The sequence below is a fragment of the Sanguibacter sp. 25GB23B1 genome (assembly GCF_040012415.1).
Classification (GTDB): domain Bacteria; phylum Actinomycetota; class Actinomycetes; order Actinomycetales; family Cellulomonadaceae; genus Sanguibacter.
The window spans coordinates 1-98,085 of record NZ_JBDYKL010000013.1 but is presented as its reverse complement, the minus strand read 5'-3'; the positions used below and the strand labels follow the sequence as shown (position 1 = coordinate 98,085).

Genomic DNA, 98,085 nt, shown 5'->3' with positions numbered 1-98,085 from the left:
GCGAGGAGCCGGGGCCGTCGTCGACCGTGATGCGAAGCGCCTTGCCGGCGACGCGCGCGCGACCGATCCGGTCCATCGTGGCCGAGTCGAGCGGGGTGGCGATGTCGACGAGGGAGAAGCTCGGGAAGATGTCGATCTTGCCGAGGTCCTTGCCCGAGAGGCCGCCCTCGTTCGTCAGCGCACCGACGATGCCGCTGGGCTGGGCACCGTGCGTGTGACCGACGGAGAGGCGGTAGCGGGTCCCGATCGCGTCGCGGCGGGGAGCCCGACGCGTGTCGCTCGAGTCGCGGCGGGGGCCGCGGTCGTTGCGGTCGCTCTGGGTGGAGCTGGCGCGATCGTCACGACGGCGGGTGTCGCGAGCCTCCGCACGCTGCGCCTCGAAGAGCTCCTCCTCGGCGCGGGCCTGAGGTCCGCTGTCGCCGACGGAGAGCGCGGCGAGGACGGCAGCGAGCTCGATCGGGTCGATGCCGTGGGTCTCGACGTACTCACGGACGAGGTCCTGGTACATCGAGAGGCGACCGGCCACCTGACGCTCGGCGACGAGGCCCAACGCGCGGCGGACCTTGTAGCTCGAGACGTCCGCGGGGGAGGGGATCTCGATCTCGACGAGCTGCTGACGGATGGTGCGCTCGATCGTCTTGAGGCGACCGCGCTCGTTCGGCGTCACGAAGGAGAGCGCGGTGCCCGTCCGGCCTGCGCGGCCTGTGCGGCCGATGCGGTGGACGTAGGCCTCGGGCTCGCCGGGGATGTCGAAGTTGACGACGAGCCCGATGCGGTCGACGTCGAGGCCACGTGCGGCGACGTCGGTGGCGACGAGGACGTCGAGCGAGCCGTTGCGCAGACGCTCCACGATCTTCTCGCGGTCCTTCTGGGCGACGTCACCGGAGATGGTGGCGGCGGAGATGCCCTTCTCGATGAGCGCGCTGCCGACCTCTTCGGCTGCACCACGGGTGCGGCAGAAGACGATCGCGGCATCCGCGTCGGAGGTTGCGAGAACGCGGGTGAGCGATCCGATCTTGTGGCGGAACGGCACGACGGCGAACTGCTGGGTCACGCCGGTGACCGTCGAGGACTGCCGGGACACGGCGATCTCCACGGGCTGGCGGAGGTGGTGCTGGGCGACGCGGCGGATCTGAGGAGGCATCGTCGCGGAGAACAGCGCGACCTGGCGCTCGACCGGCGCGGCTCCGAAGACCTTCTCGACGTCCTCGGCGAAGCCCATGCGGAGCATCTCGTCGGCCTCGTCGAGGACGAGGAAACGGATGCCGTCGAGCTTGAGGGTGCCACGCTCGAGGTGGTCGATGACACGACCCGGCGTGCCGACGACGACCTGTGCGCCGCGAGAGAGCGAGCGCACCTGCTGCTGGTACGGCGCGCCACCGTAGACAGGGATGACCTCGATGCCGGGGAGGTGCTTCGCGAAGCTCTCGATGGCTTCGGCGACCTGCATGGCGAGCTCACGCGTCGGGGCGAGGACGAGCGCCTGCGTCTGACGCAGGTTCGGGTCGATCGCGGCGAGCATCGGGAGGCCGAACGCCGCCGTCTTGCCAGTACCGGTCTGGGCCACGCCGGTGATGTCGTTGCCCGCGAGCAGCGCGGGGATGGCGCGCTCCTGGATCAGCGAGGGGATCGTGAAGCCGAGATCGAGGACGGCCTGGAGGAGCGGGGCCGGCAGACCGAGGTCGGCGAAGGTGACGGCGGAAGGCGCGACGACGGTGGTGTCGGCGTCGTTCTGGGCGCGCTCGGGCGCAGCGGTGTCAAGAGACGTCATGGAGGAAGGCAACCATTCAGTGGTGTGGGGGAGCGGTCGGTCGAGCCATGGAAGATCGGCCGGTGTCGCAATCCCGAAAACACACACTGGGCCGGTTCGGCCACTAACACACGCACACGCGGGACCCGCGACGAACTCCGAGGAATGACATCACTGTACTCGGTGACTCGGGAGCAGCGCGAGGGCGTGACGGGTGACCTCAGACACACGCCTAGGATGGTCGTGGAAACAGGTACCGCGGAAGGATGTGAGGTGGGGGGCGTCGTCAGGGATCCGCACGTGAGCAGTCGTGTCGTCACCGTGCCCAATGCGATCAGCCTGCTCCGGCTGGCGCTCGTCCCGGTCTTCGCTGTGCTCATCGTCCAGGGGCACGACGGGTGGGCGCTCGTCGTGCTCGCGTTCTCCGGCTTCACCGACTGGCTCGACGGCGTCGTCGCGCGCCGGCTCGACCAGGTCTCGGAGCTCGGCCAGGTGCTCGACCCTGCTGCCGACCGTCTCTTCATCTTCGTCACTCTCGTGGCGCTCGCCTGGCGTGACATCGTCCCGCTGTGGCTCGTCGCGCTCATCGTGGGTCGCGACGTGCTGCTCCTGCTCCTCCTCCCGCGGCTCTCCCGCCACGGCTACGGCCCGCTCCCGGTCAACTTCGTCGGCAAGGCGGCGACCTTCGCCCTCCTCTACGCCTTCCCGCTCCTGCTGCTGGCCGAGGCGCCGGGCGCGATCGGGACCTGGGCCTCGGTGCTCGGGTGGGCGTTCGCCTGGTGGGGGGTCGGGATGTACTGGTACTCGGGCGGCATCTACGTCCACCAAACGTCGCGGCTCGTCGGCGCCGGACGGACCGGCTCGTGACAGGCCGCAGGCTCTCGGACGAGTCGCTCTCCGGTCGACCGGCGGTCGACGCATCGATGACCTTGCTCAACGAGGTGATGCGGCAGCCGTTGGACCCCTCCTACGCAGCCGCCGCCCGCCGCCGAGCGGCCGGTGCGTCAGCGACCCCACGGCCGTTCGCGACGGTCGCCCTCCTCGTGCTGGCGGTCCTCCTCGGACTCGTGACGGCGAGCGCCGCCGTGCAGCTGCGAGCCCCGGAGCCGTCCGTCCTGGCCGCTCGCACCCTTCTCGAGGACGAGATCGTCCACCGCCGCGACCAGGTGGACGCGAAGGCCGCGCAGAATGCCACGCTCCAGGCATCCATCGACGCGCTCCGTGACTCCGCGCTGGAGACGACCGACCCGCGGATGCTCGCGCTTCTCCAGCGGGACAGCATCGTCTCCGGGACGGGAGCGGTCCGCGGGCCTGGGCTGACGGTCACCGTGGAGGACGGGGCGAGCGCCGCCGAGAACCCGAAGGCGCTCGTCCAGGACACCGACCTGCAGCTCGTCGTCAACGCTCTCTGGGCGGCAGGTGCCGAGGCGATCTCCATCAACGGTCAGCGTCTGACTGCGACGACGGCGATCCGGAGCGCTGGGAGCGCCATCCTCGTCGACCTCGTCGGCGTGAGCGGTCCGTACGACGTCGTGGCGATCGGAGACCGCAACGGCCTCGAGACCGACTTCGCGCGGTCGTCGGCGATGCAGCAGCTCGAGGGTTTCGCGTCCGCGTACGGCATCAAGACGACCCTGACCAGCCACGACGACGTGGCTCTCCAGGCCGGGAAACCGCCCGTCCTGTACTCGGCACGGCCGATCGACGACCATAATGGCAGCCAATGACTACCGCATGGGGGAGAACAACGTGATTCCGGTCTTCGGACTCTTGCTCGGGGTGGCGGCCGGGCTGTGGCTCGAGCCGACGGTTCCTGTGTACCTCCAGCCGTACCTCCCGATCGCGGTCGTCGCTGCCCTCGACGCACTCTTCGGTGGCCTGCGCGCGCTCCTCGACGGGATGTTCGACGACAAGGTCTTCCTCGTGTCGTTCCTCTCGAACGTCGTCGTCGCCGCGCTCATCGTCTTCCTCGGCGACCAGCTCGGGGTCGGGACGCAGCTGTCGACCGGTGTGGTCGTCGTCCTCGGTATCCGGATCTTCTCCAACGCCGCTGCGATCCGTCGTCACCTCTTCCGCGCATGACCGGACCGGAGACTCCCGGGGCGCGTCCGAGCACTCCCGACGAGGCCGACGCGGAGGCGTCTCTCGAGACCGGGGCGACTCCGCCGAACGTCGTGCCAGCTCTGACACCTGTGCCGGACCCGCCCGTCGGTCCCGTCGAGCTCGAGACCGTCCGGCTCGAGAGCGCCGAGACGACGCCTGAGTCTCCCGTCGCGCGACCCACGACGAGCGTGGTCGCGTCGGGACCGGAGGGCCATGAGGACGCAGGTCTCCCGGACGCGCCCGACGACCGGGACGACGACCCTGAGCCGTCTGGCGCAGTCGCCGAGCCCGCGATCCTCCACCCTGCCGCCCCTGAGTCCGTGACCCCCGAGGCCCCCGAGATCCCCGATGCTGCGGTCGCCACCCCGTCCGGGCGACCGGGCACTCCTTGGCGTCGCCTCATGGCGGCCTGCAAGCCGCACATGAGCCGGGCGCAGGTTCTTGCAGCCGTGCTCTGCGCGGTGCTGGGCTTCGCGCTCGTCGTCCAGCTCCGGCAGACGAGGCAGGACGAGTTCGCCAACCTGCGGCAGTCGGACCTCGTCCGGATCCTCGACGACGTCACGCGCAGGTCGGAGGACCTCGACCGCGAGCGTTCCTCTCTCCTCAAGACCGAGTTCGACCTCCGGTCGGGCACGGACTCACAGCGCGCGGCACTGGAGCTCGCCGAGCAGGATGCTGCCACGCAGGGGATCCTCTCCGGCCGGCTTCCTGCGGAGGGCCCGGGAGTCGAGATCACGATCGTCGAGGGCGACACGAAGGTCTCGGCGGCTCGGATGTTCAACGTCCTCGAGGAGCTGCGCAACGCGGGCGCCGAGGTCATCGAGGTGAACGGGATCCGCATGGTCACGAGCAGCTACTTCCTCGACTCCCGCAGCGGGATCGTCATCGACGGCATCGCCGCGTCGGCCCCGTACCGCTGGGCGGTCATCGGCGATCCGCTCACGCTGCAGCCCGCGATGGAGATTCCTGGAGGGGCGCTACCCACGATCCGCACGAACGGCGGTACGGCGACGATCGAGCCGCGAGAGCTCATCGAGGTGAAGGCTGTCCGTGAGCCGGACGAGCCGGAGTTTGCCAGCCCGGGCGGCGACGCCGGCTGAATCTGGGCCGGTGTAGCGTCGATGACACCGAACAGTTCCGAAAAAGTCTGCGCACGATCTAAGGTTGTGCAGATCAGGGGCCGATAACTCTCCCGGCGACGGGCACCGATCGGTGAGTGTCAGCGAGGATCTCAAGGAGGCGACATGAGGAACAGCAGCGAATTCCCTGACGAGCGGTCGGGTGCGGCTGGATCCGGCGCGCCGCGCGACCTGGGCGACACGACGATCAGCTTCGGTGGCGCTTTCGGTGCCGAGGACGTTCCGGCGACGGTCGGCCTGACGGCCGAGCAGCAGTCCGCTGTCGCGGCCCTCCCGCGGACGTCCGCACTGCTCATCATGCAGCGGGGCCAGAGTGGCGGCTCCCGCTTCCTTCTCGACGCCGACCGGACCGTCGCTGGCCGTTCCGAGCACTCGGACATCTTCCTCGACGACGTGACGGTGTCTCGGAAGCATGCGGAGTTCGTCCGCGAGCTGGACGACTTCCTCGTCCGCGACATCGGCTCGCTCAACGGGACGTACGTGAACCGCAAGCGGATCGAGTCGGCGCTGCTCCGGGCCGGCGACGAGGTGCAGATCGGCAAGTACCGCATGCTCTTCTACCCGAGCCCGCTCCTGAAGTCCTCCGCAGGGTCAGGCCAGGCTGCCGAGTGAGCGCTGCTCGTTCCTCCCGGCGGGAGGACCTGCTCGCGATGCTGGCCCAGGCGAGCGAGGACCGCGGCGAGCCCGAGGTGCGGCTCGTCGCCGACGAGACCTGGCCGCAGGGGATCTCTCACGAAGCCTCGATGAGGATCTCCGACGTGCTGGGGAGCCTGCGTGTGGAGTTCCCGGCGGTGAGCCATTCGAAGCTCCGGTTCCTCGAGGAGCAGGGGCTCGTCGAGCCCGTCCGGACGCCCGCCGGGTATCGGCAGTACAGCCCTGCGGACGTGGAGCGGCTGCGGTTCGTCCTCATCGAGCAGCGGGACAGATATCTGCCGCTCAAGGTGATCAAGGAGAAGCTGGCGTCGCTCGATGCCGGTGAGGCGAGCAGCGACCAGCCGCTCATCCCGCGCCTGGCCACGAGCGACGGCGAGTCCGCCCGTCCGGTCGCGACGCACGGCTCCCTCGCATCGCTGGCACGGGACGCGGGCGTGGAGGTCGAGCTCGTCGAGGCGCTCGTGACGTCAGGGGCGTTGCGCCCTGACGCGGCCGGCCGTTTCGACGGCTGGGCTCGGGAGATCGTCGTCCTCGCGGCCGGTCTGGGGGAGTACGGCATCGAGCCTCGTCACCTGCGTTCGCTCCGTGCGGCGGCCGACCGTCAGGTGTCGCTCGTCGAGCAGGTCGTCGCACCGTTGCGAGGTCTCCAGGCTCCGTCCGCCCGTGCGCGTGCAGGCACGACCGCTGCGGAGCTGGGTGAAATGTGCGCGAATCTCCATACTGCGTGGGTGCGGCAGGGCGTTTCCGATCTGACGACCTGACGCGCACCGGCTTTGGTCGTACGGTGGAGACATGTCTGATGACGTCCCGATGGTCCCGGTCGACGTCCTCGGCGTGCGCCGGCGAGCGGTGAACGAGGAGATCGTCGTCCTGCTGCTCGATGCCGACTCGGAGCTGGTCGTGCCGATCGTCGTGGGTCCCCGCGAAGCGGGCGCGATCGCGATGGGTCAGTCCGGTGTCCCGGCCCCGCGACCGATGCCGCACGACGTCATCTGCTCCATCCTCGACGCGCTGCACGTCAGCCTCGACCATGTCGAGATCGTGGCGCTCGAGGAGGGGATCTTCCATGCCGAGATCGTCTTGAGCACGGGTGCGCGGATCGACTCCCGGGCATCCGACGCCATCGCGCTGGCGGTGCGACGTGACGCGCCGGTCCTGTGCTCCGCCGAGGTGGTCGCGGTCGTCGGGGTCGAGGTCGTGATGGACCCGCAGGAGGACGACATCGAGCGGTTCCGCACCTTCCTCGACTCGGTGGAGCCGGACGACTTCCACCGGTGAGGTGGCTCGACCCGACAGCAAACCGTCAACCTCCAGTTGAGACACGCCGCAGCGACACGCCGAAGCATCGCGTCCAGCCGTGCATCGCAGCACCGCTGACGGCAGCATGACCATGGAATCGCGCGGAGAACGCACCCGCACGGCGAACCTGCGCGATTCATCCGTCGCTGACCGCCAGTCGGTCAGCCGAAAACGAATCACTTCGTGTCACTATGGAGATCAACAGCGCGCCGTGCTCTCTCACCACCGGCAGATGCGCTGAGACGGAGGCGACAGTGAGCGGCAGCAGCGACGTGGGCACCCGGACGGGTGCATCGGTTCCGCAGCGCACGCAAGGGCTCCTCTTCGGAGAGGATCGACCCGACCTCGACGAGTCGGTCGGATACCGCGGGCCGACCGCGTGCAAGGCAGCCGGGATCACCTACCGGCAGCTCGACTACTGGGCGCGGACCGGCCTCGTCGAACCGACCGTCAGGCCGGCGACCGGCTCAGGGACCCACCGCCTCTACAGCTTCCGGGACATCCTCGTCCTCAAGGTCGTCAAACGGCTCCTCGACACCGGTGTCTCGCTCCAGCAGATCCGCACCGCTGTCGTCCATCTGCGTGAGCGCGGGGTCGACGATCTCGCGCAGATCACGCTCATGAGCGACGGGGCCTCGGTCTACGAATGCACCTCTGCGGATGAGGTCATCGACCTCGTCCAAGGCGGTCAGGGTGTCTTCGGCATCGCCGTCGGCCGGGTGTGGCGTGAGGTCGAGGGCACCTTGGCCACCTTGCCCACCGAACGGCTCGACGCCGACGGGCACCCCGGTGACGCGTCCGACGAGCTCGCGCTCCGACGTCAGGCGCGGACCGCAGGCTGATCGCGCAGCCGGACCTCCGCCCTATGGGACGTCGGTTCCCTGCATCGAGCGCATGGCGCGCTCGAGCAACGTGTCGAAGAGCTCTGCGAGCTCGACCGCCGCAGCGCCCGGCCAGTCGTGGATGGATCGTCCCGAGCCCTGTGCCTGCTGGAGTGCCGCGCGCTCAGGCACCACCGGTGAGAGCACGAGCGGTCCGAACAACGTTCGAAGCTCGTCCTGCCGGAAAGTCTGCTCGCTGGAGCGTGCGCGGACCCGGTTGACGAGCACCCCGAGCGGCCGGAGGTCCGGAGCCTGCTGGCGCCGGAGGTCGTCGATGGCCTGCAGCGCACGCCCGGCCGCGGTCACCGAGAACAGGCCCGGCTCGGTGACGATCAGAGCGCGGTCACAGGCCGTCAGTCCCTGACGGGTGAGGCCGCCGAGCGACGGAGGACAGTCGACGAGCACGAGGTCGTACTCGTCGACGACTGCGTCGAGGGCGGACGCGAGGCGCCGGAGCCGGTGCTCCTGCGTCGGACCGTCGTGGCGGGCGGAGTCACCCGAGCCCATGAGCACGTCGAGAAGGTCCGGGTCCCACGTCGACGCCGCGAGCGCCGACTCGACCACGTAGGGGGCGGGGTTGTCGAGGACCGCTGCGACGTCCTGGGCGGCTGCGCCGGTCGCGCCGAGCGCGAGGGTGCTGTCCGCCTGTGGGTCGAGGTCGACGACGAGGGTGCGGTAGCCCGCTGCGAGCGCGGCCGATGCCAGCCCCAGGGTGATCGAGGTCTTTCCGACGCCGCCTTTCAGGCTGCACACTCCGAGGATCGCCACGGAGGCACTTTATCGTTTTACGGGCGTCTGCCGGGCTCTGGTGCGGGTGATGATGCGTGACCGGCGGTCGGATGCCTCCGGGAGCGAGCGGGTGAGTCGTGGGAGGATCACGGTGGGCCCGCGGGCGACAGTGACGACGAGCGATGGGGTGTTGGGTGTTCTCCAAGGTACTGGTAGCCAACCGCGCGGAGATCGCGGTACGGGCGTTCCGCGCAGCGTACGAGATGGGTGCGCGGACCGTCGCGGTCTTCCCGCACGAGGACCGTAGCTCCGAGCATCGCCTCAAGGCGGACGAGGCCTATCTCATCGGGGAGAAGGGGCACCCTGTCCGTGCGTATCTCGACATCGCGGAGATCGTGCGGGTCGCGAAGGATGCTGGTGCGGATGCGGTGTACCCGGGCTACGGGTTCTTGTCGGAGAACCCTGACCTGGCGCGGGCGTGCGTCGACGCGGGTCTGACCTTCGTCGGGCCTCCGGCGGACGTGCTGGAGCTTGCGGGGAACAAGGTCCGTGCGCTCAAGGCTGCGCGGGAGGCAGGCATCCCGGTGCTCGCGTCGAGCGAGCCGTCGGCGGACATCGACGAGCTCGTCGCTGCTGCGGACGTCGTGGGCTTCCCGATCTTTGCGAAGGCTGTCGCTGGTGGTGGGGGGCGCGGGATGCGTCGTGTGGACCGTCGTGAGGACCTGCGCGAGGCGTTGTCCGCGGCGATGCGCGAGGCGGACAGCGCGTTCGGGGACCCGACGATGTTCCTCGAGCGGGCCGTGCTGCGTCCGCGGCACATCGAGGTGCAGATCCTCGCGGACGGTGCGGGGAACGTGGTGCACCTGTTCGAGCGCGACTGCTCGGTGCAGCGTCGTCACCAGAAGGTCATCGAGATCGCTCCTGCGCCGAACCTCGATCCTGCGGTGCGCGAGGCGTTGTGCGCGGACGCGGTGAAGTTCGCGCGCGCGATCGGGTACCAGAACGCTGGGACGGTCGAGTTCTTGCTCGACACGGTGGGGGAGCGGGCCGGTGAGCACGTGTTCATCGAGATGAACCCGCGCATCCAGGTGGAGCACACCGTGACGGAGGAGGTCACGGACATCGACCTCGTCGCGTCGCAGATGCGCATCGCTGCGGGGGAGACGCTCGAGGACCTCGGGATCCGTCAGGAGGACGTGCGTGTCAACGGCGCGGCGCTCCAGACGAGGATCACGACAGAGGATCCGTCGAACGGCTTCCGACCGGACACGGGACGGATCATCGCCTACCGGTCACCGGGTGGTGCGGGGGTGCGGCTCGACGGAGCGACCGCGACGGCGGGCTCGGAGATCAGCGGCCACTTCGACTCGATGCTCGTCAAGCTCACGTGCCGCGGTCGCGACTATCCGACTGCTGTGCGGCGTGCGCGCCGCGCGCTGGCGGAGTTCCGGATCCGCGGGGTGCGGACGAACATCCCGTTCCTCCAGGCGGTGCTCGCGGACGGCGAGTTCGTCTCGGGGAACCTCTCGACGTCGTTCATCGACGAGCGGCCGGAGCTCCTGGCGGCGCGCGAGAGTGCGGACCGTGGGACGAAGCTGCTCGCCTTCCTCGGCGACGTCACGGTGAACCGTCCGCACGGAGCGGGCACCGGTGCTGTCGACCCGCGGTACAAGCTGCCCGAGCTGGACCTCGGTTCGCCGGCACCTGCCGGGTCCCGGCAGAGCCTGCTCGAGCTCGGTCCGGAGGGGTTCGCCCGCGCGCTGCGGACCCAGACGGCAGTTGCGGTGACGGACACGACCTTCCGTGACGCGCACCAGTCGTTGCTCGCCACCCGGGTGCGGACGCACGACCTCGAGGCGGTGGCGCCGTACGTCGCTCGGATGCTGCCAGGGTTGTTCTCGGTCGAGGCGTGGGGTGGCGCGACCTATGACGTGGCGCTGCGGTTCCTCGGGGAGGACCCGTGGGACCGGCTGAGCAAGCTGCGTGCCGCTCTGCCGAACGTCGCGCTGCAGATGCTGCTGCGCGGTCGGAACACGGTGGGCTACACGCCGTACCCGACCGAGGTCACGGAGGCGTTCGTGCGCGAGGCGGCGGCGACCGGTGTGGACATCTTCCGCATCTTCGACGCTCTCAACGACGTGGAGCAGATGCGTCCCGCGATCGAGGCCGTCCGCGCGACCGGGACCGCCGTGGCCGAGGTGGCCCTGTGCTACACGGGGAACCTGCTCGACCCGGCCGAGGACCTCTACACGCTCGACTACTACCTGGCCCTCGCGGACCGGATCGTCGAGGCCGGGGCGCACATCCTTGCGATCAAGGACATGGCGGGGCTGCTGCGTCCTGAGGCGGCGACGCGTCTCGTGCGAGCGCTGCGGGAGCGGTTCGACCTTCCGGTCCACCTGCACACCCACGACACCACGGGTGGGCAGATGGCGACGCTCATGGCGGCGATCGCCGCCGGTGTGGATGCGGTCGACGTCGCCAGCGCGGTCATGGCCGGCACGACGAGCCAGCCGCCGATGTCCGCTCTTGTCGCCGGCCTCGAGCACACCGAGCGGGCGACCGCACTGTCGTTGGGTTCGGTGTGCGACCTCGAACCGTACTGGGAGTCGGTCCGCAAGCTCTACGCGCCGTTCGAGTCGGGCCTCGCCGGGCCGACCGGACGGGTCTACACGCACGAGATCCCGGGCGGCCAGCTGTCCAACCTGCGCCAGCAGGCGATCTCGCTGGGGCTGGGGGACCGGTTCGAGGAGATCGAGTCGACGTACGCTGCGGCGGACCGGATCCTCGGGAGGCTCGTCAAGGTCACGCCGTCGTCCAAGGTGGTCGGCGACCTGGCGCTGCAGCTCGTCGCCCGGGGAGCGGACCCTGCGGAGTTCGCCGAGAACCCGCAGGGCTTCGACATCCCCGACTCGGTCGTCGCTTTCCTCGGCGGCGAGCTCGGTGACCCGCCCGGCGGCTGGCCCGAGCCGTTCCGGACGAGAGCGCTCGAGGGCCGGACCGTCCGCCGCGGCCTCGTCGACCTCTCCGAGGACGATCTGCGCGATCTCGCGGGTTCCTCGCACGTGCGCCGCCACCGGCTCAATCACCTCCTGTTCGCCGGACCGACGAAGGAGTTCCTCGCCACGCAGGCAGCGTTCGGTGACGTGAGCGTCCTCGACACCTCGGCGTACCTCTACGGTCTGCAGGCCGGCGACGAGCTGGAGATCGCGCTCGAGCGCGGCGTGCGACTCCTCGTCGGGCTCGAGGCCGTCGGTGAGCCCGACGTCCGGGGCATGCGGACCGTCATGTTCACGCTCAACGGCCAGATCCGGCCGATCCAGGTCCGTGACCATGGCATCGACGTGGACGCGAGCGACGTCGAGAAGGCCGACCCGGGCACGCCTGGGCATATCGCTGCTCCGTTCGCGGGCGCCGTCACACCGGCCGTGCAGGAGGGCCAGCGCGTCGAAGCAGGTCAGACCGTCGCGACCGTGGAGGCGATGAAGATGGAGGCGGCGATCACGACGCCTGTCGGGGGAGTGGTGCAGCGTCTGGCGATTGGTGCCGTCCAGCAGCTCGAGGGCGGTGACCTGGTACTCGTCGTCGCGTGATCCGGACGACGGCCGCGCTCCTCGGACTGCCCTCCGGCGCCATCGTGCCGCTCCTCGACGCGGTGGCGCCGGACTGCCTCCACGCCTAGCGTGGAGGCACACACCGATGGAGGCAGACGATGGACCAGAGCGCGACGTTCGACGCACAGCAGACGCCAGGGGAGCCGGTTGCCCCCGACGCGTCAGAGGACCACGCTCAGCAGGTGGCTCACGATCTCCACGATGCTCACCCCGAGTTCGACGAGGTGCCGCTCCTCGAGATCGACGAGAACGTCCCTCCGCGACCTGAGGAAGAGGTCGCAGACGTCGCACGCCAGGACCGCGACGTCTGACACCCGGCACGACCGACCGGGCACGGCTCGGCTCCGGGCCGCGCCTGCCCTGTCGTCAGGCCATGGCTGCTCAGAGCAGCGGGCTCAGCGGCGTGAGGACGATCTCGCCGAGCTTGGCGACGGGGGAGCGCTGCTCCCACTCCTCGAGGACGAGCTGACGGCAGTTGGACAGGTCGACCGTGAAGATCTCCTCCATCTGCTGAGCGATCGTCCGGTCGTAGATCGTCATGTTGATCTCGTAGTTGCCTGTGAGGCTCAACCGGTCGATGTTCGCCGTGCCGATGGTGGTCCACTCGCCGTCGACCGTCGCGGTCTTCGCGTGGACCATCGCGTTGCGGTAGAGCCAGATCGTCGCTCCTGATCGGAGGAGCTGCGAGTACAGACCCCTCGACAGCCAGTCCGTGAGCACGTGGTTGGAGGCCTCGGGCACGATGATCCGGACGTCGATGCCGCGCTCCGCTGCGGCGAGGATCACCTCGAGGAGCTCGCGGTCCGGGATGAAGTACGCCTGGGTGAGGTAGATGTGGCTCGTCGCGCGCCGGATCGCCTCGAGGTAGAGGTTGCGGATGGGATAGACCCGGCGGACGGGGGCGTTCCTCGCGGCCTGGAAACCGGGGTCCCAGAGCTCGGTGCCAGGGGAGGGGATGGTCGGGTGACCTGCGCGGACGTTGAGGTTCCAGAAGTCGATGAAAGCGCTCGAGAGCTCCCAGACGGCGGGGCCGGCGATCCGCAGGTGGGTGTCGCGCCACTGCGTCGCGTAGAGCGAACCGATGTTGTACCCGCCGACGAAGCCGATCTCGTCGTCGACGACGAGGATCTTGCGGTGGTCGCGACCGGTGTGCTTGATGGACATGAGCAGCACCTGGGGGCGGAACACCGGGTAGGCGAGCACGTGGATCGTGTCGGGGAACCGGAAGAAGCTGCGGGGGACCACGAGGTTGGCGAACCCGTCGTAGACCACGAAGACCTCGACGCCTCGTTCCGAGGCCGCGATGAGAGCGTCCTTGAACCGTTGGCCGACCGCGTCGCTCTTCCAGATGTAGGTCTCGATGAAGATGCGCTCCGTGGCACCGTCGATCGCGCGGATCATCTCCTCGTAGAGCTCGACCCCGAACGTGTAGATCGTGGTCGATGTGTCGCCGACGGTGGAGTGGAGCGGCTTCTCGTGCGGAAAGACCGCTTTGCGCGACTTGCTGCGCTTCTGCCAGTGGTCCAGGGCGACGATGGCCGCGGCGGCGGCCAGCGGGACGACCGCGTAGGCGATGAGGGTGCGCTTGATCGTCATGCGCGCAAAGCTGGCGGCACTGGGTTTCGGAAGGTCCACGAGACGACCATAGACGGAACTCGTCGGTGCGTCCGGGCGACGCACCAGGACGGGAACGAGGCGACCGCGCACGGCCTGGTCGGCGAGCGTCTCGCGCCGGACGACCGGTCGTCAGGTGCCGGCACGTGGCGTGCGCCGGGCGGCGTCGGGGAGCGCGTCTCCCGGGCTTCTTCGCCGCCATAATGTCATAAGATACATTATCGGCGTTGGTGGGAAGTGTGGGAAGGGTGCTCCAGGGTGTGGGGCTCCAGGGTGTCAGGAGCGCCCGAGCTGCCTCGGCTCGCGCGCTGCTGCCGACGACCGGACGACCGCGTCCGCCAGGGCGAAGGCGTGCCGCCAGCTCTGCTCGTCCGTCCCGCTGTTCGTGCGGTAGTACGCGAAGAACCATCCGCCGATCGCCTCGGCATTGCACGGATGCTCCGGGTCGGTGACCAGGTCGACGATCTCCTCGGTGAAGAACGACCTGGTCCGCTCTGCGTCCTTCGCCGCGCTCGTGAGCTTTCCTCGGCCGTTGGCGTGGCGACCTGCGATCTGGGTCTCGGTGCCGAGCACGAGGCCCGGTCGCGCAGGCCCCTTGGCTCTCCCGACGAACGAGAAGCTCGGGAGATCCGGCAGCTGGATCGCCAGATAACGAGCGGCGAACGACGTCCCCCCGGGGCTTCGCCTGTGGTTCGCGATCTCGGCCCTTGCCCCACCGACGGTCCATCGCACACGGTGCGACGTCGACGCATTGGCTTTCGTCGTGAAGATCGTCCCCGGCAGGAGGACGACCTTCGCCTCGGGGGTGACCTCGAAGCCGTTGGTCCGGGCGAAGGTGACCAGGCGCCACACGTCGTGCCAGCCGCGCTCTGAGCCACGGCCGGCGAAGAACCCGGCGATCCCTCCGATGGCGATCACTCCCCCGACGAACCAGAGCCCGATGAGGGCGTTCTCGGTGTCTCCCCGGACGAGGGAGACGAGCGCCATGGCCCCGAAGATCAGGCCGAGGAACCCGCCGACGAGGCCAAGGACGAGGAGGCCGTCCCGCTGCTTCTTCCCGTACCGCAGGCGCGTCGGCTTGCCGAGATCTCCCGCCTGGATCGACCGGCGCAGCGTCGCCAGGTCCTCCGAGGTGGGGTCGGCGGTCAACGGCGCGTAGTCGACGTCGCCAGCTGCGCTCACCGTGGCGCCTCCGCCTCGAGATCGCGTCCTCTGCTCCAGGCCCCTTCCGCCGTGCTGAGGTTCGTGCCGAGTGTCCCGAGCGCGCCGGGCACCAAGGAGTAGATCGACCAGACACCGCGCTTGTCCCGCGTGAGGAGTCCGGCATCCACGAGAATCTTCAGATGGTGCGACACGGTCGGCTGCCCGAGCCCCAGCGGCTCCGTGAGGTCCGTGACGCTTGCCTCGCCGTTCTCGTGCGCGGCGACGAGGGACAGCACCCGCAGTCGGGTGGGGTCACCGAGCGCCTTGAACGACCTCGCGAGGGCAGTCTCGCCGTTCGTGAACCTCCTGGGACTCCGAGGTGCGGGGCGCTGGTGCGCGGCGTCCGTGTGCGGCGTCGACTCTGCGAGCACGGCGTCGGATCGTTCTGTTCGCATCCGGACATCTTACGCATTGAGCATCCTCGATGCCGACCAGTCCGCAGAGGTGCGGCACCATCCCGCTCGCGGGGTCCTGTGGACGGCCTACCGTGTCCACAGGGGGCCCTGACCATCCCCTCGGTGGGTGCGCGCACCGAGGACGATCCATCCATGACACATCACGAGGCGGCGCCCCCTGAGGTGCCCGCGCAGTCCACAACGACCCGAGCACCTGCCTGGGACGTCCCTCCGACCGAGAGGCTCTCCGAGCGTCACTCCCCCGGGCGTCCAGGGACGGTGCTCGTGTCGTCGGACCAGATGCTCGACCATCTGGTGGGTCTCGTCGGCCCGGAGTCCGCCGGTCCCGCGGCCGTGTGGATCTCCTTCGTCACACCGGACGACCGGATCCTGCCTGTGGCGATACCGGTCGAGGACCTCCCGTCGCTGCCCGACGAGAGCACGATGGAGGGCCTGTCGGCACTGGTTCGCAGGGTGGTCGCGGAGAACTTCCCCGGGGCGTGCGCGCTCGTCGCCGTCGTGCGAGCCGGTGGTGGCGACTACGGGGCTCACGAGCGTCGGTGGGCGGGCGCGCTGTGGCGGGCGGCGGACACCGGCGGATGGACCGTGCGCACGATGGCCGCGGTGGGAGACGGGCGGGCTCGTGTCCTCGCGCGAGATCGGTGCTTGTAGGTGGGGCTCGTGGTCGAGGCCGACCGGCGAGCGTGAGCAACATAACCCGGGACAGTCTCGGCTCGATGGCCCGCTACGCAGCGCGGACCGCTACCATAGGACGGCTGCATGGGCGCCTGCCCATCGCCGACGCTCGCCGAGCCCTAGGATGTCGCGGTCACTGACGCGCCCTGAGGTCGCATTCACGATACCTTCACGGTGTCGTGGAACACGCGACAGGTATCGAGCGTTGAAACATCGAGCGTCGAGCACTGAGAACCTGTACCGCGATCGTTGACGTATCCGCCGATGAACGCATCGTCCGTGACGTCACCGTCCACACACCCTGGAGGCCCACATGGCAGACCGATCCTTGCGAGGGATGAGCATTGGTGCCAAGAGCATGGAGTCGGATGAGGGCGTCGACTTCGCTCCCCGGTTCCAGGCGCACTACGACTGCCCGAACGGGCACACCATCATCCTGCCCTTCTCGACCGAGGCCGACGTCCCGGTCGTGTGGGAGTGCCGCTGCGGCGAGGAAGCGCTCCTGCGCGACGCCGACCAGCCCGAGCCCAAGTCCGGCAAGCCGCCGCGCACCCACTGGGACATGCTTCTCGAGCGTCGGACCGTCAAGGAGCTCGAAGACCTGCTCGACGAGCGGCTGACACTCCTGCGTGCCGGGAAGCTCCGCCGCAGCGCGTGACCTGACCGTACTAGTCGTCACCGGTCGTCCTCAGCGCCCCTGTCCTCCTTCGGAGGGCGGGGGCGCTGTCGTCTGCGGCTGTGTATCCGTCTGCGTCGAGCTGCGACGGACAAGGCGGCGCAGCTGCCGGGCGCGTCGTGAGATGCCCCAGGCGGTGACCTTCCACAGGGCTTCCTGGACGATGCGGCGGCTCATCTTCGACTCCCCCGCTGTGCGCTCGACGAACGTGATGGGCACCTCGACGATGCGGCCGCCGGACTGCGCCACGCGCCACGCCATGTCGACCTGGAAGCAGTACCCCTGCGATGCGACGCCGGCCAGGTCGAGGCCGAGGAGCGTGTCCGCGCGGAAGGCGCGGAACCCGCCGGTCGCGTCTCCGAGCCGCAGGCCCAGCGCGAGACGCACGTAGGTGTTGCCTCCGCGGGAGAGCCACTCGCGGTGCCGTGGCCAGTTGACGACCGCTCCCCCGGGCACCCACCGTGACCCGAGCACGAGCGCCGGCGGTGACGGGGCCATGAGCGGCGCGAGCAGGCCGGGCAGGTCCTGCGGGCGGTGCGACCCGTCGGCGTCCATCTCGACGACGATGGCGTACTGACGCTCGAGCGCCCAGGAGAACGCGGCGAGATACGCAGTGCCGAGGCCCTGCTTCCCGGCCCGGTGGAGCACGAACACCTGGGGGTCGTGCGCGCTCAGGGCGTCGGCGACGTCTCCGGTCCCGTCGGGGCTGGCGTCGTCGACGACGAGCACGTCGACGTGCGGTGCGTGATGGCGGACCCCGGCGACGAGGGTCGGCAGGTTGACGCGTTCGTCATAGGTGGGGACGACCACGAGCACGCGCGCGCCCGTCATCGTGCTCTCGACGCCGAGGCGGGCGTCCGGGACGTCGGTCGCGCGGTGGTCGGCCGGTCGTTGCGGGCTGGCCGCCTGACGGCGGCGAGGACGAGCAGCCCGAGCGTGAGGACGAGGACGAGGCGTGCGGGCCAGTGCCCGAGGACGACCGCCGGGGTCAGCGACGTCCGCAGCGCGACCGTCTCGACGAGCTGTTCGGCGGTGAACAGGCCCGTACGCTCGACGATCGTCCCGTTGGGTGCGATGACGGCGCTCACCCCGACGGTGGAGATCTGGATGGTCGTGCGCCCTGTCTCGATCGCGCGCAGCTGGGTCATCGCCAGCTGTTGGGTGGACTCGTTGGTCGGGCCGAAGGAGGCGTTGTTCGTCTGGACGACGAGGAGCTCCCCGCCCGCGAGGATGGACTCGCGCACGAGCTCGTCGTAGGCGACCTCGAAGCAGATGATGTCACCGATGATGACGTCGCGTTCGAGGCGTGGTGAGTCGAGGGTGATGGTGCCGGGCTCGGTTCCGGGCAGCATGTCCGTCTGGACGAGGTCGACGGCGTCGGAGAAGGGGCGCACGAGGTCGCGGATGGGGATGTACTCGGCGAAGGGTGCGGGATGCTGCTTGGCGTACCGGTCGACGACACCGACGCCGGGCTCCCACAGGAGGGCGACGTTGTACCGGCCGCCGCTCTCGGGGAACTCCTGGGCTCCGAGCAGGAGCGGGGCTCCGACGGCACGTGCCGCGTCGTCGATGGCTGTCGCTGCGGCGGTGTCGACCTGGGGGTCGATGTCGGTACCGTTCTCGGGCCACAGGACGATGTCGAGCTCGCCCTGCTCGACCTGGTCGAGCAGGGCGTGGGTTCCCTGGACGTGGTTGTCGAGGACCTCGCGGCGGGTGTCGAAGGCATCGAGGCCGCCCTTGGCGACGTTGCCCTGGACTGCTCCGACCCGCAGGGTGCCTTCTTCCGCCCGTGTGTCGAGCGGGACGAGCAGGCCCGCTGCGACGACGAGCGCGGCCGTCACGACGGAGGCGCCGAAGGTGAGGACGTCGAGACGTCGGAGCCCGGCGACCCCGACAGCGAGGAGCACCGCGGCGGCGACGGCTGCGAAGGACACGAGAGGCATCCCGCCGAGCCACGCGAGGCGGCCGAGGGGTGACTCCGACTGCGAGAACGCGATCCTCCCCCACGGGAACCCGCCGAAGGGCACGCTGGACCGGGCGAGCTCGGCGGCGACGAAGAGGAGGGCGAAGGCGCTCACGTGGAGCGTCCGGCTGCGGGTCATCACGGGAACGCGGCGGACGGAGGTCCACGCGAGCGCGGCGGCAGCGACGAACAACGCCTCGAGGATGCTCAGGGCGGCCCACGGGACGTCGCCGACCGCGTACTGCGCCCAGCCGATGTGCTTGAGGAAGAAGGCGACGCCCCAGGCGAAGCCCATGAGGGCGTTCCACCACGGAGAGTCGCGACGCAGTGCCAGGTAGAGCAGGGCGACACCGGCGATGGCGGCGACCCAGATCCCGGTGTCCGGGAAGCCGAGGTCCGTCAGCAGCCCGCCGCTCACGGCGAGCACGAGGGTGAGCCATCGGGGCGTGTGATGCGGGAGCACCAGTGCAGGTTACGTCACTGCGCTGGGTGTCCGGGCCCGGTGCCGGGCGGCTGGTCGGTTCGCGTGTCCTTCGTGCCGTCGGACGCTGACGGGCGTACGACGTTTTCTACTGAACACGCGAACCAACCGATGGTGCACGGACGACGACACCTGCACCGCGGACGGTACCGGTCCCCTGGACGCCGGGTGAAGTCCTGCGCACACCGAGCAACCTACCCGCTTCTCGGGCAGACCTGTCAATGGCCACATCCCGCTGGTCACGGGCTCTGGCCCGGGCAACGGCACAAATCGGCGGGATGACGACCGGGTGAACTTTCGGACACGCCGACGGGACGTCGGGTGATGCCCGGGCGTGTCGTCGGTCCGGCGGCCGCCCGACCGACCGACTCAGTCGAGGAGGTCGAAGATCGGGACTCCGTCGCGCATCGTGTGCAGGCACTGCGGTGCGCCCGCGCCGTCGCTGAGGTCGGGCAGGAGGGGGGTGCCGGCGCGCGCGTCGGTGCTCCAGGACGACAGGCCGGGGGCCTCGGATTGGACTCCGAGGTGCTCGGCGCGCCACACGGCGAGGTGAGCGGGACTGCCGACGCGCAGCTCGCCCGCACCGGTGTGGTCGAGGCCGGCGACGCGCCACCCGCCCCGGGTGGCGGCGCGGAAGGCTGCCCGGGCGGAGATGCGCTGTCCGGGCTGGTGGTGGAGGACGGCGGCGCGCACGGTGGCCCACGGGTCGAGAGCCGTGACGGGAGAGTCGGAGCCGAAGGCCGTCGGGATGCCCGCAGAGGCGAGGGCGGCCAACGGGTTCGTCGCGGCGGCGCGCGCGGCCCCGAGCCGGGACGCGTACAACCCGTCGGGCGCTCCCCAGGCGGCGTCGAACGCGGGCTGGAGACTCAGGCGGACGCCGAGGGCGACGAGAACGTCCATCGCGGCAGCGTCGACCATCTCGGCGTGCTCGAGGCGGTGCCCCAGCCGGCGCACCGCGCTGCGGACCTGGGCCGAGACCGCCGCCGCGGCGGTGAGCCCCTCGAGCGCGACGTCGAGGGCACGGTCACCGATGACGTGGAACCCGCCCTGGACACCGGCTGCCGTCACCGCGAGGACGTGCTCACGCACGTCGTCGGCGTCGAGGTGCAGCGTGCCCGAGGTCGTCGGGTCGTCGCTGTAGGGCGCGCGCAGGGCTGCGGTCCAGGCACCGAGGGAGCCGTCGACGCACAGGTCGCCACCGATGCCGTGCAGGCCGGGGACGGTGTCGACGAGCTCGCGGGCGTCGTCGACCGTGCGGCAGAGCTCGCCCCGGTACCCGACGACCAGCGGCAGGCCGCTGCGGGGGTCGTGGGTCATGTCCAGCAGGGCCGCCAGACCGTCGCGGGTGTCGATGCCGGGCGCGCTGTTCTCGTGCACCGCCACGACACCGCCGGCGGCGGCCTGCTGGAGGGTACGGACGTACATCGCGTCCCGGCGCTCGCGGGTCACCGTACGGGCGGTGTGCCGGGCGGCGGTGTTGGCGTCGAGCGTGACGAACCCGTCGTCGTGCCACCCGGGCAGGCCGCGCAGAGCGGCGAGCTCGGCGAAGCGGGTGGACACGACGGCGCAGTGCACGTCGGCGCGGGCGGCGTACACGGGCGCGCCGCCGGTCACGGTGTCGAGCTCGACGGCGGTGAGCGGTCGAGCGTCCTCCCACGTGCTCTCGTCCCACCCGTGGGCGAGGACGACGTCACCGGGCGCGGTCGCCCGGGCACGCACGGCGATGGCCTCCAGCGCTGCCGTCCGCAGGGAACGGCTACCGGCGGGCAGAGCGGCGACCGACAGGTCGAGCCCTTCGGCCGCGAACGCCGTCTCGAGGACGTGGACGTGCGAGTCGACGAACCCCGGAGCCACGAGGGCGCCGGCGAGGTCGACCACGCGGTCGGCGCGCGCGGCGAACCCGTCAGCGGTGTCCTCGGCCCCCAGCCACGACACCACCCCGTCGTCGACGAGCAGCGCCTCCGCGAAAGGGTCTGCGGGAGAGTGGATGATGCCGTTGCGGAAGAGGATCGAGGTCACGCCGCCACGATATGCCACCGCCGGGCGCGCCACCGCTAGACGCTGGAGTAGGCGACCACCCCGCGACGCAGCGACGCGATCGCCTTGTGCGCCGTCGCTCGCATGCGGTCCTCGGGTGCCGCCTTGGTCAGCTGGTCGAGCACGTCGATGACCTGCTTGCACCACCGCACGAAGTCGCCGGCAGCGAGCTCGGTGTCCTTGAGGACCACGTCGAGGCTGCGACCCGAAGCCCACCGGTGCACGGCCTCGACGAGCCCGAGGTCGAGCGGCCCGGTCGCCTCGATACGGTGCGCTGCCTCGATGTCGTCGAGCTCGGACCACACCTGGACCGTGGCGTCCAGCGCACGTGCCAGGACGCCGGTCGGTCCGCCGGGGATCCGAGGATCGCCTTCCGCGTTGTCCCGTCGAGCGGAGTACACGAGCGTGGAGACGGCCGCCGCCAGGCCGGCCGGGTCGAGCGACTCCCACGTGCGCCTGCGGATGCACTCCGAGAGCAGGAGGTCGCTCTCGGCGTAGAGCCGGCGCAGCGTCTGGCCGGGGGTCGTCACGACGATCTCGGAGTCCTCGCCGGGGATGAGGTAACCCAAGGAACCGAGGATCTCGCAGATGCGGTCGAAGATCTTCGCGATCGACCCGGTGCGGCCCTCGATGCGTCGCAGCAGCGCACGGTGCTCGGCGTCCAGCTTGGACCACCGCTCGGCCCACCGCGCGTGGTCCTCACGGTCGGGACACCCGTGGCACGCGTGCTCGCGCAGCGCGGACCGGAGCCGGGCGAGCTCCGCGTCGTCGCCGGACGACGGCCGACCCGCGACGTTCTTGTGCCCGCCGCGCTTGCCTGCCTTCGACCGGCCCGGCGCGGACCCGTCGGCGGAGTCCGCGAACGCGCCCAGCGCGGCCCGCAGCGATGCCGTGAGGTCCTTGCGGGCAGCGGGGTTGCGCGGGTTGAAGCCCTTGGGGATCCGTACCTCGGACACGGCCCGGACACCCTGCGGCACGTCGGCGAGCGTGAGCTTCTTCACCTGGCGGTCGCTCGTGAGGATCGTGGGGCGCGGCCCGTCGAAGCCGGCGTCCTGGCCCGGGTCGAGCACGACGGCGTAGCCGGCCCTGCGCCCGGACGGGATCTCGATGACGTCGCCGCGTCGCAGCCTGCTCATCGCGGACACGACGGTCGCCCGCTGCTCGTTCGACGACCGCTTCGACAGCTCGGCCTCCCGCGCCGAGATGCGTCGCCGCAGCCGCGCGTACTCACCGAAGTCGCCCTTCTCGCACTGCATCGCCCGGGCATACCCCTCGAGGGCCTCGGCGTGCGCCGCGCTCTGCCGGGCGAGCCCGACGACCCCGCGGTCCGCCTGGAACTGCGCGAACGACGTCTCGAGGATCTCCCGGGAGCGCTCGCGGCCTACCTGGGAGACGAGGTTGACGGCCATGTTGTAGGTCGGCTTGAAGCTGGACTTCAAGGGGTAGAGGCGCTTGGACGCGAGGCCGGCGAGGGCTGCGGGGTCGAGGCCGGGGTGGTCGACGACGACGGCGTGGCCCTCGACGTCGATGCCGCGGCGTCCGGCTCGCCCGGTGAGCTGGGTGTACTCCCCCGGGGTGATGTCGACGTGGTTGGAGCCGTCCCACTTGACGAGCTTCTCGAGGACGACGCTGCGCGCGGGCATGTTGATGCCCAGGGCGAGGGTCTCGGTGGCGAAGACGATCTTCACGAGGCCGGCGCTGAAGAGCTGCTCGACGGTCTCCTTGAACAGCGGGAGCATGCCTGCGTGGTGGGCTGCGACGCCTCGGCTCAGCGCGTCGAGCCAGCCCCAGTAGCCCAGGACGGTGAGGTCCTCGGACGGGATGGCCGCACACCGGTCCTCGACGATCGCCCGGATGCGTGCCTCCTGCTCGGGGGTGGTGAGCCGCAGACCGGCCGCGAGACACTGGGCGACCGCTCCCTCGCACCCGGCGCGAGAGAAGATGAAGAAGATCGCGGGGAGCAGGTTCGCCTCGTCGAGGGCGGCGACGGTCGCGAAGCGTGGCGGGCCGCGTCGTCCGGTGTGCTGGGGGCCGGCCGGGCGCTGTCCTCGGGGACCCCCACGGCTTCCACCTCGCCCAGGCCCACGGCCTCTGGCGGTGTAGGTGTCGCTCATGCGGTGGTCGTTCGTCTGGCGCATGACCGCGAGGAGGTCGGGGTTGATGGGCGGGATGGTCCCCGGGTCCGTCGGGTCGACCGCATGGGCGTAGAGGTCGAGGATCCCTCCCGGGTTGCTCCCCCGACCCGAGACGACCACGTGCTGGGAGAGCGGGACCGGCCGGTGCTCGCTCACGACGACGGCCGTGTCGCCGCGGACCATCTCGAGCCAGTCGCCGAACTCCTCGGCGTTGGAGACGGTCGCGGACAGCGACACGAGCTGGACGTCGCTGGCGAGGTGGATGATGACCTCTTCCCAGACGGCGCCGCGGAACCGGTCGGCGAGGTAGTGGACCTCGTCCATGATGACGAACCCGAGACCGTCGAGCGTCGACGAGCTCGCGTAGAGCATGTTGCGCAGCACCTCGGTCGTCATGACGACGACCGGCGCTTCACCGTTGATGGTCGTGTCACCGGTGAGGAGGCCGACGGAGTCGGCGCCGTAGCGGCGCACGAGGTCGGAGTACTTCTGGTTGCTCAGCGCCTTGATCGGCGTCGTGTAGAACGCCTTGCGCCCCCCGGCGACGGCCAGGTGCACGGCGAACTCCCCCACGATCGTCTTGCCCGCGCCGGTGGGCGCAGCGACGAGGACGCCCTGCCCACGCTCGAGGGCCTCGCAGCCCTCGACCTGGAAGGGGTCGAGCTCGAAGTCCAGGGTGCGGGAGAACGTCCCGAGCTGGGACCGGTCGCGGGCGGCGCGCTCGCGGGACTGCTGGTACCGCTCGGCCGGGCTGGGTTCGGAGGTGTGCGGGGACCGTGCTGGGGTGGCCATGCGTCCAGCGTAGGGGCGATGGCTGACGGTCACCTCACGCGATGCGGGGCGGCACGTGGTCAGACCTCGTACCCGGCGACCTCGGCGTCGAAGGCGGCGGTGCGCTTGTCGGCGCGCTTGTCGTGCAGGACGCACACGCCGAGCGCCATGAAGTACAGCAGGCAGATCGGCAGGGCGACGAGGATCATCGTCAGGGCGTCCGGTGTGGGTGTCATGACCGCAGCGAAGCCGAAGGCGATGACGATCGCCCACCGCCACCCGCGGGCCCACGTCTCAGCACGGACCATGCCGAGGAAGTTCACGGCGACCATGACGACAGGCATGACGAAAGCGATGCCGAACGCGAGCAGCAGGCGCATGACGAACCCGAGGTACATCTGGGCGTCCTGGAGGTTCGTGGAGTCCTCGGGCAGGAAGTCGGTGAGGATCCGCACGGCGTGCGGCAGCACGAGCCACGCGAGACCGGCACCTGCGAGGAAGAGCGGCACGGCGGCGCCGACGAAGCCGATGGTGTACCGCTTCTCGCGCCCGGTCAGGCCCGGGGTGATGAACGCCCAGAGCTGGTAGAGCCACCAGGGGCTCGTCCCGAGGATGCCGATGAAGAAGGCGATCTTGATCTTCATGTCGAGCGCGGTCGCCATGCCACCGAAGTTGATGGAGACCACCTGGTTGCGGCGTGCGGCCGCGTCGAGGATGGGCTCCTGCAGCAGCTGGAACACCGGGTCGTAGAGGAACCAGCCGGCGACCGCGCCGACGACGACACCGAGGGCCGCGAGGAAGAGTCGCTTGCGGAGCTCGAGCAGGTGCGAGCGCAGGGGCATGCGCCCCTCGGCGTCGCGTCGCCGGGTGCGCCCGGCCGACCTGCGCTGGGTACCTCGCGCCACCTCAGACCTTCGGCGGGGTCGCGCTCCCGGGCGAGGAGGCAGGATCGGTCCTCGTCACAGGGTTCGTCATGTCGACCGGTATGGCTGGACCACCCGCTGGCGGCGACCCGGGCTGCTGGTACGCCTGAGGCTGCTGGTACGTCTGGGGCTGGACGGGGGCTGGCGTGTCGTCGTCGTTGAGCTCCTTGATCTCCTTCTTGAAGATCTTCAACGACTGACCCACGCTCTTGGCGAGGTCCGGCAGACGCTTCGCGCCGAAGAGCAGGAGGACGATGACCAAGAAGATGATCCAGTGCATCGGCTTGAGTGCACCCATGGGTGGACCTCCAGTGTGTGTCGAGCGCTCGGTGGACTGCTTGAGAACGATCCTAGACGCATGCGCCCGTGCTTGACCGTACCGGGACCGTACCCGTCGTCGGTGAACGGGAGATGGCCACGAGGCGGTGTGTCGCGGCGCGCCCTCGCGTCAGCGGTCGAGGGTGCGCCAGGCCTCGTACCGCGCGGTGTGCTGCGCCCGGCGGTCGGCTGCCCGCACGCGCCGCACGGCCCGCCGCTCCTCCACGACCGCGACGAGCTCGTCGCGGTCCCGGAACACGTCGACGCCCCGGGGCGTCGTGGGACCGTTCGCGGCGATCCGCTCCGCCACCCGACCAGGTGCACCCGAGGCGACGCTCTCCAGGTCGCCGAGCGCACGCATGAGCATCGTGGCCCTGCGCCACAGCGACCGTCCGAGGAAGAACGCCCCCGTGAGGGTCGCGACGACCAGTGCGCACCAGATCCAGAACCACATGTCGGTGAGCCTAACGGTCCGTGGTGGCACCGTCGCTGGTGCCGCCCGGCCCCGCGCTGCGACCGGGCTCCGCGCTCGCGGTCTCGAGCGCGGTGAGGTCTGCGTACTCGGCGAGGGCACGCTCGGCGGCGTCGGCGACGTCGTCGAGGACGTCACGTGGGGAGACCGCCACGACCTCGCGTGCGTTGCGCAGGAGCAGGTGGCGCAACCACATGGGGTTGCCCACCCGCAGCGCGACGACGAAGTCGGAGGAGTCGAGGGTGCGGACGGACTCGACGGGCACCTGCTCGGCGATCCAGCGTGCACGGCTCGTGAACGTCACCTCGGCCACCGTGCCGGTCGTGGGCCGGTACGTGTCGGGTGCCGGTGTGCGCGCGGCCGTGCGGGTGGCGGGCTCGGGGAGCACCTGCGCGGACAGGATCCGGTCGGTGCGGAAGGTCCGTTCCCCCTGCGCGTCGGTGCACCAGGCGTGCAGGTACGTGAAGTCGTCGGACGGCAGCAGGCGGATGGGTTCCACGACGCGGGTGGAGGTGACGTCCGAGTTGCTCACGTACTCGATGCGCAGCTGCTGGCGTGCACCGAGCGCGGTCGTCACGGCGGCCAGCACGTGCGGGGCCGCGTCGACGGCGACCCGCACGTCGAGCGACGCGGCAGCCTCTCCCGACGCTGCGGTGAGCTTCGCGAGGGCAGAGCCGACGACCGCGGCCTGCTCGGGGTCTCCCGCCTGGGCGACGACCTCGCCCATCGCCCGCAGGGCGGCGATGAGCGTGATGGCCTCGCGGGTACCGAGCCGCAGCGGGCGCGTCATCCCGCGGGACTGCGTGAGGCGGACGATCCCCCGCTCGATGGAGTCGGCATCGAAGTCGATGAGGTCCTCGGGCCAGTACCCCGGGGTCCCCGAGATCCACAGCGTGTCGACGTCGGCAAGGATCTGCTTCGCGCTCACGCCGAAGCGGCGGGCCAGGTCGTCCACCGGGACGGGGCCGCTCGTCTCGAGGAAGCTCACCAGTCCGACGAGCCGCACGAAGCGTTCGGACGCGCGCTCAGCCACGGTCGCCTCCTTCGGGGGTTCCGGCACCGGCCGGGTCGGACGTCTTCGAGCCGGGCGTCCCACGAAGACCCGCAGCACGGTGCAGGCGCTGCAGCACCGCATCCCGCAGGCTCACGGGCTCCACGACGAGGACCGCGTCACCGTAGCCCGCGATGTCGTCCGCCGTCGCCTCGAACGACGTGTACGTCAGGGTGATCATCTCCCGGCCCGGGACCACCGGGCCCGTCACCGCGGGCAGCCCGTGCGCTCGCAGGGCGCTCGCCCGCTCGGGCAGGAGTGCGAGGAGAGCCTGCTCCTCGCGCTCAGGTGCCCCGCGCCCGACGAGCGCGTCCACGTCGATCGACCCCGGCACCGTGAACGCACCGGCCTCGCCGCGCGCCCGCACGAGGCCCTCGATGCGGTTGAGGCGGAACGCCCGCGGCGCGTCCCGGTCCTGGTCGTGACCGAGCAGGTACCAGCCGCCCGCGCGCACGGCGACCTTCCAGGGCTCGACCGTGCGCACGCGCACCTCGCCCGTGCTCGCCGCCCGGTACGTGAAGGTGACGACCCGGCGGGCGACGATCGCGTCGAGCAGCGGCTCGTAGGACCCCGCGACGGACCGCACCCGCGGCGCGAGGCCCGCGACGGAGTCCGTCCCCTCTCCCCCGCCGGGCACCGAGCGCAGCTTCGTCAGCGCGCGCGAGGTGTCGACCTGCAGCGCGCTGTCCTGCCAGAACTGCGCCGCGAGAGACAGCACACCGAGCTCGGCGGGCGTGAGGTCGATCTCGGCGAGGGCGTAGGCGTCCTTGTCGATCCGGTACCCGGCATCCTGCGCGTGCCCGCCTGCGTCCACCGTGACGATCGGCACACCCATCTCCCGCAGCGCATCCTTGTCCCGCTCGAACATGCGTTCGAACGCCTCGGGGGTGGCTGCCTCGTCGTACCCGGCGACGGACGCGCGGATCTCCGCCTTCGTCATCCGCGCAGGGGTGTTCATCAGCGCGATGACGAGGTTGAGCAGTCTGGCTGCGGGGGGCGTCTGAGGAGGCATCGCCCTAACGCTAGCGTCGAGTAGCGTTGACGCGGTGATGACGCGACGAAATGCACGGGTGGTATCGCTCGGGCGACGCTGGGACGGGGCACAAGAGCTCGTCGTCGAGATCGACCCCACCGCGGCCGACGCACCACCCCCCGGACCGGTCCGGGCCCTCGCCTACCCCGCACTCGTCGGCGACCCGCGCCCCGGCGACACCGTCCTCCTCAACACCACCGCGCTCGACCGCGGCCTCGGAACAGGCGGCTACGCCCTCGTCGTAGCCGTCCACCCCACCGACGGGACGACCGCACCCGCACCCGACGGCACCGTCCGCGGCGCCGGCCACCTCGTCAAGGCCCGCTACACACCCCTCCAGACCATGGTCCTCGGCGTCGACGAGCAAGAGTCCCCCCACCACGACCTCCTGCGCGACGCCGACGACCTCCACGCCATGCCCGTCGTCGTCGCCGACCTCCACTCCGCCCTGCCCGCCATCATCGCCGGCGCCCGCCACGCAGCCGCCGAGCACGGCCGACCCGCACCCCGCATCGCCTACGTCATGACCGACGGCGGCGCCCTGCCCGCCTGGTTCTCCCGCACCGTCTCCGGCCTGCGCGACGCCGGCTGGCTCGAGACCTGCATCACCGTCGGCCAAGCCTTCGGCGGAGACCTCGAAGCCGTCTCCATCCACTCCGGCCTCCTCGCCGCCCACCTCGTCACCGGCGCCGACCTCACCATCGTCGCCCAAGGCCCCGGCAACCTCGGCACCGGCACCCGCTGGGGCTTCTCCGGCACCACCGCAGGCGAAGCCCTCAACGCCACCAGCACGCTGGGCGGTCACCCCGTCGCCTCCCTGCGCATTTCCGGCGCCGACCCCCGACCCCGCCACCTCGGCATCTCCCACCACTCCCTCACCGCCTACGGACGCGTCGCCCTGCGACCCGCCGACGTCGTCGTCCCCGTCCTCGCAGGCGCACCCGACGCCTTCAGCACCTCCGGCCAGGACCCCCGCACCCTCGACACCCTCGTCCACGAGCAGGCCACCACCCTCGCGACGTGCCCCGCCCAGCACCAGCTCGTCACCCTCGACGCCACCCCCGCGCTCGCAGCCTCGCTCGCCCACACACCCGTCGGCCTCTCGACCATGGGCCGCGGACTCGCCGAAGACCCCGCCGCCTTCCTCGCCGCAGCGCTCGCAGGCGTCCACGCCGTCACCCTCCAGGGCTGAGGCGCTCCACCAGTGACCACACAGACCACCGGCCGCGCCGACCCACGCCCAGCGACCGTCCCACGCGAGAGGTCGACCGTCCCCGTCGTCCCACTCCTGCTCACCGTCCTGCTCCTCCTCCTCGTCCTCGCCGGTGCGACCCTCTCGAGCCCGTGGGAGCTCAGCGGCGGAGGCCGCCAGGAGCCGCTCCCGCTCCCCGCACCGACCGAGACCGTCGCACCACCGCCCGTACCGCTGCCCCAGGAGGAACCCAGCGAGCTGCCCACCGCAGCACGGGTCGCCCTCCTCGTCCTCACCGGCCTCCTGGCCACCGCCATCGCCGCCTACCTCGTCTACCGCGCCGTCCGGAAGGCGCGCCAGACCGCCCTCGCCCGACGATCACGACCACGCACCGAACGCTCACCCGGCGACACAGCCGGGCACGGCACCGTGACCGTCGTACCCGACCTCCGCACAGGCGTCGAGACCGCGACCGCGCGGCTGCGCGGCGCGACGAGCTCCACCGACGCGATCATCGCCGCGTGGCTCGCCCTCGAGGAGTCGGCCGAAGCATCCGGCGCCCCACGCACAGCAGCACAGACCCCCACCGAGCTCACCGTCGCCGTCCTCGAGACCACCCACGCCCCGCCCGAGACGATCGAGCGCCTGCTGCGCCTCTACCACCTCGCACGCTTCACCCAGACGCCCCTCACCCCGGCAGACGTCGCCGCCGCCGACGACTGCCTCGCCGACCTCACCCGCGCGTTCGCCCACACCCCCGACGGACACCGCACACACCCCACCGACCTCCCCAGCACCGAAGACACCACCCGATGAGACACCTCCTCGCACTCGTCGCGCTCCAGCTCGTCGCCATCGCCCTCCTCCAGCGCGAGCTCGGCCTCGACACCACCCACGTCGTCATGCTCACGCTCAGCGTCGTCGCACTCACCCTCGTCACCCACGCCGCCCGCACCAGCACCACAGCCGCACCGCACCCCCGCTGGCCCCGCGACCGACGCGACCGCCGCCCCGGCTCCCGCGACGAGGTCGCCTCCCTCGCCTGGACCTTCTTCGGCCGCGACGACATCGTCAGCGCCCAAGCCCTGCGCACCATCCGCACCATCGCCGCCACCCGGCTCCGAGCCCACGGAGCCGACCTCCACGACCCCGACGACGCCCCCACCTGCCGCGCCCTCCTCGGCGACGAGACCCACCGGATCCTCGACCCCACCTCGCCCTCGACCGCCCCACGCCCGAGCGTCACCGAGCTCGCCCGCATCATCACCGTGCTCGAGAACCTCGCACCCCACCACGCACCACCACCCACAGCCCCCCGCACACCCCCGCGCACAAGGACCACGCCATGACCGGCCCCCAGCACACCCCCACCACCACGCCCCCCACGGCGCTCACCGTCCCCGAGATCGCCGACCTCTCCACCCGCATCCTCACCGAGGTCTCCACCGCCGTCGTCGGCATGACCGAAGCCCTCCGCACCGCGCTCGCGGCCATCCTCGCCGGCGGCCACGTCCTCTTCGAGGACGTCCCCGGCCTCGGCAAGACCCTGGCCGCCAGGAGCCTCGCCTCCGCGCTGGGGCTCGACTTCGCTCGCCTGCAGTGCACCCCCGACCTCCTGCCGTCGGACATCACCGGATCCTCGGTCTACGACCCGGCCACGCGTACCTTCGAGTTCCGGCGAGGCCCCGTCTTCACCGGTCTCTTCCTCGCCGACGAGATCAACCGCACCGCTCCCAAGACGCAGTCCGCCCTCCTCGAAGCCATGGCCGAGCGCCAGGTGACGATCGACGGCACCACGCACCGGCTCGATCTGCCCTTCCACGTGATGGCGACGTCCAACCCCGTCGAGTACGAGGGCACCTACCCTCTGCCCGAGGCCCAGCTCGACCGCTTCATGGTCCGCCTCGCCGTCGGCTACCCCGACGCAGCCGGCGAGACCGACATCCTGCACCGCCGCCTCGACCGACGGCACGAGACCGCGACGGTCGCACCCGTCGTCGACCCCGCGACCGTCCTCGCCATGCAGGCCGGCATCGAAGAGGTCACCGTCGACGCGGACGTCGTCCGCTACTGCGTCGACCTCGCCGCAGCCACCCGGCACCTCGCCGAGCTCGAGGTCGGTGCCTCCCCCCGAGGCTCCCAGACGCTCCTCCTCGTGGCCCGCGCCCTCGCCGTCATGGCCGGCCGCAGCTACGTCCTGCCCGAGGACGTCAAAGCCGTCGCCGTCCCCGTCCTCGCCCACCGCCTCACCCTCAGCCCAGGATCCTGGGCCAGCGGCCTGCGCACCGACGACCTGGTGCTCGGGCTCCTCGACCACGTCGCCGGACCCACGACCGTCCCTGACCGGCAGCCCACCTCCCACCGATGACACACCCCACCACGCCCAGCCCCGCACCACCCTGGCGCCGTGACCGCTCCGTCCACCTCATGACCGTCGCCGGCATCGTCTTCGCCACCGCAGGCCTCCTCCTCGGGCGACCCCACCTCGTCGCGATCGCCACCCCGCTGCTCCTCGGCGCCGTCTGGAGCACCTGGCGCACACCCCACGGAACCGTGCGCGTCACCACCCGCTCGACCCCCACCGCACTCCGCACAGACGAGCTCGACACGACCCTCACCCTGAGCACCCCACCCGGAGCCACGATCGTGCGCATCCTCGTCGCCAGCCCCGGCACCACCCGCACCGAGACGATGGTGCACGTCGACGGCAGCCGCGACCTCCGGCTCACCACACCCTCCGTCCGCACCGGCACCCGTGAGCTCTTCACCATCGACCTCGTCGCAGCGACCACCGACGGCGGCTGGCACAACGGCATCCACCACGTGCGACCCGAGAGCGTCCTCGTCCTCCCCGCCGCCCAGCGCATCACCGGCACCCCCGTCTCGCGCCACCTGCGCGGACTCACCGGCGAGCACCGCTCCCGCCGCCTCGGCGACGGGAGCGAGCTCCGAGACATCGCCCCCTACCGCACCGGCGACCCCCTCCGCCGCATCGACTGGCGCGTCACCGCACGACGCTCCCCCGACGCCGGCCACCTCTACGTCCGACGCACCTACGCCTCCGCCGAAGCCTGCGTCATCCTCGCCGTCGACTCACGCGACGACGTCGGACCCGAGATCGCCACCTGGGGAGCCTTCGGCGCCCTCCGCCCCGACCAGCAGACCTCGCTCGACATCGCCCGCGAAGCGGCCGCCACCATCGCCCGAGCCGTCATCGACGCAGGAGACCGCGTCGGCCTCGAAGACCTCGGCCGACTCCACACCCCCGTCCCCCTCGCAGGGGGCAAGCGCCACCTCCGACGCATCCACCACGCGCTCGCCCTCGCCCAGCCCCACGGTGCGCCCCGCACCCGCGAGCGAGCCCCCCAGGTACCCCACGGCGCCCTCGTCTACCTCTTCTCCACCTTCCTCGACGACAGCGCCGCCGCCATCGCCCGCCAGTGGCACACCCACGGGCACCACGTCATCGCCATCGACACCCTCCCCGTCGAAGACCCGTGGGACCTGACCGAGCGTGAGCACCTCGCCTGGCGACTCACCGAGATCACACGACAAGACCGCCTCGCCACCCTCACCAGCCGCGGCATCACCATCCTCAGATGGACCGACCCCACCAGCCGCCCCACCCTCCAGGCCGCAGCCCGCGAACGAGGACCCCGACGATGACCCCCCTCTCCCGCCGACCCGCCGGGCCCACGACGCACATCCACACCGGCCCCACCATCCCCGCCTGGACCCTCCACGCGGCACTCGCCGTCGCGATCGTCGGTGCAGTGTGCTCGGCGGCTGCGGGCACGTCCCTCGAGACCTCGTCGCTCGTGGTCCTCGTCCTCGGACTCCTCGCCGCCGTCGGCCATGCCGCCTGGAGACCCAGCACGATCCCGGCCGTCGCCGCGCTCGCCGCGACGGGTCTCGCCTGCATCGTCGTCACGCCGACCAGCGAGGGGTGGCGCGTCCCGGTCATCATCCTGTGCGTCCACGCCCTCGTCCGGCTGTCCTGGTTCACCGCGAGCTCGCGGCCCGGCGGTCGCATCGAGGTCGAGGTCCTCCGGCACGAAGGACGCACATTCCTCGTCCTCGGGCTCGCCGGCCAGGCCGTCGGGCTGCTCGCCGTCGTGCTGACCGCTCTCGAGGCCGACGGGGCGCTCGGGCGCAGCGGTGCTCTCGGCATCGCCGGGGCTGTCGCGCTCCTCGGGCTCGCCGCGCTCCTCCTGCTCCCTCGTTCGCGAACGGCGTAACTTCTGCGTCGACCAGCCATGACGGGCACGATGGGGAGGTGGCAACCCACCACCTCGAACCCTTGGAGGACGTACTCATGGCGACCCGCAACCCGCTTCCCAAGTACACCGTGCCGACCCTCACCCCAGAAGAAGGCGCTCAGGTCGCTGAGGTGCTCCAGCTGCGTCTCCACGCGCTCAACGACCTCGCCCTGACCCTCAAGCACATCCACTGGAACGTGGTCGGGCCGCACTTCATCGCCGTCCACGAGATGCTCGACCCGCAGGTCGACGCCGTCCGTGCGATGGTCGACGCGATCGCCGAACGCATCGCGACCCTCGGTGTGGCACCGACGGGCACACCGGGCGCGATCATCAAGGCGCGCACGTGGGACGACTACTCCCTCGGACGAGCCACGGCGATCTCGCACCTCGGCGCGCTCGACGAGGTCTACCAGGGCGTCATCACCGACCACCGCAAGGCGGCCGAGGACGTCGAGGAGCTCGACGACGTGACCAACGACCTCCTCGTCGGGCACCTCCACGAGCTCGAGCTGTTCCACTGGTTCGTGCGCGCGCACCTCGAGTCCGCCGGTGGAGAGCTGAGCACAGCAGGCGCGACGACGGAGAAGGACGCCGCGAAGAAGGCGAAGAGCCCGACCGAGAAGTAGGTCTGACGGTCGACCAGAAGGTCGACGAGACCCGAGCATGTGCTCGACCGCGCGATCGGCACCACCGGGGCCCGTGCAGCAGGGACTCCTGCCGCACGGGCCCGTGCTCGTGCGAACCACGGTGCACCGAGCCCGGGGCCCGGACGGTACGCTCGGCCGGATGAGCGCTGTGACCGGATCCGCGGACACCGGACCGGAGCTGCCCTCGACCATCGAGGGCGACACGACCTCAGAGATCGTCGTCAAGCGCTCGCGATTCATCACTCGGCTCGCCCACGTCCCCTCGGTCGAAGCCGCGGACGCCGTCGTCGCGACCGTCCGGCGGGACCGCTGGGATGCCCGCCACCACTGTGTCGCGCTCGTCGTCGGTCCGCGCTCGGACGTCACGAGGTCCTCGGACGACGGCGAGCCCTCCGGGACGGCCGGGGCACCGATGAGCGAGGTGCTGCGACGTCACGGGCTCACGGACGTCGTCGCTGTCGTCTCCCGCTACTTCGGCGGTGTGCTCCTGGGAACCGGTGGGCTCGCTCGCGCCTACTCGGGTGCAGTCGACGGCGCGGTCGAGGGTGCGCAGGTCGTCAGACGTCGTGAGGTCGATCGCGTGGTCGTCCGGGTTCCTCACGAGGCTGCTGGGCGCGTCGAGCACTTCCTGCGGGACCGGTCCGCCGCCCACGGGGCCCTCGTGGTGGGCGTCACCTGGACGAGCGAGACCGTTCTCGAGATGCTCGTCCCGCCCGCTCGGCGACGACGGCTCGAGTCCGACCTCGCGGACTTCAGCGCAGGAGCCCTCCTCCTCGAGACCGTCGGTCGGGAGATCGCGGACATCCCGCCGTCCTGAGCCAGGCGGTGCTGTGCGTCACCACGACCATCCGCGCGCTCCGAGCTCGAGCTCCTGACGCATCCGTTGCTCCTCGTCGACCGTCCAGGGCAGGGGCACCGCGCCGGGGGACGACGTCGTGTCGTCGCTCGGCGGTGGTGCCGGATCGGTCTCGTCCAGGCCCGCGAGCCGGCACGCCTCGGACAGGAGGGCGTCGTACGCATACTGCGACGCCCGGAGATGGTGTGCGACGGCGATCGCATGACGCTCCCGCTCGAGCCGCTGGATCTCCGACGCCACGGCCGCGAGGCGGAGCTGGAGCTCGAGCGCGACGAACGGGTCGGTGACCGGCTGCCTCCGAGAGGCTCTGAGGTGATGCTGGACGCGCGGCACGGACGCGCGCGGGAGCCGGCGTCGGTGCCGCTCCGGTGCGGCGGACGACGTCCGGTCCCGTGTCGCCAGGTCCACGACGAACCAGAACGCGGCGATCACGGCGATGTACACGAGGATCGACAGCATCATCCCGCCTCTGCGCTGAGGTACTCCTAGCGTAGGCCGGTCAGCCGTCCGGACGCGAGGGGTAGGGCATCGCCGGAGTGGGGATAGCAGCGCGTCCAGCACGTCGACGTCCACGTGCACGACGAACCGGCGTGGTCCTGAGGTGTCGCGGACGACCGTGCGCCCACCCCCATCCCCCATGGGCGACACGCCGTGGCGCAAGACGTCCAGCACACCGTCCACGCCGTGCGGTCGTACGGTGCCCCGGAGCGGACGCCACTGTGCGACGGGCCGGTCGCCCTGGTCGGTGAAGACCATGCCGGGCCGGTGCGCCGCGTCACGGGGGTGAGCGGGTGCCTAGGCCCGGACAGGGTGCCAGCGGGCACCGTACCGCCGTGCGAGACCTGGCGCGGTGAGCTCGGCGAGGGCGCCGGTGGTGGCGAGCACGTGGTCGGCCACGCGGCGCGCCTGGGCCTCGTCGTCGGCGGTGAACCGGACGGTGATCCGGGCCTCGCCGGCGACCACCCCGACGTCGAAGGACTCGACGGTGGCGAGGTCGCGTGCTGCGTCGGCCGCAGACGGCAGGACGGTCGCGGGCGCGACGCCCGGCTGGAGTCGCCCGATGGTGGCGGTCACGCGGAACGAGGGCACCGGACCAGCCTAGGCCGGTCCGGACGCAGGCTCGGCCACGGCGTCGGTGGCGGCCTCCCCGGCGTCGCCCGGGTGGAGGTGCTCCCACCACGCTCGTCGGAGCTGTTCGAAGCGGGTGGGAAGCGGGTCGCGGTACCCGGCGTAGCGAGCGTTCGTGCGGTGGACGAACCGTCGCCACGACAGCACGAGGCCTTGACGGGTGATCGGCAGGCCGGCGATGACGGTCACCCCGTTGTCATGGGTGTGGTGCACCGTGAGCAGGAGCGCTCTGGGGACGGAGCCCTCGAGCTCGGCGCAGAGCTGCTCGCGGACGGCGAACCATCGGCGCAGCACGAGCCGGACGTCCGGGTCGAGAGGGTGCTCGCGAGCGGTGCGGTGCTTGCCGTGCGTCACGACCACGCTCCCCTGGTCTGCTGCGAACGAGTCGACCGTGCACCGGAGGAGGTCGCCGTACCGGGCGCCTGTCGCACGAGAGAGCCCGACGATGACAGCCAAGCGGACGGTCTCGGCCTTGGCTCCCGTGCGCAGCGCTTCGACCGAGAGCTCGCGCCAGACCCACTCTGCCTCGTCGTGGGTCACGGGTGGTCGCGGATACCTCGATGTCCCTGCGTGTGTTGGTGGTGGGTTCATGTCCTGAGTCTCTCCCGTGCAGCGCTGGACGCTTGGCACACTATTAATACCTGAAGATCATGATCGGGTGTGACTCGACTCACGGGAACAAGAAGGGCAGGCCTGTAGTTGAATGCTAAAGTTCATGCAAACGCATCGATTCAGACCTGAGGAGCCAGCCATGCAGTTCGGAATCTTCACCGTCGGGGACGTCACGACAGACCCCACGACCGGCCGCGCCCCCACCGAGAACGAGCGCATCAAGGCCACCCTCCAGATCGCACTCAAGGCCGAGGAGGTCGGACTCGACGTCTTCGCGACGGGCGAGCACCACAACCCGCCCTTCGTCCCCTCCTCCCCCACGACCACGCTCGCCTACATCGCCGCGCAGACGTCCCGGATCATCCTCTCCACCTCGACGACGCTCATCACCACGAACGACCCGGTGAAGATCGCCGAGGACTACGCGACGCTCCAGCACCTCGCCGACGGTCGCATCGACCTCATGATGGGGCGAGGCAACACCGGCCCGGTCTATCCCTGGTTCGGAAAGGACATCCGCCAGGGCATCCCGCTCGCGGTCGAGAACTACGCGCTCCTGCACCAGCTCTGGCGCGACGAGGTCGTCGACTGGGAGGGGCAGTTCCGCACCCCTCTCCAGAGCTTCACCTCGACCCCGCGCCCGCTCGACGGCGTCCCTCCGTTCGTGTGGCACGGCTCCATCCGCAGCCCGGAGATCGCCGAGCAGGCCGCCTACTACGGAGACGGGTACTTCCACAACAACATCTTCTGGCCGGTCGAGCACACAGCGAAGATGGTCAGGCTCTACCGGGCGCGCTTCGAGCACTACGGCCACGGCGCGGCCGACCAGGCGATCGTCGGGCTCGGCGGGCAGGCGTTCATGCGCAAGAGCTCGCAGGATGCCAAGCGGGAGTTCCGACCGTACTTCGACAACGCCCCCGTCTACGGCCACGGCCCCTCCATGGAGGACTTCACGAGCCAGACACCGTTGACGGTCGGCAGCCCGCAGGAGGTCATCGACCGCTACGCCACCATGCGCGAGCACGTCGGGGACTACCAGCGCCAGCTGTTCCTCATGGACCACGCCGGGCTCCCCCTGAAGACGGTGCTCGAGCAGCTCGACCTCCTCGGTGGGGAGGTCGTCCCCGCGCTCCGCAAGGAGTTCGCGACCGGGCGCCCCGACCACGTACCCGACGCCCCGACCCACGCCTCGCTCGTCGCGCAGGCAGGTGGACCGGTCGCGAGCACCGTGCGCGGGGTCGACGACGTCACCGGGGCCTCGCCCGACGCGGTGTCGTCCGGGACCACGAGCCGATGAGGACCGCGCCCCTCTCCGCCGCCGCCGTGCAGCCGACGGCGGGGGCCGGTGTCCCGGACTCCCACGTCGCTGCGCGCTCGTGGGAGGCGCTCTTCCGTGCCCAGGTCGCGCTCATGCGACGCTTCAGCGCCGAGGACATCTGGGAACCTGTCACCGTGCGCGAGTACGACGTTCTGTTCACCCTCTCGCAGGCTCCGCAGGACGGGCTGCGCCTGCACGAGCTGAACACGGACGTGCTCATCAGCCAGCCGTCGCTCAGCCGGATGGTCGACCGCCTCGAAGCGCAGGGCCTCGTCACCAAGAAGCCCTCGGCGAGCGACCGGCGTGGCCTGCTCATCACGCTGACCCCTGCCGGCGCGCGGCTCCAGAAGACGATCGGGCGCAAGCACGTCGAGAGCATCCGCGCCTACGTCGAGCCCGCGCTCACCCTCGACGAGCTGCGGACGCTCGAGCAGCTGTGCACGAAGCTCCGCACCGCCCAGGCATCCATCGAGACCCGAGACACCACCCCGCACGCATCCGCCGAGTCGGAGGAGAGAGCATCATGACCACACGCACGATCGTCGCCGTCACCGCCGGGCTGAGCCAGCCGTCGTCCACCCGTCTGCTCACAGACCGCCTCGTGGCCGCCACCGTGACCGCCATGGAGGACTCGGGCGAGCCGGTCGAGGTCCGCATCATCGAGCTGCGAGACCTCGCCCACCAGATCACCGACAACCTCCTCACCGGGTTCCCGGCCCCCGAGCTCGCCGACGCCGTCGAGGCGCTCACGGCAGCCGACGGGATCATCGCCGTGACACCGATCTTCACCGCGTCCTACTCGGGCCTCTTCAAGTCCTTCTTCGACGTCGTCGACTCCGCAGCGATCACCGGTACGCCGGTGCTGCTCGGGGCCACGGCGGGCACGGCCCGGCACTCCCTCGCCCTCGATCACGAGCTGCGCCCGCTCTTCGCGTACCTCCGGGCCCTCGTGGTGCCGACCGCCGTCTTCGCCGCGTCGGAGGACTGGGGTTCGGGAGACGGCTCCACCGGCAGCCTGGGCGCACGGATCACGCGAGCCGCCGGAGAGCTCTCCGCGCTCGTCCAGGGACGCTCCGTGACGCGTGCAGAGCGGGACCCGTTCGCCGATCTCGTGCCCTTCGCACAGCAGCTCGCGGGGAATTGAACGAGGCCTTTACTAACTGCGAATCACGAGTAAAGTTGCGCCTGCGGACACGTCCGGAGTCTGAGACGCACCTCCTCACCGCACTGCGCCGCACACCCCCTCGGTACCAGGTCCTCGGCACCGCACACCTTCGACACCGCTCCCACGGCACGTCCCTTTCGCGAGCAGGCACACCTTGACACTGAACATCTGGCTCAACCGCACCTACGCCACGAACTACTGGTTCCTCCAGATGCTCAGGAACAACCCTGACCACGCGGACGTGCGTCTGTTCGTCACCCACACCGACGAGACCTCGCCCGTCCTGCGCGCCGCGGACGTCGCCGAGATCGAGCCCTCCCTCGGTGGCGAGGCCTACGTCGACTGGGTCCTCGACTTCTGCCGTGCCCACGCGATCGACGTGCTCCTGCCCGGCAAGGGCATCCGACGGATCACCGCGCGCAGCGACGAGTTCGACGCCATCGGCGTCAAGGTCCTCGCGTCACCGTCGGCATCGATCGCCCTGCTCGACGACAAGGACGCGGCCTACCGTTCGGCCGCCGGCCTCGGCATCCCTGTCCCGCCGTGGCGTACCGCGCTCGGAGCCGACGAGCTCGAGTCGGCTGTCGTGTCGCTCCGCGACGAGCTCGAGCCCCACGAGAAGATCTGCATCAAGCCCATCAGCGGAGTCGGTGCAGAGGGCTACCGTCTCCTCGACGACAGGCCGTTGGGCCTCGACGACCTCCTCGCGGCGCCGGCGCACCGCATCCGGCTCGACGAGGTCACGGCCGCGTTCCGAGCCGCCGCCACGGCAGGTCGCGAGGTACCGACGCTCATGGTCATGCCGTACATGGCGTCCCCCGAGATCAGCGTCGACTGCCTCTCCACGACGTTCGGCGAGACGCTCGCAGCCCTCCCGAGGGCGAAGGACGGCCGTCGCAGGACGTTCCTCGCGGACACCCCCGAAGCGATCCGCATCGCCCACCGCGTCGTGGACTCCTACCAGCTCGCCTACCTCACGAACACCCAGCTGCGCTGGTGGCGCGGTGAGCTCACGCTCCTCGAGGTGAACACACGTCCCTCCGGCGGTCTCTACGCCTCGTCGCTCACCGGCGTGAACCTCCCGTGGGCCGCCGTCCAGCTCGCGCTCACCGGAGCGACGAACCTCGACACCCCTGAGCTCGGCGCGTCGTTCGTCACCGTCGAGACGCTCGTCCCGCTCCCACGCGAGACTGCCGTGCCCGTGGCGCTCCGCAACGTCAACCCCGAGCTCGTCAAGGCGCCGTCGGCAGACGACCTCGAGGCCACCACGCGAAAGCTCGCCGGCTTCCTGCCCTGATCGGGCGGAATCCGGCGAGCCGGGTGGAGCGGTCTCTCAGAGGTCGAACTCGCCCGGGGCGATGCCCACGGCGAAGCAGGCTTCCTTGACGGCCTTGCGCTCGTCCTCGTCGAAGTCGCCGTCGGCGCCGCCGATGATGATCCCGATCTGGAGGACGGCACGAGCCTGGTCCTGCTTGGACTTGAGCTTCGCCACCGCAGAGACGGCCTCGACCTTGCCGAAGTCGTAGTCGCGGTCGAGCTTGTCGCAGTAGAAGTCGAACTTCTGGCGCAGCTCGTCAGGTGCGAAGACCGACAGGACGTCGTTGCTCATGATGAGCGCGGCAGTCTTGCTGCGTTCCGTCGAGTCGATCTTTCCGTCGGCGGCAGCGATGAGCGCACACATGGCCATGCTGGCGTTCGCGAAGTCCTTGTTGGCGAACTGCTTGGCCTTGGTCTTGAGCTGTCCGTTCATCTCGCTCGTCTTCGACTTGAGGTTGTCCCAGAACGCCATCAGTTCTCCTTCGCTCGGTGTCCGGCCGGGTGGCGACCCGTGCCGCTCGGTGGTGAGATCCTATCCGGGCGCGCGGTGCACGCCGCGCAGCGTCACCACGCACGGCCGCGAGGATCTGTGCAGGTCACCCGAGGATCGAGAAGCTCATGGAAGACACACCGGACACCCGGGTCCCTGACGTCCCGTCGACCAGGTCGCAACGGCTCGACGCGCTGCCGTTCACGGCCGAGCACCGACGTCTCCTCGTCGGCTCCGGCACCGGGTGGGCGCTCGACGCGATGGACGTCGGACTCATCTCCTTCGTCATGGCGAGCCTCGCGGTGCAGTGGGGCCTCACAGACACCGAGCTCTCGTGGATCGCCTCGACCGGCTTCGTCGGTATGGCGATCGGCGCCAGCCTCGGCGGCCTGCTCGCGGACCGCGTCGGGCGTCGACAGGTGTTCGCGACGACCCTCCTCGTCTACGGTCTCGCGACCGGCGCGTCAGCGCTCTCCTGGTCGGTCGGCGTGCTTCTCGTGACCCGCTTCGTCGTCGGTCTCGGTCTCGGTGCCGAGCTCCCGGTCGCGTCGACCCTCGTCAGCGAGTTCGCACCCGCGCGCATCCGCGGCCGGGTCGTCGTCGTGCTCGAGGCCTTCTGGGCGGTCGGGTGGCTCCTCGCTGCTCTCATCGGCTTCCTCGTCGTGCCGCTGAGCGACGACGGATGGCGGTGGGCGCTGGCGATCGGCGCGGTGCCTGCCGTGTACTCGGTCGTGGTGCGCAGGACGCTGCCCGAGTCGGTGAGGTTCCTCGAGAGCGTCGGGCGGCACGACGAGGCCGAGGCGACCGTGCGGCGGTTCGAGTCGGCAGCAGGGCCCGGCACCGTCACCCCCCAGGTCGCGGCCACCGCCGCCACCGCCCACCACGTCCCGCGCGGAGAGCCGGCCGAGCGGATCGGCGAGCCGGTGCGTCCCCGCCTCTGGTCGCCGGCGCTGCGCCGACGCACCGCGAGCCTGTGGATCGTGTGGTTCGGCGTGAGCTTCGCCTACTACGGCGCCTTCATCTGGCTGCCGAGCCTCCTGCACGCCTCGGGCTTCTCCCTCGTCCGGTCCTTCGGGTACACGCTCGTCATCACCGCCGCCCAGCTGCCCGGGTACGCCGTCGCCGCCGTGCTCATCGAGCGGTGGGGCCGCCGGTCGACGCTCGCCACCTTCCTCGTGGGGTCCGCAGTATCGGCGCTCCTCTTCGGGACGGCGGACACCACCGCCGCGATCCTCGGCGCAGGGATGCTCCTGTCGTTCTTCAACCTCGGCGCCTGGGGGGCGCTGTACGCCGTCACCCCGGAGATCTACCCCACGAGCATCCGCGGTCGCGGAGCAGGTTCCGCAGCCGCGTTCGGGAGGGTTGCGTCGATCGTGGCTCCGCTGTGCGTGCCGTTCCTGCGCGACGCAGGTGGTACCCCGGCGGTCTTCCTCGCCTTCGCAGCAGCGTTCGTCGTCGCAGCGCTAGGCGTCCTGGGCATCCCGGACCTTCGGGGGCGTCCCCTGGACGAGTGACGGTGCCGTCCGGTCGCGACCGCGGTCGTGATCGAGCAGCCCGGCGGCGTGGAGCGCGTCATGGAGCGCGACGGGGGTGAGCACACCGAGCTTGCCGTACACGCTGTCCAGCAGCGCCTGGACCCTGCGTGGGTCCATCCGCACGATCTCCGCCGTCTGCGCGACGGTGCGCAGGAGACTGGCGTGGCGTGCCACCTCGATCTCGCGGGACGTGAGGATCGTGCGCAGGGCGATGTTCGAGCGTCGGGACGCGATCCACGGGCCCGCTCCTCCTCCGAGGATGATGAGGTCGCCCGTCCGCCCTTCCCACGTGCTCGCCGCGTCGACGCCTCTCGTCTCCCGGACGTGCTGCGCGATCCGTGCAGAGACGTCGGCGGCAGCGGAGAACATCGCGTACTGCTCGAGCTCGTCGACGAGGACCGCCGCTCCCTCGAAGTCTTCTTCCATCGCCGCGACCGCGTTGCGGTACAGCATGCGGACGAGGTGCCCTCCGCTCGCCCGGTACGCGCGGGCCAGGTCGTCGACGACGAGGTCGGGGCGTCCGAGCCGCACTGCGACGTCGAGCAGGAAGGCTGCCAGGTACGTCTCTCCGCGGGCGAGGACGTTCCGTCCGCCGATGCACGCGATGTTCAGCGCCTCGGCCGTCCGCCCCTCGGCATGAGCCTGCCTCGCCTCGGACCACAGGAGCGGTGCGTCGACGCGAGGAGCGAGCCGCATCTGCGGTGTGATGCGCTCGAGCGCGGCCCGTGCTCCCGCGACGTCGCCCACAGCGACGGCTGCAGCGACGGCCAGGGCGTCGGCCGCTGCCTCGTCCTCACGCTCCGCCGAGCCGCCCGGTGCCTCGGCCGCCGCCGCTCGGAAGTATCCGCAGGCGTCGAGAGCGAGCTCCTGCGCCCGCGGTGCACTCCCGCCGAGCAGCTCGAAGAAGCCCAGCGAGGACGCCCACAGCCCGGCGCGCCGGGCAGGCTCGCCAGAGTGTCCGAGCCGGGTGTCGACACGCGTGCGTGCCGTCATGAGGTCGCCGCTCAGCGCGGCGAGGGACATCTCCACGAACTCGAAGTACGCCGCCGCGTCAGGACGCTCCGCGCCGAGGCCCGCCGTCAGCGGACGCCCAGCCTCGATCGCCGTCCGGGCCAGGATGAGCGGACCGGTGGTGATGCCCCGCATCGCCTGGGTCATGGCGCTGTCGAGGCGCTCGAGGCTCGACGCCCCGCTTCCGCCACCGCTGAGGCTCGCGTCGAGGATCGTCTGCCACAGGTCCCGGGTACCGGCGATCGCCGCGCGTCCCGAGGCAGACGTCGCCCGGCTCTGGAGGGCGTCGATGTGCGCGACCGCGGCACGCGGGTCGCCGTGCCTGCTCCCCCAGTTGACGCCCATCCAGTGCGCGACCGAGGCGAGCTCGTCGTCGGTCAGCGCGGTCCGCGCCGCGGCGAGCAGCTCCTTGTCGGCGGTCGCGATGTCACCGAGGATCGTCGAGACCGTCCCGAGCACCTCGTGCGCGAGGTGCAGCGGCACACGGTGCAGCGCCACCCGAGCGAGGCGGCGAGCGAGGGTGAACTCGCGTTCCTCGAGCGCCCAGGCAGCCGTCTGGGCGAGCAGCTGGGGCGCGATCGTCGCGCCGGCGTCGACGTCGACGACCACGGCGCGGAAGAACGCCGAGCGGTCGTCGACACCCGGGTGCGTGCGCAGGATCCTCACGGCCTGGTCCTGCGCGGTGCGCCAGCGTGCGGGAGACGCGCGTCGTCGCGTGACGGCACCGTAGACGGGGTCGGCGAACCGGACCTGGCGCGACGGGGCAGCCGACACGGTGACGATGCCGTCCCGCTCGAGCGCGTCGACCACCTCGGACTCGAAGGCGCTCGCCGGGAGCGGCTGCCCCGCGGCGAGCACCTCGAGGACGTCGAGATGCTCGGCCGGCACCGAGGCCAGGTGGAGCGCGACCATGTCGCTCACGCGAGGTCCGGGATCGAGGTCGCCCGTGAGCTCGTGCGCGGCACCGTTCCAGACGAGCACCCCCGAGGCGGTCGAGGCGTCGAGCATCTCGCGCAGCGCGCGTGGGTTGCCGTGCGCATGGGCGACGACGGTGCGCCGGGAGCGTGGTGAGAGCGGCCCTCCGAGGTAGGCCATGGCCAGGTGGGAGATCTCTGACGGGCTGAGCGGGCTCACCGGGGTCGCCCCGAGCAGGTCGACGGTGCGCAGCTCGATGAGCTCGGGGGGCAGCGGCTCGCTGTCCGTCACGCTGAGCATCATGCGGCACCCGCCGTCGCGGACCAGTGCCACGAGCGGACGCAGGAGCTGTGCGTCCAGCCCTCCCGCGTCGTCGACGAGCAGGACCACTCGCTCGCTCGCTCGTGCGCGCAAGGAGTCGAGCACGTAGGTCATGTTCTCGATCGCCTGCGTGCTCGTCGTCCGACCGGACACCCGGTAGACCTTGTACCCGCGCAGGACCATCGCCTCGCCGACACGCTGGAGCAGCCAGGTCTTGCCGGACCCGACCGAGCCGGTGAGCAACGTCGCGCGGTGCCGTGCTCCTGGTTCGAGGGCACCGGCCAGCCGCGTCACGAGGTCGCCCCTCGCGATGAAGCGCCAGCTGGAGTTCGTCACCGCCAGAATGTACCAACTCTTGTGACAACCATCGCGATAATCGCGGTCGCTCACGGGGTGAAGTCGCCCTCCGGCACCCGCACCGGCGTGCCCCTGAGCAGACCGGGCCGCGGGCAACCCGGTCTAGACTCGAGAGAACAGGAGCGTGCACCGACGTCAGCTCCCACAGGTGGAGGATCGGGGCTGCACCATGGAGGACCAGTCCGATGTCCTCGCGAAGCTCGCCGTCCGCATCTCACGGGACGTCTCGATGCCGCTCGCCCTGCGTCTGTGCCACGCCTGCGTGGACATCCTCCAGGCGGACGGCGGGTCGTTGAGCCTGGCCTCGAGCGATGCCGAACGGATGACCGTGTGCTCCACGGACGATGTGGCGGCGCGGCTCGAGGACCTCCAGGAGGTGCTCGGCGAAGGTCCGGGGGCGACCACGTTCAGCTCGGGTCGCCAGGTGACCGCGGTCGTCCCGGCGGCACCGGGCACGGTCGACCGGCGATGGCCGATGTTCGCGAACGCGGTCCGCCAGACCCTCGGTGGGATGACGGTCTACGCCGTCGCGATCCGACCGGGCACCACGACCCTCGGTGTCCTCATGCTCCACCGGTCCGCCGGTGGAGACCTCGCCGCTCCGCCGGACCAGGCGCAGTTCCTCGCCGACGCCCTCGGGGCCGCCCTTCTCCGAGACCCCGGGAGCCATGGCACAGGCACAGGCGCCTGGACCGACCGGGCGCGCATCCACCAGGCGACCGGCATGGTCATCGCTCAGCTCGGCGTGGAGCCGGACGATGCGCTCGCTCTTCTCCGGGCGCACGCGTTCGCCAGCTCGTCGACGCTCGTCGAGGTCGCCACCGACGTGGTCGAGCGCCGGCTGAACTTCACTCACTCACGCAACAGCGATTGGACTGAGGACAGATGAACTCCCCGATGCACACGGAAGTCCTCGCGGCGACGGCCCGGCAGCTGGTCAACGGCACCGACGTCACGGATCTCCTGGCGCGCCTGGTCCGCAGCAGCGCGACCGCGATGGGCGCGGATGCCGTCGGCCTCCTGGTCCGTGTCTCGACGGGTGGGGTCGAGCTCCTGGCGTCCACGTCGCACCGGGTGTCCGAGCTGGAGATCTTCCAGATCCAGCAGGACTCGGGTCCGTGCATCGACACGATCGCGAGCGGCCGTCCGGTCACCGTCGTGGGTGCCGAGGCGGTGCGCGCGCGGTGGCCCGTCGTCGGACTGTCGATCGTCTCGCGCGGCTACTCGGCCGTCCACGCCTTCCCGCTCGTGTGGCGGGGTCGTGTCCTCGGCGGGCTCAACGTCTTCACCGGCTCCGACGACGCCTGGGACGAGCAGCAGCTGGCCGTCGGCCAGACCTTCGCCGACGTCGCGACGCTCGCGGTGGTCCACCTGCCCGAGCTGAGCGAGCACGACCTCGACGGACGGATCCACCGCGCCCTGGAGGGGCGGGTGGTCATCGAGCAGGCGAAGGGTGCCCTCGCTCACGTCTCGGGCATCTCCCCGGAAGAGGCGTACGACCACCTGACACGGCTCGCCGACGAGCGCGGGGCGACGCTGACCGTCGTCGCCCGAGAGGTCATCCGTGCGGCTGCTCGTCAGGCGAGGGACGGGTCCGGGTCGGGCTCAGGGTCGGGCTCCGGTCCGGCATGACCTGAGGCGATGTCGTCCCCGACGACCTCGACGATGATCGACGCGTGGTGGAAACGCACGAGCGCCCGGCGCAGGGCCGGGAGCGCGGCCGCGGGTCCGGTCGACCGGCGGAGGTCGAGGCGGACGGCGAGCACGGAGGGCCGCAGGTGCAGCAGCTCGCTCACGCACTCGTCGATCCGTGCGACGTCGGACTCCTCCACCCGGCCGACGAGCGTGATCTCGGCGTGCCTGGGGGACGGCCACGTCGTCTCGATGGTGAGCTCCTCCGGACCGGCCGCGGAGAGGCCGAGCCGGTGGGCGAGGACAGGGTCGCCCACCCGTGGCGCCGTGTCCGCCTCGGTGCGGGACGGGCCGTGCCGCACGAGGTGCTCGGCGAGCGAGTGCACCTTGACGTTCGCCTCGTTGGAGTGCGCACGGAGCACCTCGAAGGCCTCCTCGGCGGGGAGCGCGTAGATCTCCATGAGGATGCCCTTGGCCTGCTCGATCGTGGCAGCCCGCTCCCGGAAGCTCGTCACCGCGTCGCGCAGGTCCGCCTCGAGCCGCACCTGCTCCCCCACGGTGAGATCGAGCATGAAGCCCTCGATCTGCCGCGGGTCGTCCGGGCCCGCCGGATGGACCGAGCCGACGAGTGCGACGGTCCGGTGCCGTCCGGTCGCGTCGACGATGCGATAGGTCGACCCGAAGACCTCCCCGCTCTCGGCAGCGTCCGCAAGAGTCCGGAGCGTCGGCGCGTGGTTCGGCCCCTCGGCAGCCTCGCGGTGGGTGAGCATGAGCTCCGTCGTCGGGATGACCTCGTGGGGTTCGAAGCCATGCAGGTGGTACATCTCGTCGGACCACCGCCAGTGCTCGGTGTCGAGGTCGACCACAAAACGTCCGACGACCTCCGCCGAGCGCGCCACGTCGGTCACGCGTCGATGAGATCGCACGGAGCTTCACCTCCAGGCTCTGCGAGGTCGGTCGTCGCAGAGCCCGGACGTCGTCCCTCTCGTCGACCATACGTCCGCCGGGCGAGCGAGGCAAACAGTGCACAAGCGCCTATATCGAACCCGCCGTGCCGACCGACCGCAGGAGAACTACTCTGATGCCGATCATCCACCGCTGTCGAGCGGCTGTGCCTCGCGTGCGGCCGTCGCGCGTGACGCTGCCGGGAGAGCCCATGAGCACCATCGACGTTCCAGAGACCGACGACCCGGACCGCACCGACGGCGTCGACGTGGTCCGGCGGGTCAGCGACGCAGTCCGGTCCCTCTCGGACGAGATGGGACTCCAGCCGACGCTCGACCGGACCGTCGAGCAGGCGGTCCACCTCATCGACGGCTGCCACTCCGCGGGGATCTCGCTCATGGTCTCCAAGCAGCGGATCGAGACTGTGGCGCTCACGGACGACCTCGCCCGGGAGGGGGACGACCGTCAGTACGAGCTCGGTGAGGGTCCGTGCCTGACCGCGGTCCGCGACGCCGAGATCGTCTCGGTGCCGAGCCTCGCCGACGATCCGCGCTGGCCTCGGTGGGCGCCCTGGGCGGTGGAGAACCTCGGTGTGCGGAGCATGCTGTGCATCCAGCTGTACACGTCCGCAGACAAGCACGGCGCGCTCAACCTCTACTCGCAGGAGCGTGACGGGTTCCCGCTGGCCGACCACCCGGTCGTGACGATGTTCGCGACCGTCGCTGCCATGGCTCTCGTCAGCGCGCGGAAGACGGACGAGCTCGAGTCGGCACTGCACACGCGCAACATCATCGGTCAGGCCCAGGGCATCATCATGGAGCGCTACGCGGTGGGGTCCGACCAGGCGTTCTCCGTCCTCAGCCGCGTGTCACAGGAGACCAACATGAAGCTCAACCGCGTGGCCGCGCAGGTCGTCGCGCAGCGCGTCATCCCCGGTGTCGCGTGAGCACCATGAGCATCGTCGACAACGCGGTGTACGTGGACGGGCTGCGCGCCGCCGAGCACGGCACGCTGGCGTCGACGTTCGACGCGTTGCGCGCCGAGCGGGGCGTGTCCTCGAGCGCGATGGCGTGGATCGGTCTGTACCGACCGGATCAGGCCGAGGTGCAGGCGGTGGCGGACGAGTTCGACGTCCACGCCTTGGCGGTCGAGGACACGATCAAGGCGCACCAGCGGCCGAAGATCGAGCGCTATGGCGACGTGCTGTTCACGGTGCTGCGAACGGCGCGCTACATCGACGCGGACGAGCGTGTGGAGTTCGGCGAGCTGCACGTGTTCACCGGTCGGGACTTCGTGGTGACGGTACGGCACGCGGAGTCCCCTGACCTCGCCAGGGTGCGACAGCGGATGGAGGGGAACAGGGACCTGCTGCGGCACGGGCCGCACGCGGTGCTGTATGCGATCCTCGACGAGGTGGTGGACGAGTACGCGCCCGTGGTCGCCGGTCTCGAGAACGACATCGACGAGATCGAGGACGAGCTCTTCGGCGGGAGCCCCGACGTGTCTCGGCGGATCTACCAGCTCATCCGCGAGGTGATGGAGTTCCAGCGTGCCACCCATCCGTTGCTGGACATCCTCGATGCGCTCGACGCGGGCGCGGAGAAGTACGGGATGGACGAGGAGCTGTGCCGCAACCTGCGTGACGTCAAGGACCATGTGGTGCGTGTGGTAGACCGCGCGGATGCGTTCCGGGCGGTCCTGCAGAACTCGCTGACCGTGAACGCGACCGTCGTCGGCGAGCGACAGAACGAGGAGATGCGTGCGATGACGGCCGCGAGCCTCCTGCAGAACGAGGAGGTGAAGCGGATCTCGGGCTGGGCGGCCATCCTCTTCGCACCCACGCTCGTGGGGACGATCTACGGCATGAACTTCCAGCACATGCCGGAGCTCGCGTGGCGCTACGGGTATCCGGCGGCGCTCGGGCTCATGGTGCTCGGTTCTGTGGTGCTGTACCGCGTGTTCAAACGCAAGCGCTGGCTGTAGGGGCTGGCGGAGCGAGGCGCTCGCGCCGGGAGGACGACTGAGCTTCGCGGACGACCGAGGGGCCCCCGGACGGGAGGCCCCTCGGTCGTTCGTCCCGGCGCCACGGCCGTGCGCGAGCGTGACGCCACGTGTGCGGGACGCTCGTCTCAGGCGTGCCCGACGCCGTTGCCCGTGGTCCACGGGTCGCTCGCTGGTGTGGCGGGTGCGACGGGTGTGGTGGTCGGGCCGGCCTCGGGCGTTCCGTGGTCCTTCGCTGCGACGTTCTTCACAGCCTCGGTGACCTTGCCCTTGAGCACAGCGCCCTGGTCCTTGGCGACCTCGGTCGCCTTCTCCTGGAGCGTGCTCACCGTCGACTGGACGGAGTCGCTCGACCACAGGTCCTTGGCGTGGCCCTTGATGACCTCGAACTGGCGACGACCTGCGCGAGTCCCCAGCACGTAGCCGATACCGGTGCCGACGATGAATGCAGCCTTGGTCTTCATGGAGTGTCTCCTCCGGGTCGAGGGGGGTGAAGACTTGAGCGTAGGCGGACGGTTCGGTCCCCGCACGGCGAGCCTCCCGGCCGCGCCGCGCGGGGGCGGCTCACGGCCTGCCGAGCGCCCGGTACGTCCACCCGGCGGCGCGCCACGTGACCGGGTCGAGGACGTTGCGTCCGTCGAGGATCCGGCGGTGCGCGACGAGCTCGGCGAACGACTCGGGGTCGAGGTCGCGGTACTGCTGCCACTCGGTGAGCAGCAGGACCACGTCGGCGTCGGCGGCCGCCTCCTCGGCGGTGCGGACGTACTCGATGCCGGGGACACGACGCCGGGCGTTGACGACCGCCTCCGGGTCCGTGGCCACGACACGGGCACCGAGCGAGTGCAGCGTCGCAGCGACGTCGAGCGCCGGTGAGTCCCGGGTGTCGTCGCTGTTGGGCTTGAACGCCAGACCGAGGATCGCCACGCGGGCACCATCGACAGGCTGGTCGCCGAGCACCTCGTCGGTGAGGTCGACCATCCGCTGCCGGCGCCGCATGTTGATGGCATCGATCTCGTGGAGGAAGCTCACCGCCTGGTCGGCGCCGAGCTCCTCGGCCCGCGCCATGAACGCCCGGATGTCCTTGGGCAGGCAGCCACCGCCGAAACCGAGCCCGGCGTTGAGGAACCGGCGACCGATGCGGTTGTCGTGCCCGATCGCGTCAGCGAGCTGGGTGACGTCTCCACCGGCGACCTCGCACAGCTCGGCCATCGCGTTGATGAAGGAGATCTTCGTCGCGAGGAAGGAGTTGGCGGCGACCTTGACCAGCTCCGCCGTCGCGTAGTCGGTGACGATGCGCGGGGTGCTGCCGGAGAGCGGGCCGGCGTACACGGCGTCGAGCGCGGCCACGGTCGACTCCCCCGCCGTCGCGCCGGCGCCACCTGCGACACCGTAGACGAGCCGGTCCGGGTGCAGGGTGTCCTTGACCGCGAAGCCCTCACGGAGGAACTCGGGGTTCCATGCGAGGGCGGCCGCTGGCGCGACCGCGGCGAGCTCGGCGGCGAGCCGCCCGGCGGTGCCGACCGGCACCGTGGACTTGCCGACGACGACGTCCCCGGCCTTGACACGTGCGGCCACCTCGCGGAACGCCGTGTCGACGTACGTGAGATCCGCGGCGAACGAGTCCGCCTGCTGGGGTGTGCCGACACAGACGAAGTGGACGTCCGCGTCGCGGATCGCGTCCATGTCCGTCGTGAAGCGCAGGCGCCCGCTCGCGTGGGTCTCCGTGAGGAGCTCCGGCAGGCCCGGCTCGAAGAACGGAGCCTTGCCCGCGGCGAGCGCGTCGATCTTCTCCTGGTCGACGTCGACGCCGACCACCTCATGACCAAGCTGGGCCATGCACGCGGCGTGCACCGCACCGAGGTATCCGCAACCGACAACTGAGATCTTCATAGAGCGCCCCTGCTTCTGTGTTCGAGTCCTGCGTTCGAGTTCTGTGGTCGTGATGTCGTGCGTGGGTGCGTGCCGTCGGCGCGCACCGACGAGGTCGGGCCGGCTCCTCAGCCGGGCGCGGGTACGGGTCGCGCGCCCCAGAGGTCCCAGGGGAACGCCCGCAGCAGCGGGCCCGGGTCCCACGACATCTCGGCGGGCTCTGTCGCGGCCGCCAGCGCCGTGCCGAGGTCGTCGAACGCGGGGATGTCGGTGCGCCCCGTGCCGGAGACGTAGTCGTCGTACTTGAAGGACGGCTCGGCGCGGGAGCGGACGAGGGCGACGGGGATGCCGAGGGCTTCGGAGATGATGAGCCCGTGGAGCGAGGAGGAGACGACGCGTTCGCTGCGGGCGAGGCGCTCGATGATCGTGTCGAGCGAGCCGCGGGGGTCGACGAAGGCGGGGTGGTCCTGCCAGTCGGCGACCTCGTTGAGGTTGGGGATGACGGCGAGGGTGTGGCGCTTGTCTGCTGCCCAGGTGGTGACGCGGGGGTCGAGGTGGGGCAGGAGGAGTGCTGGGTCGCCGTAGACGTCCGGGACGTCGATGCCGCGCTCGGTGAGGAACCTCTGGGTGTGGAGGCCGCGGACTGCGCGGACGTCGAGGGTGGTGAAGCGGTAGACGTCGGGGTGGATCTTGCCGTTGACGCCGGTGCCCCAGACGGTGTCGCCGGTGCGGGCGAAGTGCATGACGGAGCCGATGGTCAGGAGGTGGCCCGTGCGTGGTCGGCGGCCCGGGGGCAGCCTGCGTGGGACAGGGTAGGGCGTGAGGCCGTCGTGGGTGCGGACGACCTTCTCGACGACGTAGGGGCCGAGGAGGTCGCCGAAGTTGTCCTTGCGGGGGCCGGTCGCGGTGAGGCGGCCGAGGCTCCCGGTGGTGCGGGTCTCGCGGGGGTTCCAGTGCACGAGCTTGACGGTGGTCACCGGCGCAGTCCTTTCCGGAGCGTGGAGATGACGCTGCGCACGTCGCGGCGCACAGCGGGGACGGTGGCGATGGCGGCTGCGACGACGAGTGCACAGACGCCGAGGAGGGCGAGCAGCTCGAGGGCGGTGCCGAGGTGGCCGTCGAGGAGTCCGGCGGTGCCGCGTGCGGCGAGGACCATGACGGCGAAGACGGTCAGGGGGCGCAGGGCGCACAGGACGAGCGCCTTGGTGGCGATGCCGGCGCGTGGGACGGCCCAGACGGACAGGACGAGCCAGTTGACGGCGAGCCCGGTGGCGACGGCCGCGGCGACGCCGACGACTCCCCAGCGGAGGCCGAGGACGATGAGGCCGATCATGAAGAGGCGGGTCGCGACGGAGAACTTCAGCTGGAGCGCGGTCTTGTTCTTCGCGAGGAAGATCCAGTAGTAGACGTAGCCCATCGTCTGGAAGATGCCGCCGACGGCGAGGATGGAGAAGAGCAGGGGCGTGAGTCCCCACCCGGGGCCGAGGACGAGGTCGAGGAGCGGGTAGGCGACGGCGACGGCGACGGCGAACGCGCCGCCGAGGCCGTAGGTGAGGATCATCTGGGCGCGGACGATGTAGGACTCGAACTGGCGGTCGTCGGTCACCCGGGACAGGACGGGCAGGGCGACGCGGGTCATGGGTGCGGCGATCTGCTGGAGCGGGAGGCGGAAGAGCTGGTAGGCCCGGTCGTAGAGGCCGACGTCGTAGGCGCCGTAGCTGCGGCCGAGGAGGACCGAGTCGATGTTGGCGCTGATGTAGTTGACGACCTGGACGCCCATGGTGTTGCTGCCGAAAGCGACGAAGCGGCGGATGCTGGTGCGGCGTCGGGGCAGGCCGGGGCGCCAGGTAGAGGCGATGGCGAGCCAGAGGAGTGCGGCGGCGGCGGCGGTGAGCTGTTGGACGACGAGGCTCCAGACGCCGATCCCGAGGAGGGCGCCGGTGACGGCGGCGGCGAGCGCGAGACCTTGGGAGCCGATGTCGACCCAGGCGAGGAGCTTGAAGCGGAAGTCGCGAGAGGCGTTGGCGGAGAACTGGGCCTTGGCTGCCTGGAGGACGAAGACGAGCGACAGGAGCCGGACGACGTCTGCGAGCTCGGGTGTGTCGTAGAACGCGGCGACGAGGTCGGCGGCGAGGAAGACGACGGTGCCGCAGACGAGCCCGATGAGGACGTTGGTCCAGAAGATGTTGGTGCGTTCGGCGGCGTCGACCTCGTCAGCCTGGATGGAGGCGAGGGAGAGTCCGAAGTCGCCGAGGAGCAGGGCGATGCCGACGACGGCCATGACCATGGCGTAGAGGCCGAAGTCGTCGGGGGTCAGCAGGCGCGACAGGATGACGATGCCGAGCGTCTGGATCATGAACTTGAGCCACTGTCCGCCGACGGTGGCGACGGCGCCGCGGACGGCGGTCTTGGAGAGGGTCATGGGCGGGCTCCTCTGCGGACGGGGCGGGGAGCGTGTGTCGCGGTCGATGCGGCAGCCGGCGTGGGTCCGGTGGCGGGGCGTGCTCGTTGGACCTGTGCGAGGAGGATCCCGCCGACGAGGAAGAGCGCTTCGGCGACGGGCTGCTGGACGACGGCCCACCCGGTGATGCCGACGACGGTGACACCGAGGAGCAGGACGAGGATGCCGCGTGCGGCGTCTCCCGCGTGGCCGGTGACGCGCAGGTGCCGCAGGGCGACGCCGAGCGCGTAGGCGAGCGGGAGGAAGAAGAGGGCGGCACCGACGATGCCGAGCTCGGCCGCGGTGAGGAGGAAGGTGTTGTGCACGGGGTATCCGGTGAGGGCGACGATGGGCTCGTGCCCCCCGACCGCGGTCACGTAGTTGTTCGGTCCGGTCCCGGTCCACGGGTGGGCGGCGATCTGCCGGTACCCGGCCGCGAGCAGCTCGGGGCGGTCTCCGCCCTCGCTGTCGACGGCGAACCGGGTGAGGAGGTTGTCGAGGACGGGGACGAACACGGCGGCTGTCGCGAGCGGCAGGAGGATCTTCTTGCCGAGGTTGCGCGCGGCCGGGAGCAGCAGGGCCCACGCGAGGATGACGACGACCATGGCGAGGATGTTGGCCCGGCTGAGCGTCGGTGCGGTCATGGCGAACAGGACGACGACCGCGGCGTAGCTCATGACGCGGGTACGGCCGACCGCCGAGCGGCTCAGGGGCAGCAGGAGACCGAGGAAGATCACGCCGAGCTTCCCGAGGGTGGCGGGGTGTGCGAAGAGGCCGCTCGCACGCTCCACCTCACCGGCCCCGGACGCCAGCTGGGATGCCACGCTCAGGCCGAGGACGCAGGCCACGAGCAGGAGGACGAGCGCGACGAAGCGGCCTGAGGGACCGTCGGGGTCGAGGCGTGCACCGAGGTGCAGTCCGACGGCCCAGGCGCACGCGCACGCGAGCACGTGGAGGAGGCCGGAGGTCACGTTCGGCGAGGTGGGCCACAGGACGAGCGCGCCGAAGCCGCAGAAGACGACGACGGGCAGGGCGTAGCGCGCCGCCCGGGGCAGCTTGCGCTCGACGAGCAGGACGAGCGCGAAGCCGAGGAGGAGGACGTTGTAGGTGGTCAGTGCGGGGACCGCGCTGCTCACGCCGACCGTCCAGCCGAGCGGGACGTCGCCGAAGCCGAGGAGCCGCACGGGCAGGAAGGTCAGGGCGGCGAAGAGTGCCGCGACGGCGAACCGGAAGCGGCCCATCGTGAGCACGACGCACATGACGGCGACGGCCCCGACGACGAGGAGGACGATCTTAGGATCCATGACCGGCCTTCCTCGGCGGACGCGTGGCCCCGACGGGCTCGACGGCCGGGAGACCGTCTCCGGGCGTGGGTGGCGTGACGGGCGTGCGCTCGTCGACGAGCTGGGCGTACCAACGCGTCATGGACCGCCCGAGCCTCGTCCAGTCGAGCGCCGAGAGGTCGGCGTGCTCCTCGGGCTGCTGGCGCGCCCACGCTGCGGTCTCCTCGAGGACCGACGCGGTGAGCGGTGCGTCGTAGATGACGACCCACCGCGGGCCGACCATGGCCTGGAGCTCGACGAACGTCTCGGTCCGCGGGACGAGGACGGGACGGTCGAGCGAGAGCGCGAGCAGCGCGCTGCCCGAGTTCGTGACCTTCTCGTACGGCAGCACCACGACGTCGGCGGCACTGACCATGGTGGAGATCTCCGTGTCCTCGAGGTAGCGCAGCACGAGCTGCATGCGCTCGTCCCTGCGGGCGCGCTCCTCGAGGTACGGGGCGCTGTCGTCCTTCACGGCGCCGGCGACGAGCAGGTGGGCTGCGGGTGACTGCACGCCGGTGAAGGCGTCGAGCAGCTGTCCGACGCCCTTGTACCGGCGGATCTGGCCGACGAAGGCGAACAGGACTCCGGTACCGGGCAGGTCGAGGCGCTCGCGTGCCGTGGCGCGCGGTGCGGGTGTGACGACGGCGCGGTAGTGACCGTGCGGGAGGACGACGAAGGGTCGGCGGGCCAGGTGCGGGAGGCGCTCGTAGGCTTCCGCCCGGGAGGCCTCGGACATGAAGTGCACGCCGGAGACGACCTTCTGCAGGTAGGCGAAGAAGCGCGCTTCGACCTGGGCGTTGCGGCCTTCGTGGTTCGCGAAGTTGTGGACGGTCCACACGACGCGGGTGCCGCGGGCGCGCGCGAGGACGAGCAGGAGGCGCAGCACGAGGGAACGGACGCGCGCGCGGACCGGGCCCTTGCGGGAGAACTGCGCGTCGGGCCAGTGCCAGTGCCACACATCGGCGCGTCGGAAGGGTGACCGCTTGAGGTTGAACTCTCGCACCACCCAGCCCTGACGTTCGAGGCCTTCGGTGAGGAGGGCCTGGTAGGGGTTCTTCGCGCGGTTCTGGCGTGCGGGCCAGGACTCGACGACCCGGGGCGCGGTCATGCGTGCGCCCTGGCGGTCGCGGGCAGCGGTGCTGCGCGCAGGAAGTCGGTGAGGCTGCTCGGGTGCTCGCGACCGGTGAACGCTGCGAGTGCGCGTGCGTGCTCAGTGGCGCGGTGGTCGGCGTCGGCGACGTGGGCGACCGCGTCGCGCCACTCGTCGGCGGACGCGGCAGGATGGACCGGGCCGAGTGCTGCGAGGTCGACGAACACGGGCAGGTCGGAGGACAGGACGGGGCGTCCGTGCGCCCACGCCTCCCACACGACGATCGGGTTGAGCTCGAAGCGGCTCGGCATGAGGACGGCGTCGCACCAGTCGAGCTGGTCGTCGAGGCCGTCGACGCGGCCGAGGTACTCGACCTCGTGCCGGTCGGTCACCTGGGCGAGGTCGGCGAGCAGGGCGTCGCGCAGCGGTCCGTCGCCTGCGACGCGGAGCGTGACAGGGACGTCGACGGCGTCGAGGATCTCGACGATCCGGTCGAGGCCCTTCTGCTCGGTGAGACGTCCTGCGAGCAGGAGCCGGACGCGGCCGTCCGTGAGGGTGTCCCGCGGCGGTGCTGCGTCGCCGGACGTGGCGATGAGGTTGGCCTCCGCGCGGACGGCGTCTGCGGCGGCGAAGCCGCGGTCACGGATCTCGACGACCGCGCGGTCCGACGGCGCGGTGACGAGCTCGCAGCGCCGGGTGTAGCGGCGGACGAGGACGTTCTCGAGCGCGCCGAGGCGGTCGGCGTCGTCGGTGGACGGAAGCTGGTGGAAGCTGGCAGCCAGGCGGGCACGGCGCGGGATCGCCCCGAGGGCGAGACCGAGCACGAGGTGGCTGCCTCGCATGAGCGAGTAGATGCGGCTCCGTCCGCGCACCACCGGGCGCACCCGGCGGGCAGCCTCGAGCACCCCGAGCGGGGTGCGGGGGGCGTCGAGCATGACGAAGCGGTAGCTGAGCTCGGCGACGGCCTCGAAGTCGCGGCAGCCGGCGAAGAGCGCCACGACGTCGACCGTGCCGGGGCCGGCGTCGGCGAGGACGGACGCGAGCGCGTACTGCGCTCCCCCGCCCTCGAGCCATGGCACGACGACGAGCGGGCGGTCGGCGTCGCCTGCGGCAGCCGGCGCTCGGGACGCGGCGAGACGACGCTCGACGCGGTCGAGGACCTTGAGGCCGATCCCGACGGCGGCGTGGCGCGCCGCGGCAGGGTACCGGCGGTGGGCGGTGCTCGTCCGCGCCCGCATCATCGCCGCACCGCCGGTGATGGCGCGCGGTGTCATCGATGTGATCTCGATGCCGTCGGCGTCGGCGTAGTGGCGGCGGATCGCCTCCTTGCACTCCAGCGCGGTCTGGGCGGAGCGGGATGCCTTGCCGACGAAGATGCTGTACTCGCACGCCGGCGCGTCGTGCTGGAGGATCCCTCCGGCGCGGGAGAGCCGGATGACGGTCTCGAAGTCCTCGGCGTACCGGGGACGCAGCGCGGGCGGCTCGGCGACCTGGGACGCCAGGAGCGCGCTGCGGCGCACCACCTGGGCGGCCGGGGGCCACGGGCCGACGCCGCGCTGGAGCAGGTCGGCGGTGGTCACCGGTCGGTCCGGTGCGCCGTAGGACGGTCGCAGGTCCCGGCGACCGTCCGGGTAGAGCGCGACGACGCGACCGGCGACCGCCGCGAGCGACGGGTCTGCGGTGATGATCTCCACGGACCGGCGCACTCCGGGCGCGACGAGGGTGTCGTCCGCATCGAGGTAGACGAGGAGATCGGTGTCGCACGCGTCGAGGCCACGCAGGCGGGCGGCTGCCGCACCGGCGTTGTCCTGACGGATGACGTGCGCACCGCACCGGGCCGCGACGGCACCGGTGTCGTCGGTGCTCCCGTCGTCGACGACGATGACGCGGTCTGCTACCCCGGCGGTCGAGGCGATCGCGCGCTCGATGGTGCTCGCGGCCTCGTAGGCCGCGATGATGACGGTCACGGCACCCGTGGTGGTCGTGCCGTCCGTCGCGTGGTCGGTCCGGGCGCTCACGAGGTCACCGCCGCTGTCGCGGGGACGAGCGCTGCGACGGCGCTCGAGACGTCGGCGGCACGCGTCGCGTACTGGGAGGTCGCACCCGCGAGCAGCGCGTCGTACCGCCGACGTTCCTGCGCGTCCTCGAGGAGCGCGGTCACCTGGCGCTGCACGAGGGCAGGGTCGAAGTGACGGACGTTGTGGACGAACTCAGCGAGCCCGAGGTCGGCGAAGGCCGCGAAGCCCTTGCGCTCGTAGGACAGGTGGACGACGTAGTGCCCGGCCTTGAGGGCCATGAGCGCGGCGTGCATGCGGACCGCGACGATGACACGCACTCCCCCGGTGCCACCGACCATGAGGTCGTCGAAGCCCAGGGTGGTCTGCGGGTTCATCGACGCCATCGCGGGTCGGTCGTCGTTCTTGCCCGCGGTGCTCTGCACGTACCCGTCGAAGGTCCCCATCCGGCGGGCGAGGTCCGCGAGCGGGGCGGGGATGCCGCCGTCGACGTGGCGCACCGAGAGGATCGGGGCGGCGTCCGGCGTCAGTCGCGTGGCGTCACGACCGTCGCTCGTGATCTCCCCGAGCGCGAGGTCGGACGTGCGCACGACGTTGGGCAGCGCGAGCTCGGCGACCGTCCGGTCGTCCCGCGCGAAGACGAGGTCGACCGAGCGCAGCAGCCGGCGCAGGAAGGGGCGCGACCCGAGCCGCAGCGGGCCGATCGACTGCGGCAGGTACACCGTCGGCGTCGTCGTCCGTGCTGCGGCGAACAGCTGCGGGCCGTGGATGAGACCTGCCTTGAGGGACTCGACCACGTGGCCGAACCGCAGATAGCCACCACCCACGCCGACGACGAGGTCGAACTCGTGGAGCCGGCGCAGCGCCCGCACGTAGGAGCGGCGGTAGCCCGTCCGGCGCAGGCCCGAGTCGAGGACCCGCACACCCATGTCCTGGAAGCTGTCGGGGTGGTTCGCGGCGACGGTGATCTCGACGTCCTCACCCAGTGCCTCGCGAACGATGTCGAGCGCGAGCTCGACGAGGAGCCCGTCCCCGCGGTTGGCGGCGCTGTAGCCGTGGAGGATGAGCGCACGGCGACGGTTCGAGCCCGCTCCTGCGCGCTGCGTCGCACCTGCTGCGCGGTCGTAGGTCCGGGCCAGGCTCTGGCGATGCTGTTCGGCGTTCATGCTCTCCTCGAGCTCGCACGTCCGTGCGAGGATCTCTGCTCGTGCGTCGGGCTCGTCGAGTGCCCGGCGGATGATGTGGACTGCTCGGGTCGCGTCGTCGAACGACACGAGCCGGGTGTGCGCGGTCGCCGCGATGGCTCGCACGACGGTGGGGACGCGCAGGGTCGCCGCGTCGAGGATGCTCAGTGGGAAGCCCTCGTACGCGGCCGTGTGGACGTACAGGGACGCGGAGCCGAGGAGGTCGACGAGGTCGTCGTCTCCCACCCATCCCGTGACCTCGACGCCGGCGGCCTCGAGCGCGAGCCGCTGGTCGGCGTCGCCGTCCCCGATCCACCGGAAGGTGACGCTCGGGTCGACGGCGCGCGTCCGGCGTGCGATCTCGGCGAAGAGCCCTGGGTCCTTCTGCGGTGAGATGCGCCCGACCATCACGACGCTGCGCGCCGCCGCGCAGGACGCGTCGGGTGAGCCCGGTGCCCGGGTCACGGTCGCGGCGTTCGGGACGTGCTCGACGTCGACGGCGCCGGTCGAGCGCGCCAGCGCCGCCTCGTGAGGCGTGAGCGACACGGTCACGGTCGAGCGCGGCGCGAGCGCCGACTCGACGAGGCGGTAGGCGCCGCGCAGTGCGGCAGGTCGTGACAGGTCCTCGAAGACGTAGCAGTGCGGCTGGTAGACGATCGGGACGTCCGACGGCAGGGCACGTGCGTAGATGCCGGCCCACGAGGAGTGGGCGAAGACGATGTCCGGCGCCGCCGCCTGCACCTCGCGGCGGACCGCGAGGATGCGGGCAGGCAACGACCCCGGCAGCGTCCGGACCTCGGCGAACCCCGCTGGTGCCTCGGCCGCGGTGAGCGGAGAGCACAGGACATGGGTGTGCTCGGGTGCCGCCCGTGCGGCCATGACGACCGCCCGCAGGACGCCGCCACCGGTGCACTCGGTCACGTGGAGGATCTTCATCAGTACGCACCGTCCGAACCGACGACTGCTCGGGCCGTGCGCAGGAGGATCATCACGTCGCCGATGAGCGTCCAGTTCTCGACGTAGTACACGTCCATCCGGATGCCCTCGTCGGCGCTGAGCTCGGACCGTCCGGACGTCTGCCACAGGCCCGTGAGCCCCGGCTTGACGAGCAGGCGACGGTGCGCCTTGCGGTCGTAGAGCGCGACCTCGCGGTCGATCTGCGGGCGCGGACCCACGAGGCTCATCTCGCCACGCAGGACGTTGAGCAGCTGCGGGAGCTCGTCGAGCGAGTACTTGCGCAGCACCCGGCCGACCTTCGTCACGCGAGGATCGTTCTTGGGCTTGTAGAACAAGCCCACCTCCTCGATGCCCTCGGCAGCGAGCACCTCGTCGAGACGCAGGTGCGCATCCGCGACCATCGAACGGAACTTGAGCATCCCGAAGGTCTTTCCGCGGACACCGATGCGTTCCTGACGATAAAACACTGACCCTGGGCTAGTGAATCTCACGAGGAGCGCGATGCCGAGCAGAACCGGTGAGAGCACCAATGTGATCAGCAGCGCACCGACGAAATCGAATACTGTCTTCATCACATACTTGAAGCCAGTGAAATACGGTTCGTCGACATAGACGAGAGGAAGACCGTTCACCGGGCGCGTGATAACACGAGGGCCCGCGACGTCCCGCAGCGCGACCGTCAGAGCAAGGTCGATACCCGTCCCTTCGAGGTCCCAGCCCAGCGTGCGGACCGTCTCGGAGGTCATCGAGTCGGACCCCACGACCGTCACCGCGTCGACGCCCAGCTGCTGCGCGATCGCCGCCGCGTCCGCCATCGAGCCGAGGACGGGGACGCCCGCGACAGTGTCCGGACCGGCCTCGGACTCGGGGACGCACAGCCCGACGACACCGAAACCGGCGTCCGTCTTGTCCTGAAGATCCCGCGCGAACATCTCCGCCTTCGCGCGGTGCCCGACGACGAGGACCTTGAACCGGGCACCGCCCTGAGCTCGCCGGCGCCGCAGCCAGTGCCGCCAGAAGAGGCGTCCGACGAGGATGAGGCACAGCCCGAGCGGCAGGGCGATGGCCAGATAACCGCGGCCGATGTCCATCCGGAGGAGGTACGCGATGACCGCCACCGCGGCGAACAGCCGCCACGTCCAGGACACTACTCGTTGATATTCCGCGGGCCCGGTGCCCACGACGCGACGGTCTTGGGTGCGTCCCACGACCAGCGCGGCGATCCACGCCCACATGAGCACGACCGAGACCACGAGGTAGCTGGGTGCGAAGTCGCCCCCTACCCGGGCGGAGCCGTCCGCGTCGAAGCGGACGACGTACGCGGTGAAGACGGCGACGTAGATCGCCGCCGCGTCGGTGACGAGCACGCGCGTGGCGTACTGCACCCACCATCGAGGACCGACGACGTCGGCTGACGTCGTGGAGTGCTTTCGTCCATCTTCCCCGGCACCTTCGTGCCCGGGACGGAGGTCAGCCGGTACGTGCGTACCAGACTTCCTCCGATGCATGACTGATGACATCGATACCCCCTGCAAGCGCCGATGCATGGTGCGCTTTATCTACTCGCCGTCGTTCTACGCGAGTCCGAACTGTCTGATGAGTACGAAATACTCCGAGTCGTCACCCTGGTGTCGGTGTGTCCCCTTCCTGAGGTACTTTGGACAACGCTAACGGTGCCACACATGAGAGCATGGTGGGAAGTCAGCTTGCGCTACATCACAGTCAATGCAGGGGGAATATCGTGGAACTTCAGGACTATCTCGCGGTGCTCCGCAAGCGGTGGATAACAATTGCGCTGGTCACGGCGATAGGAATCGCCGTCGGGGTCGCCGCGACGGCATTGACCACACCCACCTACAAGGCTCGGTCACAGGTCTTCGTGTCCGTCCGGACCGGTGAGACGTCGTCCGACCTGCTGCAGGGCAGCAGCTTCACGCAGAAGCAGGTCAAGTCCTACACGGCCCTCGTGACGAGCCCACGCGTCCTCCAGCCGGTCATCGACGAGCTCGACCTCGCGACCTCTCCCGAGACCCTCGCGAGCACGGTCTCTGCCGACTCGCCGCTCGACACCGTGCTCATCAACATCACGGCCACGAACGACGACCCGGAGCTCGCCAGCGCCATCGCGAACTCCACCGCCGCGAGCCTCGCCACCGAGGTCAGCGCCCTCGAGAGCCGCGCCGACGGGGTCTCCCCCGTCCAGATCAGCTCCGTGCGCACCGCGAGCGTCCCGGGCTACCCGGCCTCGCCGGACACCCGCCTCAACCTCGCGCTGGGACTCGCCCTGGGACTCGCTGTCGGCATCGGCATCGCCGTCCTGCGCCACCTGCTCGACACCCGGATCCGCGACGAGTCGGACGTGAGACAGGTCACAGACAGCTCGGTCATCGCGTCCATCGCGTTCGACCCCGACGCCCCGGCCCACCCCCTCATCGTGCAGACCCACCCGCACAGCCAGCGGGCCGAGGCCTTCCGCCGGCTGCGGACCAACCTGCAGTTCCTCGACGTGGACGGGCGACCAGGGACGATCGTCGTGACGTCCTCGCTGCCCGGCGAAGGGAAGTCCACGACGGCGATCAACCTCGCCATGACGCTCGCGGACGCGGGGTCGAAGGTCGTGCTCGTCGACGCCGACCTCCGCCGCCCCTCCGTCGCCCAGTACATGGGCATCGAGGGCAACGTCGGACTCACGACCGTGCTCATCGGCCGCGCCACCACCCAGGACGTCGTCCAGCCCTGGGGCAACGGCAACCTGCACGTCCTGCCCTCGGGCCAGGTACCGCCGAACCCGAGCGAGCTGCTCGGCTCCACCTCGATGTCCACGCTGCTCGACGCCCTCGCGGCCGAGTACGACGTGGTCCTCATCGACACCCCGCCGCTGCTTCCCGTCACGGACGCGGCGATCCTCTCCCGGCTCGCCGGCGGGGCGCTGGTCGTCGTCGGGGCCGACACCCTGGACCGCCACCAGCTCACCGAGTCGATGGCCTCGCTCGACAACGTCGGTGCCCGTGTCCTCGGCATCGTGCTCAACCGCTCCAGCCGCAGCCCGAGCGACGCGTATGCCTACTACGACTACGCGCCCCGGGGGCACGATGGTGCAGCTGTGACGAAGGGCACCCGGACAGGGAAGGTCGGGCGTGGCCGGACACGCCGAGCCGCAGAGGCGGGCGACGTCCCGCGCCGCATGCCCGACGCCGACCACGAGTCGTCCTTCGGCTCCGTGCTCAGCGCCGCCGACGGAGGGCGCCCCGAGCAGGCTGCCGCGCAGCAGGCACCGGTGAACGACCGAGCCTGACCACCGTGCGCTCGCGCGGCCGGTCGTGCGCTCGCCTGCTACCCCTGGGAGAGGTCGGGGACGACCGGCAGACCGGCCCCGAGCAGGGTCGGCACGAGGCGTGCCGTCTGTGCGGCGCCCGCCGTCGCCTCGGCAACCCTCTGCACCTTCGCCTCGAGCTCGTCCACCGGGGCCGCGACCGCCGCGACGAGCTCGTCGCGGTCGATGGCGGCCAGGCGCTGCGCAGCCGCCTGGACGGCGACGTCCGCCGTGAGCACAGCGTCCGCCGCGGTCTGCAGCGCGGCGACGTCGAGCGGCACGTCGCCGCGGGCGATCGCTGCGGGGTCGACGAGTCCCGTCGCCTCGATGACGCCGGGCAGCACGTCGCCCGACAGATCGAGCACGACCTCGCTCACCTCCTGGACGGCTCGGACGTTGGGGCCGGCCCACGGGAGGGCCCCGGCGAGCGACCAGTGCGGGCCGTGCGACGCATCGTGAGCGGTGGACGCATGGCCCTGCAAGGTCGCGAGCGTGGCCCGAGCGGACTCCGCGTCGCCGGCCAGGACCTCGTCCTGGAGCACCTCGACGAGGTCTGCAGCCGTCGTCAGCTCGTCGCGCACCGTCACGGCGTCGACGGCCAACCAGGCGGCCGCTGCGAGGAGCACCACGACGACGACGCCGACGACCACCGCCACCGCGCGCCGGACCGGGTGCCGTCGCCGACCCCGTCTCCGGGTCGAGACCTGGTCCTCGTGTGCCAGCTCCTGTGCCACCGTGCCCCCTGCGCGTATCGGCCGAACTCTCTCAGAACGACTCGATCCTATCGGCGGCCGGAGCCCGGTCGGTCGAGGCAGACTGGCTGCGACGCCACCCGAGACCAGGAGACCAGCCATGAGCAGTCCCTTCACCGTCCTCACCGTGTGCACCGGCAACGTGTGCCGCTCCCCCGCGGCCGAGCGCCTGCTCGCCGCACGACTGGGGCCCGCGTCGGGGGTCGTCGTGTCGAGCGCGGGGACGGGGGCGCTCGTCGGCGCGAGCATCCCGACTCCCATGGCGATGCTCGTCACGGCCGCCGGCGCGTCCCCGGACGCCTTCGCCGCCCGCCAGCTCACCGAGCAGATCCTGCGCGAGAGCGACCTCGTCCTCACCCTGACCCGAGGCCACCGCGCCCGCGTCGTCGACCTGTGGCCCGGCGCCGTCCGGCGCACCTTCACGCTCCGTGAGCTCGCCCGCCTCGCCGAGGCCGTCGGCCCGCACGCGCTGCGAGCCGGGACCGTCGCCGAGCGGTTCGCCGCGCTCGTCCCGCTCGCCACGGCGACCAGGGCGACGCTGGCGACCGTCCCGCCGGACGAGGACGACGTCATCGACCCGTACCGTCGCAGCGACGCCGTCTACGCCGCGTCCTTCGGGCAGCTGCGCCCCGCCGTGGAGACCCTCGCCGCCGTGCTCCACGGGCACCCCGGTCCACGTCCCCCGGCCGCGAGCGCGGGGTGAGCCGTCGGGCTTCCCCGCCGGGCGGTGGGTGAGGTCCGCTCGTACGCTCGGTCCATGACGTCACCGGATGCCGAGAAGACTCCTCCTGCCCAGCTCGCGCCCCTCGTCCTGGTCACGGGTGCGACCGGGTACGTCGGAGGTCGCCTTGTTCCGCGCCTGCTGGCTGCCGGGTTCCGTGTGCGGGTGCTCGTGCGGACGCCGGGCAAGCTCGAGGCGGTGCCGTGGCGGGACGAGGTGGAGGTCGTCGAGGGTGATCTGACGTCGCTCGAGGAGACGACGGCGGCGTGCGCGGGGGTGCACACGTTCTACTACCTCGTGCACTCGATGGGCTCGGGCAGCGACTTCGAGGAGACGGAGCAGCGGACGGCCCGCCTCGTCGCGCGGGCGACCGCCGACGCGGGGGTCGAGCGCGTCGTGTACATCGGCGGTCTGCACCCCGAGGGTGTCGAGCTGTCGACCCACATGCGGTCGCGGACGGCGGTGGGGCAGGTGCTGCTCGACGGGCCGGTCCCGGCGGTGGTGTACCAGGCGGGTGTTGTCATCGGGTCGGGTTCGGCGTCGTTCGAGATGATCCGTCACCTCACGGAGAACCTTCCGCTCATGCCGGCGCCGAGCTGGGTGACGAACCGGATCGAGCCGATCGCGATCCGGGACGTGCTGCACTACCTCGTGCACGCGCCGCAGGTCCCGGCGGAGGTGAACCGGACGTTCGACCTGGGCTCGCGCGAGGTGCTCACGTACGCGGCGCTCATGTACGGGTACGCGCGCGAGGCGCGCCTGCCGTGGCGCAGGATCTATGCGCTCCCGGTGCCGGCTCCGCGCCTGGCGGGGTGGTGGGTGGCTCTCGTCACGCCGATCCCGCACTCGATGGCGGTCCCCCTCGTGCAGTCGCTGCAGCACGACGCCGTGACGGACGAGCAGGACATCGACGAGTTCGTGCCGCAGCCGCCCGAGGGGTTGACCGACTACCGGTCGGCGGTGCGGCTGGCGCTGGGGAAGATGGAGGACGGTGAGGTGGAGACGTCGTGGTCGAGCGCGTCGTCGGGCAAGCCGTACGAGCCGCTGCCGAGCGACCCGGAGTGGGCGGGGCGCACCGTGTACGTGGACGACCGGTCGCGGTCGACGGACGTCGCGCCGGAGCAGGTGTGGGAGGTCATCGAGGGGATCGGTGGGGAGAACGGCTGGTACTCCCTCCCGGCGGCGTGGGTGATCCGCGGGGTCGCGGACAAGCTGCTCGGAGGTGCGGGGCACAACCGGGGGCGGCGCAACCCGAACCGGCTGGTCGTGGGTGACGCGGTGGACTGGTGGCGGGTCGAGAAGATCGAGCGTGGCCGGCTGCTGCGCCTGCGCGCGGAGATGCGGGTTCCTGGGGGTGCGTGGTTGGAGCTGGCGGCCGATCCCGCCGAGGACGGTGGCACGGTGTACCACCAGCGGGCGGTCTACATGCCCCGGGGTCTTGCGGGCAAGGCCTACTGGTGGGCGATCTTCCCGTTCCACGGGCTGATCTTCCCGTCGATGGCGAAGAACATCATCGCGCGGGCGTCGCACGTCTCCGCCGGTGACCGGGCCACCGCGAGCGCGCGGTGAGCCTCGAGTTCGACGGGTCGGGCCTGCTCTTCCTGGCTGTCGGGATCGCGACGCTCGCTGCTGCGCTGCTGCCGAAGGTCCTGGGGCGGGTGCCGGTCTCGATGCCGATGATCTTCCTCGCGGCGGGGATGGTCGGTTTTGCACTGCTGCCTCGGCTCCCGGACCCGGATCCGCTCTCGCACGACAGCGTCGCGCTGCACCTGACCGAGGTGTGCGTGATCATCTCGCTCATGGGCGCCGGTCTCGCTCTCAACCGGCCGGTGGGTTGGCGGCGGTGGTCGTCGACGTGGCGTCTGCTGGGCATCACCATGCCGTTGTCGATGCTTGCTGTGGGGCTCCTCGGGTGGGGTGTGCTGGGTGTCGGGGCGGCGAGCGCGGTGCTCCTCGCTGCGGCTCTGGCTCCGACGGACCCTGTGCTCGCGACCGAGGTCCAGGTCAGCGAGCCGTTGACCGAGCCGGACGCGGCGGACGACGAGGCGCGGTTCGCGCTGACGTCGGAGGCGGGCCTCAACGACGGTCTGGCCTTCCCGTTCACGTATGCGGCGATCGGCATCGCCGTCGCGGGTGTCGCACCGGGTGGGTGGTTGGCGCACTGGGTGCTCGTCGACCTGCTGTGGCGGCTCGGTGTCGGGGTGCTCGGTGGGCTCGCCATGGGGTGGTTGCTCGGGAAGCTGTTCTTCTCGGCGGTCTCCGAGCGGCTGCGGCTGACGGACTCCGCTGAGGGTTTCGTGGCCATCGCGGCGACGTTCCTGGCCTACGGGGCGACGGAGCTTGCCGAGGGGTACGGGTTCATCGCGGTGTTCGTGTGCGCGTGCAGCATCCGGGCGTCGGAGCGGGCGCACGGCTATCACGGTGTGCTGCACAAGTTCGTCGAGCAGATCGAGCGACTGCTCACCGTCGTCGTGCTGGTGCTGCTCGGTGGTGCGGTGTCGCGGGGCCTTCTCTCGGACGTCGGGTGGCGGGAGGTCGTGATCGCTCTCGCTGTGCTGTTCGTGGTGCGGCCGCTGGCCGGGTGGATCGGTCTGACGCCGGGGAAGACGGGGGCGCGGGAGCGCGGCGTGATCGCCTTCTTCGGTGTCCGGGGGGTGGGCTCGCTGTACTACGTGGCGTATGCCCTGCACTCGGCGCCGTTCCCTGATCCTGAGGGGCTGTGGGCGATCGTCGCTCTTGTCGTCATGGGGTCGATCGTCGTGCACGGGGTGCTGGCGACGCCGGCGATGGCGTACCTGGACGCCCGGCGCGAGGACGAGGCGCCGAGCGACGACGACGGGACGGTGGCGCGGACACCTGTGTGATCCGGTCGTCTCCGGATGCCCTGCGCACGTGCCTCCCGTACTGTGCCCGCATGGAACAGCCCGCCCTGCAGCCTTCCCGTCCTCCTCGCTCGTTGTGGGCCGACTCGTTCGGCCGTGCGGCGGTGCGCAGCGCCCAGGCGCTCATCGTGCTCGCCCTGTCGGCATGCATCGTCTACGCGCTCATCCAGCTCAAGCTCGTGGTCATCCCCGTGCTCATCGCGACGATCATCGCGGCGGCGGTCAGCCCGGTCGTGACGTTCCTCAAGCGCAAGGGGCTGCCTGCTGCGCTCGCGACCTGGGCGGCGATGATCACAGGCCTGGGCGCGCTCGGGCTGGCACTGTGGCTCGTCGGGCGGAACATCCGGGACGAGTCCGACGAGCTCATCGCGTCGGCGAGCGAGGGGCTCGACGAGCTCCAGAAGTTCCTCACCGAGGGGCCGCTCGGTCTGAGCGACGAGCAGATCACGTCGGCGCGCGAGTCGGCCCAGGAGCTCTTGGCGAGCGACAGCGTCCAGAGTGGCGCGGTCGCGGGTGCGACCGCCGCGGCGGAGGCCGTCACCGGCCTCCTCCTCGGTGTCGTCATCCTCTTCTTCCTGCTCAAGGACGGGCGGCGGATCTTCGAGTTCTTCCTGCGTCCGCTCGATGCGGGGCACGAGAAGCGTGCCGAGCGGATCGGTCTGCACTCGGTCCGGGTGCTCGGCGGGTACGTGCGCGGGACGGCGCTCGTTGCGCTCGTCGACACGGTCGTCATCGGGACGGCACTGCTCATCCTCGGTGTGCCGCTCGCCCTGTCGCTGGCCACGATCGTGTTCCTCGGGGCGTTCATCCCGCTCATCGGTGCCACCGTGGCAGGGATCCTCGCGGCACTCGTGGCGCTCGTGGCGAACGGGCCGGTGACCGCGCTCATCGTCATCGTCGTCGTCATCGCGGTCAACCAGCTCGAGGGCGACCTCTTGGCGCCGATCGTCATCGGCAAGGCGCTGTCGCTGCACCCGCTCGTCATCCTCCTCGCGCTGACGGTGGGGACGATCCTCTCCGGGATCGTCGGCGCGCTGCTGTCGGTCCCGATCGCCGCCGTGGGCTGGACGATCATCAAGGAGTGGAACGCGTCGGGGCGTCCGTCCGACGCGCGGACGGAGCGTGAGGAGCATCCGGAGGTCGACGGACCGGGCCCGTCCACCGACGTGGCCGAGGGTGGCGCGACGGCATAGCGCCGGGGGGCACCGACCTCGGCGGGCGTGCACAGGAGTCGCTGGCTACAGTCGCGTATGGCCATCACCATCCGCTCCATCGAGACCGCTGTCCCACCGACGGTGCTGCGCCAGGACGAGATCCGGGACGTGTTCGCCGAGCAGGCCGATCTCAGCCGTCTCGGCCGGCGGCTGGTGCGTGCCGCGTTCGACGTCTCGGGCATCGACACGCGCCACACGGTCATCGACGAGCTCGACCGCTCGAGGACGGCACGCTCCGACCGCACCGTGGGCGCCCCCGTGTTCTACGACGCCGAGGCGGGGGCGATCCTCTCGCCCGGCACCGGGACCCGCAACGACGCGTACACGGACAGGTCACCCGCCCTGTTCCTGGCCGCGGCACGCACGGCGCTCGACGCGGTCCCGGACCTCGGTGCCGACGACGTCACCCACGTGATCACCGTGTCCTGCACCGGGTTCTTCGCCCCTGGACCCGATTACGCGATCGTCCGCGACCTCGGGCTCAAGACCTCGACGCAGCGCTACCACCTGGGATTCATGGGGTGCTACGGCGCGTTCCCCGCGCTGCGCGCAGCCCGCTCCTTCTGCCTGGCGGAGCCGGACGCCGTCGTGCTCGTCGTGTGCGTCGAGCTGTGCTCGCTGCACCTGGCGTCCTCGGACGACCCGGACACGATCGTCGCGTCGTCCGTGTTCGCCGACGGTGCAGCAGCGGCCGTCGTCACCGCCCGTCCCGCGCCTGCCGGCGAGGCCGTCCTCGACCTGGACGCGTTCGAGACGGTCCTCACCCCGGTCGGGGAGAAGGACATGGCGTGGACCATCGGCGACCACGGCTTCGAGATGGTGCTGAGCCGCTACGTGCCCCACATCATCGAGGAGCACATCGCGGGCGCGCTGACGCCTCTCCTGGCATCGGTCCCGGGGCTCTCGGACCAGCCCTACGGCTCGATCGAGCGCTGGGCGATCCACCCCGGGGGTCGCAGCATCCTCGACAAGGTCCAGAGCACGCTCGGGCTCTCCGACACCCAGATGGACCCGTCGCGCGAGACCCTGCGCGCGTTCGGGAACATGTCGAGCGCAACGATCCTCTTCGTCCTGCGCCACGTCCTCCACGGTCAGGACCCGGGCAGGCAGGGCGAGCGCGTGTGCGCGATGGCGTTCGGGCCCGGCCTCACGGTCGAGACCGCCCTGCTCACGCACCGCGTGGTCGACGAGGGCGAGCGCGACGGGTGACCACGACAGCTCCGCGCACGATCCCGCGCCCCCCGGCGTGGCCCGACCTCACGAGCCGAGAGATCGACTCCCCGGAGCTCATGGACGACCCCGCGTGCGACCTCGACGCGCTGCGCCGCACCTACGCGCTGTTCCGGCCGATCAACCGCCTCGTCGCCGGATGGCGCCATGTCTACGTCCGCCAGCTGAGACCCCTGCTCTCGGCGACCCGGCCGACGACGCTCCTCGACATCGGCTCCGGCGGCGGCGACGTGCCGCGCACCCTCGCCGCCTGGGCAGCCCGCGACCGGCTGCTGCTCGACATCACGGCCGTCGACCCGGACGAGCGCGCCCACGCCTTCGCGAGCGCCCTGCCCCCCGTCCTTGGCCTCACGTTCCGTCAGGCCACGAGCACGGACCTCGTGGCGTCCGGCGACCGGTTCGACCTCGTCACGTCGAACCACCTGCTCCATCACCTCGACCGCGCCGGTCTCGCGTCCCTGCTCACCGACAGCGAACAGCTGGCCCGCCGCCTCGTCGTCCACAACGACATCGCGCGCAGCACCCTCGCGTACACGGGCTACCGGGCGGCGACGGTCCCCCTCGCCCGGCGCACGTTCGCCCACTACGACGGCTCCCTGTCCATCCGCCGCAGCTACCGGGCGCCCGAGCTCCGCGCAGCCGTGCACACCGTCGGCGCGGACCACCGGTGGCGCGTCGACACACCGATGCCGTTCCGCGTCGTGCTGCGCTGGTCTCCGGACGTGGGCGGAGACGCCCGTGCATGACGTGCTCGTCGTCGGTGGCGGTCCCGTCGGGCTCTACCTCGCTGCACGGCTCGCCGACGCCGGCCTCGACGTGCGTGTCTGGGAGAAGCGAGGAACGCCCGCCCGGCTCTCGCGGGCGATCGGGATCCACGCACCGGCGCTCGACGTCCTCGCCGACATCGGCGTCGCCGGGCCCGTCCTCGCCGAGGCGGTCGCGATCCGGAGCGGCGTCGCCTCGTGCGCCGGTGCCGTCCTCGGCGAGGTCTCCTTCGCCCGCGCACACCCGCGGTACCCGTTCGTGGCCGCTCTCCCGCAGTTCCGCACCGAGGCACTGCTCGCCGAGCGGCTCGACGACCTCGCTCCCGGGGCGCTCGTCCGCGGCGTCGCGGTGACAGGTCTCGTCCACGAGCACGACCACGTCCGTGTCGTCGGCACGGCGACCGACGGCACCGACAGCCCCGTCGGCCGGACGGTCGAGGCACAGGCGCGCGTCGTCGTCGCGGCCGACGGTGCCCGCAGCGTCGTCCGCGACCTGCTCGGACTCCACGCACCGATCACGGAGTACCCCGACACGTACGTGATGGGCGACTTCGCGGACAGCCGCACGGAGCCCGCCGCGCTGGTCCACCTCGAACCCGGCGGGGTGGTCGAGTCCTTCCCGCTCCCCGGAGGGGTCCGCCGCTTCGTCGCGCACACCCCGCACCCCACCGAGACGACAGCGAGCTGGCTCGCCGACCTCGTCACCGAGCGGACCGGGTACGCCGTCGACCCGACGACCGTCACCATGCTCAGTGCCTTCGGCGTGCGTCGCAGGTTCGCCACCCGGACGGTGGTGGGCCGCGTCGTCCTCGTCGGCGACGCGGCCCACGAGATCAGCCCGATCGGCGGGCAGGGGATGAACCTCGGCTGGCTCGACGCGGCAGAGCTCACGCCGCTGATCCTCGAGACGGTCCGGACCGGCGCCCCGGACACGGCGCGCCTGGACCGCTACGAGCGCACCCGGTCCGCCAGCGCTCGCCGAGCCGCCCGGCAGGCCGAGACGAACATGGCGCTCGGTCGACCGGTCCACGGTGCACGGCTCACCGCCCGAAACCTCGCGCTGCGCGCCGCGCTGCGCTCCCCCGCACGCACGCTGCTCGCCTCGGTCTACGCGATGCGCTGGACCTGAACCGCCGGCTCCGGACGCACGTCGACAGCCGAGGACGGCACTCCCCGGCGAGAGCACTCGCCACGACGCCCGCTCTCGACCACGAGGGCCATCCTCGACGCCGCCGGAGGCGTGGGGGCCTGCGTGTGGGGCTGGGGCTTGGGGGTCAGGGCTTGTGGTCGGTGAGACCTGTCAAGCGACGAGGCGCGTGCCGCTCAGGCCCAGCTGGACCGCGATGAGCAACGACGCGACGATGACCAGCCGGAACAGCAGACGGCTCGGTGGGCGGCTCACCACCAGGACGATGCCCCACACAGCGATCACGAGCGACGCGACGAGCCCGACCACGGCGACCGCCGAGGGCGAGCTCCCAGGGTCGGTGAACCCCGGCCCGAGCAGCACGAGGAGCGCCGACACCGCCAGCGCGACGAAGGCGATGATCCCGGACGCGACCCGCCCGAGGCGGTGCGGCAGGCCGACGACACCGGTGCGGGCGTCGTCGGCGAGGTCGGGCAGGACGTTGGTGAAGTGGATGGAGACGCCGAAGACGGCACCGACCGCGATCGCCCACGGCGCGGCGACCGCAGGCTCGGGCAGCGCGAGCGTGACGACCGTGGGCAGCAGCCCGAAGCTCACGACGAACGGCACCACCGAGAAGCGCGTGCGCTTGAGGCCGGCGTTGTACGCCCAGCCGGAACCCACGAGCACGAGGTGCGCGACGCCCGCCCCGGCGCCGAGCGCGAAGGACACCACCATCGAGGCTGCGAGACACACGAACGCCGCTGTCCGGACGGCGCCGACCGTGACGAGGCCCTGGGCGACCGGCTTGTCCGTGCGCCCCACTGCGGCATCACGCTCCGCGTCGATCCAGTCGTTCGACAGCCCGATCGACAGCTGACCGGCGACGATGGCGACCGCGAGCGCGAGCACCCGCAGCGGGCTCATCCCGACAGCCACCCCGAGCACGGCCGAGAGCACAGTCACGGCGACCGTCGGCCCGGGGTGGGAGGACAGCGCGAGGGTCGTGGCCCGGGCGAACATCAAGACAGCCTAGAGGAACGGTCCCGCGAGCACCTCAGGGCGCCGCGCGACGAGCAGCACGTGGGTACGAGGCCACGCGACGGCCTCCCCCGTGCTCGCATCGGTGAGGGACGCGCCGACGGACAGCCGGTGGTCGACGAGCCAGTCGTTGCGCCACGGACCGCTGCCCGGGTCCACGACGAAGCCGACCTCCGTGAGCAGCTCCACCCACCCGTCGTAGGTGAGGTCGCAGAACCTCTCGTGGCACTCCGAGAGGTAGTTGCCGGCATAGTCGCGGGTGTAGAGGAACTCCATCGCGGCGCGCAGCGTGAGCTCGGCGACGTCTGGCTCCACCCAGCGGACGTCGCACGCGCCTGCGGACAGCGCCGGGAAGTCGTGCGCGAACTGCACGAGACGCTCGGCCGGGCCGAGAGCCGAGTAGTGCGCGGTCACGGCGTCCCGGTCCCAGCCGTCGTAGTCGACCGCCTCCCGCGTCCCGGGCGGGGGCCCGTCGAGGCGCAGGTGGACGAGCCGGTCGCCGTCGTCCGGCCCGAGCACGTCCGAGTTGATCCACACACCGCCCGGCGCCGTGTGCTCGAAGATCCGGGACGCGAGCCTCCGCAGGTCGGCGACACCGTCGCCATAGCTCGAGATCTCGTGGGTGAGCGCCACGGTGAGCGTCGTCGAGACGGTCGATGCCGGGAAGACGGGAGCGCGCAGCAGGTTGCGCTGGGCGAAGAAGACGTTCGGGTTGGCGAAGACGCCCTGGGCCTTGCGGTGCTCCGCTTCCGCGACGAGGTGGCGTGAGACGTCGACGCCGTAGAGGTCCGACTCCCCCAGCTCCGGGGCACGGGCGGCGCGCTCGAGCAGGCCACCGGCGGCGCAGCCGAGGTCGACCACACGCCCGGGCCGCACGTACCGGGCGACCTGCTCCCACTTGCGGTCGGACGCGTCGTCGAAGTCTGCCGTGTAGGAGCGGTAGTCACGCGTCGTGGTGAGGTCGCCCTCGGACGACACGGTCGGGTCGTGGTGCACCAGGCGGACCGCGTCGACGAGCCCGTAGCGGTCGAAGTACTCGACCGTCTGCGGGTGGGCCAGGGCGCGCCACCGTTCGTCACCGTCAGCGAGGAGCTCGAGGACGTCCCAGGGGCGCGCGGGCCCCACGGCGTCGTCTCCACCGCCCCGGGCACCGGTGTCCGCCTCGACCGCCGCGATCCGGAACCCGAGCTCCCTGTACATCGTCGCGACCTCGGGCGTCGAGCACGCCACGACCGTGTCCTGCGGTGTGTGCCGCACCCCGACGCTCACCTCGACGCCCGCGACCACCGTCTGCGCGAAGCGCGGGCTCGGCGGGACGTCAGCGACAGGGGCGACGAGCGACGGGAGCCCCGCTGCGAGCGCCACGCGCTCGATGAGCCCTTCGCGGCGGTGGGCCGGGACCGGGTTGCGTCGTGTCCCGCTGTGCGTGGAGGACGTCACCGCCCAGACGACCTGGGCACCGGGGGCGCACTCGACGAGGAACCCGTCGGTGTCCTCGACCGTGCCCGCCAGCAGTGCGGAGAGGTACTCCACCTGGAACGACGTCACGAGGTGGTGGCGGCCGGGGAAGAGGACGAAGCTCACGGGCACCGGGGCGGGGTGTGCGGTCGATGTCGGGGCGGTCGTGGACGCGGGGTCGTCCGGGAGGGGTGCGGGCTGGGTCACGACCCGCACGGTGCCATCTCGGGGCGACGGTCGCAACACGACAGGGCGGGCGGGGCGCGCTCGGTGCCGGCCAGCGGTCGTGCGCAGGACGGTGTCGACCGTGGGTGCTCGGTCAGCCGTCGAGCATCGTGCGAAGCGTCCTCGCGTTGCGGACGGCGTGACCCCCGCCGTCGTTGTTGAAGTAGGCGTAGACCTCACGGCCGTCGCTCGCCCACTCGCGCAGGCGGTCGGCCCACCACCGCAGGTCGTCGTCGGGGTACGAGCCGCCGTAGAGGTGCTCGCGGTCGGGTCCGTGGAGGCGGACGTAGACGAACGGCGCGGTCGCGCGCAGGACGCAGGGCAGGTGGGCACCGCTCATGACGCAGTACGCAGCGCCATGGTGCTCGAGGAGCCGGTAGACGTCGGCGTGGTCCCAGCTCGGGTGCCGCAGCTCGACCGCGACGCGCACCCACGGTGGCATCCGGGACAGGAAGTAGTCGAGCCGGGCGTCGTCGCGGGTCTGGCCAGGGGCCAGCTGCACGAGCAGGACCGCCCTCGTGGTGCCGAGCTCGTGCCAGCACGACGCGATCCGGTCGACCCACGCCTCGGGGGCGTAGAGCCTCTTCGCGTGGGTGAGTCCGCGAGGTGCTTTGACGGAGAGCCGGAACCCATCAGGCAGGCGCCGGTGCCACGACGCGAAGGACGTCTCGCGGGGCCACCGGTAGAAGCTCGCGTTGAGCTCGACGGTGGCGAAGTGCTCCGCGTACCTGGCCAGACGCTCGCGCGCTGGTGAGCCGTGCGGGTAGAGCACACCGTCCCAGTGGTCGTAGGACCACCCTGAGGTGCCCACGTGGATCATCGGCCCGAGCGGCAGCTGGTCCTAGTCGTCGCTCTTGCCCTTCCCCTTGTCCTTGCCCTTTCCCTTGTCGCCCGGCACGGCCGGCGGACCGGTCTCGGTCGCGGGTGGATCGACCTCCGGCGTGACGGGAACGACGGGCGGCTCCGTCGGCGTCTCGACCGGCGTCTCCTGGGGTTCCTGGTTCTCGACGGGCGTCTGGTTCTCCACCGGCGTCTGCGTCTCGTCCGGCTCCGCCGACGGATCGGAGGAGGCGGCGGTGAGCGCCTCGAGATCGGCTCGGACGACGTCGAGCGACAGCTGGATCCGAGCCGCACGGTCCGCCGTGACGTCGTCGCCCGCGATCGCGGCGTCGAGCTGCTGCTGGAGCCCGTCGAGAGAGGCGACGGCCGTCTCCAGCTGCCCGGTGCTCGCGGCCTGCGCGAGGTCGACGACGCTCGTGGTCATCGTGGCCGAGACCGACTCGTCGAGCGCCGGGCTCTCGGGGGAGCACCCGGCGACGAGGGTGAGCGCGCACGCGATGGTGAGCGCGGCGCGGGTAGCGACCGTGCGGCGGCCGCGCCTCATGGCGTCACGCTCTGCAGGAGGTCGTCGAGGTGCGTGCCGAGCGGTTCGTCGACCTCCGGGAGCGTCGGCGGGGCGTCGCCCCCACGGGCGGTGATGTTGACCAGGACGAGAGCCGCGACGAGGAGAGCGAGCGCGGAGAAGACGACCGCGAGCGTCCGGCGTCGGCTCCAGCCGTGTGTCGCCTGGGCGCGCGACCGCGGGGGCGACGACGGTGCTCGTCGGGGCGCGGGCGGCGGCGGTGTGGCTGCTGCCCCGCCGGAGGACGGCAGGACCGCCGGCAGCACGGCCGTGGCGTCCGTCGGCTGCGGCGCTGTGCCGCGCGCGGGCTCGGCCGCCGCCGAGCCTGCGTCGCCGGTGCCGTCGAGCTCGATCGCTCGCGCGGCGAGGGCGACGTCGAGCGCCGTGGGCCTCGCGTCGGGGACTCGTGTCGTCATGCGTGCGAGGAGGTCCCGCCAGGCTGGGGCGAGGGTATCGGGGATGCTCGGGTCGTTGAGGAGGCGTGCGGTGACGGACTCCATGAGGGTGCCGGGGAAGGAACGCTCGCCGGTGAGCGCCTCGAGCAGGACGAGGCCGAGCGAGTAGATGTCCGACGCGGGAGCGGGCGGGTGCCCCTGCGCCTGCTCGGGGCTGAGGTAGGCGGCGGTGCCGACGAGGCCGCCCGCGACGGTGAGACGGGTGGAGTCGATGAGGTAGGCGATCCCGAAGTCGGCGAGCTTGGTGGTGATCTCTCGGCCGGGGAGCAGGCACGGGCTGACGAGGATGTTCCCTGGCTTGATGTCGCGGTGCACCACACCGTGCTCGTGGACGACGTGGAGGGCTTCGGCGAGGTCGACGGCCATGCGGCACGCGTCGGCAGCGCCGAGGGGGCCGCTCGCCGACCGGTCGGCGAGCGTGGAGCCGTCGACGAGCTCCATGACGAGGTAGGTGCGTTCGACGCCCTGGATGTCGTCGACGCCCGCGTCGTAGAGCGTCACGAGGGCGGGGTGGTTGAGGGACGCGAGCAGCTCGACCTCGGTCCGTTCGCGCTTGACGGCAGACGGGTCGTCGGCGACGGGCGCGATGATCTTCAGGGCGACGGGGCGCCCGAGGGTCTCGTCCCGTGCCCGGTAGACCGCGGCCATCCCGCCGGTCCCGAGGACGCTCTCGATGCGGTAGCGGCCCGCGACGACGTGCCCGTCCAGTGCGGACGGCAGCGGGGCGGGTCGTCGTGGAGCTGTCGTCGGGGTCGCCGGAGTCGCGGCCACGGTGGGCGCACCACCGCTCGTGGGACTCGTGCTCATCGCCAGCTCCTTCGGTACCTGTCGATGCTACGGGCGCTCGGGCGAGCCCGCCGGGCGGACGTCCGGCTTCGACCGGTTGCACCGGATCGGCACCTTCGAGGCGTCCGTCGCGCGCGCCGTTGACACGTGACCAATCAGTCACATAATGTAGCCGTCATGGACGCGGTGTTCAGAGCCCTCGCCGACCCCACCCGCCGAGCGCTGCTCGACGAGCTCTTCCGCGAGGACGGCCAGACCCTCGGCGCCCTCGAGGAACGCTTCGACATGTCCCGCTTCGGCGTCATGAAGCACCTCAAGGTCCTCGAGGAGGCCGGCCTCGTCGTCACCCGGCGGCGCGGTCGCGAGAAGCTCCACCACCTCAACCCCGTGCCCATCCGGCTCGTCCACGACCGGTGGGTGAGCAAGTACGCCGAGCCCTGGGCAGCGACGCTCAGCGGGCTCAAGAGCCATCTGGAGAGCACCATGGAACGTGTCTTCGAGATCTACATCCGCACGACCCCGGAGCGACTCTGGGACGCCATCACGAACCCCGACATCCGGCGGAGGTACAACTTCGGCGCCGGCGTCGAGTCGGACTGGACCCCGGGATCGTCCTTCACCATGGGCGCTGGGGACATGCTCCTCGGCGAAGGGGTCAACATCGAGGTGGACCCACCGCGTCGCCTCGTCCAGCGCGCGACGATGCTCTTCGACGAGGCCGCCGCCGCCGAAGGCGCCACTCGCATCACGTGGGACATCGAGCAGGTCGAGGACTCGTGCCGGCTGACGGTCACGCACGACGAGATGCGCGAGGGCGCTCCCGAGCAGCTCTACGGCGGCTGGCCGATGATCCTCTCCGGGCTCAAGACCTGGCTCGAGACCGGCGAGCTCCTCACGACACCCGGATCGCTCATGTACACCTGAGATCGGCCCCTCGGCACGTCGCTCCGGAACGTCGTTGTGGCACAGTGCTGGGATGCAGCCGAGCCCACCGCCCGCACACGTCGACAGCGCGTCCGCGACGCTCGCCGCCTTCGCACCGCACAGCCCGCAGGCGACCGCGGCGAAGGACCACGCGAGCGCGTACCTGGCGCGGCACGGGTCGGCGGCTCTCGGTCGCGGGCTGCCCGAGCACATCACGGCGAGCACGCTCGTGCTCGATCCCGTGGGAGAGCAGACGCTCCTGTGCTTCCACCGCAAGGGCGGATTCTGGGTCCAGCCCGGGGGCCACGTCGACCCGACCGATCCTGACCTGCTCGCAGGCGCGCTCCGGGAGCTGCGCGAGGAGACGGGGCTGGCGCAGCTCCTCGTCCAGAGCTCGGCACCGGTCGACATCGACCGTCACCGGCTCGGCGACGGCTTCGGTGCGTGCGCCTGGCACATCGACGTGGGTTTCGTCGTCGTGGCACGACCCGCAGACCCTCTCGTGGTGAGCCACGAGAGCACTGAGGTTGCCTGGTGGCCCGTCGACGCGCTGCCGCCCGGCTGCGTCCCGGGACTCGCCCAGAGGCTCGAGCGTCCCCGGGATCTCGTCCGGTCGGGAGCGTCCGGGTGAGCGGGTGGTCCGAGGTCGCCGACGGTGTGCTCCAACGCCGGTACGAGCCGCTCGACGTCTCCGTCTGCCTCGTCGTCGGGGCGGACGAGCTCCTGCTCGTCGACACGCGCTGCAACCCTCGGGAAGGCGCAGAGATCAGGCGCGACGTCGTGGAGGTGAGCCCCCTGCCGCTCCGGCACGTCGTCAACACCCACGCGCACTACGACCACACGTTCGGCAACCAGGCCTTCGCCACGACCGCCCGGATCTACGGGCACCACCGCATCCCGGCCCACTTCGAGGAGCACGAGGGTCCGCGCCTCGACGCCTGGCGCGCAGACCCTGCCGCTCAGCCGCACCACGCATGGCACGACGTCGAGCTCGTCGCCCCGCAGGTCCTCGTCCACGACCCGGTGACGGTCGACCTCGGCGGACGGGCCGTGCACCTGCTCCCCCTCGGCCCCGGGCACACCGACACCGATCTCGTCGTCCACGTCCCCGACGCCTCGACGTGGATCGTCGGCGACGTCGTCGAGGAGTCAGGTCCGCCCATGTACGGATCGGGGAGCCACCCGTTCGGGTGGCCCGGGGTCCTCGACGACCTGGCGGCCCGCATCGGCCCCACGGACGTCGTCGTCCCCGGTCACGGAGCGGTCGTCGACCGCGCATTCGTCCTCGCGCAGGCGGCCACGCTCGGTGCCGTCGCGACCGGTCTCCGCGACGGCATCCTCGCCGGTACGGCGCACGACGAGATCGTCCGGCTGCTCTGCGTGACGACCGGCTACCCGCCCGAGATCATCGGCCCTGCCGTGACGCGCGGCGCGTGCCAGCTCGGGCGGTAGGCGACGACCGAGCCTCTCCCGCCGAGCCCCCGGGTCAGTCGAACGGTCGACCGGCCGGGCCGCTCGTGGACTGTGGGACGGGGACGACCGCGGACTCCCAGCGGTCCGCGACCCACTCACCGTGCGTGTCACGCTCGAGCGTAACGATCCCCGTGTTCGCCAACCGGTGCCTGAGGATGAAGTCGGCGTCGATGTTGCTCACCTGCGCCGCGCACCACACACGGATGATCGCGCCGTGGCTGACGATCGCAGCGTGCTCGGCCCCGGACGCGACGACCTCCTCGACGACAGCGTCGAAGCGGCCGAGGGTCGTGGCCCGCGTCTCGCCTCCGGGGAGCACCGGGCTCGGGTCTCCGTGACCCCACGCGGCGAGGATCGCGAGGTACTGCCCGACCGCGTCCTCGTCGGATCGCATCTCGAGCTCTCCGGCAGACACCTCACGCAGCCCGTCACGGACGTGGAGCTCGATCCCACGCTCGTGGGCGAGCGCCGCCGCGGTCATCTGCGCGCGGAGCTGGGACGACGCGACGACCCGGTCGAAGGGGACGTCGGCCAGCGCGAGCGCGAGAGCAGCCGCCTGCTGCTCGCCCACCTCGTCGAGCGGCGGGCCAGGGACGCTCGTGTCGATCGCGCCGATGACGTTCGAGGCCGTGCGGCCGTGACGGACGAGGTGCAGTCTCATGGGTTCCTTCGGGTCGGCAGGACGTGCAGCGGACAGGACCGCGTCACACCGTCGGCGGTCGGGGGATCCTCGTGACCGCCGCGGCGATGATCGTCGGGACGTCGGCGGCGATGTCGATGACGATCCCCGGCTCGTCCGGGCCGAGCGGCTCGAGGGTCTTGAGCTGGGAGTCCAGGAGCGCCGGCGGCATGAAGTGGTCGCTGCGTCCCTCGAGCCGGGAGGTGAGCACCTCCTTGGTGCCGTCGAGGTGGACGAAGAGGGTCCCCGGGGCCTCCGCGAGGATCGCGTCGCGGTAGACGCGCCGCAACGCCGAGCACGCGACGACCGTGCCCCTCCCCGCCTCGGCGAGGACGCGTCCGACGACCGCGAGCCATGGCCACCTGTCCTCGTCCGTGAGCGGCGTCCCGGCGGCCATCTTCTCGATGTTGGCCACGGGGTGCAGCCCGTCCGCATCGACGAACGGGACGCCGAGGGCGTTGGCGATGAGCACGCCGATCGTCGACTTGCCAGAGCCCGAGACCCCCATGACGACGATCCTGGGAGCGTCGGCGGCCGACGCGTCAGTGGGAGAAGACATCAGGTTCAGGACCCCGTTCCGGTCACCAGTCGTGGACAGTCCCGTCGGCGAGACGGTTGTAGGGCAAGTATGCCTTCACGTACGGGTACTTCCCGGCTGCATCCACGTCGAGCTCGACGCCGAGCCCGGGGTTCTCCCCCGGGTGCAGCAGACCTGCGTCCCACGTGAACGACTGCTGGAACACCTCGTTCGTCCTCGCGCCGTGCTGCATGTACTCCTGGATGCCGAAGTTGTGGATCGCCAGTCCGAGGTGCATCGCGGCCGCCATACCGACCGGCGAGATGTCGGTGGGCCCGTGCATGCCGGACTTCACCTGATGCTGCGCAGCGAAGTCGAGGATCTTCCTGAGGTGCGAGATGCCGCCCGTGTGCGTGACGGCGCTGCGCACGTAGTCGATGAGCTGCTCGCGGATGATCTGCTGGTAGTCGTAGACGGTGTTGAAGATCTCGCCGATCGCCAGCGGCGTGGTGGTGTGCTGACGGACGAGGCGAAGCGCCTCCTGGTTCTCCGCCGGGGTGCAGTCCTCGAGCCAGAAGAGGTCGTAGGGCTCGAGGGACCTGCCGAGCTTGGCGGCCTGGATCGGCGTCATGCGGTGGTGCCCGTCGTGCAGCAGCGGGATCTCGGGTCCGAACTCGTGGCGCACCGCCTCGAAGACCGTCGGGATGTGCCGCAGGTAGGAGCGGGTGTCCCAGTCCTCCTCGACAGGCAGCGCCCCGCGCTGGGCGGGCTCGTGGTCGTACCGCACGCCCTCGTTCCCCTGCAGCCCGACGTTCGAGGCGATGCCGTAGATGGCGCGCAGTCCGGGGACCCCGCTCTGCACGCGGATGGCCTGGTAGCCCTGCTCCTGGTGGGAGCGGATCGAGTCGAAGAGCTCCGGCAGGCTCTTGCCCGACGCGTGCCCGTAGGCCATGAGGCCGGTCCGTGAGGCGCCCCCGAGCAGCTGGTAGAGCGGCATGCCCGCCGCCTTGGCCTTGATGTCCCAGAGCGCGACGTCGACCGCCGCGATGGCCGCCATCGTCACCGGACCGCGACGCCAGTACGCGCTGCGGTAGAGGAACTGCCACGTGTCCTCGATCCGCGACGCGTCGCGCCCGAGGAGCAGCGGCACCACGTGCTCGGAGAGATAGGCGACGACCGCCATCTCCCGCCCGTTGAGGGTCGCGTCACCGAGCCCGGTGATGCCGTCGTCGGTGGTCAGCTTGAGCGTCACGAAGTTGCGGTCGGGGCTCGTGACGATGACCTCGGCCTTGTCGATGATCATGCGGTGTTCTCCTCGGGTTCTGGGTGGTGGTCGTGACAGGTGGTCTGGAGCTGGTGGTCAAGAGCTGGACGAGGTGCCGGACGACGAGGGAGACCCGCTACCGTCCTCCGCCGCTGCTCGGCGAGCCGCGATCTCGGCGGTGATCTCCGCGTGACGGACATCGGTGAGCGGGTACCGGGTCATGACGACGACAGCGAGGACCGCGAAGACCGCCGGGATGAGCCCGGCGCCTGCCCGGATGCCCGTCATCGCGCTCTCGGACTGGACGGACGCCTCGGCGGTGTACCCGCCCCACGCGAGGGCGTACGCGGCGAGCGCGCCGCCGACGGCCTGTCCGGTCTTGCGGGTGAACGAGAAGAGCGCGTACGTGATGCCCTCGGCGCGGACGCCGGTGTTCAGCTCGCCGTACTCGACGGTGTCGGCCTCGAGCGCCCAGACGAGCATGTTCACGAGCATGAGGCCGACCATCGCGATGACGAGGCCGGCGAAACCGACCGCGACCATGGATCCGGGGGTGACGAAGACGATCGTCCCGCCGACGGCCATGAACCCTGCCGCCACCATGTAGGCGTTCTTCTTGCCGAAGGTCCGCACGATGCGCGGCACCTGGGTGGCCAGGGCGAAGGTCATGATGATCTGGACGATCGACAGGACCGGGTAGAGCGCGATCGATCCCAGGACGTCACGCAGGTAGTACAGCTGCATCGTGTTCATCGCGAGCATGCCCGTGAGGAAGAGGAACGAGCTGAGGCACAGGAGCATGAGCGGTCGGTTTCCCTTGAGGGTGTCGATCGTCTGCCGGGCGGAGATGCGCGGGATGTCGCGCTGCACGCGCTCCTTCGCGGTGAGGACCGTGAAGAGGTACAGGCCCGTCCCGACGACGACGAAGCTCAGCGTCATGACGGTGAACATCGTCTGGAGGTCCGCACCCGGCACGATCATCGGGGCGATGAAGATCCCGAGGAACGCGCCGACGAGCATGGCGCCGATGGTGCGTGCGCTGGCGAGCTTGGCCCGCTCCCCCGAGTCCTGGGTCATCGCGCCCGCGAGCGACCCGAACGGGATGTTCACGAGGCTGTACGCGAGACCGAGCGCCGCGTAGGTGAGGTAGGCGTAGAGAAGCATCCCGGTCTCGCCGATCTGCGGGACCGTGAACGTCGCCACGCTCAGGAGCAGCAGCGGGATCGAGCCGAACATGATGAAGGGACGGAACTTGCCGAAGCGCTTCGAGTACGTGCGGTCGACGAGGCGTCCGGCGAAGACGTCCGCGAACGCGTCGAAGATCCGCACGACGAGCAGCAGGGTGCCGGCCGCCGCGGCGGAGATGCCCGCCACGTCCGTGTAGTAGACGAGGAGGAACATCGTCGCCGTGGTGAACGCGAGGTTGTTCGCGGCGTCTCCGGCGCCGTAGCCGACGATGCTGATCCGGCTGAGCGTGTCTGGGGCGCCGGAAGCCTCCGCGCCCTGCGCGGCGGGGGACGTCGGGGTGCTGATGGTCGTGGTCTTGGTGAGGACTGACATGAGGGCTCCTTTGCCCGTCGGCCGCGGCGTGCGCGACGCTGTGTCGGATCGAGCTACTTGTCGAGGGAGGTCCAGCGCGCACGGAGCGCGTGGGCGGCGGCCTTGGGCTTGCGGTCGCGGGTGAAGACGCCCTTCTTGTTGCCGTCGACGCGGAACACGCCGTGGGACGTCTGGAAGTCGGCGAAGTTCCAGACCTGCTCGCCGACGAACGCCTCGACCCGGTCGAAGACGCGGTGGTTCATCGCGAGGTACGCACTCTGGTACTCCTCGGTCCAGGGCTGGTCGTAGACCGAGTGCAGACCAGCCTGGGTGTCTGCGCCGTACTCGGTCATGATGATCGGCTTGGCATACTTTTCTTGCCATCCGCGGAGCTCGGCCTCGAGGTGGACCTCGGCGCTCGCGAGGTCACCCGTGTCCGCGTACCAGCCGTAGTACCGGTTGAGGCACAGGACGTCGAAGAGGTCCGAGACGAGGTCGTTCTCGAAGGTCGCGAACATGACGTTGACGAACGCCACCGGCCGCGTCGGGTCGAGCTCCCGCGTGAGCGTCACCAGCGGTTCGAAGTACTCGCGCGCCCCCTGCTCGCTCGAGTCCGGCTCGTTGGCGATCGACCACAGGACGACGCACGGGTGGTTCTTGTCGCGGGCGACGAGCTCGCGGATCGCCTGGGCGTGGGCCGCCTGCGTGGCATCGTTCGTCGTCTCGGGAGAGAAGGTCGGCTTCTTCACGCCGCCGAAGATGCCGCCGGCCATCGCCATGTTCAGCCCCACGGCCGCAGTCTCGTCGATGACGACGATGCCGTGCCGGTCGGCGAACTCCATGACCTCCTCGGCGTAGGGGTAGTGCGACGTGCGGAAGGAGTTGGCGCCGATCCAGTCCATGAGCTGGAAGTCGTGGACGAGATAGGCGTTGTCGTGGCCCTTGCCGCGTACCGCGCTGTCCTCGTGCTTGCCGAAGCCCGTGAAGTAGAAGGGCTCGCCGTTGATGAGGAACTCCATGCCTCGGACCTCGACGGTGCGCACGCCGACCGGCAGGACGTACTCGTCCACACGCTCCCCGTCGGCCCCCAGGACCTCGACGACGAGGTCGTAGAGGTACGCGGCACCCGGTTGCCACAAGGTCACGCCAGAGATGCGGACAGAGCCCTGGTGTCCCTCCCCGGAACCGACGACCGTCCCGACCGCGTCCCGCACCGAGACACGCACGTCGGCGGACCCGCCGACCGTCTCGACGGCGAAGCCGACGATGCCGTCCGCGCCGTCGACGTCGGTCGTCACCGTCACGTCGTCGACCCGCACCCTCGGCGCGCTGTACAACCAGACGGAGCGCGCCAGGCCGGCGTAGTTGTAGAAGTCGTGCAGGTAGCGTTGCTTGCGCCTGCCGTCCGCCGTGACCTCGATCGACCCGGGCGGGATGGTCTCGTTGGTGAGGACGTTGTTCACGGCGATCGTCAGCCGCAGCACCTCCCCCGGCGTCACGAGCTCGGTGACGTCAGCCTCGAAGGGCGTGTAGCCGCCCACGTGCTCGGCGACGAGCGTGTCCCCGACGTAGACCCGACCCTCGTGGGTCGCTGCGTCGACACGGACGAAGACCCGCTCCCCCGCCCAGCCGCGCGGGACGCGGACCTCGCGCTGATAGCGGACCCAGCCCACGTGGTCCCGGATCGCGCTGTCGGCGAACAGGTCGTTGTAGCTGGCCGGGACGGGGGCCTCGAGGGGGCCCTCGACGAGCGACGACCAGCGCACCGCCGACTCGTCCGGCTCGACGGCGAACCGCCACAGGCCGTCGAGGTTGACGAGCTCGCGGGTGGGGGACGACTGAGGCTTGAGCATGGGAGACCTTCCTGTGCCGCTGCGGCGGCTGCGCTTCGTTGCGATGACCTGACCTGCCGACCGGCGGCGGGTGCGGACGCGTCCTTGCGTGGCCTCAGTCCATCATTGATTGACGCTTCTGGCAAGCGGTTGCCATCTTGCCGCTGCAGAAGGCGTGAAGATGCTGGTCGCAGCACCGCGTCGGCGACACGGTCACATCGCGCAGGCCGTCCGGCGCACGTGCCGGACGCCGATCGACAGTCCTCAGCGAGCGCCCGGCGCCGCCGTCGAGCCCCGGACGACGAGCTCGGTACGCAGGTCGCGGGACGGCGCCCCGACACCCTCGCCCCCCGGAGCACCGACTGCACCGAGGAGCAGACGCACGGCCTGCTCCCCCGCGTCCTCGAGGGGCGATCGCACGGTCGTCAGCGGTGGTGTGGTGAAGTCGCTGCCGAAGATGTCGTCGAAACCGACGATGCTCAGCTGCCCCGGCAGCACGACGCCGTTGCGGGTCGCCTCCCGCAGGAGTCCGATCGCCATGAGGTCGTTGAACGCGACGACGGCCGTCGCACCGGACAGCCGGACACGCGCGAAGGCCGCCACCCCCGCGTCGAGCGTGGGGCGGTTCGGGCCGATCTCGGCGAGCGACATGCCACGCGCGCGGACGCTCGCGCTGAGGACGTCCCAGCGACGTCGGCTCATCCAGGACGTGGATGGACCGGACACATACACGATCGAGCGGTGCCCGAGGTCGTAGAGGTGCCGGACGGTCTCCTCGACACCCACGGCGACGTCGGGCACCACACCCTCGACCCCGTCGACCTCACGGTTGAGCACGACCACGGGCTTGCGGCTCGCCAGCTCCCGGATCTGGGAGTCGTCGAGGCGCGTCGTCGAGAGGAGGAGCCCGTCGACCGACGGGAGGACGCGCCGTGCGGCCGTCGCCTCGAGGTCTCCGGACTCCTGCGACTCCGCGACGACGAGCGTGTACCCGGCAGCCGCCGCAGCCCGCTCGGCACCACGGACGATCCCGAAGAGGACCGGGTTGGTGATGTCAGCGACGAGCAGGGCGAGGGTGTTGGTCCGGCCGGTGGGCAGCGCACGCGCGATGGGGTTGACGTGGTACTTGAGCTCCTTGGCCGCCGCGTGGATCCGCTGCTCCGTCTTGACGTTGATCCGCCCCGGTTGGCTCAGCGCGCGGGAGACCGTCGACGGGTTGACACCCGCGAGCTCGGCGATGTCGTAGATCGTCGGTGCGCCGCGTCCCGAGCGGGCGCGACGCCGGGGTGGCGTGGGGGCCTGCTCGCTCGCACCCTCGACGTCCTTGTCGCTCACCACTGCAACCTCCTCGGTGCTCGTGCCGCTCGTCCTGGGCCACCCCGGACGACATCTGTCGTCGTCATCACACAGCGGCACCTCAAGTCTGGCCCCTGACGGCCGATGTGTGAGCCATGAGCATGCCCTCGAACTCTCGGGCCGCGCGATGACGCGCGCGACACTCCCCACAGCCGGCGAGCCGATCGAGGTCTCCACGTCGGACGAGCGGTCCTACACGACGTGGGTGGACCAGTGCGACGGCCGCTACATGCGGGTGTTCGCACCGCACGACCTCCTCGTGGTGGACCTGCCCGGTCCAGGATCGGTCGTCGTCGTCCGGTGGCACAGCCCACGCGGCCGTCATCACGTCGAGGCGGTGTTCCTCGAGCGCCGCGGTGACGGCGGTCTGCAGTGGATCCTCGAGGTCGAGGGCGACCTGCGCATCACCCAGGACCGGCAGTTCGTCCGGGGAGCCGGCGGCGAGCCGATCACGCTGGTACGACTCGACCCGGAGCCCGTCGAGGACCCCGAGGACGACACGCCCGCGCGACCGCCGGCCGAGGTCGCCACGGGCGTCGTGGTCGACCTCAGCGAGCGGGGTGTCAGGGCCCGCTTCGAGGTCCTCGACCTCGAGGCAGAGGACCTCGTGACCGTGGATCTCACGCTCGACGACACGACGCTGAGCATCATCGGGAGCGTGCTGCGACTCTTCCCCGGCGCTCGAGGGGTCCCGCCCGAGGTCGTCGTGGTGTTCGACACGGAGGAGGCGACGGCGACGAGGCTCCGCCGCTACGTCCTGCAGTCCCAGCTGAGGGCCCGCCAGGCCGCAGCCGACTGACGCTCGGGTGGGACGTGTCTTCACAGTCCCATCGCAGCACCCGGTCACGGTGCCGTCAACCGGTTGCCACCGCGGTGTCGACACCACAGGCCTCCGGGTCGAGGCGACGACGACGCCGTGCGCGCACGATCAGCTCGGGGAACCGGCGATGTTCACCATCCAGAACACACCGAACTTGTCCGTGCACATCCCGAAGGAGTCTCCCCACGGCGCCTGGGCGAGGGGCTCTGCCACCACACCGCCGTCGGAGAGCTTCTCCCAGTACCCGGTGAGCTCGGCCGTGTCGTCCCCGCTGAGCGAGACCGAGACGCTGCCGCCGGGCGTGTAGTCCATCGAGCTCGGGGTGTCGGACGCCATGAGCACGAATCCGTTGGGCGCCTCGAGCTGTGCGTGCATGACCTTCTCCGCCTCGGCCGGGTCGTCGCTCGCCCCGAGCTCGGCGAAGGTGCTCACCGTGAGCTCCCCACCGAAGACGGACCTGTAGAACTCCATGGCCGCACGGGCCGTGTCACGAAAACCGAGGTAGGGGTTGAGCCGTGTAGCCATGGTGAGACCACCTTCGTCGTCGGTCGAGCAGGGAGCGCCGCGCCGTGGAGACCGGCACCATTCGGACATCTCACGCTAGCAGCGACCGACGACACCGCACGGAGGGCACACACGACGAGCGCTCGCACGGCGCACCGGCACGAGCAGCCGCGAGCGGAGTCGCTATGACGTCCGTCACGATCGTTCCGAGCCGTGCCGAGCGGGAGGCCGCACCCTCGCCGCCCGTCCGCGAGCCGGCAGCGGGATGACCTGCACGCACGCCACGGATCCAGCACCTGGACCGTGACCCGGACGCGACAGGGACGACGAGCGCGTCCGAGTCCGCCACGCGGGCCGTGATCGTCCCGTGACATACCGCCGGAATCTCATGTACCTTCGACATGCTCCACCCGGCAACCGCCTCGGGAGCGCTCGAGCAGAACGTCTAGCCCTGCCACTGCTCGAGGTGATCTAGGAATCATGGCAGGGACGGGGGACCCAGGAGTGGGCGCTGCTCGCAGCGTCCTTGGGGTGAAGCCGCGCGGACTCGATCCGACGGCCGGGTGTTGTTCTCCTACCCGAACCCGACAGCTAACCTCGCAGGCGTCTTGGAGAGAACATGACCCTTCGTACCGATGGCCCGCGCCACCGCGCAGCGCGCCGCAGCATCACCCCCCTAGCAGCGCTGTCCACCGGCGCCACGGGCAACGCAGCCGCCCTCGGCCGCCGCACTGCCATCGTCGCCGCATCCTCCGGGCTCCTCGTCTCCCTCATGGGTGCCGCACCCGCGTCCGCCGCGCCGGCATCTGCTGATGCTGCACTGAGCACGTTCGACGTCGACACCCTCACGGCCCAGGCCAGCGCCGCGCTCGTCACCGCTCCTGCGGTGACCGTCGCCGCCGACGCGTCCTGGACCGTCGAGCAGACCTCGATCACCGTGACGCCGGCTCCCGAGCCGGAGCCCGAACCCGAGCCGGAGCCCGTCCGCGCCTCGACGACCACCACGTCGCGGTCCGCCGAGCGCACCGCGGTCACCGAGACGGCAGCACCTGCCGCAGCGGCGATCCCCGCCTCGGCCAACGGCAGCGCGATCATCGACGCCGCCAGCCGCTACGTCGGCGTCCCGTACGTCTACGGCGGCACCACACCGTCCGGTTTCGACTGCTCCGGCTTCACGTCGTACGTGTTCGCTCAGGTCGGCATCTCCCTGCCCCGCACCTCGGGTGCACAGCAGGCCGCCGGCACAGTCGTGTCCCGCGCCGACGCCCAGCCCGGCGACCTCATCTTCTCCCCGGGGCACATCGGCATCTACGCCGGCGGCAACACCCAGATCGACGCACCGCGTCCGGGCAAGACCATCCAGTTCCGCGACATCTGGCAGTCCAACCCCACGTTCATCCGCGTCGGCTGACACCCGAGCGCTCAGCACCACCGAGTCACCGACGGCCCGGCCCGCACCAGCGGACCGGGCCGTCGTCGTCTCCGCTCAGGCGCGGATGTCGAACATCTTCAGGCGGGCGCGGTCACGCGACGTCGACGACGCCTGGAGAGCGAGCAGCTCGGCGTAGATGCCGTCCGTGCCGGCCAGCTCCTCGGGTGGTCCGATCTCGTCCACACGGCCGTCCTTGAGCGTGATGATGCGGTCCACGGACGAGATCGTCGAGAGCCGGTGCGCGATGATGATCGTCGTCCGGTCGGCCATGAGCCGCTCGAGCCCCTCTTGGACGAGGCGCTCGGACTTCGAGTCGAGCGAGCTCGTGGCCTCGTCGAGCACGAGCACCGGCGCCCCCTTGAGGATCGCTCGCGCGACGGCGATCCGCTGCTTCTGCCCGCCCGAGAGCTTGATGCCCCGTTCGCCGATCTGGGCGTCGTAGCCCTCCGGGAAGCGCGAGACGAACTCGTGCGCGTTCGCAGACCGTGCTGCGGCCTCGACCTCCTCGTCCGACGCACCGGGGTCGGCGTACGCGATGTTCTCGCGGATCGTCCCGGAGAAGAGCGCAGGGTCCTGGAACACCACCCCGATGTCCGCGCGCAGGTCCTCGAGCGACGTCGTCGCGATGTCGACGCCCCCCACCCGGATGGTCCCGGAGTCCGGACGGTAGAGCCGCAGCAGCATGCTCACGAGGGTGGTCTTCCCGCCGCCGCTCTCTCCGACGACAGCGATCCGCTCTCCCGGAGCGATGGAGAACGTCACGTCACGCAGGACGTCTTCGGTGCCCTCGTACGAGAACGTGACGTTGTCGAGGTCGACACCCACGGGGCGCGCCGGGCCGTCGTGCGTACGCGACGGGTCCGGGAGCTCGTCGCGCTCGGGCTGCTCCGCCATGACCGCGAAGTAGTCGCGGCTGCCGGCGATCGCACGCTGCGCGGAGTCGACGAGATAGCTCATGGAGAACACCGGCTGGCGCGCCATGCTCACGAGCTGCACGAGCAGGACCATGACGGCGATCGTGAAGTCACCCCGCAGCGTTCCCACGAAGATCAGCGCGAAGACCGCGAAGAAGATGACGTTGAGCGCCGCTCGTCGCGAGGTGTCCATCGCGTGCCAGTACCGCGACTGCACCCGGGTGGTCCGCACGGTACGGCCGTAGCGCTCCTCGAAGGTCGTCAGCTCGCGGCGCTCCTGGACGAAGCTCTTCACCACACGGACCTGGCCGATGACCTCGGCGAAGCGTCCGCCGGCGATGTCGAGCTCGGTGTTCTTCTCCGACTCGAGCGCCTGCCAGCGCACGCTCGTGATGGTCGTCAACCACGTGAAGACGGGATAGATGACCGCGAGCAGCAGTGCGAGGGCCCAGGAGTGGAAGGCCGTGATCGCGAGGATCGCCACCACGGTCAGGAGCATCGGGAAGAACATGTTCGCGAACATGTTGAGGAAGTTCGTCGTCTCGGTGATCGAGCGTGTGAGGCGGTTGATCACCGTCCCCGTGAGCTCGCCGTCGAAGTAGCGCTGCGGGAGCCGGAGGAGGTGGGCGAAGTACCGCGCAGCCAGGGTGGCTCGGAGCCTGGCCGCCATCGTGTCGCCCAGGTAGCCCCCGATGTTCGACAGGAGCGTGTTCGCAAGCTCGGCGGCGAGCAGGGCCGCTGCGAACCAGATGACGCGGGAGACCCCCGACTCACCGCCCTGGTTCGCCTCGACGACGTACCCGGTCGCCGCGCTCACGACGAACGGTGTGAGGAGGCCGGTCGCGGCGACTCCGACGGAAGCCACGACGATGCCGACGTAGTACGGCCAGAGCTCGCGGGCGACACCGAGGATGCGGACCAGGGTGCGCACGCGTCAGGCGCCCGGCTGCGACCCGGTGGCGTCGCCCGACGTCAGCCGTGGGAGGAGCTGCTGGGCGCGGGTCGCGATGTCGTCGCGGACGAGGCGCATCCGTTCCATCCCCTCGATCCCCCGCTCCGAGGGCTCGTCGGTGTCCCACATCTCGACGGGCGTCCCGTCGACCGAGACGACCTCGGCCTCGCGACCGAGCACGACGACGAGGTCGGCCGCCGCGACGAGGGACGGCTCGAGGGCACGCGGGCGCTCGTCGCGGATGTCGATGCCGACCTCGAGGAGCGCGTCGACGGACTGGGCGTTGAGCGCCGTGCCCGGGCGGGTGCCGGCGGACGAGACGTCGACGGCGTCTCCTGCGACGGCACGCAGGAGACCGGCAGCCATCTGGGACTTCCCGCCGTTCTTGACACAGACGAACAGGACGCGCGGGCGGTGAGTGGTCATGCAGGCATCCTCGCCCGCTGTATAGAGCCGTGTCAATACAGCCGGGCCGGGTGTCCGCGTCCCGGCGACGACCGTCTTGCTCAGTCCCAGAACGGGTGTGTGAGCTCCTCGTCGATCTCGATCGGGTCGGTTGCAGCAGGAGCGCTCGCGCGCGTGATATCCATCTCTCTACCGTCGTCGACAGTCGTCGCGGCCGTCTAGGACTTGTGACCCATGAACCGCGTCGTCGCACGTCAGAGGCGTAGGACCAGCAGGGTGAGATCTGTCGGGCCCGTCAGCCGTGCGGCTTCTCGGGCCAGGCGTGCTTGGGGTACCGGCGACGCAGCTCCGCCCTGACCTGGGTGTAGCCGGTCGCCCAGAAGGACTCGAGGTCTGCGGTGACCGCGACCGGGCGTCGGGCGGGCGAGAGGAGGTGGAGCACCACCGGCACCCGCCCGTCCGCGAGAGACGGTGTCCTGCGCCAGCCGAACGCCTCCTGCACCGTGACGGCCACCACCGGGTGGTCTCCGGAGTAGTCGACGACCGGACGCGCACCTCCCGGCAGGAGCACGCGCTCGGGCGCGAGCTCGCCGAGCCGGCTCGCCTCCGGCCACGGGAGGAGACGCCGGAGCGCACCGACGAGGTCGATGCGCGCGAGGTCGCCGGCCGACCGCACCCGTGCGAGGTCGGGAGCGAGCCAGTCGTCCAGCACGTCGAGGAGGGCGTCGTCGGCCACGTCCGGCCACGGGGCGCCGAGGGCGCCGTGAAGGAACGCGAGCCGCCGCCGGAGCGCACGCGCCGGTTCGCACCACGGCAGTGCCGCGAGCCCGTCCTGGCTCAGTCCCTCGCGGACCGCCGCGACGACCCGCTCCGGGGGAGGTCGGAGAACCCGTTCGGACGACAGCTCGATCGCTCCGAGCCGCGTCGTCCGGCGAGCGACGACGCGACCGTCCTGCCAGCGGACGTCCTCGTCCTCGCGGAGCGTGGACCCGGCGGCCTCGAGAGCGAGGTCCTCGTCGATCGGCGCAGCAGAGCGGATGAGTGCGTCACGACGTCCTGGCTGACGGTCGGCGTCGGCCACCGCCAGCCAGTCGTACCCGCTCAACGGTGATCCCGGCGGGAGCGCGGCACCCGTCCCTGAGACGAGGAGGTAGGTGCTGCCGCCCGGTCGGCGGCGGGCGACGCGGTCGGGGTGCGCCAGCGCGACGACGAGCCCTGTCGCGAGATCGTCGGAGAGCCGGCGGGACGTCGTCGCGCCGCGTGGTGCTGCACGCTCCAGCCGCGCCACCTGCGAGCGCCAGGCGTGGCCGCCGTGCCGGTCGTGGCGCAGGGCGCGCAGGTCGGCGACGAGGTCGCCGCTGGATCGGGCGTCGTCGGAGAGCAGGGCGACGATCTCGGCTGCGCGGCGGGTCCCGACAGCGTCTGCGCCGTCGAGGAGTGCGCGTGCGAGGCGTGGGTCGACCCCGACGCGGGCGACGAGCCGTCCGCGCCGTGTCGCCCGGCCGTCGGGATCGATCGCGCCCAGCCCGAGGAGTGTCGTGCGGGCGACCGCCATGGCGGCTGCGGGTGGTGCGTCCATGAGGGCGAGGTCGGCACCGTCGGGGCTGCCCCAGCAGGCGAGCTCGAGGGCGAACGCGGTGAGGTCGGCCGTGAGGATCTCGGGGGCGGGGTGGGCGTTGAGGGTGGCGTGCTCGTCCTGCGACCAGCAGCGGTAGACGGCGCCCGGCCCTTCGCGGCCGGCTCGCCCTGCCCGTTGCCTGGCCGCGGCACGGCTCACGCGGACGGTGACGAGGCCGGCGAGGCCCCGTCGGTGGTCGGCGCGGGGTTCTCGGGACAGCCCGGCGTCGACGACGACGCGGACACCGGGGACGGTGAGCGACGACTCGGCCACCGCGGTCGAGACGACGACGCGTCGGCGTGGCCCTGCGGCGAGCGCGAGATCCTGCTCGCGTGGCGGGAGCCGCCCGTGCAGGGGGCGGATGTCGGCGGTCGTCCCGACGTCCGCGAGCCGGCGGGCGACCGCACCGACCTCGCCCGCTCCGGGGAGGAAGACGAGGACGTCGCCGCTGTGCTCGTCGAGCGCCCGGCGGACGGTGGCTGCGACGTGGTCGAGGAAGCCGGGTGTGACGCCGCGCTCGTCGAGCCGGGGTGCACGGGCGGGGGGCGGTGACCAGATCTCGCGGACGGGGAAGAGCGCGCCGTCGACCTGGACGCGTGGTGCGCTCTCGGCGCCCCCGAGGAGGTCGGCGGTGCGTGCGGCCTCGACGGTCGCCGACATCGCGACGACGGCGAGGTCGGGGCGAAGGTTCGCGCGGACGTCGACGAGCAGGGCGAGTGCAAGGTCGGCGTCGAGCTGGCGCTCGTGGCACTCGTCGAGGACGACGGCGCTCACCCCGGGGAGCTCGGGGTCACGCTGCAGGCGGCGCAGGAGGATGCCGGTGGTGACGAACTCGACCCTCGTGGCGTCGCTCGTCGTCGACTCGCCCCGGACGGTGCAGCCGACTGTCGTGCCGAGCGGTTCGCCGAGGAGGTCGGCGAGGCGCCGGGCGGCTGCTCGTGCGGCGATCCGCCGCGGTTGCGTGACGATGATGCGTCCGGGGAGCGCGCGGGCGAGCGCGGGTGGGACGAGGGTGGTCTTCCCGGACCCGGGCGGTGCCTGGACGACGGCGACACCGCGCTCACCGAGCACGTGGACGAGCTCGGTGAGCCCTGTGCGCACAGGGAGGTCGGGCGGCGATGCGAGCAGCGCGTCGATCGGGTCGGGGTCCACTGGAGCATTGTGCCCCGGGCGGGGACGAGCGAGCATGGAGGGAGCTGGGAGGGAGCACGAAGGAGGTCGGGCGGCGATGCGACTCTTCGAGGACCGTGCGGACGCGGGGCGGCGGCTGGCCGGCCTGCTGGAGCACCTGCGGTCCGCCGACGTCGTGGTGCTCGGGCTGCCACGAGGTGGGGTCCCGGTCGCTGCGGAGGTCGCGCGCGCTCTGCGTGCGCCGCTGGACGTCGTGGTCGTCCGCAAGCTCGGCGTCCCCGACCAGCCCGAGCTGGCGATGGGTGCGGTCGGAGAGGGAGACGTCGTGGTGCTCGACGCGCGCACCGTGGCGCGGGCCGGGGTGTCGCCGGAGCAGGCGGCGGCCGTCGAGCGTCGTGAGCGCGTCGCGCTCGCCGTCCGTGCGGAACGGCTGCGCGCTCACCGGCCCGGCGTCTCGCTCGCCGGGCGCACGGTGGTCGTGGTCGACGACGGGATCGCCACGGGTGCGACGGTCCGCGTGGCGTGCCGCGTCGCCCGCCGGCTCGGGGCGGCACGCGTGGTCGTGGCGGTGCCGCTCGCACCGCCCGAGATCGACGCGCAGGCGCTCGGGTGCGACGAGCTCGTGTGTGCTGCGACCCCGTCGCCGTTCGTGGCCGTGGGCCACCACTACGAGGACTTCTTCCCGACGAGCGACGACGAGGTGGTCCGGCTCCTCGGCGGCTGACGTCCTCGCGTCACGGCACGAGGACGATGCGGATCGGGCTGCCGGTGCGCTGCGTGAGCATCTCGACGGCTCGGTCTGCCTCGGCGAGCGGCACCCGCACGCTCACGGAGCGAGAGAGCTCGAGCCGGCCGAGCCGGGCGAACGCGACGAGCTGGTCGACGTGCCGTGGCTCCGAGCCGTAGTGCCCCCGGAGCTGTCGGCGGTTGTACGAGAAGGATGTGCTGTTCTCGATCGTCACGGGCTGACCGCTGAGACCGACGAGGACGAGCCTGCCGTCGGTGCCGAGGGAGTTGATCGCCTGCTTGCGTACGGCGTCGACGCCGGCGAAGTCGAAGGCGACGTCGAGCCGGCGTCCCTCCGTGGCGTCGTTCATCGCCTCGACGAACCCGGGGTCCGACGGGTCGAGCGCGAGGTCTGCGCCGAGCGCCAGCGCTCGCTCGCGAGCCTGCGGGAGTGGGTCGATCGCGATGATCGGGGCGGCACCGACGAGGCGGAGGAGCTGGACGCCGTGCGCTCCGAGCCCGCCGACGCCCCATACGCCTACGGACTCCCCCGCCCGCACCTGACCCGTCCGTTCGATCGCGGCCCAGGGGGTCGAGACGGCGTCGGGGATGATCGCCGCCTGGTCGAACGGCAGGGAGTCGGGGATCGGCACCATGAGCTCCGCGGGGGCCACGAGGTACTCGGCCCAGCCGCCGTCGTAGTCCACGCCCATGGTGTGGACCGCGGAGCCGACGACCTTGCCTGCCTGGACGATGACGCGCGCGCCGACGGCGACCCCGGTGACCCCGCCGCCGAGCGTCTCGACCGTGCCGGCGACCTCGTGGCCGAGCGTGACCTCGTCGCCGTCGAGGAGCGCCGGCCGCAGGAGGCCGTCGATGAGGTGGATGTCCGAGAGGCAGACGCCGGCCGCTCCGACCGCGACGCGCACCTCGCCCGGTCTCGGCACCGGGACCGGGATCCGCTGCACCGTGAGCTCCCGGGTGCGCACGTCCAGTCGTGCGGCCAGCATCGTCGGAGCAGCCATGCTCGTCTCCCGCATCCTCGTCGTCGAGTGGTGTCGGCAGGAGACCCGGAGGTCGGCAGGCCTGCGCTCTGACGATTGTTGCGCACTCGAGCCTCAGCGGCAGGTCAGGCCGCTCTCGAGGGCGACGAGGTTCGACTCCATGACCTCGAGGTAGTCGCCGCGCTCGGCGCTGTGGCTCTCGAGTGGGTCGAGCACGTCGGTCCGGACGCCGAGGTCGTCGGCGAGGGTCTGCGTGACCTTCGGGCTGACGAGGACCTCGAAGAACAGCGTCGAGACGTCGTCGGCGACGACGACCTCGCGCACCTGCCGCAACCGGGCAGGTGACGGCTCCGCCTCGGGATCGATCCCGGAGATGCCGACCTGCACGAGCCCGTAGCGCTCGGCCAGGTAACCGAACGCCGCGTGCGACGTGACGAGCGTGGCACCCTCGCAGTCCGCGAGCGACTCGGTGTACCGGGTGTCGAGGGCCGTGAGCTCGGCATCGAGGGCGTCCGCACGCTCCGTGTAGTCGGCGGCGTTCTCCGGGTCGATGGTCCCGAGCTCGTCGGCGACCTCGTGGGCGACCGCAGCCAGCCGGGTCGGGTCGAGCCAGAAGTGGGGGTCGAGGGCGTCGCTCGCCGGTTCCGACGGCGCGGCCCCGTCCGCGCCGGTGAGACCCGCGGCCGCGGCCACGTCGACGAGATGCTCGGGAGACTGGGCAGCGACCGCGTCATCGGTCGCCGGCTGGAAGCCCGAGAGGTAGACGACGAGGTCGGCCTCTCCGACGCTGCGCACCGCGCTCGGCGAGAGCTCGAGGTCGTGGGGCTCCGCAGCGGGCGGGGTGAGGCTCGAGACCGTGACGTCGGTGCCACCGACCCGCTCCGCGACGAACTGGAGCGGGTAGAAGGACGCGAGAACCTCGAGCGCACCGTCGTCGGCGTCGTCGCCCACGGCTGAGCAGCCGACGAGCGGGGCGGCGAGGGCGAGCGCGCAGACGCTCGAGGCCGCCCAGGCGGTGCGGGAGGTCGGTGGGAAGCGCATGGAGGTCCTGACGATCGGTGCGTGTGGCGGGGCTGTCGGGCGGCTAGCAGGGGGTGGGCAAGGG

Annotated in this window: 90 protein-coding genes and 1 riboswitch; of the genes, 43 read left to right on the top strand and 47 right to left on the bottom strand. The window is 71.1% G+C overall.

Translation table 11 applies throughout. The annotated features are described in order from the left end of the window. Nucleotides 1–1,771 (bottom strand): DEAD/DEAH box helicase (locus ABKW26_RS09640; protein ID WP_348593099.1); only part of this gene is annotated, 1,771 nt, incomplete at its 3' end. Nucleotides 1,772–2,050: 279 nt separating this feature from the next. On the opposite strand from ABKW26_RS09640, the gene ABKW26_RS09635 reads away from it, so the two are divergent. The 8 genes from ABKW26_RS09635 to ABKW26_RS09600 all read left to right on the top strand — a co-directional run bounded on the left by ABKW26_RS09635 (nucleotide 2,051) and on the right by ABKW26_RS09600 (nucleotide 7,787). After that, the gene (locus ABKW26_RS09635; protein WP_348593097.1) at nucleotides 2,051–2,617 is read left to right on the top strand and encodes a CDP-alcohol phosphatidyltransferase family protein; all 567 of its coding nucleotides are present in this window, start codon (nucleotides 2,051–2,053) and stop codon (nucleotides 2,615–2,617) included. Further along, nucleotides 2,614–3,477 carry a DUF881 domain-containing protein gene (locus ABKW26_RS09630; protein ID WP_348593095.1) on the top strand — a complete coding sequence of 288 codons (864 nt, stop codon included), beginning with the start codon at nucleotides 2,614–2,616 and terminating at the stop codon, nucleotides 3,475–3,477. Before ABKW26_RS09635 ends, ABKW26_RS09630 begins: the two co-directional genes overlap by 4 nt. Before the next feature lie 22 nt (nucleotides 3,478–3,499). Then, on the top strand, nucleotides 3,500–3,832 hold the full coding sequence (locus tag ABKW26_RS09625; RefSeq protein ID WP_348593103.1) for a small basic family protein: 333 nt from the start codon (nucleotides 3,500–3,502) through the stop codon (nucleotides 3,830–3,832). Further along, on the top strand, nucleotides 3,829–4,953 hold the full coding sequence (locus tag ABKW26_RS09620) for a DUF881 domain-containing protein (RefSeq protein WP_348593093.1): 1,125 nt from the start codon (nucleotides 3,829–3,831) through the stop codon (nucleotides 4,951–4,953). The genes ABKW26_RS09625 and ABKW26_RS09620 overlap by 4 nt, the downstream gene beginning before the upstream one ends. A gap of 144 nt (nucleotides 4,954–5,097) precedes the next feature. Continuing rightward, nucleotides 5,098–5,604 carry an FHA domain-containing protein gene (locus tag ABKW26_RS09615; protein WP_348593092.1) on the top strand — a complete coding sequence of 169 codons (507 nt, stop codon included), beginning with the start codon at nucleotides 5,098–5,100 and terminating at the stop codon, nucleotides 5,602–5,604. Continuing rightward, a complete protein-coding gene (locus ABKW26_RS09610) occupies nucleotides 5,601–6,407 on the top strand; it encodes a MerR family transcriptional regulator (protein ID WP_348593090.1) in 807 nt (268 codons plus the stop codon). Before ABKW26_RS09615 ends, ABKW26_RS09610 begins: the two co-directional genes overlap by 4 nt. 31 nt (nucleotides 6,408–6,438) lie before the next feature. Continuing rightward, on the top strand, nucleotides 6,439–6,924 hold the full coding sequence (locus ABKW26_RS09605) for a bifunctional nuclease family protein (RefSeq protein ID WP_348593088.1): 486 nt from the start codon (nucleotides 6,439–6,441) through the stop codon (nucleotides 6,922–6,924). A gap of 275 nt (nucleotides 6,925–7,199) precedes the next feature. Continuing rightward, a complete protein-coding gene (locus ABKW26_RS09600; protein WP_348593085.1) occupies nucleotides 7,200–7,787 on the top strand; it encodes a MerR family transcriptional regulator in 588 nt (195 codons plus the stop codon). 21 nt (nucleotides 7,788–7,808) lie between these two features. On the opposite strand, the gene ABKW26_RS09595 is transcribed toward ABKW26_RS09600, so the two are convergent. Beyond that, nucleotides 7,809–8,594 carry a ParA family protein gene (locus ABKW26_RS09595; RefSeq protein ID WP_348593082.1) on the bottom strand — a complete coding sequence of 262 codons (786 nt, stop codon included), beginning with the start codon at nucleotides 8,592–8,594 and terminating at the stop codon, nucleotides 7,809–7,811. 155 nt (nucleotides 8,595–8,749) lie between these two features. Between ABKW26_RS09595 and ABKW26_RS09590 the strand changes: the two genes are divergently transcribed. Both ABKW26_RS09590 and ABKW26_RS09585 read left to right on the top strand, forming a co-directional pair. Next, entirely contained in the window at nucleotides 8,750–12,148 is a 3,399-nt protein-coding gene (locus ABKW26_RS09590) for a pyruvate carboxylase (protein ID WP_348593079.1), read from the top strand. Nucleotides 12,149–12,267: 119 nt separating this feature from the next. After that, nucleotides 12,268–12,480, top strand: a complete 213-nt coding sequence (locus ABKW26_RS09585) for a hypothetical protein (protein ID WP_348593077.1) — start codon at nucleotides 12,268–12,270, stop codon at nucleotides 12,478–12,480. Nucleotides 12,481–12,550: 70 nt separating this feature from the next. Here ABKW26_RS09585 and ABKW26_RS09580 read toward each other — a convergent pair whose 3' ends face one another. The 3 genes from ABKW26_RS09580 to ABKW26_RS09570 form a co-directional block, all read right to left on the bottom strand. Continuing rightward, nucleotides 12,551–13,804, bottom strand: coding sequence for a phospholipase D-like domain-containing protein (locus tag ABKW26_RS09580; protein WP_348593076.1), 1,254 nt, complete (start codon nucleotides 13,802–13,804; stop codon nucleotides 12,551–12,553). A 255-nt stretch (nucleotides 13,805–14,059) separates the two neighbouring features. Then, entirely contained in the window at nucleotides 14,060–14,965 is a 906-nt protein-coding gene (locus tag ABKW26_RS09575) for a hypothetical protein (RefSeq protein WP_348593074.1), read from the bottom strand. Further along, nucleotides 14,962–15,381 carry a metalloregulator ArsR/SmtB family transcription factor gene (locus tag ABKW26_RS09570; protein WP_348593072.1) on the bottom strand — a complete coding sequence of 140 codons (420 nt, stop codon included), beginning with the start codon at nucleotides 15,379–15,381 and terminating at the stop codon, nucleotides 14,962–14,964. Before ABKW26_RS09570 ends, ABKW26_RS09575 begins: the two co-directional genes overlap by 4 nt. A gap of 153 nt (nucleotides 15,382–15,534) precedes the next feature. Here ABKW26_RS09570 and ABKW26_RS09565 point away from each other — a divergent pair, with 153 nt between their 5' ends. Both ABKW26_RS09565 and ABKW26_RS09560 read left to right on the top strand, forming a co-directional pair. Continuing rightward, entirely contained in the window at nucleotides 15,535–16,053 is a 519-nt protein-coding gene (locus ABKW26_RS09565; protein ID WP_348593070.1) for a hypothetical protein, read from the top strand. A gap of 337 nt (nucleotides 16,054–16,390) precedes the next feature. After that, a complete protein-coding gene (locus ABKW26_RS09560) occupies nucleotides 16,391–16,735 on the top strand; it encodes an RNA polymerase-binding protein RbpA (RefSeq protein ID WP_098454398.1) in 345 nt (114 codons plus the stop codon). Between the two features lie 30 nt (nucleotides 16,736–16,765). Here ABKW26_RS09560 and ABKW26_RS09555 read toward each other — a convergent pair whose 3' ends face one another. From ABKW26_RS09555 to ABKW26_RS09515, 9 genes are all read right to left on the bottom strand, one after another. Then, nucleotides 16,766–17,584, bottom strand: coding sequence for a polyprenol monophosphomannose synthase (locus ABKW26_RS09555; RefSeq protein WP_348593068.1), 819 nt, complete (start codon nucleotides 17,582–17,584; stop codon nucleotides 16,766–16,768). Further along, entirely contained in the window at nucleotides 17,581–19,179 is a 1,599-nt protein-coding gene (gene lnt, locus ABKW26_RS09550) for an apolipoprotein N-acyltransferase (RefSeq protein ID WP_348593066.1), read from the bottom strand. Before lnt ends, ABKW26_RS09555 begins: the two co-directional genes overlap by 4 nt. 387 nt (nucleotides 19,180–19,566) lie before the next feature. After that, the gene (locus ABKW26_RS09545) at nucleotides 19,567–21,216 is read right to left on the bottom strand and encodes an amidohydrolase family protein (protein WP_348593064.1); all 1,650 of its coding nucleotides are present in this window, start codon (nucleotides 21,214–21,216) and stop codon (nucleotides 19,567–19,569) included. Between the two features lie 35 nt (nucleotides 21,217–21,251). Further along, nucleotides 21,252–24,161 (bottom strand): DEAD/DEAH box helicase, encoded by a 2,910-nt coding sequence (locus ABKW26_RS09540; protein WP_348593062.1) that lies wholly within the window; start codon nucleotides 24,159–24,161, stop codon nucleotides 21,252–21,254. 59 nt (nucleotides 24,162–24,220) lie between these two features. Beyond that, nucleotides 24,221–24,982: a twin-arginine translocase subunit TatC gene (tatC, locus tag ABKW26_RS09535; protein ID WP_348593060.1), complete on the bottom strand. Its 762-nt coding sequence runs from the start codon at nucleotides 24,980–24,982 to the stop codon at nucleotides 24,221–24,223. 64 nt (nucleotides 24,983–25,046) lie between these two features. Further along, entirely contained in the window at nucleotides 25,047–25,361 is a 315-nt protein-coding gene (tatA, locus tag ABKW26_RS09530) for a Sec-independent protein translocase subunit TatA (protein WP_348593058.1), read from the bottom strand. Between the two features lie 150 nt (nucleotides 25,362–25,511). Further along, nucleotides 25,512–25,835 (bottom strand): hypothetical protein, encoded by a 324-nt coding sequence (locus ABKW26_RS09525; protein ID WP_348593056.1) that lies wholly within the window; start codon nucleotides 25,833–25,835, stop codon nucleotides 25,512–25,514. A gap of 10 nt (nucleotides 25,836–25,845) precedes the next feature. Next, a complete protein-coding gene (locus ABKW26_RS09520) occupies nucleotides 25,846–26,886 on the bottom strand; it encodes a WYL domain-containing protein (protein ID WP_348593054.1) in 1,041 nt (346 codons plus the stop codon). Further along, nucleotides 26,879–27,916, bottom strand: coding sequence for a WYL domain-containing protein (locus tag ABKW26_RS09515; protein WP_348593052.1), 1,038 nt, complete (start codon nucleotides 27,914–27,916; stop codon nucleotides 26,879–26,881). Before ABKW26_RS09515 ends, ABKW26_RS09520 begins: the two co-directional genes overlap by 8 nt. Nucleotides 27,917–27,953: 37 nt before the next feature. Here ABKW26_RS09515 and ABKW26_RS09510 point away from each other — a divergent pair, with 37 nt between their 5' ends. The 8 genes from ABKW26_RS09510 (at nucleotide 27,954) to ABKW26_RS09475 (ending at nucleotide 34,855) form a co-directional block, all read left to right on the top strand. Further along, nucleotides 27,954–29,129, top strand: coding sequence for a DUF3866 family protein (locus tag ABKW26_RS09510; protein ID WP_348593050.1), 1,176 nt, complete (start codon nucleotides 27,954–27,956; stop codon nucleotides 29,127–29,129). Between the two features lie 12 nt (nucleotides 29,130–29,141). Further along, nucleotides 29,142–29,945, top strand: coding sequence for a DUF4129 domain-containing protein (locus tag ABKW26_RS09505; protein WP_348593048.1), 804 nt, complete (start codon nucleotides 29,142–29,144; stop codon nucleotides 29,943–29,945). Then, nucleotides 29,942–30,478: a hypothetical protein gene (locus ABKW26_RS09500; protein ID WP_348593046.1), complete on the top strand. Its 537-nt coding sequence runs from the start codon at nucleotides 29,942–29,944 to the stop codon at nucleotides 30,476–30,478. Before ABKW26_RS09505 ends, ABKW26_RS09500 begins: the two co-directional genes overlap by 4 nt. After that, nucleotides 30,475–31,497, top strand: a complete 1,023-nt coding sequence (locus ABKW26_RS09495; protein ID WP_348593045.1) for a MoxR family ATPase — start codon at nucleotides 30,475–30,477, stop codon at nucleotides 31,495–31,497. Before ABKW26_RS09500 ends, ABKW26_RS09495 begins: the two co-directional genes overlap by 4 nt. Further along, the gene (locus ABKW26_RS09490; RefSeq protein ID WP_348593043.1) at nucleotides 31,494–32,795 is read left to right on the top strand and encodes a DUF58 domain-containing protein; all 1,302 of its coding nucleotides are present in this window, start codon (nucleotides 31,494–31,496) and stop codon (nucleotides 32,793–32,795) included. The genes ABKW26_RS09495 and ABKW26_RS09490 overlap by 4 nt, the downstream gene beginning before the upstream one ends. Next, a complete protein-coding gene (locus tag ABKW26_RS09485) occupies nucleotides 32,792–33,367 on the top strand; it encodes a hypothetical protein (RefSeq protein WP_348593041.1) in 576 nt (191 codons plus the stop codon). The genes ABKW26_RS09490 and ABKW26_RS09485 overlap by 4 nt, the downstream gene beginning before the upstream one ends. 77 nt (nucleotides 33,368–33,444) lie before the next feature. After that, nucleotides 33,445–34,017 carry a DNA starvation/stationary phase protection protein gene (locus ABKW26_RS09480; protein ID WP_348593101.1) on the top strand — a complete coding sequence of 191 codons (573 nt, stop codon included), beginning with the start codon at nucleotides 33,445–33,447 and terminating at the stop codon, nucleotides 34,015–34,017. 160 nt (nucleotides 34,018–34,177) lie between these two features. After that, entirely contained in the window at nucleotides 34,178–34,855 is a 678-nt protein-coding gene (locus tag ABKW26_RS09475) for a YigZ family protein (protein ID WP_348593039.1), read from the top strand. Nucleotides 34,856–34,873: 18 nt separating this feature from the next. Here the strand turns inward: ABKW26_RS09475 and ABKW26_RS09470 are convergent, their stop codons facing one another. From ABKW26_RS09470 to ABKW26_RS09460, 3 genes are all read right to left on the bottom strand, one after another. Next, nucleotides 34,874–35,356: a hypothetical protein gene (locus ABKW26_RS09470; protein WP_348593037.1), complete on the bottom strand. Its 483-nt coding sequence runs from the start codon at nucleotides 35,354–35,356 to the stop codon at nucleotides 34,874–34,876. Between the two features lie 333 nt (nucleotides 35,357–35,689). Beyond that, nucleotides 35,690–35,983, bottom strand: a complete 294-nt coding sequence (locus ABKW26_RS09465) for a hypothetical protein (RefSeq protein WP_348593035.1) — start codon at nucleotides 35,981–35,983, stop codon at nucleotides 35,690–35,692. A 9-nt stretch (nucleotides 35,984–35,992) separates the two neighbouring features. After that, complete coding sequence (locus tag ABKW26_RS09460; protein WP_348593033.1) at nucleotides 35,993–36,562, bottom strand: tyrosine-type recombinase/integrase; 570 nt, start codon at nucleotides 36,560–36,562, stop codon at nucleotides 35,993–35,995. Nucleotides 36,563–36,773: 211 nt separating this feature from the next. Here ABKW26_RS09460 and ABKW26_RS09455 point away from each other — a divergent pair, with 211 nt between their 5' ends. From ABKW26_RS09455 to ABKW26_RS09440, 4 genes are all read left to right on the top strand, one after another. Next, a complete protein-coding gene (locus ABKW26_RS09455) occupies nucleotides 36,774–37,931 on the top strand; it encodes an LLM class flavin-dependent oxidoreductase (RefSeq protein ID WP_348593032.1) in 1,158 nt (385 codons plus the stop codon). Then, a complete protein-coding gene (locus ABKW26_RS09450; RefSeq protein ID WP_348593030.1) occupies nucleotides 37,928–38,479 on the top strand; it encodes a MarR family transcriptional regulator in 552 nt (183 codons plus the stop codon). Before ABKW26_RS09455 ends, ABKW26_RS09450 begins: the two co-directional genes overlap by 4 nt. Then, on the top strand, nucleotides 38,476–39,096 hold the full coding sequence (locus tag ABKW26_RS09445; protein WP_348593028.1) for an FMN reductase: 621 nt from the start codon (nucleotides 38,476–38,478) through the stop codon (nucleotides 39,094–39,096). The genes ABKW26_RS09450 and ABKW26_RS09445 overlap by 4 nt, the downstream gene beginning before the upstream one ends. Before the next feature lie 175 nt (nucleotides 39,097–39,271). Further along, complete coding sequence (locus tag ABKW26_RS09440; protein ID WP_348593026.1) at nucleotides 39,272–40,414, top strand: ATP-grasp domain-containing protein; 1,143 nt, start codon at nucleotides 39,272–39,274, stop codon at nucleotides 40,412–40,414. A gap of 36 nt (nucleotides 40,415–40,450) precedes the next feature. On the opposite strand, the gene ABKW26_RS09435 is transcribed toward ABKW26_RS09440, so the two are convergent. After that, nucleotides 40,451–40,906, bottom strand: coding sequence for a TerB family tellurite resistance protein (locus tag ABKW26_RS09435; protein WP_348593024.1), 456 nt, complete (start codon nucleotides 40,904–40,906; stop codon nucleotides 40,451–40,453). Nucleotides 40,907–41,052: 146 nt separating this feature from the next. Between ABKW26_RS09435 and ABKW26_RS09430 the strand changes: the two genes are divergently transcribed. After that, nucleotides 41,053–42,438 carry an MFS transporter gene (locus ABKW26_RS09430; RefSeq protein ID WP_348593022.1) on the top strand — a complete coding sequence of 462 codons (1,386 nt, stop codon included), beginning with the start codon at nucleotides 41,053–41,055 and terminating at the stop codon, nucleotides 42,436–42,438. Here the strand turns inward: ABKW26_RS09430 and ABKW26_RS09425 are convergent. Further along, complete coding sequence (locus ABKW26_RS09425) at nucleotides 42,388–45,042, bottom strand: ATP-binding protein (protein ID WP_348593020.1); 2,655 nt, start codon at nucleotides 45,040–45,042, stop codon at nucleotides 42,388–42,390. The genes ABKW26_RS09430 and ABKW26_RS09425 overlap by 51 nt on opposite strands. 190 nt (nucleotides 45,043–45,232) lie before the next feature. Between ABKW26_RS09425 and ABKW26_RS09420 the strand changes: the two genes are divergently transcribed. Further along, nucleotides 45,233–45,952 (top strand): ANTAR domain-containing protein, encoded by a 720-nt coding sequence (locus ABKW26_RS09420; protein WP_348593018.1) that lies wholly within the window; start codon nucleotides 45,233–45,235, stop codon nucleotides 45,950–45,952. Then, nucleotides 45,949–46,695: a GAF and ANTAR domain-containing protein gene (locus ABKW26_RS09415; RefSeq protein WP_348593016.1), complete on the top strand. Its 747-nt coding sequence runs from the start codon at nucleotides 45,949–45,951 to the stop codon at nucleotides 46,693–46,695. The genes ABKW26_RS09420 and ABKW26_RS09415 overlap by 4 nt, the downstream gene beginning before the upstream one ends. Here ABKW26_RS09415 and ABKW26_RS09410 read toward each other — a convergent pair. Continuing rightward, a complete protein-coding gene (locus ABKW26_RS09410; RefSeq protein ID WP_348593015.1) occupies nucleotides 46,641–47,603 on the bottom strand; it encodes an ANTAR domain-containing protein in 963 nt (320 codons plus the stop codon). The two genes, ABKW26_RS09415 and ABKW26_RS09410, sit on opposite strands and share 55 nt — an antisense overlap. A gap of 248 nt (nucleotides 47,604–47,851) precedes the next feature. Between ABKW26_RS09410 and ABKW26_RS09405 the strand changes: the two genes are divergently transcribed. Next, nucleotides 47,852–48,586: a GAF and ANTAR domain-containing protein gene (locus tag ABKW26_RS09405; RefSeq protein ID WP_348593013.1), complete on the top strand. Its 735-nt coding sequence runs from the start codon at nucleotides 47,852–47,854 to the stop codon at nucleotides 48,584–48,586. Nucleotides 48,587–48,591: 5 nt separating this feature from the next. Further along, a complete protein-coding gene (locus ABKW26_RS09400; protein WP_348593012.1) occupies nucleotides 48,592–49,623 on the top strand; it encodes a magnesium and cobalt transport protein CorA in 1,032 nt (343 codons plus the stop codon). Between the two features lie 146 nt (nucleotides 49,624–49,769). On the opposite strand, the gene ABKW26_RS09395 is transcribed toward ABKW26_RS09400, so the two are convergent. The 9 genes from ABKW26_RS09395 to ABKW26_RS09355 all read right to left on the bottom strand — a co-directional run bounded on the left by ABKW26_RS09395 (nucleotide 49,770) and on the right by ABKW26_RS09355 (nucleotide 61,888). Next, entirely contained in the window at nucleotides 49,770–50,105 is a 336-nt protein-coding gene (locus ABKW26_RS09395; RefSeq protein WP_348593010.1) for a YtxH domain-containing protein, read from the bottom strand. Nucleotides 50,106–50,205: 100 nt separating this feature from the next. After that, entirely contained in the window at nucleotides 50,206–51,531 is a 1,326-nt protein-coding gene (locus ABKW26_RS09390; protein ID WP_348593008.1) for a UDP-glucose/GDP-mannose dehydrogenase family protein, read from the bottom strand. A gap of 107 nt (nucleotides 51,532–51,638) precedes the next feature. Then, a complete protein-coding gene (locus ABKW26_RS09385; protein ID WP_348593006.1) occupies nucleotides 51,639–52,487 on the bottom strand; it encodes a polysaccharide pyruvyl transferase family protein in 849 nt (282 codons plus the stop codon). Next, nucleotides 52,484–53,932, bottom strand: a complete 1,449-nt coding sequence (locus ABKW26_RS09380; protein ID WP_348593004.1) for a lipopolysaccharide biosynthesis protein — start codon at nucleotides 53,930–53,932, stop codon at nucleotides 52,484–52,486. Before ABKW26_RS09380 ends, ABKW26_RS09385 begins: the two co-directional genes overlap by 4 nt. Then, nucleotides 53,929–55,254 (bottom strand): O-antigen ligase family protein, encoded by a 1,326-nt coding sequence (locus tag ABKW26_RS09375; protein WP_348593002.1) that lies wholly within the window; start codon nucleotides 55,252–55,254, stop codon nucleotides 53,929–53,931. The genes ABKW26_RS09380 and ABKW26_RS09375 overlap by 4 nt, the downstream gene beginning before the upstream one ends. Continuing rightward, the gene (locus ABKW26_RS09370; RefSeq protein WP_348593000.1) at nucleotides 55,244–56,383 is read right to left on the bottom strand and encodes a glycosyltransferase; all 1,140 of its coding nucleotides are present in this window, start codon (nucleotides 56,381–56,383) and stop codon (nucleotides 55,244–55,246) included. Before ABKW26_RS09370 ends, ABKW26_RS09375 begins: the two co-directional genes overlap by 11 nt. Beyond that, on the bottom strand, nucleotides 56,380–58,383 hold the full coding sequence (locus tag ABKW26_RS09365) for a glycosyltransferase (protein WP_348592999.1): 2,004 nt from the start codon (nucleotides 58,381–58,383) through the stop codon (nucleotides 56,380–56,382). The genes ABKW26_RS09370 and ABKW26_RS09365 overlap by 4 nt, the downstream gene beginning before the upstream one ends. After that, nucleotides 58,380–60,500: a polysaccharide pyruvyl transferase family protein gene (locus ABKW26_RS09360; RefSeq protein ID WP_348592997.1), complete on the bottom strand. Its 2,121-nt coding sequence runs from the start codon at nucleotides 60,498–60,500 to the stop codon at nucleotides 58,380–58,382. Before ABKW26_RS09360 ends, ABKW26_RS09365 begins: the two co-directional genes overlap by 4 nt. Beyond that, entirely contained in the window at nucleotides 60,500–61,888 is a 1,389-nt protein-coding gene (locus ABKW26_RS09355) for a sugar transferase (RefSeq protein ID WP_348592995.1), read from the bottom strand. The genes ABKW26_RS09360 and ABKW26_RS09355 overlap by 1 nt, the downstream gene beginning before the upstream one ends. Before the next feature lie 374 nt (nucleotides 61,889–62,262). Between ABKW26_RS09355 and ABKW26_RS09350 the strand changes: the two genes are divergently transcribed. Next, nucleotides 62,263–63,816, top strand: coding sequence for a polysaccharide biosynthesis tyrosine autokinase (locus ABKW26_RS09350; RefSeq protein ID WP_348592994.1), 1,554 nt, complete (start codon nucleotides 62,263–62,265; stop codon nucleotides 63,814–63,816). Between the two features lie 38 nt (nucleotides 63,817–63,854). Here the strand turns inward: ABKW26_RS09350 and ABKW26_RS09345 are convergent, their stop codons facing one another. Beyond that, nucleotides 63,855–64,568, bottom strand: coding sequence for a hypothetical protein (locus ABKW26_RS09345; RefSeq protein ID WP_348592992.1), 714 nt, complete (start codon nucleotides 64,566–64,568; stop codon nucleotides 63,855–63,857). 118 nt (nucleotides 64,569–64,686) lie between these two features. Here ABKW26_RS09345 and ABKW26_RS09340 point away from each other — a divergent pair, with 118 nt between their 5' ends. Genes ABKW26_RS09340 through ABKW26_RS09310 form a run of 7 tightly spaced genes read left to right on the top strand, consistent with a single transcriptional unit; the run spans nucleotide 64,687 to nucleotide 72,526 of the window. Next, entirely contained in the window at nucleotides 64,687–65,289 is a 603-nt protein-coding gene (locus ABKW26_RS09340; protein ID WP_348592990.1) for a low molecular weight phosphatase family protein, read from the top strand. A 54-nt stretch (nucleotides 65,290–65,343) separates the two neighbouring features. Next, on the top strand, nucleotides 65,344–66,876 hold the full coding sequence (locus tag ABKW26_RS09335; protein ID WP_348592988.1) for an SDR family oxidoreductase: 1,533 nt from the start codon (nucleotides 65,344–65,346) through the stop codon (nucleotides 66,874–66,876). Continuing rightward, on the top strand, nucleotides 66,873–68,171 hold the full coding sequence (locus ABKW26_RS09330; protein ID WP_348592986.1) for a cation:proton antiporter: 1,299 nt from the start codon (nucleotides 66,873–66,875) through the stop codon (nucleotides 68,169–68,171). The genes ABKW26_RS09335 and ABKW26_RS09330 overlap by 4 nt, the downstream gene beginning before the upstream one ends. 50 nt (nucleotides 68,172–68,221) lie before the next feature. Beyond that, nucleotides 68,222–69,382, top strand: coding sequence for an AI-2E family transporter (locus tag ABKW26_RS09325; protein WP_348592984.1), 1,161 nt, complete (start codon nucleotides 68,222–68,224; stop codon nucleotides 69,380–69,382). A 57-nt stretch (nucleotides 69,383–69,439) separates the two neighbouring features. Beyond that, nucleotides 69,440–70,612, top strand: coding sequence for a type III polyketide synthase (locus tag ABKW26_RS09320; protein ID WP_348592982.1), 1,173 nt, complete (start codon nucleotides 69,440–69,442; stop codon nucleotides 70,610–70,612). Then, the gene (locus ABKW26_RS09315) at nucleotides 70,609–71,379 is read left to right on the top strand and encodes a class I SAM-dependent methyltransferase (RefSeq protein WP_348592980.1); all 771 of its coding nucleotides are present in this window, start codon (nucleotides 70,609–70,611) and stop codon (nucleotides 71,377–71,379) included. The genes ABKW26_RS09320 and ABKW26_RS09315 overlap by 4 nt, the downstream gene beginning before the upstream one ends. Next, complete coding sequence (locus tag ABKW26_RS09310) at nucleotides 71,372–72,526, top strand: NAD(P)/FAD-dependent oxidoreductase (protein WP_348592978.1); 1,155 nt, start codon at nucleotides 71,372–71,374, stop codon at nucleotides 72,524–72,526. The genes ABKW26_RS09315 and ABKW26_RS09310 overlap by 8 nt, the downstream gene beginning before the upstream one ends. A gap of 171 nt (nucleotides 72,527–72,697) precedes the next feature. Here ABKW26_RS09310 and ABKW26_RS09305 read toward each other — a convergent pair whose 3' ends face one another. From ABKW26_RS09305 to ABKW26_RS09285, 5 genes are all read right to left on the bottom strand, one after another. After that, a complete protein-coding gene (locus ABKW26_RS09305; protein WP_348592976.1) occupies nucleotides 72,698–73,546 on the bottom strand; it encodes a UbiA family prenyltransferase in 849 nt (282 codons plus the stop codon). A 9-nt stretch (nucleotides 73,547–73,555) separates the two neighbouring features. Continuing rightward, complete coding sequence (locus ABKW26_RS09300; protein ID WP_348592974.1) at nucleotides 73,556–75,229, bottom strand: methyltransferase domain-containing protein; 1,674 nt, start codon at nucleotides 75,227–75,229, stop codon at nucleotides 73,556–73,558. Nucleotides 75,230–75,341: 112 nt separating this feature from the next. Next, nucleotides 75,342–76,067: a DUF72 domain-containing protein gene (locus tag ABKW26_RS09295; protein ID WP_348592972.1), complete on the bottom strand. Its 726-nt coding sequence runs from the start codon at nucleotides 76,065–76,067 to the stop codon at nucleotides 75,342–75,344. A gap of 21 nt (nucleotides 76,068–76,088) precedes the next feature. Further along, entirely contained in the window at nucleotides 76,089–76,631 is a 543-nt protein-coding gene (locus ABKW26_RS09290; RefSeq protein ID WP_348592970.1) for a hypothetical protein, read from the bottom strand. After that, nucleotides 76,628–77,911, bottom strand: a complete 1,284-nt coding sequence (locus tag ABKW26_RS09285) for a serine/threonine-protein kinase (RefSeq protein WP_348592968.1) — start codon at nucleotides 77,909–77,911, stop codon at nucleotides 76,628–76,630. The genes ABKW26_RS09290 and ABKW26_RS09285 overlap by 4 nt, the downstream gene beginning before the upstream one ends. A 156-nt stretch (nucleotides 77,912–78,067) precedes the next feature. Between ABKW26_RS09285 and ABKW26_RS09280 the strand changes: the two genes are divergently transcribed. The 3 genes from ABKW26_RS09280 to ABKW26_RS09270 are packed head-to-tail and all read left to right on the top strand — an operon-like array spanning nucleotide 78,068 to nucleotide 80,266. Next, nucleotides 78,068–78,814: a metalloregulator ArsR/SmtB family transcription factor gene (locus ABKW26_RS09280; RefSeq protein WP_348592966.1), complete on the top strand. Its 747-nt coding sequence runs from the start codon at nucleotides 78,068–78,070 to the stop codon at nucleotides 78,812–78,814. Nucleotides 78,815–78,866: 52 nt separating this feature from the next. After that, a complete protein-coding gene (locus tag ABKW26_RS09275; RefSeq protein ID WP_348592964.1) occupies nucleotides 78,867–79,445 on the top strand; it encodes an NUDIX domain-containing protein in 579 nt (192 codons plus the stop codon). Next, nucleotides 79,442–80,266: an MBL fold metallo-hydrolase gene (locus tag ABKW26_RS09270; protein WP_348592962.1), complete on the top strand. Its 825-nt coding sequence runs from the start codon at nucleotides 79,442–79,444 to the stop codon at nucleotides 80,264–80,266. Before ABKW26_RS09275 ends, ABKW26_RS09270 begins: the two co-directional genes overlap by 4 nt. Before the next feature lie 34 nt (nucleotides 80,267–80,300). Here ABKW26_RS09270 and ABKW26_RS09265 read toward each other — a convergent pair whose 3' ends face one another. From ABKW26_RS09265 to ABKW26_RS09240, 6 genes are all read right to left on the bottom strand, one after another. Next, the gene (locus tag ABKW26_RS09265; RefSeq protein ID WP_348592960.1) at nucleotides 80,301–80,948 is read right to left on the bottom strand and encodes a histidine phosphatase family protein; all 648 of its coding nucleotides are present in this window, start codon (nucleotides 80,946–80,948) and stop codon (nucleotides 80,301–80,303) included. 43 nt (nucleotides 80,949–80,991) lie between these two features. Beyond that, complete coding sequence (locus tag ABKW26_RS09260; protein ID WP_348592958.1) at nucleotides 80,992–81,525, bottom strand: gluconokinase; 534 nt, start codon at nucleotides 81,523–81,525, stop codon at nucleotides 80,992–80,994. Between the two features lie 22 nt (nucleotides 81,526–81,547). Continuing rightward, nucleotides 81,548–82,786, bottom strand: coding sequence for a D-mannonate dehydratase ManD (gene manD, locus ABKW26_RS09255; protein WP_348592956.1), 1,239 nt, complete (start codon nucleotides 82,784–82,786; stop codon nucleotides 81,548–81,550). 57 nt (nucleotides 82,787–82,843) lie between these two features. Further along, the gene (gene uidB / locus ABKW26_RS09250; RefSeq protein ID WP_348592954.1) at nucleotides 82,844–84,307 is read right to left on the bottom strand and encodes a glucuronide transporter; all 1,464 of its coding nucleotides are present in this window, start codon (nucleotides 84,305–84,307) and stop codon (nucleotides 82,844–82,846) included. 53 nt (nucleotides 84,308–84,360) lie between these two features. Then, nucleotides 84,361–86,139 carry a beta-glucuronidase gene (gene uidA, locus ABKW26_RS09245; protein WP_348592952.1) on the bottom strand — a complete coding sequence of 593 codons (1,779 nt, stop codon included), beginning with the start codon at nucleotides 86,137–86,139 and terminating at the stop codon, nucleotides 84,361–84,363. A gap of 243 nt (nucleotides 86,140–86,382) precedes the next feature. Continuing rightward, nucleotides 86,383–87,453 (bottom strand): LacI family DNA-binding transcriptional regulator, encoded by a 1,071-nt coding sequence (locus ABKW26_RS09240; RefSeq protein ID WP_348592950.1) that lies wholly within the window; start codon nucleotides 87,451–87,453, stop codon nucleotides 86,383–86,385. Between the two features lie 148 nt (nucleotides 87,454–87,601). Here ABKW26_RS09240 and ABKW26_RS09235 point away from each other — a divergent pair, with 148 nt between their 5' ends. Further along, nucleotides 87,602–88,273 carry a PilZ domain-containing protein gene (locus tag ABKW26_RS09235; protein WP_348592948.1) on the top strand — a complete coding sequence of 224 codons (672 nt, stop codon included), beginning with the start codon at nucleotides 87,602–87,604 and terminating at the stop codon, nucleotides 88,271–88,273. 129 nt (nucleotides 88,274–88,402) lie between these two features. Here ABKW26_RS09235 and ABKW26_RS09230 read toward each other — a convergent pair whose 3' ends face one another. Continuing rightward, nucleotides 88,403–88,819 carry a VOC family protein gene (locus ABKW26_RS09230; protein ID WP_348592946.1) on the bottom strand — a complete coding sequence of 139 codons (417 nt, stop codon included), beginning with the start codon at nucleotides 88,817–88,819 and terminating at the stop codon, nucleotides 88,403–88,405. Between the two features lie 421 nt (nucleotides 88,820–89,240). Further along, nucleotides 89,241–89,419: riboswitch (cyclic di-AMP (ydaO/yuaA leader) on the top strand. Between ABKW26_RS09230 and ABKW26_RS09225 the strand changes: the two genes are divergently transcribed. Continuing rightward, a complete protein-coding gene (locus tag ABKW26_RS09225) occupies nucleotides 89,418–90,209 on the top strand; it encodes an NlpC/P60 family protein (protein ID WP_348592944.1) in 792 nt (263 codons plus the stop codon). Its footprint overlaps the riboswitch before it by 2 nt. A 75-nt stretch (nucleotides 90,210–90,284) precedes the next feature. On the opposite strand, the gene ABKW26_RS09220 is transcribed toward ABKW26_RS09225, so the two are convergent. From ABKW26_RS09220 to hrpB, 3 genes are all read right to left on the bottom strand, one after another. Further along, nucleotides 90,285–92,075, bottom strand: coding sequence for an ABC transporter ATP-binding protein (locus ABKW26_RS09220; protein WP_348592942.1), 1,791 nt, complete (start codon nucleotides 92,073–92,075; stop codon nucleotides 90,285–90,287). Between the two features lie 3 nt (nucleotides 92,076–92,078). Further along, nucleotides 92,079–92,522: a low molecular weight phosphatase family protein gene (locus ABKW26_RS09215; RefSeq protein ID WP_348592940.1), complete on the bottom strand. Its 444-nt coding sequence runs from the start codon at nucleotides 92,520–92,522 to the stop codon at nucleotides 92,079–92,081. A gap of 274 nt (nucleotides 92,523–92,796) precedes the next feature. Beyond that, the gene (gene hrpB, locus ABKW26_RS09210) at nucleotides 92,797–95,271 is read right to left on the bottom strand and encodes an ATP-dependent helicase HrpB (RefSeq protein WP_348592938.1); all 2,475 of its coding nucleotides are present in this window, start codon (nucleotides 95,269–95,271) and stop codon (nucleotides 92,797–92,799) included. Between the two features lie 76 nt (nucleotides 95,272–95,347). On the opposite strand from hrpB, the gene ABKW26_RS09205 reads away from it, so the two are divergent. After that, entirely contained in the window at nucleotides 95,348–95,974 is a 627-nt protein-coding gene (locus tag ABKW26_RS09205) for a phosphoribosyltransferase family protein (protein WP_348592936.1), read from the top strand. A 10-nt stretch (nucleotides 95,975–95,984) separates the two neighbouring features. Here the strand turns inward: ABKW26_RS09205 and ABKW26_RS09200 are convergent, their stop codons facing one another. Together ABKW26_RS09200 and ABKW26_RS09195 are read right to left on the bottom strand one after the other, a co-directional pair. Next, a complete protein-coding gene (locus ABKW26_RS09200; protein ID WP_348592933.1) occupies nucleotides 95,985–97,001 on the bottom strand; it encodes a zinc-binding dehydrogenase in 1,017 nt (338 codons plus the stop codon). Nucleotides 97,002–97,094: 93 nt separating this feature from the next. Beyond that, nucleotides 97,095–98,021 (bottom strand): metal ABC transporter substrate-binding protein, encoded by a 927-nt coding sequence (locus tag ABKW26_RS09195; RefSeq protein ID WP_348592931.1) that lies wholly within the window; start codon nucleotides 98,019–98,021, stop codon nucleotides 97,095–97,097. Nucleotides 98,022–98,085: the final 64 nt, after the last annotated feature.

Coding starts and splice junctions, on each gene's coding strand:
- ABKW26_RS09200 (WP_348592933.1), bottom strand. CDS start 97,001: ATGGCTGCTCCGACGATGCTGGCCGCACGACTGGACGTGCGCACCCGG.
- ABKW26_RS09620 (WP_348593093.1), top strand. CDS start 3,829: ATGACCGGACCGGAGACTCCCGGGGCGCGTCCGAGCACTCCCGACGAG.
- ABKW26_RS09485 (WP_348593041.1), top strand. CDS start 32,792: ATGACCCCCCTCTCCCGCCGACCCGCCGGGCCCACGACGCACATCCAC.
- ABKW26_RS09305 (WP_348592976.1), bottom strand. CDS start 73,546: ATGTTCGCCCGGGCCACGACCCTCGCGCTGTCCTCCCACCCCGGGCCG.
- ABKW26_RS09445 (WP_348593028.1), top strand. CDS start 38,476: ATGACCACACGCACGATCGTCGCCGTCACCGCCGGGCTGAGCCAGCCG.
- ABKW26_RS09420 (WP_348593018.1), top strand. CDS start 45,233: ATGGAGGACCAGTCCGATGTCCTCGCGAAGCTCGCCGTCCGCATCTCA.
- ABKW26_RS09320 (WP_348592982.1), top strand. CDS start 69,440: ATGGCCATCACCATCCGCTCCATCGAGACCGCTGTCCCACCGACGGTG.
- ABKW26_RS09570 (WP_348593072.1), bottom strand. CDS start 15,381: ATGCGAACAGAACGATCCGACGCCGTGCTCGCAGAGTCGACGCCGCAC.
- ABKW26_RS09605 (WP_348593088.1), top strand. CDS start 6,439: ATGTCTGATGACGTCCCGATGGTCCCGGTCGACGTCCTCGGCGTGCGC.
- ABKW26_RS09455 (WP_348593032.1), top strand. CDS start 36,774: ATGCAGTTCGGAATCTTCACCGTCGGGGACGTCACGACAGACCCCACG.
- ABKW26_RS09275 (WP_348592964.1), top strand. CDS start 78,867: ATGCAGCCGAGCCCACCGCCCGCACACGTCGACAGCGCGTCCGCGACG.
- ABKW26_RS09560 (WP_098454398.1), top strand. CDS start 16,391: ATGGCAGACCGATCCTTGCGAGGGATGAGCATTGGTGCCAAGAGCATG.
- ABKW26_RS09205 (WP_348592936.1), top strand. CDS start 95,348: ATGCGACTCTTCGAGGACCGTGCGGACGCGGGGCGGCGGCTGGCCGGC.
- ABKW26_RS09475 (WP_348593039.1), top strand. CDS start 34,178: ATGAGCGCTGTGACCGGATCCGCGGACACCGGACCGGAGCTGCCCTCG.
- ABKW26_RS09480 (WP_348593101.1), top strand. CDS start 33,445: ATGGCGACCCGCAACCCGCTTCCCAAGTACACCGTGCCGACCCTCACC.
- ABKW26_RS09380 (WP_348593004.1), bottom strand. CDS start 53,932: ATGACCCTCTCCAAGACCGCCGTCCGCGGCGCCGTCGCCACCGTCGGC.
- ABKW26_RS09390 (WP_348593008.1), bottom strand. CDS start 51,531: ATGAAGATCTCAGTTGTCGGTTGCGGATACCTCGGTGCGGTGCACGCC.
- ABKW26_RS09195 (WP_348592931.1), bottom strand. CDS start 98,021: ATGCGCTTCCCACCGACCTCCCGCACCGCCTGGGCGGCCTCGAGCGTC.
- uidA (WP_348592952.1), bottom strand. CDS start 86,139: ATGCTCAAGCCTCAGTCGTCCCCCACCCGCGAGCTCGTCAACCTCGAC.
- ABKW26_RS09395 (WP_348593010.1), bottom strand. CDS start 50,105: ATGAAGACCAAGGCTGCATTCATCGTCGGCACCGGTATCGGCTACGTG.
- ABKW26_RS09470 (WP_348593037.1), bottom strand. CDS start 35,356: ATGATGCTGTCGATCCTCGTGTACATCGCCGTGATCGCCGCGTTCTGG.
- ABKW26_RS09490 (WP_348593043.1), top strand. CDS start 31,494: ATGACACACCCCACCACGCCCAGCCCCGCACCACCCTGGCGCCGTGAC.
- ABKW26_RS09230 (WP_348592946.1), bottom strand. CDS start 88,819: ATGGCTACACGGCTCAACCCCTACCTCGGTTTTCGTGACACGGCCCGT.
- ABKW26_RS09415 (WP_348593016.1), top strand. CDS start 45,949: ATGAACTCCCCGATGCACACGGAAGTCCTCGCGGCGACGGCCCGGCAG.
- tatC (WP_348593060.1), bottom strand. CDS start 24,982: ATGCCCCTGCGCTCGCACCTGCTCGAGCTCCGCAAGCGACTCTTCCTC.
- ABKW26_RS09515 (WP_348593052.1), bottom strand. CDS start 27,916: ATGCCTCCTCAGACGCCCCCCGCAGCCAGACTGCTCAACCTCGTCATC.
- ABKW26_RS09585 (WP_348593077.1), top strand. CDS start 12,268: ATGGACCAGAGCGCGACGTTCGACGCACAGCAGACGCCAGGGGAGCCG.
- ABKW26_RS09360 (WP_348592997.1), bottom strand. CDS start 60,500: ATGAAGATCCTCCACGTGACCGAGTGCACCGGTGGCGGCGTCCTGCGG.
- ABKW26_RS09540 (WP_348593062.1), bottom strand. CDS start 24,161: ATGGCCACCCCAGCACGGTCCCCGCACACCTCCGAACCCAGCCCGGCC.
- ABKW26_RS09215 (WP_348592940.1), bottom strand. CDS start 92,522: ATGACCACTCACCGCCCGCGCGTCCTGTTCGTCTGTGTCAAGAACGGC.
- ABKW26_RS09340 (WP_348592990.1), top strand. CDS start 64,687: ATGAGCAGTCCCTTCACCGTCCTCACCGTGTGCACCGGCAACGTGTGC.
- uidB (WP_348592954.1), bottom strand. CDS start 84,307: ATGTCAGTCCTCACCAAGACCACGACCATCAGCACCCCGACGTCCCCC.
- ABKW26_RS09325 (WP_348592984.1), top strand. CDS start 68,222: ATGGAACAGCCCGCCCTGCAGCCTTCCCGTCCTCCTCGCTCGTTGTGG.
- ABKW26_RS09500 (WP_348593046.1), top strand. CDS start 29,942: ATGAGACACCTCCTCGCACTCGTCGCGCTCCAGCTCGTCGCCATCGCC.
- ABKW26_RS09235 (WP_348592948.1), top strand. CDS start 87,602: ATGACGCGCGCGACACTCCCCACAGCCGGCGAGCCGATCGAGGTCTCC.
- ABKW26_RS09450 (WP_348593030.1), top strand. CDS start 37,928: ATGAGGACCGCGCCCCTCTCCGCCGCCGCCGTGCAGCCGACGGCGGGG.
- ABKW26_RS09285 (WP_348592968.1), bottom strand. CDS start 77,911: ATGAGCACGAGTCCCACGAGCGGTGGTGCGCCCACCGTGGCCGCGACT.
- ABKW26_RS09265 (WP_348592960.1), bottom strand. CDS start 80,948: ATGAGACTGCACCTCGTCCGTCACGGCCGCACGGCCTCGAACGTCATC.
- ABKW26_RS09400 (WP_348593012.1), top strand. CDS start 48,592: ATGAGCATCGTCGACAACGCGGTGTACGTGGACGGGCTGCGCGCCGCC.
- ABKW26_RS09555 (WP_348593068.1), bottom strand. CDS start 17,584: ATGACGGGCGCGCGCGTGCTCGTGGTCGTCCCCACCTATGACGAACGC.
- ABKW26_RS09565 (WP_348593070.1), top strand. CDS start 15,535: ATGACACATCACGAGGCGGCGCCCCCTGAGGTGCCCGCGCAGTCCACA.
- ABKW26_RS09295 (WP_348592972.1), bottom strand. CDS start 76,067: ATGATCCACGTGGGCACCTCAGGGTGGTCCTACGACCACTGGGACGGT.
- ABKW26_RS09260 (WP_348592958.1), bottom strand. CDS start 81,525: ATGTCTTCTCCCACTGACGCGTCGGCCGCCGACGCTCCCAGGATCGTC.
- manD (WP_348592956.1), bottom strand. CDS start 82,786: ATGATCATCGACAAGGCCGAGGTCATCGTCACGAGCCCCGACCGCAAC.
- ABKW26_RS09375 (WP_348593002.1), bottom strand. CDS start 55,254: ATGGATCCTAAGATCGTCCTCCTCGTCGTCGGGGCCGTCGCCGTCATG.
- ABKW26_RS09335 (WP_348592988.1), top strand. CDS start 65,344: ATGACGTCACCGGATGCCGAGAAGACTCCTCCTGCCCAGCTCGCGCCC.
- ABKW26_RS09430 (WP_348593022.1), top strand. CDS start 41,053: ATGGAAGACACACCGGACACCCGGGTCCCTGACGTCCCGTCGACCAGG.
- ABKW26_RS09290 (WP_348592970.1), bottom strand. CDS start 76,631: ATGAGGCGCGGCCGCCGCACGGTCGCTACCCGCGCCGCGCTCACCATC.
- ABKW26_RS09525 (WP_348593056.1), bottom strand. CDS start 25,835: ATGTGGTTCTGGATCTGGTGCGCACTGGTCGTCGCGACCCTCACGGGG.
- ABKW26_RS09405 (WP_348593013.1), top strand. CDS start 47,852: ATGAGCACCATCGACGTTCCAGAGACCGACGACCCGGACCGCACCGAC.
- ABKW26_RS09225 (WP_348592944.1), top strand. CDS start 89,418: ATGACCCTTCGTACCGATGGCCCGCGCCACCGCGCAGCGCGCCGCAGC.
- ABKW26_RS09615 (WP_348593092.1), top strand. CDS start 5,098: ATGAGGAACAGCAGCGAATTCCCTGACGAGCGGTCGGGTGCGGCTGGA.
- ABKW26_RS09435 (WP_348593024.1), bottom strand. CDS start 40,906: ATGGCGTTCTGGGACAACCTCAAGTCGAAGACGAGCGAGATGAACGGA.
- ABKW26_RS09510 (WP_348593050.1), top strand. CDS start 27,954: ATGACGCGACGAAATGCACGGGTGGTATCGCTCGGGCGACGCTGGGAC.
- tatA (WP_348593058.1), bottom strand. CDS start 25,361: ATGGGTGCACTCAAGCCGATGCACTGGATCATCTTCTTGGTCATCGTC.
- ABKW26_RS09495 (WP_348593045.1), top strand. CDS start 30,475: ATGACCGGCCCCCAGCACACCCCCACCACCACGCCCCCCACGGCGCTC.
- ABKW26_RS09280 (WP_348592966.1), top strand. CDS start 78,068: ATGGACGCGGTGTTCAGAGCCCTCGCCGACCCCACCCGCCGAGCGCTG.
- ABKW26_RS09370 (WP_348593000.1), bottom strand. CDS start 56,383: ATGACCGCGCCCCGGGTCGTCGAGTCCTGGCCCGCACGCCAGAACCGC.